Source organism: Nocardioides phosphati (assembly GCF_014646375.1).
In the GTDB taxonomy this organism is placed as follows: Bacteria; Actinomycetota; Actinomycetes; order Propionibacteriales; family Nocardioidaceae; genus Nocardioides; species Nocardioides phosphati.
Window position 1 is genome coordinate 112,389 of sequence record NZ_BMNI01000005.1, and the last position, 111,764, is coordinate 224,152.

The 111,764-nt window shown below is 72.4% G+C and carries 113 protein-coding genes and 1 tRNA gene (2 of these 114 cut by a window edge); 76 read left to right on the plus strand and 38 right to left on the minus strand.

All coding sequences use genetic code 11. The features are described 5' to 3' along the window. From IEX47_RS11495 to IEX47_RS11515, 5 genes are all read left to right on the plus strand, one after another. Nucleotides 1–31, plus strand: the end of a protein-coding gene (locus IEX47_RS11495; protein WP_188784147.1) for a RidA family protein. The gene continues 431 nt to the left of window position 1, outside the view; 31 of the gene's 462 nt are visible here — the last part of the coding sequence; its start codon lies beyond the left edge, outside the window; the stop codon is at nt 29–31. Nucleotides 32–39: 8 nt separating this feature from the next. Beyond that, nucleotides 40–912: an NUDIX hydrolase gene (locus IEX47_RS11500; RefSeq protein ID WP_188784148.1), complete on the plus strand. Its 873-nt coding sequence runs from the start codon at nt 40–42 to the stop codon at nt 910–912. Next, a complete protein-coding gene (locus tag IEX47_RS11505) occupies nt 909–1,736 on the plus strand; it encodes an MBL fold metallo-hydrolase (RefSeq protein ID WP_188784149.1) in 828 nt (275 codons plus the stop codon). Before IEX47_RS11500 ends, IEX47_RS11505 begins: the two co-directional genes overlap by 4 nt. 78 nt (nt 1,737–1,814) lie before the next feature. Beyond that, complete coding sequence (nhaA, locus tag IEX47_RS11510; protein ID WP_188784150.1) at nt 1,815–3,020, plus strand: Na+/H+ antiporter NhaA; 1,206 nt, start codon at nt 1,815–1,817, stop codon at nt 3,018–3,020. A 68-nt stretch (nt 3,021–3,088) separates the two neighbouring features. Beyond that, nucleotides 3,089–3,493 (plus strand): phage holin family protein, encoded by a 405-nt coding sequence (locus IEX47_RS11515; RefSeq protein ID WP_229662824.1) that lies wholly within the window; start codon nt 3,089–3,091, stop codon nt 3,491–3,493. Between the two features lie 131 nt (nt 3,494–3,624). Here the strand turns inward: IEX47_RS11515 and IEX47_RS11520 are convergent, their stop codons facing one another. The 4 genes from IEX47_RS11520 to nth are packed head-to-tail and all read right to left on the minus strand — an operon-like array spanning nt 3,625 to nt 6,903. Then, complete coding sequence (locus tag IEX47_RS11520; RefSeq protein ID WP_188784151.1) at nt 3,625–4,800, minus strand: MarP family serine protease; 1,176 nt, start codon at nt 4,798–4,800, stop codon at nt 3,625–3,627. Beyond that, a complete protein-coding gene (locus IEX47_RS11525; protein ID WP_188784152.1) occupies nt 4,797–5,516 on the minus strand; it encodes an NUDIX hydrolase in 720 nt (239 codons plus the stop codon). The genes IEX47_RS11520 and IEX47_RS11525 overlap by 4 nt, the downstream gene beginning before the upstream one ends. Beyond that, complete coding sequence (locus tag IEX47_RS11530; protein WP_188784153.1) at nt 5,513–6,214, minus strand: TlpA disulfide reductase family protein; 702 nt, start codon at nt 6,212–6,214, stop codon at nt 5,513–5,515. The genes IEX47_RS11525 and IEX47_RS11530 overlap by 4 nt, the downstream gene beginning before the upstream one ends. Next, a complete protein-coding gene (gene nth / locus IEX47_RS11535) occupies nt 6,211–6,903 on the minus strand; it encodes an endonuclease III (protein ID WP_188784154.1) in 693 nt (230 codons plus the stop codon). The genes IEX47_RS11530 and nth overlap by 4 nt, the downstream gene beginning before the upstream one ends. A 146-nt stretch (nt 6,904–7,049) precedes the next feature. Here nth and IEX47_RS11540 point away from each other — a divergent pair, with 146 nt between their 5' ends. The 3 genes from IEX47_RS11540 (at nt 7,050) to IEX47_RS11550 (ending at nt 9,853) form a co-directional block, all read left to right on the plus strand. Then, complete coding sequence (locus tag IEX47_RS11540) at nt 7,050–7,727, plus strand: Crp/Fnr family transcriptional regulator (protein WP_107700928.1); 678 nt, start codon at nt 7,050–7,052, stop codon at nt 7,725–7,727. Nucleotides 7,728–7,874: 147 nt separating this feature from the next. Next, entirely contained in the window at nt 7,875–8,369 is a 495-nt protein-coding gene (locus tag IEX47_RS11545) for a SigE family RNA polymerase sigma factor (RefSeq protein WP_188784155.1), read from the plus strand. Beyond that, nucleotides 8,366–9,853, plus strand: a complete 1,488-nt coding sequence (locus tag IEX47_RS11550) for a WD40 repeat domain-containing protein (protein WP_188784156.1) — start codon at nt 8,366–8,368, stop codon at nt 9,851–9,853. The genes IEX47_RS11545 and IEX47_RS11550 overlap by 4 nt, the downstream gene beginning before the upstream one ends. A 4-nt stretch (nt 9,854–9,857) precedes the next feature. Here IEX47_RS11550 and IEX47_RS11555 read toward each other — a convergent pair whose 3' ends face one another. The 14 genes from IEX47_RS11555 to IEX47_RS11620 form a co-directional block, all read right to left on the minus strand. Continuing rightward, a complete protein-coding gene (locus IEX47_RS11555; RefSeq protein ID WP_188784157.1) occupies nt 9,858–10,598 on the minus strand; it encodes a hypothetical protein in 741 nt (246 codons plus the stop codon). Continuing rightward, nucleotides 10,595–10,813: a hypothetical protein gene (locus tag IEX47_RS11560; protein WP_188784158.1), complete on the minus strand. Its 219-nt coding sequence runs from the start codon at nt 10,811–10,813 to the stop codon at nt 10,595–10,597. Before IEX47_RS11560 ends, IEX47_RS11555 begins: the two co-directional genes overlap by 4 nt. A gap of 68 nt (nt 10,814–10,881) precedes the next feature. Further along, nucleotides 10,882–11,589, minus strand: a complete 708-nt coding sequence (locus IEX47_RS11565; RefSeq protein ID WP_188784159.1) for a hypothetical protein — start codon at nt 11,587–11,589, stop codon at nt 10,882–10,884. After that, nucleotides 11,586–11,795, minus strand: coding sequence for a hypothetical protein (locus tag IEX47_RS11570; RefSeq protein ID WP_188784160.1), 210 nt, complete (start codon nt 11,793–11,795; stop codon nt 11,586–11,588). Before IEX47_RS11570 ends, IEX47_RS11565 begins: the two co-directional genes overlap by 4 nt. 158 nt (nt 11,796–11,953) lie before the next feature. Continuing rightward, nucleotides 11,954–13,948 (minus strand): acetate--CoA ligase, encoded by a 1,995-nt coding sequence (gene acs / locus IEX47_RS11575; RefSeq protein ID WP_188784161.1) that lies wholly within the window; start codon nt 13,946–13,948, stop codon nt 11,954–11,956. 158 nt (nt 13,949–14,106) lie between these two features. After that, nucleotides 14,107–14,733 carry an acetate uptake transporter gene (locus IEX47_RS11580; RefSeq protein ID WP_188784162.1) on the minus strand — a complete coding sequence of 209 codons (627 nt, stop codon included), beginning with the start codon at nt 14,731–14,733 and terminating at the stop codon, nt 14,107–14,109. A gap of 137 nt (nt 14,734–14,870) precedes the next feature. Next, a complete protein-coding gene (locus IEX47_RS11585; protein ID WP_188784163.1) occupies nt 14,871–16,379 on the minus strand; it encodes a sodium/solute symporter in 1,509 nt (502 codons plus the stop codon). Continuing rightward, the gene (locus IEX47_RS11590) at nt 16,376–16,732 is read right to left on the minus strand and encodes a DUF485 domain-containing protein (RefSeq protein ID WP_229662825.1); all 357 of its coding nucleotides are present in this window, start codon (nt 16,730–16,732) and stop codon (nt 16,376–16,378) included. The genes IEX47_RS11585 and IEX47_RS11590 overlap by 4 nt, the downstream gene beginning before the upstream one ends. 35 nt (nt 16,733–16,767) lie before the next feature. Continuing rightward, nucleotides 16,768–17,541 (minus strand): LytR/AlgR family response regulator transcription factor, encoded by a 774-nt coding sequence (locus tag IEX47_RS11595; protein WP_188784165.1) that lies wholly within the window; start codon nt 17,539–17,541, stop codon nt 16,768–16,770. Then, nucleotides 17,538–18,659, minus strand: a complete 1,122-nt coding sequence (locus tag IEX47_RS11600) for a sensor histidine kinase (protein WP_188784166.1) — start codon at nt 18,657–18,659, stop codon at nt 17,538–17,540. The genes IEX47_RS11595 and IEX47_RS11600 overlap by 4 nt, the downstream gene beginning before the upstream one ends. Nucleotides 18,660–18,737: 78 nt before the next feature. After that, nucleotides 18,738–19,922 (minus strand): GAF domain-containing protein, encoded by a 1,185-nt coding sequence (locus IEX47_RS11605; protein ID WP_229662826.1) that lies wholly within the window; start codon nt 19,920–19,922, stop codon nt 18,738–18,740. 146 nt (nt 19,923–20,068) lie between these two features. Continuing rightward, nucleotides 20,069–21,922: a flavin-containing monooxygenase gene (locus tag IEX47_RS11610; protein WP_188784168.1), complete on the minus strand. Its 1,854-nt coding sequence runs from the start codon at nt 21,920–21,922 to the stop codon at nt 20,069–20,071. 80 nt (nt 21,923–22,002) lie between these two features. After that, a complete protein-coding gene (locus IEX47_RS11615) occupies nt 22,003–23,196 on the minus strand; it encodes a GAF domain-containing protein (RefSeq protein ID WP_188784169.1) in 1,194 nt (397 codons plus the stop codon). 98 nt (nt 23,197–23,294) lie between these two features. Next, nucleotides 23,295–24,065: a class I SAM-dependent methyltransferase gene (locus tag IEX47_RS11620; protein WP_188784170.1), complete on the minus strand. Its 771-nt coding sequence runs from the start codon at nt 24,063–24,065 to the stop codon at nt 23,295–23,297. 68 nt (nt 24,066–24,133) lie between these two features. Between IEX47_RS11620 and IEX47_RS11625 the strand changes: the two genes are divergently transcribed. Continuing rightward, nucleotides 24,134–24,853, plus strand: coding sequence for a Fic family protein (locus IEX47_RS11625; protein WP_229662827.1), 720 nt, complete (start codon nt 24,134–24,136; stop codon nt 24,851–24,853). Nucleotides 24,854–25,191: 338 nt separating this feature from the next. Here IEX47_RS11625 and IEX47_RS11630 read toward each other — a convergent pair whose 3' ends face one another. Continuing rightward, on the minus strand, nt 25,192–25,995 hold the full coding sequence (locus IEX47_RS11630) for an HAD family hydrolase (protein WP_188784171.1): 804 nt from the start codon (nt 25,993–25,995) through the stop codon (nt 25,192–25,194). A 196-nt stretch (nt 25,996–26,191) separates the two neighbouring features. Here IEX47_RS11630 and ssd point away from each other — a divergent pair, with 196 nt between their 5' ends. From ssd to IEX47_RS11665, 7 genes are all read left to right on the plus strand, one after another. Continuing rightward, on the plus strand, nt 26,192–27,220 hold the full coding sequence (gene ssd, locus IEX47_RS11635) for a septum site-determining protein Ssd (protein ID WP_188784172.1): 1,029 nt from the start codon (nt 26,192–26,194) through the stop codon (nt 27,218–27,220). Between the two features lies 1 nt (nt 27,221). After that, nucleotides 27,222–28,382 (plus strand): TadA family conjugal transfer-associated ATPase, encoded by a 1,161-nt coding sequence (locus tag IEX47_RS11640; RefSeq protein WP_188784173.1) that lies wholly within the window; start codon nt 27,222–27,224, stop codon nt 28,380–28,382. After that, on the plus strand, nt 28,379–29,245 hold the full coding sequence (locus tag IEX47_RS11645; RefSeq protein WP_188784174.1) for a type II secretion system F family protein: 867 nt from the start codon (nt 28,379–28,381) through the stop codon (nt 29,243–29,245). Before IEX47_RS11640 ends, IEX47_RS11645 begins: the two co-directional genes overlap by 4 nt. After that, a complete protein-coding gene (locus IEX47_RS11650) occupies nt 29,242–29,988 on the plus strand; it encodes a type II secretion system F family protein (RefSeq protein WP_188784175.1) in 747 nt (248 codons plus the stop codon). Before IEX47_RS11645 ends, IEX47_RS11650 begins: the two co-directional genes overlap by 4 nt. A 133-nt stretch (nt 29,989–30,121) precedes the next feature. After that, nucleotides 30,122–30,292, plus strand: coding sequence for a DUF4244 domain-containing protein (locus IEX47_RS11655; RefSeq protein ID WP_188784176.1), 171 nt, complete (start codon nt 30,122–30,124; stop codon nt 30,290–30,292). 29 nt (nt 30,293–30,321) lie between these two features. After that, nucleotides 30,322–30,702, plus strand: a complete 381-nt coding sequence (locus IEX47_RS11660; protein ID WP_229662828.1) for a TadE family type IV pilus minor pilin — start codon at nt 30,322–30,324, stop codon at nt 30,700–30,702. Further along, nucleotides 30,699–31,061, plus strand: a complete 363-nt coding sequence (locus tag IEX47_RS11665; RefSeq protein ID WP_188784178.1) for an Rv3654c family TadE-like protein — start codon at nt 30,699–30,701, stop codon at nt 31,059–31,061. The genes IEX47_RS11660 and IEX47_RS11665 overlap by 4 nt, the downstream gene beginning before the upstream one ends. Nucleotides 31,062–31,105: 44 nt before the next feature. Here IEX47_RS11665 and sftH read toward each other — a convergent pair whose 3' ends face one another. Then, a complete protein-coding gene (sftH, locus tag IEX47_RS11670; protein ID WP_229662829.1) occupies nt 31,106–33,445 on the minus strand; it encodes a DEAD/DEAH box helicase in 2,340 nt (779 codons plus the stop codon). Between the two features lie 49 nt (nt 33,446–33,494). Between sftH and IEX47_RS11675 the strand changes: the two genes are divergently transcribed. The 5 genes from IEX47_RS11675 to IEX47_RS11695 all read left to right on the plus strand — a co-directional run bounded on the left by IEX47_RS11675 (nt 33,495) and on the right by IEX47_RS11695 (nt 41,433). Beyond that, nucleotides 33,495–33,833 carry an STAS domain-containing protein gene (locus IEX47_RS11675; protein WP_188784179.1) on the plus strand — a complete coding sequence of 113 codons (339 nt, stop codon included), beginning with the start codon at nt 33,495–33,497 and terminating at the stop codon, nt 33,831–33,833. Nucleotides 33,834–33,923: 90 nt separating this feature from the next. Continuing rightward, nucleotides 33,924–36,332, plus strand: a complete 2,409-nt coding sequence (locus tag IEX47_RS11680; protein WP_188784180.1) for a sodium-translocating pyrophosphatase — start codon at nt 33,924–33,926, stop codon at nt 36,330–36,332. A gap of 151 nt (nt 36,333–36,483) precedes the next feature. Next, the gene (locus tag IEX47_RS11685; RefSeq protein ID WP_373289217.1) at nt 36,484–37,989 is read left to right on the plus strand and encodes a DUF7059 domain-containing protein; all 1,506 of its coding nucleotides are present in this window, start codon (nt 36,484–36,486) and stop codon (nt 37,987–37,989) included. 174 nt (nt 37,990–38,163) lie between these two features. Beyond that, on the plus strand, nt 38,164–40,911 hold the full coding sequence (gene topA / locus IEX47_RS11690; RefSeq protein ID WP_188784182.1) for a type I DNA topoisomerase: 2,748 nt from the start codon (nt 38,164–38,166) through the stop codon (nt 40,909–40,911). 42 nt (nt 40,912–40,953) lie between these two features. Next, nucleotides 40,954–41,433 carry a hypothetical protein gene (locus tag IEX47_RS11695; RefSeq protein ID WP_188784183.1) on the plus strand — a complete coding sequence of 160 codons (480 nt, stop codon included), beginning with the start codon at nt 40,954–40,956 and terminating at the stop codon, nt 41,431–41,433. 22 nt (nt 41,434–41,455) lie between these two features. On the opposite strand, the gene IEX47_RS11700 is transcribed toward IEX47_RS11695, so the two are convergent. After that, nucleotides 41,456–41,725: a hypothetical protein gene (locus IEX47_RS11700; protein ID WP_188784184.1), complete on the minus strand. Its 270-nt coding sequence runs from the start codon at nt 41,723–41,725 to the stop codon at nt 41,456–41,458. A 128-nt stretch (nt 41,726–41,853) separates the two neighbouring features. On the opposite strand from IEX47_RS11700, the gene tmk reads away from it, so the two are divergent. From tmk to IEX47_RS11735, 7 genes are read left to right on the plus strand one after another with little or no spacing between them, the layout of a single operon-like run. Further along, nucleotides 41,854–42,492, plus strand: a complete 639-nt coding sequence (tmk, locus tag IEX47_RS11705) for a dTMP kinase (protein WP_188784185.1) — start codon at nt 41,854–41,856, stop codon at nt 42,490–42,492. Further along, nucleotides 42,489–43,667, plus strand: a complete 1,179-nt coding sequence (locus IEX47_RS11710; RefSeq protein WP_188784186.1) for a DNA polymerase III subunit delta' — start codon at nt 42,489–42,491, stop codon at nt 43,665–43,667. The genes tmk and IEX47_RS11710 overlap by 4 nt, the downstream gene beginning before the upstream one ends. Then, the gene (locus tag IEX47_RS11715) at nt 43,664–45,232 is read left to right on the plus strand and encodes an alpha/beta hydrolase (protein ID WP_188784187.1); all 1,569 of its coding nucleotides are present in this window, start codon (nt 43,664–43,666) and stop codon (nt 45,230–45,232) included. Before IEX47_RS11710 ends, IEX47_RS11715 begins: the two co-directional genes overlap by 4 nt. Nucleotides 45,233–45,271: 39 nt before the next feature. After that, complete coding sequence (locus IEX47_RS11720) at nt 45,272–45,670, plus strand: TOBE domain-containing protein (protein ID WP_188784188.1); 399 nt, start codon at nt 45,272–45,274, stop codon at nt 45,668–45,670. Continuing rightward, nucleotides 45,667–46,434, plus strand: coding sequence for a molybdate ABC transporter substrate-binding protein (gene modA / locus IEX47_RS11725; RefSeq protein ID WP_188784189.1), 768 nt, complete (start codon nt 45,667–45,669; stop codon nt 46,432–46,434). Before IEX47_RS11720 ends, modA begins: the two co-directional genes overlap by 4 nt. 1 nt (nt 46,435) lies before the next feature. Further along, nucleotides 46,436–47,221: an ABC transporter permease gene (locus IEX47_RS11730; RefSeq protein ID WP_188784190.1), complete on the plus strand. Its 786-nt coding sequence runs from the start codon at nt 46,436–46,438 to the stop codon at nt 47,219–47,221. After that, nucleotides 47,218–48,273 carry a sulfate/molybdate ABC transporter ATP-binding protein gene (locus IEX47_RS11735; RefSeq protein ID WP_188784191.1) on the plus strand — a complete coding sequence of 352 codons (1,056 nt, stop codon included), beginning with the start codon at nt 47,218–47,220 and terminating at the stop codon, nt 48,271–48,273. Before IEX47_RS11730 ends, IEX47_RS11735 begins: the two co-directional genes overlap by 4 nt. Before the next feature lie 6 nt (nt 48,274–48,279). Here the strand turns inward: IEX47_RS11735 and IEX47_RS11740 are convergent, their stop codons facing one another. After that, nucleotides 48,280–48,912 (minus strand): TetR/AcrR family transcriptional regulator, encoded by a 633-nt coding sequence (locus IEX47_RS11740; RefSeq protein WP_188784192.1) that lies wholly within the window; start codon nt 48,910–48,912, stop codon nt 48,280–48,282. Nucleotides 48,913–48,959: 47 nt separating this feature from the next. Here IEX47_RS11740 and IEX47_RS11745 point away from each other — a divergent pair, with 47 nt between their 5' ends. Genes IEX47_RS11745 through IEX47_RS11760 form a run of 4 tightly spaced genes read left to right on the plus strand, consistent with a single transcriptional unit; the run spans nt 48,960 to nt 50,445 of the window. Then, the gene (locus IEX47_RS11745) at nt 48,960–49,181 is read left to right on the plus strand and encodes a hypothetical protein (protein WP_188784193.1); all 222 of its coding nucleotides are present in this window, start codon (nt 48,960–48,962) and stop codon (nt 49,179–49,181) included. Nucleotide 49,182: 1 nt separating this feature from the next. Further along, nucleotides 49,183–49,485 (plus strand): hypothetical protein, encoded by a 303-nt coding sequence (locus IEX47_RS11750; protein WP_188784194.1) that lies wholly within the window; start codon nt 49,183–49,185, stop codon nt 49,483–49,485. A 54-nt stretch (nt 49,486–49,539) separates the two neighbouring features. Further along, a complete protein-coding gene (locus IEX47_RS11755) occupies nt 49,540–49,950 on the plus strand; it encodes a hypothetical protein (protein ID WP_188784195.1) in 411 nt (136 codons plus the stop codon). Nucleotides 49,951–50,007: 57 nt separating this feature from the next. Further along, complete coding sequence (locus tag IEX47_RS11760) at nt 50,008–50,445, plus strand: hypothetical protein (RefSeq protein ID WP_188784196.1); 438 nt, start codon at nt 50,008–50,010, stop codon at nt 50,443–50,445. Nucleotides 50,446–50,493: 48 nt separating this feature from the next. On the opposite strand, the gene IEX47_RS11765 is transcribed toward IEX47_RS11760, so the two are convergent. Continuing rightward, a tRNA-Thr gene (locus IEX47_RS11765) sits at nt 50,494–50,569 on the minus strand. A gap of 77 nt (nt 50,570–50,646) precedes the next feature. Here IEX47_RS11765 and IEX47_RS11770 point away from each other — a divergent pair. Further along, on the plus strand, nt 50,647–51,258 hold the full coding sequence (locus tag IEX47_RS11770; protein ID WP_188784197.1) for a hypothetical protein: 612 nt from the start codon (nt 50,647–50,649) through the stop codon (nt 51,256–51,258). Here IEX47_RS11770 and IEX47_RS11775 read toward each other — a convergent pair. Continuing rightward, entirely contained in the window at nt 51,255–51,926 is a 672-nt protein-coding gene (locus IEX47_RS11775) for a hypothetical protein (protein WP_188784198.1), read from the minus strand. The genes IEX47_RS11770 and IEX47_RS11775 overlap by 4 nt on opposite strands. A 148-nt stretch (nt 51,927–52,074) precedes the next feature. Here IEX47_RS11775 and IEX47_RS11780 point away from each other — a divergent pair, with 148 nt between their 5' ends. From IEX47_RS11780 to IEX47_RS11810, 7 genes are all read left to right on the plus strand, one after another. Further along, nucleotides 52,075–53,178: a thiamine ABC transporter substrate-binding protein gene (locus IEX47_RS11780; protein ID WP_188784199.1), complete on the plus strand. Its 1,104-nt coding sequence runs from the start codon at nt 52,075–52,077 to the stop codon at nt 53,176–53,178. Next, the gene (locus IEX47_RS11785; protein WP_229662830.1) at nt 53,154–54,815 is read left to right on the plus strand and encodes an ABC transporter permease; all 1,662 of its coding nucleotides are present in this window, start codon (nt 53,154–53,156) and stop codon (nt 54,813–54,815) included. Before IEX47_RS11780 ends, IEX47_RS11785 begins: the two co-directional genes overlap by 25 nt. Before the next feature lies 1 nt (nt 54,816). Further along, entirely contained in the window at nt 54,817–55,881 is a 1,065-nt protein-coding gene (locus IEX47_RS11790; protein ID WP_229662831.1) for an ABC transporter ATP-binding protein, read from the plus strand. 5 nt (nt 55,882–55,886) lie between these two features. Beyond that, nucleotides 55,887–56,939 carry a phosphatase PAP2 family protein gene (locus tag IEX47_RS11795; protein ID WP_229662832.1) on the plus strand — a complete coding sequence of 351 codons (1,053 nt, stop codon included), beginning with the start codon at nt 55,887–55,889 and terminating at the stop codon, nt 56,937–56,939. 456 nt (nt 56,940–57,395) lie between these two features. Continuing rightward, nucleotides 57,396–58,688 (plus strand): C40 family peptidase, encoded by a 1,293-nt coding sequence (locus tag IEX47_RS11800; protein ID WP_188784200.1) that lies wholly within the window; start codon nt 57,396–57,398, stop codon nt 58,686–58,688. A 94-nt stretch (nt 58,689–58,782) separates the two neighbouring features. Continuing rightward, nucleotides 58,783–60,768 carry an acyl-CoA dehydrogenase family protein gene (locus tag IEX47_RS11805; RefSeq protein WP_188784201.1) on the plus strand — a complete coding sequence of 662 codons (1,986 nt, stop codon included), beginning with the start codon at nt 58,783–58,785 and terminating at the stop codon, nt 60,766–60,768. Nucleotides 60,769–60,789: 21 nt separating this feature from the next. After that, a complete protein-coding gene (locus tag IEX47_RS11810) occupies nt 60,790–61,446 on the plus strand; it encodes an SDR family oxidoreductase (protein WP_188784202.1) in 657 nt (218 codons plus the stop codon). Nucleotides 61,447–61,524: 78 nt separating this feature from the next. Here IEX47_RS11810 and IEX47_RS11815 read toward each other — a convergent pair whose 3' ends face one another. Next, nucleotides 61,525–62,025 (minus strand): inorganic diphosphatase, encoded by a 501-nt coding sequence (locus IEX47_RS11815; protein WP_131582389.1) that lies wholly within the window; start codon nt 62,023–62,025, stop codon nt 61,525–61,527. Nucleotides 62,026–62,175: 150 nt separating this feature from the next. Between IEX47_RS11815 and dacB the strand changes: the two genes are divergently transcribed. The 13 genes from dacB to IEX47_RS11880 all read left to right on the plus strand — a co-directional run bounded on the left by dacB (nt 62,176) and on the right by IEX47_RS11880 (nt 73,301). Next, complete coding sequence (dacB, locus tag IEX47_RS11820; protein WP_188784203.1) at nt 62,176–63,627, plus strand: D-alanyl-D-alanine carboxypeptidase/D-alanyl-D-alanine endopeptidase; 1,452 nt, start codon at nt 62,176–62,178, stop codon at nt 63,625–63,627. After that, entirely contained in the window at nt 63,612–64,226 is a 615-nt protein-coding gene (locus IEX47_RS11825) for a hypothetical protein (RefSeq protein WP_188784204.1), read from the plus strand. Before dacB ends, IEX47_RS11825 begins: the two co-directional genes overlap by 16 nt. An 81-nt stretch (nt 64,227–64,307) precedes the next feature. Continuing rightward, the gene (locus tag IEX47_RS11830; RefSeq protein ID WP_188784205.1) at nt 64,308–64,931 is read left to right on the plus strand and encodes a hypothetical protein; all 624 of its coding nucleotides are present in this window, start codon (nt 64,308–64,310) and stop codon (nt 64,929–64,931) included. Between the two features lie 84 nt (nt 64,932–65,015). Further along, nucleotides 65,016–66,065, plus strand: a complete 1,050-nt coding sequence (locus IEX47_RS11835) for an Rv3626c family coenzyme F420 biosynthesis-associated protein (RefSeq protein ID WP_188784206.1) — start codon at nt 65,016–65,018, stop codon at nt 66,063–66,065. After that, nucleotides 66,062–67,066, plus strand: a complete 1,005-nt coding sequence (gene tilS, locus IEX47_RS11840; RefSeq protein ID WP_188784207.1) for a tRNA lysidine(34) synthetase TilS — start codon at nt 66,062–66,064, stop codon at nt 67,064–67,066. Before IEX47_RS11835 ends, tilS begins: the two co-directional genes overlap by 4 nt. A gap of 89 nt (nt 67,067–67,155) precedes the next feature. Then, nucleotides 67,156–67,707 (plus strand): hypoxanthine phosphoribosyltransferase, encoded by a 552-nt coding sequence (gene hpt / locus IEX47_RS11845; RefSeq protein WP_188784208.1) that lies wholly within the window; start codon nt 67,156–67,158, stop codon nt 67,705–67,707. A gap of 118 nt (nt 67,708–67,825) precedes the next feature. Continuing rightward, nucleotides 67,826–69,802 carry an ATP-dependent zinc metalloprotease FtsH gene (gene ftsH, locus IEX47_RS11850; RefSeq protein ID WP_188784209.1) on the plus strand — a complete coding sequence of 659 codons (1,977 nt, stop codon included), beginning with the start codon at nt 67,826–67,828 and terminating at the stop codon, nt 69,800–69,802. Then, the gene (gene folE / locus IEX47_RS11855) at nt 69,799–70,416 is read left to right on the plus strand and encodes a GTP cyclohydrolase I FolE (RefSeq protein WP_107700867.1); all 618 of its coding nucleotides are present in this window, start codon (nt 69,799–69,801) and stop codon (nt 70,414–70,416) included. The genes ftsH and folE overlap by 4 nt, the downstream gene beginning before the upstream one ends. A 67-nt stretch (nt 70,417–70,483) precedes the next feature. Next, complete coding sequence (folP, locus tag IEX47_RS11860; RefSeq protein WP_107701739.1) at nt 70,484–71,269, plus strand: dihydropteroate synthase; 786 nt, start codon at nt 70,484–70,486, stop codon at nt 71,267–71,269. Between the two features lie 5 nt (nt 71,270–71,274). After that, nucleotides 71,275–71,646 (plus strand): dihydroneopterin aldolase, encoded by a 372-nt coding sequence (gene folB / locus IEX47_RS11865; protein WP_107700866.1) that lies wholly within the window; start codon nt 71,275–71,277, stop codon nt 71,644–71,646. Further along, nucleotides 71,643–72,212 carry a 2-amino-4-hydroxy-6-hydroxymethyldihydropteridine diphosphokinase gene (gene folK, locus IEX47_RS11870; protein WP_188784210.1) on the plus strand — a complete coding sequence of 190 codons (570 nt, stop codon included), beginning with the start codon at nt 71,643–71,645 and terminating at the stop codon, nt 72,210–72,212. The genes folB and folK overlap by 4 nt, the downstream gene beginning before the upstream one ends. Next, nucleotides 72,209–72,709 carry a DUF3180 domain-containing protein gene (locus tag IEX47_RS11875; RefSeq protein ID WP_229662833.1) on the plus strand — a complete coding sequence of 167 codons (501 nt, stop codon included), beginning with the start codon at nt 72,209–72,211 and terminating at the stop codon, nt 72,707–72,709. Before folK ends, IEX47_RS11875 begins: the two co-directional genes overlap by 4 nt. A 4-nt stretch (nt 72,710–72,713) precedes the next feature. Continuing rightward, a complete protein-coding gene (locus IEX47_RS11880; RefSeq protein ID WP_188784211.1) occupies nt 72,714–73,301 on the plus strand; it encodes a hypothetical protein in 588 nt (195 codons plus the stop codon). A gap of 18 nt (nt 73,302–73,319) precedes the next feature. Here IEX47_RS11880 and ispD read toward each other — a convergent pair whose 3' ends face one another. Continuing rightward, nucleotides 73,320–74,024: a 2-C-methyl-D-erythritol 4-phosphate cytidylyltransferase gene (gene ispD, locus IEX47_RS11885; protein WP_188784212.1), complete on the minus strand. Its 705-nt coding sequence runs from the start codon at nt 74,022–74,024 to the stop codon at nt 73,320–73,322. Nucleotides 74,025–74,197: 173 nt separating this feature from the next. On the opposite strand from ispD, the gene IEX47_RS11890 reads away from it, so the two are divergent. From IEX47_RS11890 to IEX47_RS11920, 7 genes are read left to right on the plus strand one after another with little or no spacing between them, the layout of a single operon-like run. Continuing rightward, nucleotides 74,198–75,139: a Rossmann-like and DUF2520 domain-containing protein gene (locus IEX47_RS11890; protein ID WP_188784213.1), complete on the plus strand. Its 942-nt coding sequence runs from the start codon at nt 74,198–74,200 to the stop codon at nt 75,137–75,139. Next, entirely contained in the window at nt 75,136–76,074 is a 939-nt protein-coding gene (gene panC, locus IEX47_RS11895) for a pantoate--beta-alanine ligase (RefSeq protein ID WP_188784214.1), read from the plus strand. The genes IEX47_RS11890 and panC overlap by 4 nt, the downstream gene beginning before the upstream one ends. Then, nucleotides 76,074–76,493, plus strand: a complete 420-nt coding sequence (gene panD / locus IEX47_RS11900; protein ID WP_107700860.1) for an aspartate 1-decarboxylase — start codon at nt 76,074–76,076, stop codon at nt 76,491–76,493. The genes panC and panD overlap by 1 nt, the downstream gene beginning before the upstream one ends. Nucleotides 76,494–76,502: 9 nt before the next feature. Continuing rightward, complete coding sequence (locus IEX47_RS11905) at nt 76,503–78,197, plus strand: L-aspartate oxidase (RefSeq protein WP_188784215.1); 1,695 nt, start codon at nt 76,503–76,505, stop codon at nt 78,195–78,197. Beyond that, nucleotides 78,197–79,126 (plus strand): carboxylating nicotinate-nucleotide diphosphorylase, encoded by a 930-nt coding sequence (gene nadC / locus IEX47_RS11910; RefSeq protein ID WP_188784216.1) that lies wholly within the window; start codon nt 78,197–78,199, stop codon nt 79,124–79,126. Before IEX47_RS11905 ends, nadC begins: the two co-directional genes overlap by 1 nt. A 16-nt stretch (nt 79,127–79,142) precedes the next feature. Beyond that, on the plus strand, nt 79,143–79,913 hold the full coding sequence (locus IEX47_RS11915) for a type III pantothenate kinase (protein WP_188784217.1): 771 nt from the start codon (nt 79,143–79,145) through the stop codon (nt 79,911–79,913). 22 nt (nt 79,914–79,935) lie between these two features. Beyond that, nucleotides 79,936–81,045, plus strand: coding sequence for a glycosyltransferase family 2 protein (locus IEX47_RS11920; RefSeq protein ID WP_107700856.1), 1,110 nt, complete (start codon nt 79,936–79,938; stop codon nt 81,043–81,045). 16 nt (nt 81,046–81,061) lie between these two features. Here IEX47_RS11920 and IEX47_RS11925 read toward each other — a convergent pair whose 3' ends face one another. From IEX47_RS11925 to IEX47_RS11940, 4 genes are all read right to left on the minus strand, one after another. Continuing rightward, a complete protein-coding gene (locus IEX47_RS11925; RefSeq protein WP_107700855.1) occupies nt 81,062–82,180 on the minus strand; it encodes a DUF6270 domain-containing protein in 1,119 nt (372 codons plus the stop codon). Then, nucleotides 82,177–84,777: a bifunctional glycosyltransferase/CDP-glycerol:glycerophosphate glycerophosphotransferase gene (locus IEX47_RS11930; RefSeq protein WP_188784218.1), complete on the minus strand. Its 2,601-nt coding sequence runs from the start codon at nt 84,775–84,777 to the stop codon at nt 82,177–82,179. The genes IEX47_RS11925 and IEX47_RS11930 overlap by 4 nt, the downstream gene beginning before the upstream one ends. 86 nt (nt 84,778–84,863) lie before the next feature. Then, entirely contained in the window at nt 84,864–86,930 is a 2,067-nt protein-coding gene (locus IEX47_RS11935) for an acyltransferase family protein (RefSeq protein ID WP_188784219.1), read from the minus strand. A gap of 23 nt (nt 86,931–86,953) precedes the next feature. Further along, entirely contained in the window at nt 86,954–88,138 is a 1,185-nt protein-coding gene (locus IEX47_RS11940) for a hypothetical protein (protein WP_188784220.1), read from the minus strand. Nucleotides 88,139–88,313: 175 nt separating this feature from the next. Here IEX47_RS11940 and IEX47_RS11945 point away from each other — a divergent pair, with 175 nt between their 5' ends. Beyond that, nucleotides 88,314–88,637 (plus strand): histone-like nucleoid-structuring protein Lsr2, encoded by a 324-nt coding sequence (locus tag IEX47_RS11945; RefSeq protein WP_188784221.1) that lies wholly within the window; start codon nt 88,314–88,316, stop codon nt 88,635–88,637. Between the two features lie 262 nt (nt 88,638–88,899). Continuing rightward, nucleotides 88,900–91,428 carry an ATP-dependent Clp protease ATP-binding subunit gene (locus IEX47_RS11950; protein ID WP_188784222.1) on the plus strand — a complete coding sequence of 843 codons (2,529 nt, stop codon included), beginning with the start codon at nt 88,900–88,902 and terminating at the stop codon, nt 91,426–91,428. A gap of 75 nt (nt 91,429–91,503) precedes the next feature. On the opposite strand, the gene IEX47_RS11955 is transcribed toward IEX47_RS11950, so the two are convergent. Beyond that, nucleotides 91,504–92,499, minus strand: a complete 996-nt coding sequence (locus IEX47_RS11955; RefSeq protein ID WP_188784223.1) for an acyltransferase family protein — start codon at nt 92,497–92,499, stop codon at nt 91,504–91,506. 75 nt (nt 92,500–92,574) lie between these two features. Beyond that, nucleotides 92,575–93,441, minus strand: coding sequence for an HhH-GPD family protein (locus tag IEX47_RS11960; RefSeq protein ID WP_188784224.1), 867 nt, complete (start codon nt 93,439–93,441; stop codon nt 92,575–92,577). 119 nt (nt 93,442–93,560) lie between these two features. On the opposite strand from IEX47_RS11960, the gene IEX47_RS11965 reads away from it, so the two are divergent. After that, nucleotides 93,561–94,325 (plus strand): hypothetical protein, encoded by a 765-nt coding sequence (locus IEX47_RS11965; protein WP_188784225.1) that lies wholly within the window; start codon nt 93,561–93,563, stop codon nt 94,323–94,325. Between the two features lie 68 nt (nt 94,326–94,393). On the opposite strand, the gene IEX47_RS11970 is transcribed toward IEX47_RS11965, so the two are convergent. Beyond that, nucleotides 94,394–95,716: a UDP-glucose dehydrogenase family protein gene (locus IEX47_RS11970; protein ID WP_188784226.1), complete on the minus strand. Its 1,323-nt coding sequence runs from the start codon at nt 95,714–95,716 to the stop codon at nt 94,394–94,396. A gap of 133 nt (nt 95,717–95,849) precedes the next feature. Here IEX47_RS11970 and IEX47_RS11975 point away from each other — a divergent pair, with 133 nt between their 5' ends. Further along, complete coding sequence (locus IEX47_RS11975) at nt 95,850–96,944, plus strand: glycosyltransferase family 2 protein (RefSeq protein WP_188784227.1); 1,095 nt, start codon at nt 95,850–95,852, stop codon at nt 96,942–96,944. 12 nt (nt 96,945–96,956) lie between these two features. Here IEX47_RS11975 and disA read toward each other — a convergent pair whose 3' ends face one another. Then, a complete protein-coding gene (gene disA, locus IEX47_RS11980) occupies nt 96,957–98,042 on the minus strand; it encodes a DNA integrity scanning diadenylate cyclase DisA (protein WP_188784228.1) in 1,086 nt (361 codons plus the stop codon). Between the two features lie 55 nt (nt 98,043–98,097). Next, nucleotides 98,098–99,531 (minus strand): DNA repair protein RadA, encoded by a 1,434-nt coding sequence (gene radA / locus IEX47_RS11985; RefSeq protein WP_188784229.1) that lies wholly within the window; start codon nt 99,529–99,531, stop codon nt 98,098–98,100. Nucleotides 99,532–99,705: 174 nt separating this feature from the next. Between radA and IEX47_RS11990 the strand changes: the two genes are divergently transcribed. Together IEX47_RS11990 and IEX47_RS11995 are read left to right on the plus strand one after the other, a co-directional pair. After that, nucleotides 99,706–100,143, plus strand: a complete 438-nt coding sequence (locus IEX47_RS11990; RefSeq protein WP_188784230.1) for a DUF4383 domain-containing protein — start codon at nt 99,706–99,708, stop codon at nt 100,141–100,143. A gap of 75 nt (nt 100,144–100,218) precedes the next feature. Continuing rightward, nucleotides 100,219–101,391 carry an NAD(P)/FAD-dependent oxidoreductase gene (locus tag IEX47_RS11995; protein WP_188784231.1) on the plus strand — a complete coding sequence of 391 codons (1,173 nt, stop codon included), beginning with the start codon at nt 100,219–100,221 and terminating at the stop codon, nt 101,389–101,391. A gap of 195 nt (nt 101,392–101,586) precedes the next feature. On the opposite strand, the gene IEX47_RS12000 is transcribed toward IEX47_RS11995, so the two are convergent. The 3 genes from IEX47_RS12000 to IEX47_RS12010 all read right to left on the minus strand — a co-directional run bounded on the left by IEX47_RS12000 (nt 101,587) and on the right by IEX47_RS12010 (nt 103,792). Further along, the gene (locus tag IEX47_RS12000; protein WP_188784232.1) at nt 101,587–102,294 is read right to left on the minus strand and encodes a class I SAM-dependent methyltransferase; all 708 of its coding nucleotides are present in this window, start codon (nt 102,292–102,294) and stop codon (nt 101,587–101,589) included. A gap of 1 nt (nt 102,295) precedes the next feature. Further along, a complete protein-coding gene (locus IEX47_RS12005; protein WP_188784233.1) occupies nt 102,296–102,934 on the minus strand; it encodes a VOC family protein in 639 nt (212 codons plus the stop codon). A 96-nt stretch (nt 102,935–103,030) separates the two neighbouring features. Further along, nucleotides 103,031–103,792 carry a DUF3109 family protein gene (locus IEX47_RS12010; protein ID WP_188784234.1) on the minus strand — a complete coding sequence of 254 codons (762 nt, stop codon included), beginning with the start codon at nt 103,790–103,792 and terminating at the stop codon, nt 103,031–103,033. A 58-nt stretch (nt 103,793–103,850) separates the two neighbouring features. Here IEX47_RS12010 and IEX47_RS12015 point away from each other — a divergent pair, with 58 nt between their 5' ends. The 10 genes from IEX47_RS12015 to IEX47_RS12060 form a co-directional block, all read left to right on the plus strand. Continuing rightward, nucleotides 103,851–104,786: a Ppx/GppA family phosphatase gene (locus IEX47_RS12015; protein ID WP_188784235.1), complete on the plus strand. Its 936-nt coding sequence runs from the start codon at nt 103,851–103,853 to the stop codon at nt 104,784–104,786. A 1-nt stretch (nt 104,787) separates the two neighbouring features. Continuing rightward, nucleotides 104,788–105,582, plus strand: coding sequence for a sugar phosphate isomerase/epimerase family protein (locus IEX47_RS12020; protein WP_188784236.1), 795 nt, complete (start codon nt 104,788–104,790; stop codon nt 105,580–105,582). 10 nt (nt 105,583–105,592) lie between these two features. Beyond that, complete coding sequence (locus IEX47_RS12025) at nt 105,593–106,318, plus strand: ABC transporter ATP-binding protein (RefSeq protein WP_188784237.1); 726 nt, start codon at nt 105,593–105,595, stop codon at nt 106,316–106,318. Then, a complete protein-coding gene (locus IEX47_RS12030; RefSeq protein ID WP_188784238.1) occupies nt 106,315–107,076 on the plus strand; it encodes an ABC transporter permease in 762 nt (253 codons plus the stop codon). The genes IEX47_RS12025 and IEX47_RS12030 overlap by 4 nt, the downstream gene beginning before the upstream one ends. Before the next feature lie 2 nt (nt 107,077–107,078). Further along, complete coding sequence (locus tag IEX47_RS12035; protein WP_188784239.1) at nt 107,079–108,005, plus strand: proline dehydrogenase family protein; 927 nt, start codon at nt 107,079–107,081, stop codon at nt 108,003–108,005. A gap of 7 nt (nt 108,006–108,012) precedes the next feature. After that, nucleotides 108,013–108,831, plus strand: coding sequence for a pyrroline-5-carboxylate reductase (gene proC, locus IEX47_RS12040; RefSeq protein WP_188784240.1), 819 nt, complete (start codon nt 108,013–108,015; stop codon nt 108,829–108,831). 172 nt (nt 108,832–109,003) lie between these two features. Continuing rightward, entirely contained in the window at nt 109,004–109,210 is a 207-nt protein-coding gene (locus tag IEX47_RS12045) for a helix-turn-helix domain-containing protein (protein ID WP_188784241.1), read from the plus strand. A 168-nt stretch (nt 109,211–109,378) separates the two neighbouring features. Beyond that, nucleotides 109,379–109,480 carry a 30S ribosomal protein bS22 gene (locus IEX47_RS12050; RefSeq protein ID WP_084653504.1) on the plus strand — a complete coding sequence of 34 codons (102 nt, stop codon included), beginning with the start codon at nt 109,379–109,381 and terminating at the stop codon, nt 109,478–109,480. A 13-nt stretch (nt 109,481–109,493) separates the two neighbouring features. Next, nucleotides 109,494–110,564, plus strand: a complete 1,071-nt coding sequence (locus IEX47_RS12055) for an NAD-dependent epimerase/dehydratase family protein (RefSeq protein WP_188784242.1) — start codon at nt 109,494–109,496, stop codon at nt 110,562–110,564. Next, on the plus strand, nt 110,557–111,764 hold the 5' portion of the coding sequence (locus IEX47_RS12060) for a lysophospholipid acyltransferase family protein (protein WP_188784243.1). Its footprint extends 16 nt past the window's final position; the window shows 1,208 of its 1,224 coding nt (coding positions 1–1,208); its start codon is at nt 110,557–110,559; its stop codon lies off the right edge, out of view. The genes IEX47_RS12055 and IEX47_RS12060 overlap by 8 nt, the downstream gene beginning before the upstream one ends.

The following is a 111,764-nucleotide window of genomic DNA, read 5'->3' on the forward strand; positions in this document are numbered from 1 at the left end:
GGTCGAGATCCTCGTCGAAATCGCCGACTGACCCGTCCCATGGACCCGCGCACGCTGCCGCCGCACCTCGTCGAGATCGCCCGGGAGTACGCCGACGGCCGGCGTACGCCGAGCGAGCCGCGCGCCGCGGCGACCGTCGTGCTGGTGCGTGACGGCGTGGCTGCGCCCGGAGGCCTGGAGGCGTACCTGCTCCGCCGCCACGTCGGCATGGCGTTCGCGGCGGGCATGTCGGTCTTCCCCGGTGGAGGGGTCGACCCGCGTGACGCCGACCTCTCCGACGAGCTCTGGGCGGGGCCTGCCCCGGCGCAGTGGGCGCAGCGTCTCGGCTGCCCGGAGCAGGAGGCCCGTGAGCTGGTCTGCGCCGCGGTGCGCGAGACGTTCGAGGAGTCGGGCGTGCTGCTCGCCGGCACCGCGTCGTCGGTCGTCGCCGACACCACCGGCGACGACTGGGAGGCCGACCGGCTGGCCCTGGAGTCCCACGACCTCTCGTTCGCCGACTTCCTGACCCGGCGCGGGCTGGTGCTCCGCACCGACCTGCTGGCGGGCCTGAGCGGCTGGCTCACGCCGACCTTCGAGCCGAAGCGCTACCGCACGTGGTTCTTCGTCGCGGCGCTCCCGGCCGGGCAGGTGACGCGTGACGTCTCCACCGAGTCCGACCAGGTCGCCTGGTGGTCGATCGGCGACGCACTCGCGGCGGTCGGCGCAGGGGAGATGCTGATGCTCCCGCCCACCGCCGTCACCCTCGCGGAGCTCTACGACGCGACGTCTACCGACGCCGCGCTCGCGATCGCACGGGCGCTGCCGTGGGCGATGACGGAGCCGGTCTTCGACCTGGAGAGCGAGACGCTGGTGATCCCCGAGCGGTTCCGCGCGGTCGCGGCCCGGGCGCTCGAGCTGGTGGCGGCGCGATGAGCTGGACCGGTGGCAGCTTCGGGGCGGTCGGCGAGTGCGTGCTCGCCCCCAACGCCAACCTGATGACGCTCGACGGCACCAACACCTGGGTGCTGAGCGCCGGCTCGGGCTCGGTCGTGATCGACCCGGGGCCGCTCGATGCCGAGCACCTCGACCGGGTGACGGAGGTCGCCGGAGACGTCCGTGCCGTCCTGCTCACCCATCACCACCTGGACCACTCCGAGGCGGCCCGGGCGTTCGCGGAGCGTGTGGGGTGCGGCGTACGCGCGCTGGACCCGGCGTACCGCCTCGGTTCCGAAGGACTCGGCGACGGTGATGTCGTCGCGGTCGGCGACCTCGAGATCCGCGTGGTCGCGACCCCGGGTCACACGGCCGACTCGCTCAGCTTCTGGCTGCCGTCCGAGGCGGCGGTGCTGACCGGCGACACCGTGCTCGGGCGGGGGACGACGGTCGTCGCGCACCCCGACGGGCAGCTCGGGGCCTACCTCGACTCGCTCGACCGGCTCCACGCGCTCGCCTCCTCGCGGGAGATCACCTCGATCTGGCCCGGCCACGGTCCGGTCATCGACGACGCGCTGGGGGCCCTCGACTTCTACATCGCCCACCGGCGCGACCGGCTGGGCCAGGTGGAGCAGGCGCTCCTCGACCTCTCGGGCTGCGGCACGCTGCGGGAGGCGCTCACGCACCTCGACCTCGAGCCTGGCAGCGGCGCGATGCTCACGCCGTCGCGCGTCGTCGAGCACGTCTACCGCGACGTCGACCCCGTGCTGTGGGGTGCGGCCGAGCTCAGCGTGCGCGCCCAGCTGGCCCACCTCGCCCGCTAGGGTTGGCCACGGAGTGCCGGGAAGTCTGGTCGGCCCGCCGGTCATGGCGGTGACGCCCCACCGACCCCGAGGAGCTCCATGCGCCGCCTGATGCGCCTTCGCTACCTGCCCGACCTGACCGCGACCGACCGCTCGTCCGTCGGCGACTTCCTGCGCCAGGAGACCGTCGGCGGTGCGCTCGCGCTGACCGCCGCGCTCGTCGCGGTCGTCTGGGCCAACAGCCCCTGGTCGGGTGCGTACGCCGACCTCCGCCACCTCGACCTCGGGCCGCTCAACGCCGAGCAGTGGGCGGCCGACGGTGCGCTGACGCTCTTCTTCTTCGTGGCCGGGCTCGAGCTCAAGCGTGAGTTCGTCGTCGGGTCGCTCTCGCGGATCGCGGACGCTGTCGTGCCGATCGTGGCGGCCGCCTGCGGGGTGGCGGTCCCGGCGATCCTCTACACGGTCGTCAACCTGACCAGCGCGGACGGCCGGGCCGAGGGCTGGGCGATCCCGAGCGCCACCGACATCGCCTTCGCGCTCGCGGTCCTGGCTGTCGTGGGCTCGTCGCTCCCGCCCCAGCTCCGGGCCTTCCTGCTCACGCTCGCGGTCGTCGACGACCTGATCGTGATCGCGATCATCGCGGTCTTCTACAGCTCCTCGCTGCACCTCGGGGCCCTCGCGCTCGCTGCCGCCTGCCTGCTCGGCTGGTGGCTGCTGCAGCACTTCCGGATCCAGCTCTGGCTGGTCTTCATCGTGCTGGCGATCGGGGCGTGGTGGTTCATGCACGAGAGCGGCATCCACGCGACCATCGCCGGCGTCGCGCTGGGCCTCCTCACCCGCGTACGCCGCGACGAGGGCGAGCTGGTCAGCCCCGCCGAGTTCCTCGAGCACCAGCTCCACCCGTTGTCGGCTGCCTTCGCGGTGCCGGTCTTCGCGCTGATGTCCGCGGGCGTGGCCGTGTCGGGCGGCGCCGGCCTCGTCACTGACCCGGTCGTGATCGGCGTCGTGCTCGGCCTCGTGCTCGGCAAGCCGATCGGCGTCTTCGGCGGCTCGTGGCTGCTCTGCCGGCTGACCCGCGCCGAGATCGACGACGACGTGCGCTGGCGCGACGTCGCTGCCGTGGCCGTGCTGGCGGGCGTGGGCTTCACGGTGTCGTTGCTGGTCTCCGAGCTCTCCTTCACCGGCGAGGCGCGGGAGGCGGCCAAGACGGCCGTCCTCGCCGCCTCGACGATCGCGGCGCTGCTCGCCGGCGTACTCCTGTGGCGGCGGAGCCGTGCCCACCGGATGGTCGCGCATCAGGGCTGAGCTGGGTGGGCACCCCGGGTGTGTAGAGTCGCGAATCGACCCGCCCCACGCACAGGAGACCTGGATCTGTGGCTGAGAACCCGATGGTGCCCCTCAAGGACGAGCCGACGATCGGCAAGCTCGTCGTCGACGCCCAGCGCGACATCTCCAAGCTGATCTCCGCGGAGATCCAGCTGGCGAAGGCGGAGCTGAAGGTCAGCCTCAAGGCGGGCGGCTTCGGCGCGGTCTTCTTCGCGGTCGCCGCGTTCATGGGCCTGATGGCGCTGATCATCTTCTCCGTGACGGCGGCGTACCTCATCAACTGGGACGGCCACGGCCTCTCGCTGAAGTGGTCGTTCCTCATCGTCACCGGCTTCTACCTGCTGATGGCCGGCCTGCTCGCCTTCCTCGGCATCCGCAGCGTCAAGAAGGTCAAGGGCCCCGAGCGCGCGATCGCGCAGGCCAAGCAGAACAAGAAGGCCTTCAAGCACTGAGCTTCCGAGCAGCGGCTCGGCCAGGCGGCCCGACTGTCACGGTGACGGTCGGGCCGCCTGTGACATTTCCGAGGTTTCACGTCGGGCGTGCAGGTCTGCGCCGCCCCGGGTCAGCCGGCGCACCCGCCGGGTCAGCCGGCGCAGCCGCCGGTGTTGACCTGCTGGGTGGCCGCGATGCCACGGTCGCGGGCGTCGGCGACGGCCTCGGGGGTCAGCGCGTAGCCCGTGTCGCGGTCGGAGACCGAGGCGGCGAAGATGACGCCGACGACGGTGCCGGAGGTGTCGACGAGCGGGCCGCCGGAGTTGCCGGGCCGGATCAGGCCGCGCAGAGAGTAGACCTCGCGCAGCACCGAGCCGTCGCCGTAGATGTCGGGCGAGCGGAGCTTCTGCTCGGCGCGGACGCGCGCCGACTGCACGTTGAACGGGCCGTCGAGCGGGTAGCCCAGGATCGCCACCTTGGCGTTGGGCTGCGCGCCGCCGCCGAAGTGGAGCGGCTTGATGCCGAGGTCGGGCACCGCGAGCACCGCGATGTCGACCTCCGGGTTGTAGTAGACGACGGTGGCGTCGACGGTGCGGTCACCGACGAGCACCTTCGGCTCCGTCACGCCGGCCACCACGTGGGCGTTGGTCATCAGCCGGTCCTCGCGGATCACGAACGCCGATCCCTCGACGCCGCGGCCACAGGAGTTGTTGCCGTGCACCTTGAGGACGGCGGCGCCTGCGCGCTGCACGTCGGGGTCGCGGACGACCTGGGGCGCGGGCGGGTCGACCGCCACGATCCGCTCGGGGGCGAAGGGCTCGAGGTAGCGCGGGAAGAAGGTCGTGCCGACGACGTCGTTGAACGCCTGGAGCCCCTGGAACGCCTGGTCGGGCAGCGCCCGGTCGACGGCGCGCAGCACCTTCGACTCGCGCACGACCGGCGTGACCGGGCCGAGCCGCGAGCCGGAGATCGCGACACCGAGCGCCCAGGCGACGAGCAGCACGGCCGCCATCGAGAGCGCGGCCCCGCCGACCGCGTCGAGCGCCCGCACGGGCTGCCAGTGGATCTTCGCGCGCACCCGCGCCCCGACGTACTGGAAGAGGGCCTGGCCGATCGTGGCGCAGAGGATGACGACGAAGAGCGCGCCGAGCGAGACCCAGAGGCCGGGCGAGGCGTCGCCGAGCAGCTGCGGAGCCAGCCAGATGCCGAGGAAGCCGCCTGCCAGCAGGCCGATGGTCGCGAACGCTCCCGTGATGAAGCCCTGCCAGTAGCCGGACAGCGCGTAGGCCGCCAGCAGGATCAGCAGGAGCCAGTCGAGGAAGTTCATCGGGGGCCTTCGGGGAACTCGGAGTTGGGCGCCGGGTAGGCCGGCATCGGCCGCCCCTCATTACCGCGTCCGATGATCATCCACTCCTCGACAGGGTGTTCGCGCTCTTCGTCCCATGGGCGTGTCCACCCGACGTGGTCGAACAGCCGCGCGACCAGGCCCGCGGTGAAGCCCCACAGCACGCCGCCGTCGGGCAGCAGGAAGCCCGGGCCGCGGAAGCCCATCGGGTGGACCATCGTCACGCGGATCGCCGGGTCGAGGAGGACGTCGATCGGCACGCGCAGCACCGCGTGGACCTCGTCGGGGGAGACGACCCGCACCGGCGACTCCTCGCGCCACCAGCCGAGGACCGTCGTGACCGCGAAGTTGGACGGCGGGAGCCAGATCTCGGGCAGCGCGCCGAAGACCTCGACGCCCGCGGGGTCGAGGCCGCACTCCTCCTCGGCCTCGCGCAGGGCGGCCGCGACCGGCCCCTCGTCGTCGGGGTCGAGGCTGCCGCCGGGGAAGGAGATCTGGCCGGGGTGCGACCGCATCGTGTGGGAGCGCTCGGTGAAGAGGAGGTCAGGACCGCCCGGCCCCTCGCCGAAGAGCATGAGCACCGCTGCCTCGCGCGGCGACGGCCCGTCGTCGGGCGCGCTGAACCGGGTCAGGTCGCTGGCCCTGACCGTGTCGAGCGAGGTGGCGACCGGGTCCAGCCAGTCGGGCAGGCCGCTCATCCGGCGCTCGACGTGGGAGTCGGGGAGGGGGTCGGCCGGGCGGCGCGGGACGTCGCGGGGGCCAGCGCATCGGCGCCGAGGTGGGCCTTCGCCAGCGTCTCGAGCTCGGCGAGCGACCGGATCTCCATCGGCTTCACGCGTACGCCGGAGTCCCCGCCGCCCCAGGGCGTCAGCTCGCCGTCGGCGTCGAGGAAGGCGAGGGTGGGCAGCAGCGAGATCGGCAGGCCGCCCTTCTGGGCGGTCGCGGTCTCGGTGTCGGCCAGCAGCGGGAACGTCGCGCCGCTCGTGCGGATCAGCTCGAGAGCGGCTGCCGGGTTGACGTCGTTGTAGTCGATGCCGAGCACGGCGACGCGGCCCGCGTGCTTTTTCGCGAAACGCTGGAAGATCGGCAGCTCACGACGGCACGGGCCGCACCAGCTCGCCCAGAACGTGATCACCATCGGCCCGCGCAGCCGCGCGAGGTCGACGGGCGTGCCGCCGCCGAGGCAGGGGAGCGTGAGGTCGGGGAGGCCGGCCTTGCCCTGGTCGTGGACCGGTGTCGTCGGCTCGACGCAGGGCCGGACGTGGGCGGCGGCCTTCGCGCTGCGCAGCGCGGGGGTGTCGACGTCGACCTTGCGCTGGCCCAGGTTGCTCGAGGCCGTGCAGCCGGTCGCGAGCGCCGCCGTCGCCACGGCCGCCACGGCCGCGAGGCGCTTCATGCGCGCCCCTCCGCGCGGACCAGCTTCGCCGCCTCCGCCGCGTCGGTCGGCCCCTCGCCGTACGCCGGGCACCAGCGGGCCACGGGGCACGCACCGCACGCGGGCTTGCGGGCGTGGCAGATCCGGCGCCCGTGCCAGATGACGTGGTGGGAGAGCATCGTCCAGTCGCGCTTGGGGAAGAGCGCGCCGACTGCATGCTCGACCTTGACCGGGTCGGTCTCGTCGGTCCACCCGAAGCGGCGCACGAGGCGCCCGAAGTGGGTGTCGACGGTGATGCCGGGGACGTCGAACGCGTTGCCGAGCACGACGTTGGCGGTCTTGCGGCCCACGCCGGGCAGCGTCACCAGGTCGTCGAGGCGGCCGGGGACCTCGCCGTCGTAGCGCTCGACGAGCGCCGCGCTCAGCTTGAGGAGGGACTCCGTCTTGGCCCGGAAGAAGCCGAGTGGGCCGACGATCTCCTCGAGCTTCGCGCGGTCGGCCTCGGCCATCGCGGCGGGCGTCGGGTAGGCACCGAAGAGCACCGGGCGGACCTTGTTGACCCGCTTGTCGGTGGTCTGCGCGCTCAGGACGGTGACGACGAGGAGCTGGAACGGGTCGTCGAAGTCGAGCTCGCACTTCGCGTCCGGGTAGGTCTCGCCGAGGACGCGATCGACCTTGCGGGCGCGGCGTACGAGGGCGGTGTCGGGCACGGCGACAGCCTACGGGGACGGGTGTCGAGCGGGCGGAGGAGGAAGGCGAGGTGTCTTGTGTGGTTGGATCCACATGTGACACCCCGCACGGTATTCTGCGGGCGAGACTCGCCTGCCCCGTGTGTGGCTGACCCGATGGAGGAAATGTGGACAACGACGTGCTGCGTCAGGCTCCGCTCTTCAGCGCCCTCGATGACGAGGCCGCTTCCGCCCTGCGCGCGTCGATGGCGGAGTCCCGCCTTCGCCGCGGCGAGATCCTCTTCCACGAGGGCGACTCGGGCGACAAGCTCTACATCGTGCTCGACGGCAAGGTGAAGCTCGGCCGCACCTCGTCCGATGGCCGGGAGAACCTGCTGGCCATCCTCGGCCCCGGCCAGATGTTCGGCGAGCTCTCCCTCTTCGACCCGGGCCCGCGCTCGGCCACGGTCACGACCGTCACCGACGCGTCGTTCGCGTCGCTGTCGCACGAGGACCTCCTCAAGTGGCTCGAGGGCCGCCCGCTGGTCGCCCACTCGCTCCTCGCGCAGCTCGCCACGCGCCTGCGCAAGGCCAACGACGTCGTCGCCGACCTGGTCTTCTCCGACGTCCCCGGCCGTGTCGCCAAGGCGCTGCTCGACCTCGCCGACCGCTTCGGCCGCACGGCCGACGACGGCGTCCACGTGCACCACGACCTCACCCAGGAGGAGCTCGCCCAGCTGGTCGGCGCCTCCCGCGAGACCGTCAACAAGGCGCTCGCCGACTTCGCCTCGCGCGGCTGGCTCCGCCTCGAGCCCCGCTCCGTCGTGATCATGGACATCGAGCGCCTCGGCCGTCGCGCCCGCTGATCCCTGCTGCTGACAGCCCCTGCCCGCTTCGGGTGGGGGCTGTTCGCGTCTGGTCCCACCAGTTGCGCAGGCTCCGCGAGAAACTTGCCCGACGATGACCCCCGAACCGGCTCCCGCCTGCGTCTACTGGGGTGAGAGGGGGTCCCGATGACCGACGCCGAGGCAGAGTTCAACGCCTTCGTCGCCGCACGTACGGCGGCGCTGTCGCGCACGGCGTACCTGCTGACGGGGGACCACCACCTCGCCGAGGACCTGCTGCAGACGGCGCTCTTCCAGGCCGCTCGCCACTGGGAGCGGATCGAGACCGCGCCCGAGGCGTACGTCCGGCGGGTGCTCTACACGCAGAACGTGTCGTGGTGGCGACGCCGCAAGTACGCCGAGAGCGGGCTGGGGTCGCTGGACGTCGCCGCGCCGTGTGCCGCGCCCGATCTGCGGCTGACCCTCGAGCAGGCGCTGGCGCGGCTGACGCCGAAGCAGCGGACGGTGCTCGTGCTGCGCTACTTCGAGGACCTCACCGAGGTGCAGGCCGCTGCCGCCCTGGGCGTCTCCGCCGGCACGGTGAAGTCGACGACCCGCCAGGCCCTCGCGCGGCTGCGCACCCTGGCCCCCGAGCTGTCCGAGCTGATCGGAGTGACCCCATGACCGACGCACTGCGCGACGAGCTGCTGCGGATGGGTGAGGCCGCGCCGCCTGCCGTCGTACCCCGTGATGTCTGGGACCGCGGGCGCCGTGCCCGCCGCCGTGACCGGGTGGTCGCCGGTGGTGCGGTGCTTTCCGTCCTGGTGGCGCTGGGCGGACTCGGCGTGCTGCTGGCCGGGCCGGGCCGGCACGAGGCGCCTCCTGTCTCCTCGCGCAGCGAGGCGGTGCCGTCGGTGATCCACCACGTTCCAGCGCGCCTCGAGCAGTTGCCTGCCACGGGCCATGACGTGGCCTGGGATCCGAAGCTGGCCGAGAGCGATCTCGCGATCGGACGGGCGTCCGTCGCCTTCACGAGTGGTGAGCGACCCCTCCCCGTGGTCATCACCGCGGCCGATGGGGCCTACCACCTGCTCAAGCTGCCCGGCTGGGTGGGCAGCAACATTGCGAGCGGGGTGGTGGAGGGCGGGCCGCTCGCGCTCTCGCCTGACGGCCGCCAGCTTGCCTGGGGCTGGTACGACCCGCGGACGCTCGGCACCGACAAGAAGGGCGTGGTCGCGGCCGGCGTCCGGGTGGCAGACCTGGAGACCGGAAAGGTGCGCACTGTCGGACTGTCCGGCGGCCACGGGGTCGCGGTCGGCACGATCAGGTGGTCGCCCGACAGCCGCTGGATCGTCTGGTACGGCGCAGAGACGGACGTCTGGACCGAGGGCCAGGCCGGGTCGACGCACCTCGTGGCCGGACGGATCGCTCGCGGCGCGACGACGAGTGAGCTGGTCGGTCTCGATCGCGCGGGCTCGGAGCAGCTCGTCATCGACGACCACGGCACGGTCTCGTGGACGACCGACTCGGGCTGGGAGAGCGTCGACCGCGAGGGCCAGTCGACCGACGTCACCGACGTCATGTCGGGCGTCCCGGGGACTGCGGCTGCCGTGAGCCCTTCCGGTCGCAGCGTCGCGCTCGCGACCGGTCAGCCTCGGCAGGACGCGCTCTTCTTCCGCTGGGTCGTCCGAGGACTCGGAGGAGGATCGGACCTCGTCGGTCGGATCGAGACGGTGCCCGAGGTCCTGCACGCGAAGCTCCCGGCCGACCGCTACCCCGAAGGTGCCACCATCGAGCCCGTCGGCTGGGCCGATGACGACCATGTGGTGACGCTCGTGACGGCTGCGCACGACGTGCGGCGCAGCCGCGGTGGCAGCGACTGGACGGGCGGCGAAACCTCCCTGGTGGTGATGTCGGCGCCCGGCGGCGCCCGGGACTCGTCGTACGACGTCGTGGCGCGGCTCGCGAGGAGTGACCAGGGTGACGGCCGGATCACCGCGATGAGCGTCGCGGTGGACCTGCTCGACCAGCCGACGCGGGACTTCCCGGCGCCGGAGTGGCCGTGGAGCGACGAGCGCAAGGTGGCGGTGTACGGCGGCATCGGCGTCGCACTGCTGGCCGCCGTGGTCTTCGGGCTCGCCTACCGCCGGGGTCGCCGGCTCCTCTGACCGCTCAGCTGGCGGCGAGGAGCCCCTCGATCAGCAGGCCGTCACCGAGCGTCTCGGCGCTGGCGGCGAGCCGCTCACGGGCCTCGTCCGTGAGGTGCGGAAGCGCCCGCAGGAGGCCGGCCCAGGCGTCCTCCACCGAGGCAGCGCGCAGGAGGCCCTCGAGCCGCACGTCGGGGAGCACCTCCACGACCTCGGCCAGCCGCGCGGGCTCGGTGAAGCAGAGGGCGGTGCGCAGGACCGTCACGTCGTCGATGACCTCGAGCGCGGCCGCGACCATCGGCAGCGGCATCTCCGCGACCAGGTCCGCCATCGCGAGGTAGTCGCCCGCGTCGGCGAGGTGCCGCGCTGCTGCCGCGACGACCTCGGTCGGCAGGCCGGCGAGGAGCGAGCCCGCCTCGCGCGGGTCGAGGTGGGGCGCGAGCTCGGCGAGGTACGCCGGGGAGAGCCGGCCGGCGAGGTCAGCGGCCTGGTCGGTGCCGAGAAGCCCGGCGACGCGGGCCGCGAGAGAGGCCGGGAAGACCGCCTCGGCGATGCGCGCCGCGATGCCGCCGGGGAGCAGGCCGGTCGCCGCGGCGATGCCCGCCACCTGGGACCGGTCGGCCTCGAACAGCCGCTCGGTGACCTGGTCGCGGAAGGCCCGCAGCGTCGCGGCCGACAGCTCGGCCAGGTCGCCGAGCCGCGCCACGTCGACGCGGAGCAACCGCGCGATCCGGACCAGCTCGCCCTGCTGCTCGAGTGTCGTCACAGCCCCACCGCCCGGCGTACGGCGGCACGGACGGGCCGCGGGACGACTCCCAGGGCCTCGTCGAGCGAGGCATGGAGCTCCAGACGCTGCGTCTCCTCCGCGGTCGTGACCAGGAGGGCGAGGTCAGCGAGCTGCTCGTCCGGCAGCTCCTCCAGCCCCGGGGCGGGCGTGGCGTGCAGGGCCGTGCCGAGGGCGTCGAGGCCGGGCGTGCTCATGGGTCTCCTTGGGGCCGGCCGCGGGCGAACGCCGCGGTCGTGCCACCGGTACCCCGAAAGGGGCGTCCTCAGCCGAGGACGGAGCCGAAGGCCTCCGACAGCCGGGCGCGGCCCTCGGCGGAGAGGTGCGGCCCGGCCCGGTCGACGAGGTCGCCCGCGTCGAGGAGGCGGACGGTCTCGGCGATGCCGGGGAGCCGCCCGGCGGGGATCAGCTCGAGGATCGCGGCCAGGCGGGCCGGGTCCTCGATCACCTGGCCGGTGCGGACCAGCGCCTCGTCGGAGAGGACCCCGAGCGTGCGGCCGATCTGCTCGAGCGGCAGCACCGCGACGAAGTCGGCCATCGCGATGTACTCCGCGCGCTCGCCGAGCAGCTTGCCGGCATCGACGAGGAGCTGGGGCGGCAGCTTGTGGAGGATCGAGGTGACTCGCCGCGGGTCGAGCTTCGGCGCGATGTCGGCGAGGAACGGCACGGGAACCCGGCTGGCCAGCGAGACCGCCGCATCGGTCTCCATCACGCCGGCGACGCGAGCGGCGAGCTGCGGCGGGAACGCCACGGTCGCGATCTTCGCGGCGACGCCGCCGGGCACGATCTTCGTCGTACGGGCGAGGCCGACGAGGATGTCGCGGTTGGCGTCGAAGAGCCGGTCGGTCAGCTTGTCGCGCAGCTCCTTGAGGACGTCGACGGGCTGGTCGGCCAGCATGGCGAGCGACTCCTCGGGGCAGGCGAGGAGGGAGGCCAGGCGGGTGATCTCGACGCGGGTCTCGGTGGTGCTCACAGGCCGACCACCTTCCGCACCGTGCCGCGCAGGGGGCGCGGGACGATCTCGAGCGCCTTGCGCAGCGACGCCTCCAGCTCCGCACCCTGCGCCCGGCGGGCCTCCTTGATGAGCGCGGCGAGCTGCCCGGTGTCCGCCTCGGACAGGGAGAGCCCCGTGGGCGGCTCGGCGCCGAGCTGGTGGGCCAGGGATGCTGCTGCGCTCATGGGCGTTTCCTCCGTCGCGACGTGCGTGGACGAAGGCTCAACGAGACAACGCGTCCAAGGTAATGATCCGGGCGTGCCCGACCCGGGTCGGGGCGCGCAGAAGCCCGGGTCTCGGCGGACGGGACCCGGGCTTCGGCGTACGGAGGAAACGGCGGTGGTCAGTCCTCGGTGGAGGTGGCGGCGCCGGCGGCGATGAGATCCATGATCCCGGCGTCGGCCAGCGTGGTGGTGTCGCCGACGACGCGCTTCTCGGCGACGTCGCGGAGCAGGCGGCGCATGATCTTGCCGGAGCGCGTCTTCGGCAGCTCGGGCACGATCATGATCTGGCGCGGCTTCGCGATCGGACCGATCTCGCTGCGGACGTGGTCGGACAGCACCTTCGCGATGTCCGCGCCACCGTCGCCGGCGGACTCGCGGAGGATCACGTAGGCGACCGGGGCCTGGCCGGTGTCGGGGTCGGTGGCGCCGACGACTGCTGCCTCGGCGACCATCGGGTGCGAGACCAGTGCCGACTCGATCTCGGTCGTCGACAGGCGGTGGCCGGAGACGTTCATGACGTCGTCGACGCGGCCGAGGACCCAGATGTCGCCGTCCTCGTCCTTCTTCGCGCCGTCGCCGGCGAAGTAGTAGCCCTGCTCCTTGAAGCGCGACCAGTAGGTGTCGACGTAGCGCTCGTCGTCGCCCCAGATCGTGCGGAGCATGGAGGGCCACGGCGAGGTGACGACGAGGTAGCCGCCCTGGCCGTCGCCGACCGGGACGCCTTCGTCGTTGACGACGTCGACCTCGATGCCGGGCACCGCCAGCATCGCCGAGCCCGGCTTGCCCGCGGTGACACCGGGGAGCGGCGTCATCATCGTGGCGCCGGTCTCGGTCTGCCACCAGGTGTCGATGATCGGGGTGCCCTCGCCACCGTTGCCGGAGCCGCCGATGACCGTGCGGTACCAGACGTACGCCTCGGGGTTGATCGGCTCGCCGACCGACCCGATGACGCGCAGCGACGAGAGGTCGTACGACGCCGGCACCGTGTCGCCCTGCTTCATGAACGACCGGATCGCGGTGGGCGCGGTGTAGAAGAGCGAGACCTTGTAGTCCTGGATGATCTTCCACCAGCGGCCGCGCTCGGGGGCGTCGGGCGTGCCCTCGTAGAGCACCTGCGTCGCTCCGTTGGCGAGCGGGCCGTAGACGATGTAGCTGTGGCCGGTCACCCAGCCGATGTCGGCCGTGCACCAGTAGACGTCCGTCTCCGGCTTGAGGTCGAACTGCGCCCAGTGCGTGTACGCCGCCTGCGTGAGGTAGCCGCCGGTCGTGTGCTTGATGCCCTTCGGCTTGCCCGTCGTGCCGGAGGTGTACATGACGTAGAGCGGGTGCTCGGCCTCGAACGCCTCCGGGGTGTGCTGGTCGGAGGCGGAGTCGACCGTCTCGTGCCACCACGTGTCGATCGACGGGTCGAACGCGACCTCCTGCCCCGTGCGACGCACGACGAGGACGTTCTCCACCTGGCCCGGCGAGACCGCCTCGACCTTCTGGATCGCCTCGTCGACGGCCGGCTTGAGCGCCGAGGCCGCACCGCGGCGGTAGCCGCCGTCGGAGGTGACGATCAGCTTGGCGCCGCAGTCCTCGACGCGGGCGGCGAGCGCCTCGGCGGAGAAGCCGCCGAAGACGACCGTGTGGATCGCGCCGATGCGGGCCGCGGCCAGCATCGCGACGATCGCCTCGGGGATCATCGGCATGTAGATCGCGACGCAGTCACCAGCCCCGACGCCGAGCGACTCGTAGGCGTTGGCCGCCTTGGAGACCTCGCGCTGCAGGTCGGCGTACGTCAGGTCGCGGGTGTCCTCGAGCGGCTCGCCGACCCAGTGGAGGGCCACCTTGTCGCCCTTGCCGGCCTCGACGTGCCGGTCGACGCAGTTGTACGCCGCGTTGAGCTTGCCGTCGGCGAACCAGCGGTAGAACGGCGGGTTCGAGTCGTCGAGGACCTCGGTGAACGGCTCGGCCCAGGTCAGGCGCTGCGCCTGCTTCGCCCAGAAGGCGAGGCGGTCACGCGCGGCCTCGTCGTAGTCGGCCTGCGTCACGTTGGCGGCAGCCACCAGGGAGGCCGGCGGTGCGAACGTGCGCTTCTCGTGCAGGAGGTTGGACAGGGTCTCGTCGGACATGGTCGCTCCGGGGGTCATCGCGGTGTTGGTCCTTTGTTCTCGAAGCCTAGGGGGAATGTGGCCCCTGCCACAGGGCGGGTGAGGCCACGATGATGGGCCGGGGGCTGCGACCACGTTGCAGTCGCAACCCCCGGAGCTCTCGGTGCCGGCCGGCGACCTCAGCCGCGGGCGCCGGTGGGGAGCACCGGACGGCCGAAGGTGGAGGCGGCGACGCCGGCCAGGGCGGCGTACCAGGCGACGCCGGCGGTGGCGAGGCCGAACCAGCCACCGAGGTGGTGGAGGGCGTCGCTGCTGCCGAGGGCGCCCGCCGCGAGGAGGGCGAACGTGGTCGTCAGCAGCACGAAGACCGTGGTCAGCACCTTGGTCGTGCGGAGCGAGGCGACCAGCATCAGCGCGGTGAAGATGGTCCAGCCGAGCAGGTAGAGGCCGATGCCCTTCTCGACGTCGGCGGCCGGGATGCCGGCGAGCGTGGTGTGGCCGGTGAGGTACCAGAACGAGACCCAGAAGGCGCCGTACGACGTGAAGGCGGTCGCGCCGAAGGTGTTGCCCTTCGCGAACTCCCACATGCCGGCGAGGATCTGCGCGCCGCCGCCGTAGGCGAGCGCCAGGCCGAAGACGACGGGCTCGGCCTTGAAGAGGCCGGTGTTGACGAAGCTCAACACGAACGTCGTGAGGGCGAACGCCGCGAGCCCGAGCGGACCGGGGTCGGCGAGGCTGATGCCGGACGGCGCCGGCGCGGGTACGGCGACGCGGTGCGTGGTCTGCTGGGGGAGGGTCGTGGTCATCGGGGGTTCCCTTCGGGCGAGCGGTGTGATGGTGATCACGTTGCTCCGCAGGGGGCTCCGTCGGGAGGGGACCGTGCAGATGCTGCGCCCGGCGGCGAGGGCGTTGCGCCGAACGGCAGGCCGCGCGCGATGAACGGTCAGCCGCGGTCGAGCTCGACGGCCTCGGGCGTGTGCAGCCGGACCAGGAAGCGCCGCACGTGCGGTGGCACCGTGTCGCGCGTGGCCCGCGAGACCCCGACCATCACGAGGCAGGCGAGCGGCACGCTCCACGCCGCCGGCTCCGCCAGCAGCGCGTCGACCCAGCCGGTCGGGTGGCGCTCGGCGAGCGTCCAGGCCGTGCTGACCGCGGAGCCCAGGCCGCCGACCACGAGGCCCGCCACCGCTCCCGCAGCCGTGAGCCCGCGCCACCAGATCCCGAGCAGGAGCAGCGGCGCGAACGTCGAGGCCGCGACCGCGAACGCCAGCCCCACGACCTTCGCCACCGGCACCTCGGGCGCCCCCACGGCGGCCACCGCAGGCACCAGGACCGCCAGCGCGACCCCGAGCCGGAACGCCGTCACCGGTGACCCGGAGCCCCGCACGAAGCGGCCGGTGACGTCCTGGCTGAGCACGCCGGCGACGGCGATCGACAGGCCGGAGCTCGTCGAGAGGAAGGCGGCGAAGGCCCCCGCGGTCACCAGCCCGGTCAGCAGGTCCGCGCCCACGCCGGAGAGCATCAGGCCGGGCAGCTCCAGCACGAGCGTGTCGCCGTGGCCGCTGTCGGCCAGCCCGCCGGCGTACACCCGGCCGAGGGCGGCATAGACGGGTGGCAGCAGGTAGAAGAGGCCGAGCAGCGCCAGCACGAAGAGCGTCGTACGCCGGGCGGCGCGGCCGTCGGGGTTCGTGTAGAAGCGGACGACGACGTGGGGCAACCCCATCGTGCCGAGGAAGGTGGCGATGATCAGCGACCAGGTCGTGTAGAGCCCGATGGCGCCGTCGCCGGCGATCGGGAGGTCCCACGCGGACTGCTCTGCGGGCGTCGCGGAGGGGTGGCCGTCCTGCATCCACACGACGAGGAGCACGGCGGCCGGGAGCAGGAGGGCGGTCAGCTTGAGCCAGTACTGGAAGGCCTGCACGAAGGTGATCGAGCGCATGCCACCCGAGCCGACGTTGACCAGGACGACGGCCGCGACCACCACCGGGCCGGCCCACAGCGGTGCGCCAGTGGTCGCCGCGAGCGTCACCCCGGCGCCCTGGAACTGCGGCAGCAGGTAGAGCCAGCCGATCGCGACGACCATCAGCGAGCAGAGCCCGCGGACCCGCCGCGAGCCGGTGCGGGCCTCGGCGAAGTCGGGCAGCGTGTAGGCGCCGGAGCGACGCAGGGGAGCAGCCACCAGGACCAGCAGGACGAGGTAGCCGGCGGTCCAGCCGACGGGGTACCAGAGCATGTCCGCGCCGTAGACGAGGACCAGCCCCGCGACGCCGAGGAAGGAGGCCGCGGAGAGGTACTCGCCGCCGATCGCGCTCGCGTTGAGGCCCGGACGGACGGTGCGCGAGGCGACGTAGAAGTCGCTCGTCGTGCGCGAGAACCGCAGCCCCCAGGTGCCGATCGCCAGCGTCGCGACCGACACGAGGACGACCGCGACGATGCCGGCTGCAGCGTTCATGCGTCCTCGCCGCCGGCGTCGACGAGCGCGGCGAAGTCACGCTCGTTGCGCTCCGCCCGGCGTACGTAGAAGGCGCCGAGCGTGAAGAGGAACGGGTAGGCCAGGACGCCGAGCGCCCACCAGGCCACCGGGATGCCCGCCAGGCGGTGCGCCGCGAGCGAGGGCCACAGGTGGAAGACGAGCGGCACCGCACCGAGCACGAGGAAGAGGGTGCCGAGCACGACCACCGCGAGCCGCTGCTGCTCGCGCAGGAGCGACGCCAGGTAGATCTCGCCGACCGGCGTCGCGGCGTCGATCTCGCCCACCCGCGGCAGCGGCGTACGCCGGGTGGCGCTGCGCGCCGGGCCGGTCACGCGCACGCGTTGCGGAGGCGGCTGCGGGCCGTCGCTCATGGGGTGGCCCGGGGTGTGCGGCGGGTCAGCACCTCACGCAGCTCGCGCGTGTGGCGGCGGCTGACCTGGAGCGGGGTGGCTGACTCGGCGGAGCCCACGATCACGGTGCAGCGGCCCTCGTCCATGCGGACCTCGCGGACGTGCGCGAGGTTGACCAGCAGCGAGCGGTGGATGCGGAGGAAGCCTGCGCCTGCCCACTCCTCGGCCAGCGTGGTGAGCGGGGTGCGGACGAGGTGGCTGTCGGCGGCGGTGTGGAGACGGGCGTAGTCGCCCTGGGCCTCGACGTAGCGCACGTCGGCGCGGCGGATGAAGCGGGTGACACCGCCACGCTCGACCGGGATCTGGTCGTCGGCCTGTTGCGGGGCGGGCGCCGCCTCGAGCAGCCGGCGTACGGCCTCGGCCAGCCGCTCGGCGCGCACCGGCTTCAGGACGTAGTCGACCGCGCGCAGGTCGAACGCCTCGACCGCGTGCTCGTCGTGGGCGGTCACGAAGACGACCCGCGGCGGCTCCTTGAAGTTCGAGAGGACCTGCGCGAGGTCGAGGCCGCTGAGCCCCGGCATGTGGATGTCGAGGAAGACCGCGTCGACGCCGCCGTCCTGGAGCACCCGCAGCGCCTCGGCGGCGGAGCCCGCGCTGCGGACCGAGCCGATCCGCGGGTCGCGCTCGAGCAGCCAGCTGAGCTCGTCGAGCGCGGGCCGTTCGTCGTCGACGACGAGGACGGCGAGCTGTCTGCCCCGCTGGTCGGGCCTCGCGTGCTGGTCGAGGCTCATCCGGCGCTCACTCCCGGGGCGAACTTGGGCACCCGCACGGTCACCTTCGTGCCGGCGCCGGGGGCGGTCTCGACGACGAGCCCGTGGTCGTCGCCGAACGTCGTACGCAGCCGCTGGTCGACGTTGCCCAGACCGACGGAGTCCTGGTCGGTGTCGCCGGCGAGCGCGCGGCGTACGCGGTCGGGGTCCTCGCCGGCACCGTTGTCCTCGACCTCGAGGACGCAGGACTGGCCGGCGTCGTGGGCCACGATGCTGATCCGGCCGACGCCGTCGGAGCGGGCCAGGCCGTGCTTCACGGCGTTCTCCACGAGCGGCTGGATGCAGAGGTAGGGCACGACGACGGGGAGCACCTCCGGCGCGATCCGGAGGGTGACCTGGAGCCGGTCGCCGAAGCGCGCCTGCTCGAGCAGCAGGTAGCGCTCGACGGACTTCAGCTCGTCGGCGAGCGTCGTGTAGTCGCCGTGGCGGCGGAACGAGTAGCGCGTGAAGTCGGCGAAGTCGAGCAGCAGGTCGCGCGCCCGGTCGGGGTCGGTGCGCACGAAGCTGGCGATCGTGGTCAGCGAGTTGTAGACGAAGTGCGGGCTGATCTGGGCCCGCAGTGCGCGGAGCTCCGCCTCGGCCAGACGGGTGCGGCTGCCACTCAGCTCGGCCAGCTCGAGCTGCCCGGCCATCCAGCGGGTGACCTCGTCGGTGGCCCGGACGAGCGCGCCGGAGGAGTGGTCGGCGTACGCCTGCAGGGTGCCGACGATCCGGTCGTCGACGACGATCGGCGCGACGATCGCGTGGCGCACCGCGCACCCGGTGCGGCGGCAGTCGAGGTCGCCCGGTCCGGCGACGGTGGTGCGGCCGCTGGCGACCGCCTGCTGCGCCAGGCGTGCGGCGTGCTCGCGGTGGTGGTCGTCGGAGCCGTCCCAGGCGAGGACGGCGCGGTCGTCGGTCAGCGCCAGGGCAGGGACGCCGAGGAGGGCGCGCAGGTGCCGGGCCGCCCGGGTGGCGCTGGCCGTGGTGAGGCCCTCGCGCAGGGCGGGCGCCGCGAGGCCGGCGGTGTGCAGGGTGCGGAAGGTCGCCCGGTCGGCCTCGCCGCCGAGCCGGGACCGCCTCGAACGCCGCCACCGCACGCCGCCAGCGTAGGGCTGCGTGTGGCGACCGTCACGGAGCCGGCGGCGAGTGGTGCCTGCCGTGCGCCGAGCGGTCGCTCAGAGCCCGAGCTCGTGGTCGAGCCGGGCGAGCTGCCCTTGGGCGAGCGCACGGAGCGGCGAGCCGGGCGCGAGCAGGTCGCGCTGGCGCGCCCACGCCTCGTAGTCGTCGGCACCCCATGCCGAGCGCGTCCACGACGACACGAGGTCGGCCTGGCCCGAGGCGAGGACCGCCGCGCGCAGCTGGTGCGTCAGCGACTCCCTCATCCGTACGACGCCGGGCGCCGTCGAGCGCGGCAGCAGCGGCCCACGGAACAGCCGCAGCGCCGCGGCGACGTCGCCGGACGCGAGGCGGGCCTCGACCGCCAGCCAGTCGCCGGCGGAGGCTGCGGTGATGCGGTAGGGACGCGAGGCGAGGAAGCTCTCGTCGAGCAGGTGGCGCAGGCGGTTCATCTCCGCGCGCAGGGTCGAGGAGCCACCGTCGTCCTCGTAGAGCAGGACGGCGAGCTCGTCGCCGGAGAGCCCCTGGGGCGCACTGGCCAGCAGCAGGAGCATCTCGCTGTGCCGCGGCGAGAGCCGGAAGCGCGCCGTGTGGCCGCGGGCGTCGTCGAGGGTGACCAGGGCGTCGCTGCGGCCCAGCGCCTCGATCCGCAGGGACGGGTGGATGGTCCGCTGCTCCGGAGGGCGTACGACGAGACGGTCGCGCGCCAGCTCGGTCTCGGCCAGCCGCACCGCGGCGCGGATCAGGGCCATCGTCTGCGGCACCACGATCTGGTCGCCACCGGTGACGTCGAGGACGCCGAGCAGCTGCGACGTACCGGGGTCGTGGATGGGGGCGGCGGCGCAGCTCCAGCTCCGGACCGACTGGCGGAAGTGCTCGGAGCGGTTGACGGTCGCGGGAGCGCCGGTGGCGAGGGCGAGGCCGGGCGCGTTGGTGCCGGCGACCCGCTCGTCCCAGTTGCTGCCGGCGACGAAGCCGATCGACTCGGCACGGCGGAGGGCCGTGCCCGAGCCGCAGACCCAGAGCAGGTGGCCCGCCTCGTCGGCGACGGCCATGACCGCGTCGCAGTCGCGCGCGGCCTGGCCGAGGACGTCGTCGAGGAGCGGGAAGACCTGGGCCAGCGGATGCGCCGCCCGCGCGGCGCGGAGGTCCGCATCGCCGAGCGTGATCGGCGCAGCCTCGGACTCGGCGGGCACCCCCGCGGCCGCCGAGCGGTGCCAGGAAGCCGCGACTTCTGCGCGCATGCCGGTCTCCATCCCGTCAGTGTGGCACCGGTCACGTTGCGACGTGGTTGCAATCGGGTGCGGCGACGGCCGGCCCGACCCGACCGCGACGAGTGGCAGCGGCGGGGCCGCCCCGCGCACACGGAACGCAGGAGGGCCCCACCGGTTCACTTCACGTGGTGCACCGGTGCCAGGTCGAAGACCGGGGTGTCGATGCCGACCGCGCGGGCCTTGAGCTGCAGCGCCAGGTAGAGCGAGTAGTGGCGTGACTGGTGCAGGTTGCCGCCGTGGAACCAGAGATTCTCCACCTGGGTGGGCTTCCACATGTTGCGCTGCTCGCCCTCCCAGGGACCGGGGTCCTTGGTGGTGTCGGAGCCGAGGCCCCAGACCTTGCCGATCCGGTCCGCGACCTCGGGGCTGATCAGGTCGGCGGCCCAGCCGTTCATCGAGCCGTAGCCGGTGGCGTAGACGACGAGGTCCGCCTCGAGCTCGGTGCCGTCCTCCAGCACCACGCTCGTCTCGGTGAGGTGGTCCACGTTGCCGTGCGCCAGCTTCACCTCGCCGTCCGCGACCAGCTCGGCAGCGCCCACGTCGATGTAGTAGCCGGAGCCACGGCGGAGGTACTTCATGAAGAGCCCCGAGCCGTCGTCGCCCCAGTCGAGGTCGAAGCCGGCCCTCTCCATCCGGTCGTAGAACTCCTTGTCGCGCTCCTTCATCTGCTCGTAGAGCGGGATCTGGAACTCGTGCATGATCCGGTACGGCAGCGAGGCGAAGACCAGGTCTGCCTTCTCCGTCGTCATCCCCGTCGCGAGGGCCCGCTCGGAGTAGAGGTCACCCAGGCCGATGTCCATGAGGGTGTCGCTCTTGACGATGTGCGTGCTGGAGCGCTGGACCATCGTCACGCCCGCGCCGTGCTCCCACAGCGCTCCGCAGATGTCGAACGCGGAGTTGTTGGAGCCGATCACGACGACCTTCTTGCCGGCGTACGCGTCGGGGCCGGGGTGCTGCGAGGAGTGGTGCTGCTCGCCGCGGAAGACCTCCTGGCCGGGGAAGACCGGCACGTTGGGCTTGCCGCTCATGCCCGTCGCGAGGACGAGGTGCTTCGGCCGCAGCATCATCCGCTCACCGCCGCGCTCGATCTCGACGACCCACTCGCCGGCGGCCTCGTCGTACGACGCCCGGGTCGCGGTGGTCGAGGACCAGTAGGGGACCTCCATGACCTTCGTGTAGGACTCGAGCCAGTCGGCGACCTTGTCCTTGGGTGCGAAGACCGGCCAGTTCTCGGGGAACTTGAGGTACGGCAGGTGGTCGTACCAGACCGGGTCGTGCAGGCAGAGGGACTTGTAGCGGCTGCGCCACTGGTCGCCGGGCCGCTCGTAGCGGTCGATCACCAGGGCCGGTACGTCGAGCTGCCGCAGGCGCGCGCCGAGGGCGATGCCACCCTGGCCGCCGCCGATGACGAGGACGAACGGCTGCGTCGTGGTGCCCAGCGCGGCCTCCTCGGCCTGCCGCTTCTCGAGCCAGGTGACCCGGTCCTTGCGGGCACCGTGCTCGGCACCGGCCGGGCGGCGTTCGCGCAGGGGCTCCTCGTGGCCCTTGAGCTCGTAGAGGGTGGTGAGGAAGGTCCAGGCCTTGTCCTCTCCGTCGTCGGCGCGGAGGCGGAGCAGGCCCCGGCCGCGGCCGACGGCGGTCTCGAAGGTGAACCACGCGGTGACCACGCCGTCCGCCTCGGTGGCCGGCTCGCTGGTCGCGAACCGCTCCGGGGCGGTGTGGCCCAGGGTGCTCTCGAGGAGGCGGGTGACGCCGTCGCGGTTCTCGACGGTGGTGAGGTTCCAGCTGAACGCAACGAGGTCGCGCCAGTAGCTCGTGGCGGCGAAGAGGCCCGCCGCGGCCGCGATGTCGCGGGAGACGAGCGCGCCCTCGAACGCCGCGAGCCAGCGCTCGGCGCGCGCCTGCGGATCAGCCGGGGTCACCGCCTCCGGGGGCAGGGTCCCGGTCGCGGGCTCCAGTGTCTGTGTCATGGGGGTCCTCCTTCACAGTGGTGATGTGATGGAGCACACACCAGCGGCGTCGGTGGCCGACAGCGTTGCGCCGCGTTGCATCAGGCCCGGACGTCGCCCACCGTGAGGACGGCGTCGTCGGCGATCCGGTACGGCCGCGTGGCGACGACCCCGCCGAGCTGGCGGCGCATCCGGGAGATCTCGGCGCGCACCGTCACGAGGTGCTCGCGGTCGCCGTACAGGGCACCGCTGAGCTGGGCTGCGGAGAGGCCCGTCGGGCCGGCCGCGTGGAGCAGCTGGAGGATGTGGGCGTGCCGCTGGGTGAGGGGCAGCCGCCAGACGTCGTCGCCCGCACGCAGGGTCAGCACCGCGTCGGCCCCCGTCTCGAGGTGTCCGTGGAGCGTCCGGAGGCCACTCGCCGGACGGATCAGCCAGCCGTCGCGGAACCGCTCGGGCAGGCAGAGCCCCACCCCGGGCACGGCGATGCTGACGTCGGGTCGTGGGGCGGCGATCCGGTCGGCCGCCGCCACCCCCGCGCGGTGCGCCACCCAGCCGTGGTCGTCGACCAGCAGGACCGGGCCGGTGACCGTCGCCAGCACGTGCTCCGCCGCGCGCCTCAGTGCCGCCAGGCGGTCCTCGTGGTGACGCCACAGCTGCGACTCGGCGAGCCGGACGGCCGCCTGCACGAGGGCGCCGATGGCCGGGTGCAGCGTGAGCGCCGGCCCACTGAGGTCGAGCACGCCGAGCAGGTCGCCCGTGCGCGGGTCGTGGATCGGGGCGGCCGTGCAGTACCAGGGGTGCTGGGCCTGCTCGAAGTGCTCGGCCGAGAAGAGCTGCACCGGCGCCGCCTCGGCGAGCGCGGTGCCGATGGCGTTGGTGCCGACATGGCCCTCGGTCCACTCGGCCCCCTCGGCGAAGCCGAGGGTGTCGGCCTGGAGCTGGACCCCGGCCGAGCCGGAGCGCCACAGCACGACACCGTCGGCGTCGGTGACCACCATCAGGCAGTGGGAGGAGTCGGCGATGCCGGCCACGACCTGGAAGAGGTCGTCGATGACCAGCCGCAACGGCGACTCGCTGCGCCGCCGCAGCACCTCCTGCCGCGGCAGCGGGTCACGCTGGTTGAGGTGCGCGGGGTCCAGCCCCGCGCTGAGGACGCGGTTCCACGAGCGGGCGACCACGGCACGCGGTCGCGCAGCCGGTCGTCCGCCGCTGATCACGGTGTCGTGGACGCGCACGAGCTCGCGGGCAAGCTGGGACAGGTTCGTGCCCGGCCGGATGGCGTCGAATGCGCTCACGCGATGTGACCTCCTGTGCCGAGGTTAGGCACGCGGAGGTGACGGGCGCCACAGCCTCGGGGATCGCAACATCGTGCAACCCCCTGGGCCCGCTGCGATCAGCGGAAGTCGATGAGGAGCCCGTCGTCATCGTCCGCCTCGGGCTCCGCGCCCTCGGTCGCGGTCTCGGCGCCCTCGCGGGGCGGCACCGACCACGGGTGCTCGATCACACCGGCCCGGAAGCAGTGCGCGATCTGGGGGAGCTGCATGCCGTCGGGGCCACGGCCGTAGTCGTCGTACAGCGCGCGTACGGCGTCGAGCAGGCGCTCCTGCGCGGCGGGGTCCATCGTCGCGACGCGCGGGTCGAGGAGCGCGACCGCGCAGAGGGCGTCGCGGTCGACCGTCGACCAGTGGCGGAACGCGTCGGCGTCGACGAAGCCGAACTTCGTGGACTGCACGATCGACTCCGGCGTCGTCGGCTCGATCGCCTCCTCGCCGAGGAGTCGGGCGAACTTCCGCACCCACGGGATCTTCGTGTCGAGCGCCTCCACCACGACCGCCACGTGGCCGCCGGGACGCAGGACGCGCGAGAACTCCGCGAGCGCCGCCTCCTCGTCGTACGTGTGGAAATTGCGGCAGACGACGACGTCGACGGAGGCGTCGATGTTGGGCAGGCGCTCGGCGGTGGCCGCCGAGGTGCGCAGGTCGGGGAAGCGGGCGGCGAGCCGCTCGGCCGCCTCCGCGCTCGCGTCGGTCGCGTGGACGTCGTGGCCCAGAGCCACCAGCTGCTCCGTGAGGGCGCCGTCGCCGGCACCGATCTCGAGGACGGACTTCTGGTCCTGACCGACCAGCCAGGTCACGGCTGCTTCGGGGTACGTCGTCGGGCTCACCTCGTCGAGGCTACTAGAGCGCGTGGGTCGCCAAGGACTGCGACGTGAGAGCATTTCGCCTCGTGACCGTGGACCCACTCGCATCGCTCGCCAGCCTGGAGGGCGTGCCCTCCGCCTTCGCCTCGAGCCGCGACGGTGTCGACGCGCTGCTGCGTGACCGCGGCCTCCGCAAGACCTCTCCCGAGCTCACCGCCGAGTCGCTGCTGCGGGGAGCCTGGGCGTCGGCCGTGCTCGAGGGCTCGGCGTCGTCGATGGACGAGGTGCGCGCCGGCACGGGTGACGAGATCGCCGCGGCGGCCGTCCGCGTGTCGACCGAGGTGCTCTCGCTGGTGCCGGTCCTGAAGCGCTCGCCGCTGCAGGCGTTCGCCCGGCTCCACGCGCTCGCGGGCCTCGGCTCCGTGGCGTCGGAGGACCTGGGCCGGCCGCGCTCTGCCGAGTCCGCCGCCTCGCTGCAGACGCTGGCAGCGCGGCTGCTCGCGCCGACCACCGCGCCCGCGATGCTCGTCGCCGCGATCGTCCACGCCGACCTCGCGACCTCCACGCCGTTCGCCTCGCACAACGGGATCGTCGCGCGCGCTGCCGAGCGCCTGGTCCTCGTCGCGCGCGGCGTCGACGAGAAGTCGCTGCTGGTGCCCGAGGAGGGCCACCGCTTCTTCCGCGCGGAGTACGAGTCGAACCTGCGCGCCTACGCCAACGCCGCTGGGGTCTCCGGCGTCCACTCCTGGCTGCTCTACGCCGCCGAGGCGTACGCCAAGGGCGCCGAGGCCTCGCCCGTGAAGGCGAAGTAGCCCGCTCGGGACTGCCCCGGACATGCGAGCGGCACCGGTCTTCGAAGAGCCCCGGTGCCGCCGCTGACACGTGATGCGTAATGGGTTACCAAGCGTGCTTTTTCAACTGCTGGCCCGGCACGTCGGCCGCTTGCTCAGCTCCCTGTTAAGAAGGGTGAGTCGCCGCGTGGGTACCCGGCTCACGTGCTGTCTGGAGTTGTCTTGCTGAGTCCCATGGTGCGCCGCAAACCCGGCCACTTCAAGGCTTGACCTTTGGCCCGGGGAGGCGCATGGTTCACCCCCGCCAGGCGGGGCGGAGGGCGCTTCCGGGGTGGCCGGGGACCCGGCGTACCAAGGGGTCAGACGGTGCGGTTGCGGCGGTGGTTGACGACGATCGCGCCGCCCAGGGCGACCGCGCCGCCGACCGCGAGTGCGGCGAGCGTGGGCTTGGCCGGGGGAAGGTTCATCCGGCGCTGGAGGGCGACGGGCTTGCTGAAGACGAGCACCGGCCAACCCTCCTTGATGGCGAGCTTGCGGAGCTCCTTGTCGGGGTTGACCGCGTAGCCGTGGCCGACGGCGCCGAGCATCGGGGCGTCGGTGATCGAGTCGCTGTAGGCGTAGCACTGGGTGAGGTCGTAGCCGCGCTCCTCGGCGAGCTGGCGGACCGCGGAGGCCTTGTGGGGGCCGTAGGCGTAGTACTCGATGTCGCCGGTGTACTTGCCGTCCTCGACCTTGAGCCGGGTCGCGACCACGTGGTCGGCACCGAGCATCGTGCCGATCGGCTCGACCAGCTCCGCGCCCGAGGTGGAGACGATGATGACGTCACGGCCGGCGGCGTGGTGCTCCTCGATCAGCGAGACCGCCTCGTCGTAGACCATCGGGTCGACGATGTTGTGGAGCGTGTCGCGGACGATGTCCTGGACCGTGGCGACCGGCCAGCCCTTCACGAGCTCGGACATGAACGCCCGGAGCTTCTCCATCTGGTCGTGGTCCGCGCCGCCGACGAGGTACATGAACTGCGCGTAGGCGCCCCGCAGCATCACGCGCCGCGAGATCAGGCCTCCCGCCTGGAACTTGCGGTTGAACGCGAGTGCGCTCGACTTGGCGATGATCGTCTTGTCGAGGTCGAAGAAGGCGGCCTGGCGGCGCCCCGTTGCGGACATGTCACCGAGTCTAGGTGTGAACGCCGGGCCTTTGGCGAGATTTGCTCTCCGGCGGTCGGACGTGGGCCCGGTGGCCGCTGCTCCAACTCGTCGCAACCAGCCCGCTCTTCGTCCACAGCCGCCCGGGCGCGCCGCGCCTCCCCAGCCGTACGCCGCGTGGTCGCCGGCCCCGCCCGTGGCGGCGAGGGTTCGGGCCATGGAGATGCCGCTGATCGTGACCCGCGACGAGCCGTTGACCGAGGAGATCCTCCGGCTCGCCGCCGCTGCCGGAGTCGTGCCCGAGGTGGCCGTCGACCCCGGCCAGGCGATGCGCTCGTGGCGCGCCGCCTCGCTCGTGCTCGTCGGCGTCGACCTCGCCGGCGGGGTCGCGGCGCTGGCTCCGCCCCGGCGTACGGGCGTGCACGTGGTGGGCCGCGACGGGGTTCCCGACGCTGCCTTCCGCCATGCCGTCGCGCTCGGGGCGTCGCAGGTCGTCGAGCTGCCCGCGTCGGGCGACTGGCTCCTCGACCTGCTCTCCGACGCGACCGACGGCCGGCGTACGACGGCGACCACGGTCGCGGTCCTCGGAGGCTCCGGGGGCGCAGGTGCGACGACCCTCGCCTGCGCCCTCGGTCTGGTCGCGGGCGCGAGCGGGCCGGCGTGCCTGCTCGACGTCGATCCGCTCGGGCCGGGGGTCGACCGGGTGCTCGGCTTCGACCGGCTTGACGGTGCCCGCTGGGGTGCGCTCGAGCAGACCACCGGCCGTCTGGGCTCGCAGTCGCTGCGTGACGCGCTGCCGCGCAGGGGCGGGCTCGGCGTGCTGACCTGGGCCGCCGGAGCGCGCGCTGCGCCGCAGGCCTTCGCCGTCCGTGAGGCGCTCTCGGCCGCCCGCCGGGGCCACGACGTCGTGGTCGCGGACCTGGCCCGGGCAGGTGCGCTGTCGACCGAGGTGGCGGGCCGGTCCGACGCGGTGCTCGTCGTCGCGCGCCCCTCGTTGCCCGGGCTCGCCGCTGCGGCGCGCGTGGTCGCGGCCCTCGAGGGGGCGCCGCGCGTCGGCGTCGTCCTGCGCGGCCGCGGCGAGGCGAGAGCTGTGGCCCAGGTCGTGGGCGCTCCGGTGGTGGCGTCGATGGCCGACCAGCGCGGCCTGGCGGAGGCGGTCGACCTCGGTCGTGGCCCGGTCTGGAGCCCGCGCAGCGTCCTCGCCCGCACCGCGCGGGAGGCGCTCGCCTGGTGCGTGGAGGGCTGAGGTGGTCGCTGACGAGCTGGTCGACGAGGTCCGCGCCCGTCTGTCGCGGACGGGCGCCGCAGTCACCCCGCACGCCGTGGCCGAGGCCCTGCGCGCCGCGGGCCGACCGGTCGGCGACGCGACCGTCCTCGCCGTCCACGACGCGCTCCGCGCAGCCTCGGTCGGGCTCGGCCCGCTCGAGCCACTGCTGCGGCTCCCCGGGCTCACCGACATCCTGGTCAACGGTCCACGGGAGGTCTGGCTCGACCGCGGCTCCGGCCTCGAGCCGGCCGGTCCGGCCGTCGGGTTCCTGTCCGCCGGCTTCGTCGACGAGGCGGGGGTGCGGCGCTTCGCCCAGCGGCTCGCGGCAGCGGGTGGGCGGCGGCTCGACGACGCCTCGCCGACCGTCGACGTCCGGCTGCCCGACGGCGTGCGGTGCCATGCGGTCCTGGCGCCGGTGGCCCGCCCCGGCACGGTCGTCTCGCTCCGGGTGCCGCACCGGCTCGGGCTCTCGCTCGACGACCTCGCTTCCCGCGGCGCCCTGTCGGCCCACGGCCTCCGACTGGTCCGCCGCCTGCTCGCGGCCCGGGTCGCGTTCCTCGTGAGCGGGGGCACGGGCACGGGCAAGACCACCTTGCTCGGTGCGATGCTCGCGGCCGTCGACCCGGCCGAGCGGCTGGTCGTCGTCGAGGACGCCGCCGAGCTCCAGCCGGCCCATCCGCACGTCGTCGCGCTCGAGGCGCGCCCCGCCAACCTCGAGGGCGTCGGCGAGGTGCCGCTCAGGTCGCTGGTGCGCCAGGCACTGCGCATGCGGCCCGATCGCCTGGTCGTGGGCGAGGTCCGCGGCGGAGAGGTGGTCGACCTGCTCGCAGCCCTCAACACCGGGCACGACGGCGGCTGCGGCACGCTCCACGCCAACTCCGCGGCCGACGTGCCCGCGCGCGTCGAGGCACTCGCCCTCGCCGCCGGCCTCGGCCGCGAGGCCACCCACAGCCAGCTCGCCTCGGCGATCGGGGCGGTGCTGCACCTGTCGCGCCACCCGGTGCGGCGGCTGGTCGAGATCGCGGTGCCGGTGCGGGAGGCGTCGGGCCTGGTCCGGATGGAGACGGCCGTCGGCTTCGCGCCCGACGGTGGCGCGGTCGAGGGGCCGGCTGCCGACCGGCTGCTGGGGCGGCTCTCGTGAGCGCCGCCCCGGGCGCCGCGCTGCTCGCCGCGGGCGCTGCCGCCTGCGCGGTGGCGCTGGCGTGGCCGGCGCGCAGCTCAGTGCTCCGCGTCGCGGCAGGGCAGGCAGCTCCGGGGGCCCGCCTGGCTCGGCTTGGGGTGCTTGCCGTGCTCGCGGGCGTGTGGCTGGCGGGTGCCCGCCTGCGGCTCTGGCCGGGTGCGGGTGCGCTGCTGACCTCGGCCGGAGGGGTCGCCGCGCCGGCGGGGATCGGGCTTCTCGTGATGGCCGGGGTCTGGTGGATCCGGCGGCGGGCGAGCGCCCGCCGGGTCCGCGCCGCTGCTGCAGCTGCGGTGCTCGAGCTGTGTGAGGAGCTGGCGGGCGACCTCGCCGCCGGGGCTGCTCCGGGTGTCGCGCTCGAGCGGGCGGCACGCCGCTGGCCCGAGCTCGCGGCACCCGCGACGGCGCACCGCTTGGGTGCCTCGGTGCCGGCTGCGTGGCGGGTGCTCGCGGCTTCTCCCGGGGCGACCGACCTCCAGGTCGTGGCCGCCGCCTGGCAGGTCGCCGAGCGCACCGGAGCCGGCCTCGCCGACACGCTCGCCGGGGTGGCGGCGGGCATCCGCGAGCAGCAGCGCACGCGGCGGCTGGTCGCCTCCGAGCTCGCCTCCGCGCGGGCGACCGCCCGCCTGATGGCCGCGCTGCCCCTGCTCACGCTGGCCGTGGGCTCGGGCGCGGGCGACCCGGTCGGCTTCCTGCTCGGCACGCCGGCGGGGCTGGCCTGTGCCGCAGCCGGCGTCGCCCTTGCCCTCGGTGGTGTCGCCTGGATCGAGGGCATCGCCGCCTCGCTCGAGCGCGAGGCGGCCTGGCAGCCGGAGAGTCCGGCATGACCGGCATGACCGGCTGGATGGTGATCGCTGCGCTCGCAGCCGCCGCCGCGGCCGCCCTGGCCGTGCCTGTGCCCGCGGGCCGCCGCCTCGCCCGGCTGGTGGCGCCTTCTGTCGTCGACGACCCTCGCAGCGCGGACGGTGGAGTGCTCCGGAGGTTCCGCCTCCTGCTCGCCCTCGTCGCGGGCTCGGGCGGCCTCACCCTCGTCGACGGCCGGGTCGGCGTGGCGCTCGCGGCGGCGGTGAGCCTCGGTGTCTGGACCCTCTGCACCCGCGCGGAGCCGCCCGGCGTACGTCGGGAGCGGGAGGCCGTACGCCGCGGGCTGCCGCACGTCACCCGCCTGCTGGCCGTCGTGCTCGCGAGCGGGCAGTCGGTGTCGACGGCTCTCGGTGTGGTGGCCGAGGCGCTGCCGGGCCCGGCGTCCGCCCCGCTCGCCCGGGCCCGGTCGTCACTCGGCGTGGGGGTGCCGACCGAGGCGGTCTGGGCGGAGCTGGCGGCCACACCGGGCCTGGAGCCGCTCGGCCGCGCGTTCGCGCGGGCCTCCGAGAGCGGCGCCCGCGTGGTCGACACCGTCGCGCGGCTCGCGGATCACCTCGCGGCCGAGGAGCGTGCCGGCGTCGAGGAACGGGCGCGCACGGTCGGCATCCGGGCGGCTGTGCCGCTGGGGCTCTGTCTCCTTCCGTCGTTCCTCCTGCTCGGCATCGTGCCGGTCGTGGCGGCCGCCCTCGGCTCGCTGCAGTGGTGACCGCTTTCCCTCCACAGCACCCATGGCGGGCGGGCTCTCCACGACACCTGCCGCGGGCACGGCGCGGTCGCGGTGACACGGCGAGCGTGGACCCGACGGGGCGAGTCCCGCCCCGCGACGAGAGGAGTTACGGATGAAGGCGACGCGCAACGAGCAGGGCATCACCACCGCGGAGTACGCCGTGGGCACGGCGGCCGGCGCCGGCCTGGCAGGCGTCCTCTACCAGCTGGTGACGGGCGGCTTCGGCGACCAGCTGCTGCGGATGCTCTTCGACCACGTGCTCGGCCTGCTGGGCATCGGCTGATGGTGCGCAGGCGCGACGAGTGTGGAGCAGTGACCGCCGAGGCGGCGCTCGTGCTGCCGGTCCTCGCCGCGGTGACGCTCGCGCTGATCTGGATGCTGGGGCTGGCAGTGGCGCAGGTCCGGGTGACCGACGCGGCTCGTGAGGCGGCCCGTGCGGTGGCACGCGGCGATCCGGTCGCGGAGGCGACGGCCCTCGCCCGCACGGCCGCTCCCGGGGCGGAGGTGCAGGTCGACGCTGGCGGATCGCGGGTGAGGGTGCGGGTCGTCCGCACCGTGCGGCCGCCGGGCGACCTGCTCGGCCACCTGGCGGGGGCGCGGCTCGAAGCGACCGCCGAGGCACTCACGGAGGGCACTGCAGGCGGGGGCGAGGCCGCGCAGGGCAGCGTCGCGGGGCTGGAGCCGGCACCGTGACCGGGCGTCGCCCCGGGTCCGGGCGCGACGAGCGGGGCACCGCGACGGTCGCCGTGCTCTCGCTGATCGGAGTCGTGCTGCTCGTCGCAGCTGCGGCGGCGGCCGTGCTGGGCGCCGCCGTGGCCCACCGTCAGGCGCAGGCGGCCGCCGACCTTGCGGCGCTCTCCGGGGCGGCTGCGGCCGAGCAGGGTGACGACGCGTGTGGTGCGGCCGCCGACGTCGCGCGGGCCAACGGGGGAGACCTCGCCGACTGCCACCTGGAGGGCGACGACGTCCTGGTCTCGGTCACGGTCGACGTGCCCGGCGGCCTCGCGGTGGTCGGCGAGGTGCGGGCCCGAGCAAGGGCCGGGCGGTCATGACCAGCCCGACGGTGGCCATCCGCGGGACCAGCCGCGCGACCGCCTCAGAGCGCCCGGGCGAGGAGGGCGTCGAGCAGGCGCACCGCGGCGTGCTTGTCGAGCGGGTTGTTCTGGTTGCCGCACTTGGGCGACTGCACGCAGCTCGGGCAGCCCTCGGCGCAGGCGCAGCCCTCGATCGCCTCACGCGTCGCGGTGAGCCAGTCGCGGGCCACGGCGTAGCCCCGCTCCGCGAAGCCGGCGCCGCCGGGGTGCCCGTCGTGCACGAAGACGGTGAGCATGCCGGTGTCGGGGTGGAGCGCGGTCGAGACGCCGCCGATGTCCCAGCGGTCGCAGGTCGCGAAGAGAGGAAGGAGCCCGATCGCGGCGTGCTCGGCGGCGTGCGCGGCACCGGGCAGGTCGCCCGGCTCGAGGCCGGCGGCCTCCCACACGTGCTGCGGCACGGTCCACCAGACCGAGCCGGTGTGGAGCGATCGCGCGGGCAGGTCGAGCGGCTCCTCGCCGATCACCTCGCCCGAGGGCTGGCGCCTCCGCAGGTAGGAGACGACCTGGTGCGACACCGCCACCGAGCCGAAGGAGAGCCGGCAGCCACCCCACATCACGTGGTCGCGCTCGCCGAGGATCCGGATGTCGGTGATCTCGCGTGCCGACGTCGAGTAGTCGGTCTCGGCGCGCTCCATGAAGGCGACGTGGCCCTCGAGGTCGAGCTGCTCGACCAGCCAGGTCTCGCCGCGGTGCACGTAGACCGCGCCGGGGTGGGCGGTGCCGTGGGCCGAGCCGGCGTCGACCGTGCCGACGACCCGGCCGCTCGAGGCCTCGACGAGCTGCACCGGGGAGCCACCGGCCGAGCGCAGGTCGGCCAGGTCGGTGGCGCGCCGGTGGTCGGTCCAGAACCAGCCCGCCTGACGCCGCCGCAGCATGCCGGCCCCGGTCAGAGCGTCCACCGCCTCGCGAGCAGTCGGCCCGAAGAGGGGCAGGTCGGCCGGCGTGAGCGGCTTCTCCTCCGCCGCGGCGCAGAGGTGGGGGCCGAGCACGTAGGGGTTCGACGGGTCGAAGACGCTCGCCTCGACGGGGCGGCCGAGCAGCGCCTCGGGGTGCTGCACGAGGTAGGTGTCGAGCGGGTCGTCGCGCGCGACCAGCACGGCGAGGGCGTCACCGCCGTTGCGGCCCGCGCGCCCGACCTGCTGCCACAGCGCCGCCCGCGTGCCCGGGAAGCCCGCGAGCAGCACGGCGTCGAGCCCGCTCACGTCGATGCCGAGCTCCAGCGCGTTGGTCGCCGCAAGCCCGAGCAGGTCGCCACGGCGCAGCGCCGCCTCGATCTCGCGGCGCTCCTCCGGCAGGTAGCCCCCGCGGTACGCCGCAACCCGCTGCGGCAGCGACGGGTCGACCTCGGCGAGGTGGTCGGCAGCCGTGCGGGCGACCTGCTCGGCGCCGCGCCGCGAGCGGATGAAGGCGAGCGTCCGCACGCCCTCGACCACCAGGTCGGTGAGCAGGTCGGCGCACTCCGAGCTCGCCGCACGACGCACGGGCGCGCCGTTCTCCCCCTCGTAGGAGGTGAAGGGCGGCTCCCAGAGCCCGAGCGCCACCCGACCGCGCGGCGAGCCGTCGTCGGTCACCGCCTGCGCCGGCAGCCCGGTGAGGCGCAGGGCCAGCGCCTCCGGGTCGGCGACCGTCGCGCTGGCGAGGACGAACGTCGGGGACGCGCCGTACATCGCGCAGATCCGGCGGAGCCGGCGGATGACGTGGGAGACGTGGGCGCCGAAGACGCCGCGGTAGTGGTGGCACTCGTCGATCACGACGAACTCCAGGCCGCGGAGGAAGCGCGACCACCGCTCGTGGCCGGGCAGGAGCGAGTGGTGGAGCATGTCGGGGTTGGTGAGCAGGAGCTCGCCGCGGTCGCGTGCCCAGTCGCGCTGCTCGCGGGAGCTGTCGCCGTCGTGGGTGGTGGCCCAGACGCCGGTGCGGAGCTCGAGCAGCGAGGCGAGCTGGTCCTGGGCGAGGGCCTTGGTGGGCGCGAGGTAGAGCGCGGTCGCGCCGCGCTGGCCGTGCGGCCCCCGGCTGTTGAGGATCGTCGTGAGCGCGGGCAGCTGGTAGGCGAGCGACTTTCCCGACGCGGTGCCGGTGGCGAGCACGACGTGCCGGCCGGCGTGCGCCGCGGAGGCCGCCGCGGCCTGGTGGCTCCACGGCGAGGTGACGCCGCGACTGGTGAAGCCCGCGACGACGTCGGGGTGCGCCCACGCGGGCCACTCCGCCCGCACGCCCTCCCGCGGTGGCAGCACCTCGACGTGCGCGAGCCGGTCGGCGCGCGGAGGCGTCGCCAGCCGGTCGAGGAGGGCGGCGACGTCGACCCCCGGCCTCCCCGGCAATGCGTGCTGCGTCGACGTCACCCACCCAGTTTCCCAGCGACCACCGACAGCCGCGTGGTTTGATACCGGCGTGGACCTCGACCTCACTGCCCGCGACCTCGACGGTGTGTCGGTCGTCGCCGTCAAGGGCGAGATCGACGTCTACACCGCGCCCCGGCTCCGTGACCGGATCACCGACCTCGTCGGTGGCGGCACCTACCGGATCGTGGTCGACCTCGAGGGCGTGGAGTTCCTCGACTCGACTGGTCTCGGTGTGCTCGTCGGCGGCCTGAAGAAGGTGCGCGCGCACGGCGGCTCGCTCCAGCTGGTCTGCACGCAGGAGCGCCTGCTCAAGATCTTCCGCATCACGGGCCTGGCGAAGGTCTTCGCGATCCACGACGACCTCGACAGCGCGATCGCCGCCGCCTGAGGCGCTCGTCACCTCCACCCCTCGACGGGTCGGTGAAGCCGTGCCACTCTGAAACGGCACACGGGGGTTCCCGGACGACAGAGGTGTGGCATGGCTGCTGCAGACATCGAACTGACCGGTTCCGACCTGACGCTCGTCCTGGGCGTCGGAGCGGTGGCGCTCGTCGCCCTGATCATGGCGGCGGTCTTCCGACGGCAGGTCCTGGCCGCCGACGAGGGCACCCCGATGATGCAGGAGATCGCGAAGGCGGTGCAGGAGGGCGCTGACGCCTACCTGCGACGGCAGCTCAAGACACTGGCCGGGTTCGCGGTGATCGCCTTCCTCCTGCTCCTCGCGCTGCCGGCCGACGACCTCGGCGTACGTCTGGGGCGGTCAGCGTTCTTCCTCGTGGGAGCGGCGTTCTCGGCGACGATCGGCTACCTCGGCATGTGGCTCGCGGTGCGCGCCAACGTCCGGGTCGCCTCCGCCGCCGACGAGCCCGGGGGAGCGGGCCGCGGTGCGGCGATGAACATCGCCTTCCGCACGGGCGCCTTCGTCGGCATGGCCACGGTCGGCCTCGGCCTGCTCGGCGCCAGCCTCGTCGTGCTCCTGTACGGCGGCCAGGCGCCACATGTCCTCGAGGGCTTCGGCTTCGGAGCCGCGCTGCTCGCGATGTTCATGCGTGTCGGCGGCGGCATCTTCACCAAGGCCGCCGACGTCGGCGCCGACCTCGTCGGCAAGGTCGAGCAGGGCATCCCCGAGGACGACCCGCGCAACGCCGCGACGATCGCCGACAACGTCGGTGACAACGTCGGCGACTGCGCCGGCATGGCCGCCGACCTCTTCGAGTCGTACGCCGTCACCCTGGTCGCAGCGCTCATCCTCGGGTCGGCGGCGTTCGGCCTGCAGGGCCTGGTCTTCCCGCTGCTCGTGCCGGCTGTCGGCGCGGTGACCGCCGTGATCGGCATCTTCCTGTGCCGCCCGCGTGAGGGCGAGAACGGCCTGCGCACGATCAACCGCGCCTTCTACCTGAGCGCAGCCATCGCGGCTGTCGCCTGCTCGGCCGTCGCCTTTGCCTACCTGCCGCGCTCGATCAGCGGGCTCACCGGCGGCCTCAACAGCACCACCGCCGGCGCCGCCAAGCAGCTCGACGCGATCACCGGCTCCACGACCGGCAGCATCGACCCGGCCCTGGTCGCCGCCAGCGCGGTGCTCATCGGCATCGTCCTCGCGGCGGTGATCCTGGCGATCACCGGCTACTTCACCGGCACCGAGCACGAGCCGGTCAAGGGGGTCGGCCGCACCTCCGTGACCGGCGCGGCGACCGTGATCCTCAGCGGCCTGAGTGTCGGCTTCGAGTCGGCGGTCTACACGACGCTGGTGATCGGAGCAGCCGTCTTCGGCGCCTTCGCCCTCGGCTCCGGCTCGCTGTCGGTGGCCCTCTTCGCCGTGGCCCTCACCGGCTGCGGACTGCTCACCACCGTCGGCGTGATCGTCGCGATGGACACCTTCGGCCCGGTCTCCGACAACGCCCAGGGCATCGCGGAGATGTCGGGCGACGTCCACGAGTCCGGCGCACAGGTGCTGACCGAGCTCGACGCGGTCGGCAACACCACGAAGGCGATCACCAAGGGCATCGCGATCGCGACCGCGGTGCTCGCAGCCAGCGCTCTCTTCGGCTCCTACATCGGCTCGGTCATCGACGAGCTCCAGGCGAGCGGTGCGAAGTCCGCACCGACGTTCGCGGTCTTCAGCCCCGACGTCCTGGTCGGGCTCCTCATCGGCGTCAGCGTGGTCTTCCTCTTCGCGGGTCTGGCCATCAACGCCGTCGGGCGCGCGGCCGGTGCGGTCGTCATGGAGGTGCGCAAGCAGTTCGCCGAGGACCCGGGGATCATGGCCGGCACCAGCCGCCCGGCGTACGGCCGCGTCGTCGACATCGTCACCCGCGACTCGCTGCGCGAGCTGGTCACGCCCGGTGTCCTCGCGGTCCTGGCGCCCGTCGTCGTGGGCTTCGGCCTGGGCGTCGGACCGCTCGCGGGCTTCCTCGCCGGCGCGATCGGAGCGGGCACCCTGATGGCGGTCTTCCTCGCCAACGCGGGTGGCGCCTGGGACAACGCCAAGAAGCTGATCGAGGACGGTCACCACGGGGGGAAGGGGTCCGCGGCCCATGAGGCGACGATCATCGGTGACACCGTCGGTGACCCGTTCAAGGACACCGCCGGCCCCGCGATCAACCCGCTGATCAAGGTGATGAACCTGGTCAGCCTCCTGATCGTCGGCGCCGTCGTGAGCATGACCCTCGGCCGCGACGCCAACCGTCCGCTCTCGCTCCTCATCTCCGGGGTCGCGCTGGCGATCATCGTGGCGGCCGTCGTGGCGAGCAAGCGGCGCTCGACCCACCTCCACGACAAGTACGACGTGCCCGACAGCCCGGCGACCCTGAAGCCGTCGGCTCCGCGCAGCGAGCGGCCGGGTGCGCACGAGCCGCCGCACTCGCGCCGCGGAGTGGTCCGCCACTGACGCGCCGCCGTCGTACGCGCCGCCCGTCATCGCTGTAACGCCCTGTTGCGGCCACTGACGCCCTCGTCTGCGAGGGCGCCAGTGCACCGAACAGGGCGTTACGGTGCCGGCCGAGCGGGAGCACAGAGCGCCGTCGGGGATGATGGGGCGCGTGACCGACCGCGCGCCCCTCGCCGATGCCCTTCGCGCCGCACTCGCGGACGCCTCGTACACCTACGACGGCGTCGCCGAGCTGCTCGGCCCGATCGCCCACAACGCGCTGTCGCGCAACGAGACCGCCCCCGGCCTGCGGCGTACGACGGGTGGCAGCCCGCTCGCGACGCTGACGCGGCTCTTCCTGCTGCAGGCCACGGTGCCGGTGGTGGATGCCGAGAAGGCGCTGCCCGGCCTCGTCGACCGGCTCTGCGTCGAGGGCATCCTCGAGCGGAGCCTGAGCGAGGTGGCCGCGCGCATCGACGTCCGCCCCTACGGCGCCCAGCTCGACGAGGACAGCGACCGCGACTTCTGGGTCGTCTCCGACCTGACGCCCGGCCTCGACGGCACGCCCAACAAGGTCGGTGCCAACCACGTCCTCGGCATCTCCAGCGCATCGACCAGCCTCGCCCAGCTGACCCTGCGCCACGAGGTCGGCACCGCGCTCGACCTCGGCACCGGCTGTGGCGTCCAGGCGCTCCACCTCGCCGGCCACGCGGAGCGGGTCGTCGCCACCGACGTCAACAAGCGCGCGCTGTGGATCGCCGGCTTCAACGCCGCGCTCAACCAGACGCCCAACGTCGAGGTGCTCGACGGCTCCTTCTTCGAGCCGGTCGCGGGCGAGACCTTCGACCTGATCGCGACGAACCCGCCGTTCGTCATCTCGCCGGCGACGGGGGAGCGGCTGGTCTACCGCGACTCCGGCCTGCCCGGCGACCGCGTGGTCGAGGACATCGTCCGCAAGGCGCCGGAGCTGCTCAACGACGGCGGCTGGTGCCAGGTGCTGGCCAACTGGATCATCCGCGAGGACACGCCGTGGGACGAGCGGCTCGCCTCCTGGCTCGACGGCAGCTGCGACGCGTTCATCGTGCAGCGCGAGGTGCTCGACCCGGCCAGCTACGTCGAGCTGTGGCTCAAGGACGCCGGCCTGCAGTCCGCGACCGACTACCTGCACCGCTACGACACCTGGCTCGCGTGGTTCGAGGAGCAGGGCATCGAGGCGATCGGCTTCGGCTGGATCAACCTCCGCAAGCGCCCGGCCGGCGCCGCCGGTGAGCCCACCCTCCGCCTCGAGGAGTGGCCGTACGACGTGGAGCAGCCGATCGCGCCCGCCATCGCCGCGTGGGGCGAGGCCGTCGACACGCTCGCGACCCTGCGCGACGACGACGCGCTGATGGGCGCCACGCTCCAGGTTCGCGAGGACGTCCAGCAGGAGACCGTCGGCGCTCCCGGCGCCGAGGACCCGCACACCGTGGTGCTCCGCCAGCAGCGCGGGTTCCGACGCGCCCGCAAGGCCGACACGGTCGAGGCGGCGCTCGTCGGTGCCTGCGACGGTGAGCTGACCGTCGGCCAGATCCTCGACGCCCTCGCGCAGCTCCTCGAGGCCGACCCGGCCGAGACCCGCGCGGCGTACGCGGAGAAGGTCCGCGAGCTGGTGGCCGAGAGCTTCCTCGAGCTCGCCTGACCCGACGCAACACCCCTCGGGAGTCCTCCGCGGAGCCGGCCCGGGGCGTAGCCCCGCGGCGTACGTCACCTCACATCCGCACGGGACCCCCTGAATCGTGGGGCTACAGTGAGCGGCCGTGAGCACCCTCTCGGCAAGGTGAGGTGCCACCAAACAGCAGGGAGAGCTGAGCGCGTGGGACACAAGCTGGTCATCGTCGAGTCCCCGGCCAAGGCCCGCACCATCGGTGGGTACCTCGGTCCGGGCTATGTCGTCGAGTCCTCGATCGGCCACATCCGCGACCTCCCCAACAACGCCGCGGAGATCCCGGCGAAGATCAAGGACAAGCCCTGGGGCCGCCTGGGCATCGACGTCGACGGCGAGTTCACGCCGTACTACGTGGTGCCGCGGGACAAGAAGGCCCACATGACCAAGCTCAAGTCGCTGCTGAAGGACGCCGACGAGCTCTTCCTCGCCACCGATGAGGACCGCGAGGGCGAGGCGATCGCCTGGCACCTCCTCGAGGAGCTGAAGCCGAAGAAGGACGTCCCCGTCCACCGGATGGTCTTCCACGAGATCACCAAGCCGGCGATCCTCGCGGCGGTCGCGAACCCGCGCCACATCAACGACGACCTGGTCGAGGCGCAGGAGACCCGCCGCATCCTCGACCGCCTCTACGGCTACGAGATCTCGCCGGTCCTGTGGCGCAAGGTCCAGAGCGGTCTCTCCGCCGGCCGCGTCCAGTCCGTCGCGACGCGCCTCGTGGTCGACCGCGAGAAGGAGCGGATGGCCTTCAAGGTCGCCTCCTACTGGGACCTCGAGGGCACCTTCGACGCCGGCTCGGCCCACGACCAGCGGATGTTCCCCGCCAAGATCCACTCGATCGACGGTGCCCGCATCGCCCGCGGCTCCGACTTCGACACCAACGCCCAGCTGACCGCCTCCGCGACGAAGACGGGCGTCGCCCACCTCGACCGCAGGGCCGCCGAGGCGCTCGTCGGCGCGCTCGCCGACACCTCCTTCACGGTGCGCAGCGTCGAGTCGAAGCCCTACAAGCGGAGCCCCTACGCGCCGTTCCGCACCACGACGCTGCAGCAGGAGGCGAGCCGCAAGCTCGGCATGACCGCGCAGGTCGCGATGAGCGTGGCGCAGCGCCTCTACGAGGGCGGCTACATCACCTACATGCGTACCGACTCCACGACCCTCAGCGACGCCGCCGTCGGCGCGGCCCGCGAGCAGGTCCGCGAGCTGTACGGCGCGGAGTACCTCCCCGACCGTCCCCGCGTCTACGCGTCGAAGGTCAAGAACGCCCAGGAGGCGCACGAGGCGATCCGCCCCGCCGGCGAGCACTTCCGCACCCCGGCGCAGACCGGCCTGTCCGGCGACCAGTTCCGGCTCTACGAGCTGATCTGGATGCGCACGGTCGCCTCGCAGATGAAGGACGCGGTCGGCAACACCGTCTCGGTCCGCCTCGGCGGCACCGCCTCCGACGGCCGCGACGTCCTCTTCTCGGCATCCGGCCGCACGATCACCTTCCACGGCTTCCTCAAGGCGTACGTCGAGGGCACCGACAACGACGCCACCAAGGACGACGCCGAGACGCGGCTGCCCAACCTGACCGAGGGCGCTGCGGTCTCGGCCGCGAGCCTGAGCGCGGCCGGCCACGAGACCAAGCCCCCGTCGCGGTTCACCGAGGCGACGCTGATCAAGGAGCTCGAGGACCGGGAGATCGGTCGCCCGTCGACGTACGCGAGCATCATCTCGACGATCATCAACCGCGGCTACGTCTACAAGAAGGGCACGGCGCTGGTGCCGGCCTGGATCGCGTTCTCGGTCGTGCGGCTGCTCGAGGAGCACTTCACCCGCCTCATCGACTACGACTTCACGGCCTCCCTCGAGGAGGTCCTCGACGGCATCGCCCGTGGCGAGCGCAACAAGATCGTGGAGCTGCGCGAGTTCTACTTCGGCTCCGACTCCAAGGTCGGCGTGAAGCCGCTCGTCGAGGGCCTGGGCGACATCGACGCCAAGGCGCTCGCGACGTTCCCCGTCGGCGACCCGGCCGACGGCATCGTGCTCCGCGTCGGCCGCTACGGCCCCTACATCGAGGGCCCGGAGGGTGACGCCGACGGTGCCCCGATGCGCGCCAACGTCCCTGACGACCTGCCGCCCGACGAGCTCACCGCGGCCAAGGCGCGCGAGCTCTTCGCCAACCCGGCCGGCGCCGAGATCGAGCTGGGCGTCCACCCCGACACCGGCCTGCAGGTCGTGGCGAAGAACGGCCGCTTCGGCCCCTACGTCACCGAGGTCCTGCCCGAGGACGCGCCCAAGACCGGCAAGAACGCCGTCAAGGCGCGCACCGGCTCGCTCTTCAAGGACATGTCGCTCGACACGATCACGCTCGAGGACGCCATCAAGCTCCTCTCCCTGCCGCGGGTCGTCGGTGTCGACACCGACGGCGAGGAGATCACCGCGCAGAACGGCCGCTACGGCCCGTACCTCAAGAAGGGCACCGACTCCCGCACGATCGCGTCGGAGACCCAGCTGCTGACGATCACGCTCGAGGAGGCGCAGGCGATCTACGCCCAGCCGAAGCAGCGTGGCCGTGCGGCCGCGGCGCCGCCGCTCAAGGAGCTGGGTCCGGACCCGGTCTCGGGCCAGCCTGTCGTCATCAAGTCGGGCCGCTTCGGCGACTACGTGACCGACGGCGAGTACAACGCGACGCTGCGCAAGGACGACACGATCGAGTCGATGACGATCGAGCGTGCAGCCGAGCTGCTCGCCGAGCGTCGTGCCAAGGGCCCGGCGAAGAAGGCCACCAAGAAGGCGACCGCCAAGAAGGCCCCGGCCAAGAAGGCGACCGCGAAGAAGGCAGCGGCCAAGAAGACCACTGCCACGAAGAGCGCCGCGAAGAAGACGACGAAGGCCGCTGCGAAGAAGTCGTAGCGCCTCCCGGGATTCGGGCTGCTCCGGGTGCACCATCCTCGTATGAGCATCCAGGAGCAGCTCGATCCCGCCGCTGCTGACGAGGTCGTCGCCAAGGTCCCGCCGATCGACGACGACTTCCTCCACCGCGTGCTCGTCGAGGACCCGGCTGCCGCGACCTCGCCCCCGTCGGCACCTGCCGGCGGGAAGATCGCCCGCAGCGCCCGCGCCACCGGCCGCGGCCTGCTGACGCTCACGCTGTTCCTGCTCGGCCTCGCCGCCGGTGGCGGGGCCGGCTTCGGCTACGGCGAGGGCCTCGTCGCCAAGGCGGGCCGCACCGACCTGCTCCCGTCGTACGCCGTGTGGCCGGTGCTCTGGTGGGTGCTGCTCGCGAGCGTCCCCGTCGTGCTCACGCTGGCGTTCTGGAAGCGGGTCCGCCCGCTCTGCTTCGGCTACCTGCTCGCGCTGCCGTGGCAGCTCGTCTTCGTGCTCGTCTACGTCTACGCGACCTACGGCACCTGGGGCCACGGCCCGGCGCACTGACCCCGCGTGAGGGCCACCCGCCTCACAGCGGCGCGGGTGCCCTCCGTGCGGCGCAGATCTCCCGGCTCCGGACCGGGCCGCCGAGCACCGCGCTGATCCAGCAGAGGTTGAAGGCGCCCGCCGACAGCGGCACCACGCTCCACGCCATCAGGACGATCCCGAGCGTCGAGTCGCGCAGCGCGAACCCGGTGACCAGGAAGGCCGTGCCGGCGGCGAGACGGAAGGCCCGTCCTGCGCCGCTGTTGATCCACCGGCTGAAGCCGGTCTCGTTGAACCGATCCGCTGCGCCCATGACGGGCCTCCTCTGGGGTGGGTGACACCTCGAGTCTCGGCCCGCGGTCGCCGCGCGACCATGACCCGGACCCCGCCGGGGATGATCGCCCGGCCGGACCGTGGGTGCCCAGCCCTAAGGTGTACGACGTGAGCACGGGCGCCTTCTCCGACACCGGCCTCTTCGTCTGCTTCGAGGGCGGCGAGGGCGGCGGCAAGTCGACGCAGTCGCGCCTGCTGCAGCAGTGGCTCGAGGCCGACGGTCACGAGGTCGTCCTGACCTTCGAGCCGGGCGACACCGAGGTCGGCAAGCGGATCCGCCAGATCGTGCTGAGCCCCGAGACCGGCGAGCTGAGCAACCGCACCGAGGTGCTGCTCTACGCCGCCGACAAGGCCGAGCACGTCGACACCGTCGTCCTGCCGGCCCTCCGCGCGGGCCGCGTCGTGATCACCGACCGCTACGTCGACTCCGCGCTGGCCTACCAGGGCGCCGGGCGCACCGAGGCGGTCGCCGAGGTCGAGGCGGTCAACCGCTGGGCGACGCGTGACCTGCGACCGCACCTGACCGTCGTCCTCGACCTGGCGCCGCAGGCCGGGCTGGGCCGGTTCGAGGAGCGCGACCGCATCGAGGGGGAGTCGCTGGAGTTCCACCAGCGCGTGCGCGAGGCCTTCCTGGCGATGGCTGCCGCAGACCCCGACCACTACCTCGTCGTCGACGCCCGCGGCTCGATCGAGGAGATCCACGCCGTGATCCGCGCGCGCGTCGCCGCGATGCTGGTGACCGCATGACCACCGCCTCCGTCGACCAGCGCTCCGGCGGCATCTGGGACCACCTCGTCGGCCAGCGTGCGGCCATCACCGCGCTGTCGCGCGCGGCCCGGGGCCAGGGCATGAGCCATGCCTGGCTCTTCACCGGCCCGCCCGGGTCGGGCCGCTCCAACGCAGCGGTCGCCTTCGCCGCGGCGCTGCAGTGCGAGGAGGGCGGCTGCGGCACGTGCCACGCCTGCCACACGGTGATGGCCGGCTCCCACGCCGACGTCTCCGTCGTCCGCACCGAGAAGCTCTCGATCGGTGTCGACGAGGTCCGAGACATCGTCCGCCGCTCGGGGCTGAGCCCGGTCGGCAAGCGCTGGCAGATCCTCGTCGTCGAGGACGCCGACCGCCTCACCGACCAGGCCTGCAACGCCCTGCTCAAGGCGATCGAGGAGCCCACCCCGCGCACGGTCTGGATGCTCTGCGCGCCCACCGTCGAGGACGTCCTGACCACGATCCGCTCGCGCTGCCGCCTCGTCACGCTGACCACGCCCGCGCCGGCCGACGTCGCGGCGTTCCTCGTGCGCACGATGGGCGTCCAGGAGTCCCTCGCGGAGTACGCCGCCCGCCACAGCCAGGGCCACATCGGCCGGGCTCGCGCCCTGGCGAAGGATGAGCACGTCCGCAACCGGCGCCGCGAGATCGTCGCGATCCCCGCCCGGCTCACCTCGCTCGGTGCCTGCATGCAGGCCGCCGACCGGCTCCACGCCGCGGCCAAGGCCGAGGCCGACGCGATCACCGGCGAGCTCGACAAGCGCGAGAAGGTCGACCTCGACGCGGCGTACGGCGTGGTCGAGCGTGGTCGCCGTCCGCGGGAGTACTCACCCGCCCTGGCCGCGCTCGAGAAGGGCCAGAAGACCCGCGCGAAGCGGCGCATCCTCGATGTCGTCGACCGCGCCCTGATGGACCTGGTGAGCGTCTACCGCGACTCCATCGCGATGGCGACGGGCTCCGGCGCCGCGCTGGTCAACGAGGAGCTCCGGCCCGACCTGGAGCGCCTGGTGCAGGTGAGCACCCCGGAGCAGGACCTGCGGCGCATCGACGCGATCTTCCAGGCGCGGGAGCAGATGCTCGAGTTCAACGTCCCGGCGCAGCTCGCGCTGGAGTCGATGATGGTGGCGCTGAAGCTGCCGGAGGGAGGCCGGGCGTGAAGCGTGCGCTGCCGATCGTCTTCGTCGTTCTCGCGGTGCTCTTCCCCGCGGTGATCGCGGTGGCGGTGCTCGCCGACGAGCGGGGCGGCGACCAGGGCTCGCCCACGGCATCGAGCACCTCCGTGCCGGTCCGTCCGGAGCAGAAGGGCGCGCGCACCGCGCCGAGGCCCGGTCTCCAGCGCTTCTACGACCAGCGGCTCGACTGGTCGACGTGTCGCGACGGCGACGCCTGCGCGACCCTCGAGGTGCCGCTCGACTACCGCAAGCCGACCGGCGCCACGATCGGCATCGCGGTGCTGCGCAACGCCGCCGACGGCTCCCGCAACGCCCCCGACCTGCTCGTCAACCCGGGCGGCCCGGGTGCTCCCGGCACCGACATGGCGGCGGCGCCGGTCGGCTCCTACTTCCCGGCGACGATCCACGAGCACTTCAACCTGATCGGCTTCGACCCGCGCGGCACGGGCGCGAGCGACCCGGTCGACTGCCTGAGCGACCGCGAGGTCGACGAGATGATGGCCGCCGACCCCGACCCCGACAACCCCCGCGAGGTCACCGACACCGTCAAGCGCGCCGATGCCTTCGCTGCCGGCTGCGAGCGGCGCACGGGCGAGCTCTTCCGCCACCTCTCGACCCACGACGCCGCCCGCGACATGGACGTCCTGCGCGCTGCCCTGGGCAACGCGAAGATGGACTACCTCGGCTTCTCCTACGGCACCAAGCTCGGCGCCACCTACGCCGACCTCTTCCCGAAGCGGGTCGGCCGGATGGTGCTCGACGGCGCCGTCGACCCGACGCTCTCCTCGCTCGACTCCTCGCTGGGCCAGGCCCACGGCTTCCAGGTCGCCCTCGATGCGTACGTCGACCACTGTGTCGAGGGTGGCGGCTGCTACCTCGGCGACACCCGCGCGGCTGCGCTCCGCCGGATCAGCGCGTTCCTCGACGACATCGACACCACGCCGCTCGTCGTCGGCACCCGGCGGCTGACCGCCGGCACGGCGTTCCTCGGCATCATCCAGCCGCTCTACGTCCGTGAGCTCTGGCCGGCGCTCGACGATGCACTGAAGAAGGCGCTCCACGGCGATGGCAGCGGCCTGCTGCAGTGGTCCGACCTCTACACCGCGCGCAAGCCCGGCGGCGGCTACGAGGACAACAGCGCCGAGGCGATCGCCGCGATCAACTGCGACGACGACCCCACCTCGGTGCCCGCGGCCCGGATCCCGGCGCTCTTCCCGCGCTTCGAGAAGGAGTCGCCGACCTTCGGCCGGATCTTCGCGTGGGGCATGCTCGGCTGCCGCTCGCTCGGCCCGGGCAAGGGTGCTCCGAAGCCCGACTGGCACCTCGACGCCAGGGGCGCCGCCCCGATCGTGGTCATCGGCACCACCCGCGACCCCGCCACGCCGCTCGCCTGGGCGCAGGCGCTCGCCTCCCAGCTCGACTCCGGCGTGCTGATCACGCGCGACGGCGACGGCCACACCGGCTACAACAAGGGCAACTCCTGTGTCGACGACGCCGTCGAGACGTACCTCATCGACGGCAAGGCGCCGAGCCGCGACCTGACCTGCTGAGGGGTTCCTTCCGCATCTGCGGTGCTCTACGCTGGCCGCATGCCGCATCTGCGCCTCAAGGACGCCGCCGCCCATCTGGGCGTCAGTGACGACACGGTCCGCCGCTGGATCGAGCGGGGGCTGCTCGAGGCCCACGTCGACGAGGCCGGCCGCAAGGTCGTCGACGGCTTCGAGGTGGCGATGGTCGCGCGCGAGCAGGCCCAGCAGCCCGGGGCCCCCGGCGCCAGCTCGGCCCGCAACCGCTTCGTGGGGCTGGTCACCGACATCACCCTCGACACGGTCATGGCGCAGGTCGAGCTCCAGTGCGGCCCCTTCCGGGTGGTCTCGTTGATGAGCAGTGAGGCGGTCCGTGAGCTCGGCCTCGAGCGCGGCTCGCTCGCCACGGCCGTCATCAAGTCGACCAACGTGGTCGTCGAGACCCATGAAGGAGTCGCATGAGCCTGCGCCGCCTCGCCGCCGCCACCGTCGTCGCGCTCCTCGGCTCCGGCCTCGCCGCCTGCAGCGACCCATCCGTTCCGGCCGTCGACGACAGCCACCCCAAGCGCCTGACGGTGTACGCCGCGAGCTCGCTCAAGCCCGCCTTCGACCAGCTCGGCAGCACCTTCGAGGACGCGCACCCCGGCACGCTGGTCGACTTCAACTACGCCGGCTCCTCCGACCTCGTCGCCCAGATCGAGCAAGGTGCGCCTGCCGACGTCTTCGCCTCGGCGGACACGAAGAACATGGAGAAGCTCGGCGCGGCCGCGGTCGACCCTGCCGACTTCGCGACCAACACCCTCGAGATCGCGGTGCCCCCGGACAACCCGGCGCACGTCACGAGGCTCGACGACCTGGCGCGCCCCGGCGTACAGCTGGTGACGTGCGCGCCCCAAGTGCCGTGCGGTGCCGCGGCGGCGCTGGTCGAGGCCGGCGCGAAGCTCGACTGGAAGCCGGTGTCGGAGGAGCAGTCGGTCGCCGACGTCCTCGGGAAGGTGGAGTCGGGCGAGGCCGACGCCGGCCTCGTCTACGTCACGGACGTGAAGGCTGCCGGCGACAAGGTCGAGGGCATCGAGATCCCGGCGGCGGTCAACGCCACGAACACCTACCCGATCGCGTCGCTCGAGGGCGCGAAGGACGCCGACCTCGCCGCGGCGTGGGTCGCCTACGTCACCGGACCGGCGGGTCAGAGGGTTCTCCGCGAGTACGGGTTCGGCAGGGCCTGACGTGCGCGCGGGCGAGCCGGCGCTGCCGCGGTGGGCATGGCTGCCGGCCGCTGGCGGGGCGGTGCTGGTGCTGCTGCCGCTGGCGGCGCTGGTGGCGGAGGTGCCCTGGCGCGACTTCGCCGGCCTCGTGACGAGCGACTCCGCCCGGGTGGCGCTCGGGCTCAGCCTCCGGACCGCCGTGGCCAGCACCGTCCTCTGCGTCCTGCTCGGTACGCCGATGGCGCTCGTGCTCGCGCGCTCGTCGTTCCGCGGCCTGCCGCTGCTGCGTGCCGCGGTGCTGCTGCCGCTCGTGCTGCCGCCGGTCGTCGCCGGCATCGCGCTGCTGGCGACGTTCGGCCGTCGGGGGCTCCTCGGCCACGTACTTGAGGTGGCCGGCGTGCAGGTGGCGTTCTCGACCCTGGCGGTCGTGCTGGCGCAGACCTTCGTGGCGCTGCCGTTCCTCGTCACGAGCCTCGAGGGCGCGCTGCGCACGGCCGGCCGGCGCTACGAGACCGTGGCCGCGTCCCTGGGGGCCTCGCCGACCCGCGTGCTGCTGCGCGTGACGCTCCCGCTCGTCCTGCCCGGCCTCTTCTCGGGTGCGGTGCTCGCCTTCGCGCGGGCGCTCGGGGAGTTCGGCGCGACGATCACCTTCGCCGGTAGCCTCCAGGGCGTCACCCGCACGCTGCCGCTCGAGATCTACCTCCAGCGCGAGGTCGACCCCGACGCCGCGGTGGCGCTCTCCGTGCTGCTGATGGCCGTCGCGGTCGTCGTCATCGTCGTCGCCCGCCGCGACCGGAGCGGGCTGTGACTGCGCGTCCCGTCCGCAGCGAGGCCGTCCTCGTCGAGGCGAACGTCGCGGCGCGCGACGTCGCCCTCGCGCTGCGCATCGAGCCGGGGGAGACGGTGGCGCTGCTGGGTCCCAACGGCTCCGGCAAGTCGACGTTGCTCGGGGTGATCGCCGGCACGCTCCGTGACGACTCCTCGCGCGTGGCCGTCGGCGAGCGTGCCCTCACTGGTGCGACGACCTGGGTGGCGCCGCACGAGCGGGGCATCGGGCTCCTTGCGCAGGACCCGCTGCTCTTCCCGCACCTCTCCGTCCTCGCCAACGTCGGCTTCGGGCCGCGCTCCGAGGGCGCGCGCCGGGCCGCGGCCGCCGAGGCTGCGCGGACGTGGCTCGCCCGCGTCGGTTGCACCGACCTCGCCGCCCGCAAGCCCGCCCAGCTCTCCGGCGGCCAGGCCCAGCGCGTCGCCCTGGCTCGCGCGCTCGCGGCCGAGCCCGCGGTCCTCCTGCTCGACGAGCCGCTGGCGGCGCTCGACGTCGACACCCGCCCGGCCATGCGTCAGCTGCTGCGGGAGGTGCTCCGCGACCGCACCGCGGTGATCGCCATCCACGACGTGCTCGACGCGCTGCTCCTCGCCGACCGCGTCGTCGTGCTCGAGAGCGGCCGCGTCGTCGAGGACGGTCCCACCGCGGAGGTCCTGACCCGCCCGCGCTCCGCCTTCGCCGCGCGAGTCGCCGGGCTGAACCTGCTCGCCGGGCGGTGGGCGTCCGGCGTACTGGTGGGGGAGCGGAGTGTCGCGGGCCGGTCCCACGACGGGCTGGTCGAGGGCGGGGAGGCGGTGGCGGCGTTCCGGCCGTCGGCGGTCTCGGTCTACCGGCGGGCCCCCGACGGGTCGCCGCGCAACGCGTGGCCGGTCACCGTCGACGCGCTCGAGCCGCAGGGCGACCAGGTCCGGGTGCGCGCGGGCGACCTCAGTGCCCTCGTCACGCCGCAGGCGGTCGCCGAGCTGGACCTGGCGCCCGGTGCGCCGGCGGTCTTCGTGGTGAAGGCGGCCGAGGTCGAGCTCTACCCGCGCTGACCCGGGTCAGGGCTTGCGGCTCTGCCGCACCACCCCGGTCACGAGCGCCTGCACGGTGCTCGCGAGACGGTCCACGTCGACCTGGTCGGGGTTGTTGACCAGCAGCCGGCCGAACTCCTCGGCCGTGGCGACGAGCGCACGGGACAGGATCGCCGGGTCGGCGCGGTCGTCCGGCACGTACGCGCTGATCAGCGAGGCGAGCTGGGTCCGGAGGAGCGAGCGCGCTGCCTCGATCCGGGCGGCGAGGGGGCCGGGCATGGCGCTGCTGCCGGCCAGGATCAGCTGCCACGTGACCGGCTCCCGGCGTACGGCGCGGGCCCAGGAGCGCGTGATGCGCGCGGCGAGCGACGCCGGGTCGCCGAGGATCGCGAGGGGGAGCGCGGACATCAGCTGCCCGAGCGCCTTCGCCTCCTCGCGCTCGACCAGGGCCTCGAGCAGCGCCGGGAGCGTCGCGAACGCCCCGTAGAGGACGGGCTTGGTCACCCCGGCCTCGTGGGCGATGGCCTGGGCGGTCAGCGCGTCGTAGCCGTCACGCGCCACGACGCGCAGCGCCGCGTCGAGCAGTTCCGTACGCCGCTGCTCGAGCGGCATGCGGGCGGCGTACGGCCGGCGCTTGCGCGGGGCGTCCTGACGTGTCATCGGAGGGAGGCTAGCGTGCTCATCATTACTACCGTAGGGTAGTAATCATGAAGACCGACTCCCGGACCGAGAGCGCGACCGACGACGAGATCGTCTCGACCCGCGCCGCCACCCTCCTGGCGCTGGGCGCCCTGGCGTACGTCGTCGCCGGCGCGTTCTGGATGGACGCGCACCGCACCGGGCCGACCAGCACGCTCACGCTGGAGAGCGTCGTCCAGTTCCTGTGGGCGGTGTTCTCGTGGCCGCTCGACGTGATCGGGCTGGTCTGACATGGCGCTGAATCCCGTCGCCGACCTGCTCAAGAGCGCGAACCGGACGCTCCGTGGAGCCGATGACATGCTCGGTCAGGTCGACCAGACCCTCGGGTCGGTGGACGGTCGCCTCGACCAGGTCAACGGGTTGCTGGGCTCCGTCGACGGACTCCTCGGGCGGACCGAGGAGACGCTGCGGAGCGTGCAGGGCCTGCTGGAGGTGCTCGAGCAGCGACTCGAGCTGCTCGACGCCGTCCCCGCCATGCAGGCACAGCTCGGCGCGATCCATCGCGCCGTGGGGTCCGCGGACGAAGCGGTCTGATCCCGCCCGGTGATTCTCCTGCGGTGGTGATGCCGCGAGCGGGATGCTGGCGCCATGAAGCGGATCCTCGTCGTGGTCGCGGCGCTCCTGGTGCTCCTCGCGGGCGCGGTCTTCGGCGGAGCCCTCTTCCTCGCGAACGGCGTGCCGCTGCCGATCGCCTTCCGCACCTGGACCGTGACGTCGATGACCGGCTTCGGGGCGGACAACGTGGCGGAGGGGCACCTCCGCTTCATCGATGGTGACCTCAAGCTGGACGACGGCGTCAACCAGATGACCCTCGACATCCGCTGGGAGCACGACGGCTTCACCGTGGTCCGCACCAAGGCCACGACGACGGCCGCGGCGATCGGGCCGCACAGCCACCTCGCCGAGCTCGCCGACCCGGGCGGGCACGTCGACGTGACGCTCCGGGGCCACCGCCTGACGCTCACGAACGGCGCGAAGGTCGTCGTCGCCGAGCGCTGACCGGTCGGCAACGGCCCCCGGCTTGATCGCAGGCGCCCCGAGGTTCATCCTCGTGCCATGCGTCTTCTCGGCCTGGTCCCGCTCGTCTTCGTGCTCGCCGCCTGCGGTGGCAGCAACGAGGCCGCGCCGACGCCGAGCGCGACCACGGCCGTCACGCCCGACTCCGACCTGGCCAAGGCGGCCGAGGGGCTCGCCAACCAGAGCGACTCGCCGTCGCCCAGTGGCATGCCGACCGCACCGATGGTGCCGAGCGGCGAGGCGCAGATGACGATCAGCGCCAAGCCGAGCAAGTACGACGTGAAGGCGCCGCTCGACGACAGGTCCGACGACTGCGACCACATCTGGCAGCCGCGCAACATGCTGCCGTCGCCGTACAACGGGTGCATGGACGGCCAGAAGCTGATCGCGGCCGAGGGCAAGCAGGGCGACAGCGGCATCTACTACCGCTACAACAGGCTCTGCGGCCGCGAGGGGCACCTGATCACAGCCTGCTGAGCCCGTCAGAATGCACGAAGCCCCGTCCGTGTGGACGGGGCTTCGTCGTGGAGCCACCTGTCAGATTCGAACTGACGACCTGCTCATTACGAGTGAGCTGCTCTACCAGCTGAGCTAAGGCGGCGCCGCTGCCCGAAAGCAACGACCGGAAGTATACGGACGACGACGCGTCGTGGCGAAACGGGGGCTACGCTCGCGCTCGTGCCCTCCGCCGTACGCCGTCCCGTCGCCCGTCCTGCCGCCATCGCGGCCGTCCTGGGCGTGCTCGCGCTGGCCGGGTGCGGTGGGGGCAGCGAGAGCCCGGCCGAGGTCGTGAGCCCCTCGCCGGTCGACCAGACGCCAACGGCGAGGATCGAGCTGACGCGCGGCATCCACAAGGAGAACGACCCGGGCGGCAAGGTCGCCCCGCTGGTCAGCTCCCCCGCCGCCACGTGCCTCGCCGACCACCTGCTGAAGAGCTTCGGCATCGACGGCCTCAAGAACATCGGCGTCCTCACCCCCAACGCGATCTACCGCAGCGCGCCGCGCTCGATCCCGGCCGAGCAGGCCGAGAAGTGGATCGCGGCGTTCGAGGCCTGCCTCGACCTCGACGACTACATGCTCGGCATTGCGCGCGCCGGCGTACGCATGGAGGCGCCGGCGTACGGCGAGCGCGACGCCGCATGGGCGAAGGCCCGCACCTGCCTCGACCAGGCCCCGGGTGCCTCGCACGCGGTGATGCTCGGCGAGCTCACCGCGAAGCCGCGGACGGACGGGCCGACCGCGGCGTTCGCGGAGTGCGTGAAGATCGCCTACCCGAAGGCTCACCCCTAGAGCGAGGGAGTGTCCGGCTCCTCCTCGTCGAAGTGCGGGTCGGCGAGGAGGTACTGCGTGAGCCGCCCCTGGTGCTCACGGTCGTGGTGCCGGACCGGCTCGGGTGCCATGCGGCCCTCGGCCATGTCCCAGAAGCGGTCGACCCGCAGTGCCACCTCGCGGGCGAGCCGTCCACGGACCCCCTGGTGCGGCACGAAGGGATGCGGACGGGTCGGCGCGTGGAGCTCGGCGCGGTAGAGCTTGTCGGTCCAGTCCGGGTCGCCCTCCTCGCGCCTCTGGTCGAGGTCGCGGCAGAGCTCCGCCTCGAGCGTGCGCGTGGCCTCCAGCTCGATCCGGGCGTCATCCCAGACGGAGCTCCACGTCCGCCCGATCGCGTACGTCGAGCCGTACAGGCGCGCCTTCACCTGGGCCATGGCGGCCTCGAGGCGGCGCACCTGGGCGATGAAGGCGTGGCCGCGGGCGGCGCCGTCGGGTAGCCGCTTGCGTGCCGCGGGCACGAGGACGGCCGTCGCCGCGTTGACGTGCCGGCTGGCGCTGGCGAGGAAGGTGTCGGTGACCGGGTAGCGCGACCTGGGGTCGTTGCGCTCGGGGTCGGTCGAGGCGGCCTGTTCGAGCCGCTCCATGAGGACGTCGTAGGTAGCGCGGGTTCCTGCTGTGAGTGTGTCCACCGGGATCATCTCCACTGAGTACGGGAGGGCTCGTGCGGTGGGCCCGCCCTCCTTCCAGCATGCGCCGCCCGGGCCGCCCCCTCAAGGCCGGCACGGCGCTGTCGGAGACCAGCGATAGCCTGTGCCGACACCTCGTGAAGGAGCCTCCATGCCCCGCCTTGCCCGCCGCCTCACGCTGAGCAGCTGCGCCGTCCTGACCGTCACCAGCCTGGTCCTCTCGGGCTGCAGCCTGGCCGGCAAGGAGAAGAACCCGCAGGGCACCGGCACCGAGTCGGTCCCGACGGGCGCGCCGACCCCGGGCTCGACCGTCACGCTCGTGACGCACGGCGACTTCGCGCTCCCCGACGAGGTGCTCGCGAAGTTCGAGAGCGACACCGGCCTCAAGCTCAAGGTCCGCAAGGTCGAGGACGGCCTGCCCACCCAGCTCGCGCTGACCAAGGACCACCCGCTCGGCGACGTCGCGTACGGCGTCGACAACGGGTCGGCGGCGTTCGACCTGCAGCAGGGGGTGTTCGCCGACTACCAGGCCGAGCTGCCCGACGGCGCGTCGGCGTACCTCCTCAAGGGCGCGGCCGACAAGAAGATGCTGACCCCGATCGACCACGGCGCGGTCTGCGTCAACGTCGACCTCACCTGGTTCCAGCAGCACAAGGTGGAGCCGCCGGAGACCCTCGAGGACCTCACCCTGCCGAAGTACAAGGACATCCTGGCCCTTCCCGGCGCGACCGGCTCCACGACCGGCCTGCTCTTCCTGCTCGCCACGATGGACCAGTTCGGCGACAAGTGGCCCGACTACTGGAGCCGCCTGGTCGCCAACGGCGCCGACATCACCAAGGAGTGGAGCGACGCCTACGAGGGCGACTTCACGGCCGGCGGTGGCAGCGGCAAGCGGCCGATGGTCGTCTCCTACGACACCTCGCCGGCGTTCACCGTCGACAAGGCGACGGGCGAGTCGACGACCGCCGCGCTCCTCGACACCTGCATCCAGCAGGTCGAGTACGCCGGGGTCCTGGCCAACGCCGACAACCCCGCCGGCGCCCGCGAGCTGGTCGACTTCCTCGTCTCGCCCGAGGTCCAGGCCGCGCTGCCCGACAGCATGTACATGTTCCCCGTCGCGACCGGCACCCCGCTTCCCGACGCGTGGGCGCGCCACGCCCACCAGCCGAGCCGCGTCTACACCTTCGACGCCGACGAGCTGGCGGAGCACCGCCAGGAGTGGCTCGCCGAGTGGCGCGACGTCACCACGCGCTGACCCCGCGCCCGCGGGTGGGCCGGTCGCTCGCCCTCCTCGGGCTCGCGGCGGGCCCGCTGCTGGTCCTGGGCGTCTTCTTCCTGCTGCCGGTCAGCGGGATGCTCGGGCTCGGCCTGTGGCCCGACGGCTCGTTCGACGCCTCCGGTGCGCTCGCGGTGCTCCACCACGAGCGCACCCTGCGGGTGCTCTGGTTCACCGTCTGGTCGGCCGCCGCCGGCACGGCGCTCACGCTCCTGCTCGGCCTCCCGGCGGCGTACGTCGCGTATCGGCTGCGCTTCCCCGGGCGGCGGCTGCTGCGGCTCGTGCTCGTGCTGCCGTTCGTGCTGCCGACGGTCGTCGTCGGCCTGACCTTCGACAACCTGCTCGCCGACGGCGGGGTCCTCGGCGGGCTGGGGCTCCACGACAGCCCGCTGGCGATCATCGCGGCGCTGGTCTTCTTCAACCTGGCCGTCGTCGTCCGCACGGTCGGGCCGGCCTGGGAGAGCCTCGACCCCCGGCCCGCGGAGGCTGCGGCTGCGCTCGGGGCCGGGCCGCTGCGGGTGCTGCGTGACGTCACCTTCCCGGCGCTGCGCGGCTCCGTCGTCTCGGCGGCGAGCGTCGTCTTCCTCTTCTGTGCCACGGCGTTCGGTCTGGTGCTCGTGCTCGGCGGGCTGCGCTACGCCACCGTCGAGACCGAGATCTACCTGCTGACGACCGAGCTCTTCGACCTGCGCGGCGCCGCGGCGCTCTCGCTGCTGCAGCTCCTCGTCGTGGTCGTGCTGCTCGCGCTCGCCCATCGCGCGCGGGCCCACGCCGGCCCGGTCGACCGGCGGCCCGTCACCCCCCGGCGGCCGCGGCCGGCCGATGTGCCGGCGTTCGCGCTGGTGGGTGCCGCCGTCGCGCTGATCGTCGTGCCGCTCGCGGCGCTCGTGGCGGGCGCGCTCCGCTCCGACGGCCACTGGTCCCTCGCCAACGTCCGTGCACTGCGCACCGTGGGCGACGGACAGATCGCGGTCACGACGGCGCTGCGCAACTCGGTGCTGACCGCCCTCGACGCGACGTGGCTCGCGGTCGGTCTCGGGCTGGCGATCGCCCTGCTCGTCACCCGCCGCTCGCACGGCCCCGTCGAACGCCGGATGCGCGCCGTGCTCGACGGCCTCTTCATGCTGCCGCTCGGGGTCTCGGCGGTGACCCTCGGCTTCGGCTTCCTCGTGACGCTCGACGAGCCGCCGCTGGACCTGCGCACCTCGCCGCTCCTCGTCCCGATCGCGCAGGCGCTGGTCGCGCTGCCCCTCGTCGTCCGCACGCTCGTGCCGGTCCTCGCCGGAATCGACGACCGCCAGCGCCAGGCGGCCGCCTCGCTCGGCGCCGGGCCGCTGCGGGTGCTGGCCACGATCGACGTCGCCGTCGTCTGGAAGCCCCTGCTCGCCGCCGCCGGCTTCGCCTTCGCGGTGTCGCTGGGGGAGTTCGGCGCCACCTCGTTCCTGGTCCGCGAGGACGCCCCGACCCTCCCGGTCCTCATCTACCGCCTGCTCAGCCATCCCGGCGCCCACCACTACGGCATCGCGCTGGCCGCCTCGCTGGTGCTCGCCGGGCTGACCGCGCTGGTGCTCCTCCTGGTCGAGCGGCTGCGCGTTCCGGGCGTGGGAGGCTTCTGAGGTGCTCGTGCTCTCCCACGTCATGGTCGCCTACCCGGGTGCCGAGCGGCCCGCGCTCGACGACGTCTCGCTCACCCTCCAGCCGGGGGAGGTGCTCGCCGTGCTCGGCCCGTCGGGCTGCGGCAAGTCGACCCTCCTGCGCGCGGTCGCCGGCCTGGAGCCGCTCGCGGCCGGGGCGATCACGTGGGACGGCCGCGACCTCGCCGGCGTGCCGACGTACCGGAGGGGCTTCGCGCTGCTCTTCCAGGACGGCCAGCTCTTCGCCCACCGCACGGTCGGCGACAACGTGGCCTACCCCCTCCGCCTCCGTCGTACGCCGAGGCGCGCGCGCCGCGCGCGGGTGGCCGAGCTGCTCGAGCTGGTCGGCCTGACCGGCTACGCCGACCGCTCACCGGCGACGCTCTCGGGCGGCGAGCGACAGCGCGTGGCGCTGGCCCGGGCGCTCGCGACCTCGCCGCGGCTGCTGCTGCTCGACGAGCCGCTGTCCGCCCTCGACCTGACCCTGCGCGAGCGCCTCGCCGCCGACCTCCGCGCGATCCTGCGGGAGGCCGGCACCACCGCGCTCTTCGTGACGCACGACCACGAGGAGGCGTTCGCCGTCGCCGACCGGATGGCGCTGCTGCGTGCCGGTCGGCTGGTGCAGCAGGGCACGCTCGACGAGGTGTGGCGCCAACCCGCTGACGCCGAGGCGGCAGCGTTCCTCGGCTACGCGACGGTGCTGACGGGGGAGCCGGCCGCCCGGGTGCTCGCCACGCTGCCTGCCCCGAGCGCGCTCGCCGATGCCTTCGGGGCGGGCGCCGACGACGGTGCGGTCGCGCTGCGGCGCTCTGCGCTGCGGGTCGCGGCCGACGGACCGCTCCGCGGGCGGGTGCTGGAGGCGCGGCTCACGCCCGAGACGCTCCGCCTCCGGGTCGACGTCGAGGGGGTGGGCGTGCTCGACGCGGTGGCGTCGGGCGGACTCGCCGACGCGCCGGCCGTGGGTGCGTCCGTCAGGCTCGTGGCCGACCCCTCGCGCCTCGCCGTGCTGCCTGTCACGTTGGAAACGCCCGTCGAGTCCCTAGACTGACGTCCGTGCATCGCCGGGCCTACGTACTCCTCATCGGCGTCGCGACGATGATGGGTGCCCTGGCCCTGGTCACCGCCGCGTCGCTCGACAAGAAGCTTGTCGACCCCGACGGCTTCCTCGGCCCTTCGTGGCTGCGGCTGCCGCTGCTCGTCGGTGGCGCGCTCCTCCTCGACATGGTGCCGCGCGTCGTCTGGGGCTCGCGGATGCACCCGGCGCAGATGTGGCCGATCGTGCGCGACCGCTGGGTGAGCCACTGGAACCGCGAGCGCCTGACCCTCGTGCTCCTCGGGCTGATCTGCTTCTACGTCACCTACGTGTCCTACCGGAACCTCAAGTCGTTCCTGCCCGAGGTGATGGGCACCGAGCGTGACTACGACCGCACGCTGCACCAGATCGACCGCTTCATCTTCTTCGGCCACGAGCCCGCGATCGTGCTCCACGACATCCTCGGCACGGGTCCGATCGCGTACTTCCTGTCCTACATCTACCTGTGGTTCCTGCCGCTGGTGCCGCTCGCCCTCGCCGCCTGGCTCGTCTGGTCGCGCAACATCAGCTTCGGCTACTGGTTCGCGACCTCGCAGGTGCTGGCGTGGACGCTGGGCACCGCGTCGTACTACCTGGTGCCGTCGGTCGGCCCCGGCTTCGAGTACTCCTGGCTCTACCAGGACCTCGACAACACCCCGGCCAGCCAGCTGATGAACAGCCTGTGGAACGGCCGTGACGCCGTCCTGAACTGGACGACGACGCCGGACGCGGTGCAGTCCGTGGCAGCGTTCGCCTCGCTCCACTGCGCGATCACCCTGCTGGTCGCGCTGATGGTGCAGTACACGATCAAGACCCGCTGGGTGCACTGGGTCTTCTGGACCAACTTCGGCATCACGGTCGTCGCGACGCTCTACTTCGGCTGGCACTACGTCTCCGACGACATCGCCGGCGTCGTGATCGCGTTCCTCTCCTTCTACCTGGGCGGCCTCGCCTCCGGGCAGAAGTTCGACCGCCACGGCCTCTCCTCGCACCCCACCACGACCTCCTCGATCGTCCCCGTCGACGACGACTGAGCCTCGCCGCTCGTCCCCTCCACCTCTACGCCGTAGGACCTGGTCGATCGCGACCAGGTCCTTCGTCGTTGTCCGCCCTCTCCCGGTCGCCGAGGCGGCACATGTTGCGTGCCGAGGCGGCACATGTGGTGTCCAGTCGCGCTCAAGATCTGCCATTTCGGCACGCAGCTTGTGACGTTTCGCCACGCCAGAGGTGCCGTCTCGTGCGGTCTCGACACCCGACTTGTCTGAATGACACGCGTGTAGTTCGAGAATTACATCCATGTAAGAGTCAAGCCGACACGCCGATGAATCTGAGAAAATTCGACAGAACTGTTGTCTTTTGTGACTACTGATCACTAGCGTGCTCGTCGTGCCCGGTGTGGTGGGGAAGCCATCCGGGCCGGGCCCCGGCGGTGGGGAAGCCGCCGGGGCCAAGCTCCCCACCTCGGGGTGGGGCCGACGAGGGGAAGAAACGTGCGCAGGACGATCTCCGGGCGCCCGCTGGCGATGGCAGCGGTCGCTGCCGTAGCCCTCGGCGGGCTCTCGCTGCCCGCCTGGGCCGATCCGAACGACCCCGGCAATGCGCCCAGCCAGCAGCAGGTCGACGCTGCACGAGCGGCTGCCGACGCCAAGGCCCACACGGTCCGGGGCGTCCAGACCCGCCTCGACGCCGCCAACGCCCGCCTCGAGTCCGCCGAGATGCGCGCGAGCATGGCCGCCGAGGCAGCCAACGGCGCGATCTACCACCTCCAGCTCGCCCAGGCCGCAGCCGCCAAGGCGGACGCAGCCGAGGCGAAGGCCAAGCGGGTGCTGCGCACCCACAAGGCGGCGTACACCGACCTCGTCGCGCGCACCTACGAGCAGCAGCCGCAGCTCCAGGCCATCAACGCGATGACGACGCAGGCCCGCCCCCGGGCGATGTTCTCGTCCGCGAGCACGACCTACCAGCTGACCCGGGCGATGGACGACATCGAGACCGGCTACCGCGACGCGGCCGCCAAGGCCGGTGCCGCCGCCGACACGGCCGACAAGGCCCGTGCGCACGCTGCCTCCCTTGCCGCGCAGGCCACGGCCGCCCGCCAGCAGGCGCAGGCCAGCGCGGACAACGCTGCCGCCGAGGCCGACCGCGTCGCGCAGCAGAAGAAGAAGCTCGTCGGCGAGCTCGCCCACCTCCAGCACATCTCCGTCGAGCTCGCGTCCCAGCGCCAGGCTGCCCTCGAGGAGCAGCGTCGCCGCGCCGCCGCGGCTGCGGCCAGGGCACGCGCCGAGGCCGAGGCCCGCGCGGCGGCCCGTGCTGCCGCGCAGAAGGCGGCCGCCGACAAGGCCGCCGCCGCGGCCGCCGCCCAGCAGGGTGGCAGCGCTCCGGCCCCCGCCCCGGCTCCCGCGCCCGCCCCGCCGGTCTCGTCCGGCGGCGTCGAGGCCGTCATCTCCTACGCCAAGGCCCAGCTCGGCGAGTGGTACCTCTGGGGTGCCGCCGGCCCGGACCGCTGGGACTGCTCGGGCCTCACGATGATGGCCTTCCGTCAGGCCGGCATCTACCTGCCGCACTTCTCCGGCGCGCAGTACGACGCCGGTACGCCGATCCCGGTCTCCTCCGCCCGGCGTGGCGACCTGCTCTTCTGGTCGAGCAACGGCGCCCCGTCCGGCATCCACCACGTCGCGATCTACCTCGGCGGTGGCCAGGTCATCGAGGCGCCGCACGCCGGCGCCCAGGTGCGGATCCGGTCGATGGACTACTGGTACCCGGACTTCGCCGTCCGCCTCTGAGGCAGGCGCGCGGACCAGCACGCACCGACAGGGGCCCGGAGCATCTCGCTCCGGGCCTTCGTCGTGTCTCCAGGCACGCCCTAGGGTGATTGGCATGGCCACCAACCCGAACCAGGTCACCGAGGACGGCTACGTCCAGCCGGTCGTCGACGTCCCCGCCCTCACCCGCCTGCTCGACGGCGAGCACGCTGCGTTGCGCGACAAGGTCCGCGCCGCGCTCGTCGAGCACGCCGGTCTCCTGGTCGACGCCGACGAGATGGACCGCGACGAGTTCCGCGACCGCGTGCGCGACGCCGTCGTGGAGATGGCCGGCACCGGCCTCACCGCCTCCCACTTCCCGACGGAGTACGGCGGCGGCGGCGACTTCGGCGCGACCGTCGCGGCGTTCGAGACGACGGCGTTCGGCGACCTGAGCGCGCTGGTCAAGATCGGCGTGCAGTTCGGCCTCTTCGGCGGCGCGGTGCTCAACCTCGGCACGAAGCGGCACCACGACGCCCACCTCGCCGACATCGCCGCGGGCCGGCTGCTCGGCTGCTTCGCGATGACCGAGACCGGCCACGGCTCCAACGTCCAGGCGATCGGCACCACCGCGACGTACGACGTGGCGACGGGTGAGTTCGTCATCGAGACGCCCGACGACAGCGCGCGCAAGGACTACATCGGCAACGCGGCGCGCCACGGCACGATGGCGGCGGTCTTCGCGCAGCTGGTCGTCGGCGGCCCCGATGGTCAGCCGCAGAACCACGGGGTCCACTGCCTGCTCGTGCCGATCCGCGACGAGGCGGGGGAGCCGATGCCCGGCGTCCGCATCCGCGACTGCGGCCACAAGATGGGCCTCAACGGCGTCGACAACGGCCGGCTCTGGTTCGACGGCGTGCGGGTGCCACGAGAGGCGCTGCTCAACCGCTTCGCCGACGTCTCCGCGGACGGCGTCTACTCCAGCGAGATCGAGAGCGCCAACCGCCGCTTCTTCACCATGCTCGGCACGCTCGTGATGGGCCGCGTCAGCGTCGCGGGCGCGGGCATCAGCGCCAGCAAGGTCGCGCTGACCGTCGCCACGCGCTACGCCGACCGGCGCCGCCAGTTCACCACCGACGACGACCAGCCGGAGCTGCTGCTGCTCGACTACGGCCAGCACCAGCGGCGGCTCTTCCCGCTGCTCGCGCGCACCTACGCGCTGCACTTCGCCCAGGACGGCCTGCGCCGCCACTTCGACGACGTCTTCTCCGGCCGGGCGACCTCCGAGCAGGTCCGTCGCGACCTCGAGTCGAAGGCGGCGGGCATCAAGGCGCTCGGCACGTGGCACGCGACCCGCACCATCCAGGAGTGCCGCGAGGCGTGCGGTGGTGCGGGCTACCTCACCGCCAACCGCTTCACCGCGCTCAAGGCCGACACGGATGTCTTCACGACGTTCGAGGGCGACAATCACGTGCTCCTGCAGCTCGTGGCGAAGGGGCTGCTGACCGACTACTCCAGCGAGTTCGGCGACATGAGCCAGTTCGAGCTGGTGAAGTTCGTCGCCGGCATGGCGGTCGACCAGGTCGTCGAGCGGACGATGGCACACCGCCTGATCGAGCGGCTGCGCGACGTGCTCCCGGGCGACGACAAGTGGAACCAGGAGTCGGGCCTGCTGGACCCGACGTACCACCTCGACATGCTGCGCTTCCGCGAGGAGCACATGGTCGCCGGCGCCGCGAAGCGCCTCAAGCGCGGCATCGACGCCGGCCTGCCCGCCGGCGAGGTCTTCTCCCGCGTGCAGGACCACGTGATCGCGACCGCCAACGCCCACGTCGAGCGGCTGATGCTGGAGTCGTTCATCGCGGTCTTCGCGACGCTGCCGCACGGCGACAACCGGGTCGCGCTCGGGCTGCTCTGCGACCTCTTCGCGCTGACCACGATCGAGGCCGACCGTGGCTGGTTCATGGAGCACAACCGGCTCACCGGCAACCGCAGCAAGGCGATCACCCGCGAGATCAACGACCTGTGCCGCAAGCTCCGCCCGCTCGCGGTCGATCTCGTCGACGCGTTCGGCATCCCCGACGAGCTGCTCCGCGCCGAGGAGCTCCTCACCTGGCAGTGAGCACGGCCTAGGCTCGGGTCCATGACCGCACCCGTGTACGTCGTCCTGGGCGCAGGCCCCGGACTCGGCCTGTTCACCGCCCGCCGCTTCGCCGAGGCCGGCCACCGCGCCGTGCTCCTGGGCCAGTCCGTCGAGCAGGCGCAGCCCCTCGCCGACCAGCTGGTCTCGGAGGGGTTCGAGGCGGAGGCCGACGCGGTCGACCTGCTCGACGAGGCCGACGTACGCCGCGCGGTCGCCGCCGTGGTCGACCGGCACGGCCGGGTCGACGTCCTGCACTTCAACCCGAGCGCCTGGCGCGAGCGGACCGTCCTGGAGCTGACCGTCGCCGAGCTCCTCGAGGACGTCGCCTTCGGTGTCGGCGCTCTCCTGCCGGCGCTGCAGGCCGCCGCGCCCGCGATGCCGGCCGGCGCGCGGGTGCTCGTGACCGGTTCGGCGGCAGCCGACACGCCCTGGTCCGGCGCGCCCACCCTCGGGGTGCAGAAGGCCGCTGTCCGCAACCTGGTCACCAGCATCGACGCGACGCTGAGCGAGCGCGGTGTCCGTGCCGTCGCGATGCAGGTCAACGGGCTGCTCGCGAAGGAGGGGCCTTTCGGCGCCGAGGCGGTCTCGCGGGCGCTCTTCGCTGCCGCGACCCGACCCGACGAGGGCTGGACCGCCCACGTCTCCTACGACGGCTGACCGCGAAATCCGGGTCTTTGTACGCCAAAACCCGGGTCTCGGCTAGCCAGGACCCGGGTTTCGCGGTGGGGCAGGAGGTCAGTGACCGCCGTTGGCCTGGGCGGCCTTGAAGCGCTCGACCGACTTCGCGATCTCCTTCTCGGCCTCCTCGCGGCCGACCCAGTCAGCGCCCTCGACGGACTTGCCGGGCTCCAGGTCCTTGTAGACCTCGAAGAAGTGCTTGATCTCGAGCAGGTCGAACTCGGAGACGTCGCCGATGTCCTGCAGGTGCGCCATGCGCGGGTCGTGCGCGGGCACGCAGAGGAGCTTGTCGTCGCCGCCGGCCTCGTCGGTCATGCGGAACATGCCGATCGTGCGGCACGGGATGTGGCAGCCCGGGAACGTCGGCTGGTCGAGGATGACCAGCGCGTCGAGCGGGTCGCCGTCGTCAGCCAGCGTGTCGATGACGTAGCCGTAGTCCTCGGGGTAGGCCGTGGACGTGAAGAGCATCCGGTCGAGGTAGATCTTCCCGGTCTCGTGGTCGACCTCGTACTTGTTCCGCGAGCCCTTGGGGATCTCGACGAGGACCTCGAACTCCAGCACTGTTCCTCCAGCGTGTTGCGTCATCGGGTGGCCGACGCGGCTCGTCGACCGGGCAGACTTGGGGGCCGGCAGCCCCGAGGGACCCGCCGATTGGAAGTCATCTTGACGCAGAACGCGCTCTTTTGCGCATTTGAAAGGACATGATCCGTGGCACGAGACGCCTCCAGCGCCCGCCCCCGACGCTCGCGGTGGGGTCTGTGGACGCCGGTCCTCCTCGTGCTCGTGGTCCTCGCCACGGCCTTCGCCTCCTTCCAGTACGACGTCCCGCGCCGCCTCGGGTGGGGTGACCGCGTCGCTGATGCCGCGCTCGTCGCGCCGCCCACCGGCGTCGACCTGCCCTCGATGGCCCCGCCGTCTCCCGTGGCCGACCCGCTGGTCGCGACCACGCCGGACCCCGCCAGCATCCGCGCCGTCCTCGCCCCGGTGCTGCGTGACAAGGATCTCGGCCGCCACGTCGTGATGGCCGTCGCCGACGCCCGCGGCAACGTCCTCTTCCGGGGCGGCACCTCGCCCGGCTCCCGGGCGGCGGTGCCCGCCTCGACCACCAAGCTGCTCACCACGACGGCGGCACTCGAGAGCCTCGGCCCGGCCACGCGCTTCCGTACGTCGGTCGTGACCGGGGCCGCGCCCGGCCGCATCGTCCTCGTCGGCGGCGGTGACCCCTACCTGACCCCGAAGCCGGTCTCCCACGACGACGACCGTCCCGCCCCTGCGGACCTCCGCACGCTCGCGCGCAAGACCGCGGCCGCGCTCGTGAAGCAGGGCACCACCCGCGTCCGGCTCGGCTACGACGACTCGCGCTTCTCCGGCCCCGGGGTCAACCCCCACTGGGACCCGACCGACGTCGGTGCCGGCTATGCCGCCCCCATCACCGCGCTCTGGTCCGACCAGGGCCACCCCGACGGCGGTCCGGTCACCGTCGACGACCCCTCGCTCGACGCCGCGCAGGTCTTCGCACGGGCCCTGCGGTCCGCAGGCGTGAAGGTCGCCGGCACCCCCCGGCGTACGACGGCAGCGGCGGGCGCCACCGAACTCGCGGGCATGGACAGCGCCCGCGTCGACGAGATCGTCGACGAGGTCCTGGCGACCAGCGACAACGAGGGCGCGGAGCTCCTCGCGCACCAGGTGGGCGTGAAGGAGGGCTTCGGCGGCAGCTTCGCGGGCGGCCTCGAGGGCGTCACCACAGTGCTCGGCCGGCTCGGCGTCCGGCTCGAGGCCGGCGACCGGATCTTCGACGGCAGCGGCCTCTCGCCTGCCACGCGGCTCACGCCGGACACGCTGATCCACGTCCTCGCCCTCGCCATCGACCCCTCCCACCCCGCGCTCCGCACGGTGGCGACGGCGCTGCCGGTCGCCGGCTTCACGGGGTCGCTGGCCGAGCGGTTCCAGGACGGACCGGTCGCCGGCCGCGGCCGTGCCGCCGCCAAGACCGGCACCCTGACCGGGGTCCACGCGCTGGCGGGCGTGGCGACGACGCCCGACGGCGAGACGCTCCTCTTCGCGGTGATGGCCGACAAGGTGAAGCCGGAGAAGGCGCTCGACGCGCGGCAGGCGCTCGACGTGATCGTCTCCACCCTCGCCTCGTGCATCTGCTCCTGACCGGAAGTCACATGAACCTCCTCGCCCGCGCGGGCGCGCTCGCCGCCGCCCTCCTGCTCGCCGTGCCGGGCGCCGCCCGGGCCCAGCGCTATGACCACAGCGACGCCGCCGGCGACGTGACCCGCTGTGCGGACGATGCGTGCACGAGCCTGACCTACGCGTCGACGCAGGAGCCGGACATCAGGCAGATCACGATCCGCCATCGCACCGACGTGCTGACCGTGCACGTCTTGTTCACGGAGATCCGGAGGACCTCCGCGGAGCAGGGGTTCGGCATCCAGGTGCGGACGGACGAGGGCCTCTTCCGGCAGTACGTCGTCACCGTGAAGGGCACGTCGGTGACGACGTCGTTCACGGGGCCGAGCGAGCCCGTCGCGTGCCGCGGCGCGTCGTACGTCGTCGACTTCCGTGGGAACGACGTCCTCCTCAGGGTTCCGCGCGCCTGCCTCAGCTCTCCCCGTCTCGTGCGGGTCGGCTTCCTCGCCTACGAGTCCGTCGATGCGAGCCGCGGCTACCTCAGGGCCGACGACGCGCTTCGGCGAGGCATGGATCCCGAGATGATCATGGCGACGCTCAGCCCGCGACTCGCCCGCGGCTGACCAGATTGCTTGATTCGTGCACGTGTTCCGCTCCGGGCACGTACGGTTCGGTCGTCTGATCTCCCGAACCGAGGTGTCCTTGTGAACAGCCTGTCCCGCCGCCTTCTCGCCGTCGCCGGAGCCGCCGCGCTCAGCGTCGGCCTCGCCACCCCCGCCCAGGCCGAGCAGTGGGCGCACAACGACGCCCGTGGCGACGTCACCGTCTCCAGCGGCTGCGACGACAGCGGCTCGAACTGCACCGACGCCGTCGACGCCACGCAGGCGCAGCCCGACGTCCTGCGCGTGGTCGCGACCCACACGACCGACCGGGTCAAGGTCACCGCGCGGTACGCCGAGCTCGGCCCCGGCCTCACCAAGGCCCACGTGCTCCGCGTGGTCACCAACGAGGGCCTGCACCGCCACTTCGCCGTCGTCACCGACTCGGGCCACGTCGTCGTCAAGGAGATGGACCGCGACAGCGACGGCAGCAAGGTCTCCTGCACCGGCCTGCGCCAGTCGATCGACTACACCGCCAACACGGTCGCCATGAGCATCCCCCGCAGCTGCCTGAGCAGCCCCCGGTGGGTCCGCGTCGGCTTCGGCACGCAGGTCGTCCGCGACATCTCCGACCTCGCCCAGGGCTACAAGTCCGACGACGGCCTGCGCAGCGGCCTGACCGCGAGCACCTCGGACCTCGTCCTCGGCCCGGAGCTCTCGCGCGGCTGATCGGCGTACGACGGAACGATGCGGCGGCCGGACCCCGGGAGGGGACCGGCCGCCGTTTCCCGTCCCCGCCGTAGGCTTCCGGGCATGACTGAGGGAGCGGACGAGGGCCGGAAGCAGCTCGTCGACTGGGAGTACGCCGTCCGGCTGGGCACGAAGTTCGCCGGCGAGGGCCCCGTCGTGAGCAGGTCCGAGGCGGACGCCGCCGTGGCCGAGCTGCGCGCGGGTGCGGCCCGCTCGACCGGACTGGTGGCGGAGTTCACCGGCCTGGTCGCCCCGGAGGACACCGCGCCGGTGCTCGTCGTCGACCGCGGCGGCTGGGTCCAGGCCAACGCCGACAGCTTCGCGGTGCTGCTCGACCCGCTGATGTCGAAGGTCGCCGGCCGCGGCAAGGAGCCCGGCCCGACCGCGCGCGCCGTCGGTGGCCGCATCGCGGGCGCCGAGCTCGGCCTGCTGCTCGGCTTCATGGGGTCGAAGGTGCTCGGCCAGTTCGACCCGTTCTCTCCGCCGGCCGGCCGGCTGCTGCTCGTCGCGCCCAACGTCGTCCACATCGAGCGCGAGCTCGAGGCGGACCCGACCGACTTCCGCCTGTGGGTCTGCCTCCACGAGGAGACGCACCGCGTGCAGTTCACCGCCGTGCCGTGGATGCGCGAGCACATCCGGTCGCAGGTGCAGGCGCTCTCCGACACCGTCGACCCGTCGCGCATGTGGCAGGACCTCGCCTCCGGCGTCCAGCGCCTGGTGAAGGGCGAGGGCGGGAGCATCGCCGAGCTGATGAGCTCCCCGGCCCAGCGCGAGATCATCGACCGCGTCACCGGCGTCATGTCGCTGCTCGAGGGCCACGCCGACGTGGTCATGGACGGTGTCGGCCCCGAGGTCATCCCGTCCGTCGCCGACATCCGCCGCAAGTTCACCCAGCGTCGTGGAGGCGTCGGCGTCCTCGACAAGGTGCTGCGCCGCCTCCTCGGCCTCGACGCCAAGATGGCGCAGTACCGCGACGGCGCCGTCTTCGTCCGCCACGCCGTCGACGCGGTCGGCATGGAGGGCTTCAACGCCGTCTGGGCCGGCCCCGAGAACCTCCCGTCCAAGGCCGAGATCCACGACCCGGCCGCGTGGGTGAAGCGCGTCCACGGATGAGCCTCCACCCGGCGGTCGCGGCCGTGCGCCTCGCCGTACGCCGGGAGCTGGCGCGGGCCGCGGGGTCCGCGGGCCGTGCGGGCGGCAGTGACCAGCCGCGGGTCCTCGTCGCGTGCTCGGGCGGGGCCGACTCGCTCGCGCTCCTCTCCGCGACGGTGTTCGAAGGGCACAAGCTCGGCTGGCGCGTGATCGGCGTGACCGTCGACCACGGCCTGCAGGAGGGCTCCGGCGCCCAGGCTGCCCGCGTCGTGGAGCAGATGGCCGCGCTGGGCTGCGACGAGACCGCCTCCGCGCGGGTCCGCGTCGAGGTCGCCGGCGAGGGCATCGAGGCGGCCGCACGACGTGCCCGCTACGACGTGCTCGAGCAGATGCGCGCGCACTTCGGAGCGGAACTGGTGCTGCTCGGCCACACCCGCGACGACCAGGCCGAGACCGTGCTCCTCGGCCTCACACGGGGCAGCGGCGGCCGCTCGCTGGCCGGCATGCGCCGCGCCTTCGACCACTACGCGCGCCCGCTGCTCGACGTCTCCCGCGACGACACCGTGACCGCCTGCCAGGTCGAGGGCCTCGAGATCTGGGACGACCCCCACAACGAGGACCTCGGCTTCACCCGCGTCCGCGTCCGCAGGCTCGTGCTGCCGTTGCTCGAGGAGGAGCTCGGTCCCGGCGTCGCCGCCACCCTGGCCCGCACCGCCGACCAGCTGCGCGACGACGTCGAGGCGCTCGACGAGCTGGCCGCCGGGGCAGCCGCCGTGCTGGTCACCGCCGACGGGGTCGACCTCGCCGGCCTCCGCGCCGAGCCGCGCGCGATCGCCTCGCGTGTGCTGCGCGCGGCCGCGGTCGATGCCGGGGCGATCGATGCCGAGCTCTTCCACGTCCACGTCGGCGCGCTGCTCGACCTCGCGACCGGCCGGGTCCGCGGCGAGGTGCAGCTGCCCGGCCACCTCACGGCGTACGTCGCCGACGGCCGCCTCGCCTTCCGGCGTACGACCGCGGGCTGAGGGCGGACGCGGCCCACGCGCGCCCGCCGGGTCCGTCCGTGATCGCAGCCGACGCGGCGCCGCACGACCTCACGCCGTAGGCTGCTGCCATGGATTCCGCGCACGTCGAGAGCGACCTCGTCAACATCCTCTTCACCGAGGAGCAGATCCAGGCGAAGATCGCCGAGATGGCCCGCAAGATCGAGGCCGACTACGACGGTGAGGAGCTCCTCGTCGTCGGCGTCCTCAAGGGCGCGGTCATGGTCATGGCCGACATGGCCCGTGCGCTCAACCGCCACGTCGAGATGGACTGGATGGCGGTGAGCTCCTACGGCTCCGGCACCAAGTCGAGCGGCGTCGTCCGCATCCTCAAGGACCTCGACACCGACATCCAGGGCCGTCACGTGCTCATCGTCGACGAGATCATCGACACCGGCCTCACGCTGTCCTGGCTGGTCAGCAACCTCGCCAGCCGCGGCCCCAAGAGCGTCGCGATCGCCACGCTGCTGCGCAAGCCCGACGCCGTGGCCATGCCCGTCGACGTGAAGTACGTCGGCTGGGACATCCCCAACGAGTTCGTGGTCGGCTACGGCCTGGACCACAACGAGAAGTACCGCAACATGCGCGACATCGGCACCCTCGCGCCGCACGTCTACTCCTGACGGTCGCCGCTCCTCAGGGAACCCACGGGCCCTCACACTCGTTGCCGCTGACGTGTACCGTCGGTCCTCACTCATGACTTCCCGGTGAGGGCCGGGCAGCCGTCGTCGAAAGAAGCCTGTGAAGCGCATTGTCAGGGGCCCGTGGCTCTGGATCTTCATCGCTGTGGTGGGCGTCGTGCTCGCCCTCCAGTTCCTCGCGCCCAATGGGGGCTACGACGAGGTGCCGACCTCCGAGATGCACAAGTACGTCGCATCCGGTGAGGTCAAGGAGATCACCTTCGTCGACACCGACCAGGAGATCCGCGCGGTGCTCGACAAGGGCGTCGACCGCGAGGGCGGCAGCCGGATCATCTCCCACTGGGTCGATGGTCAGCAGGAGAGCCTGATCGCCGAGGCGCAGAAGCAGTTCGACGAGGGCAAGATCGAGAAGGTCAACTCGGAGAACCCGCAGCCCTCGGTCCTGGCCAACATGTTCTGGACCCTGGTGCCGTTCCTCGTCATCGTCCTGATCTTCCTCTTCCTGATGAACAACATGCAGGGCGGCGGCGGCCGGGTCATGCAGTTCGCCAAGTCCCGGGCGAAGCTGATCACCAAGGACATGCCGAAGACGACGTTCCAGGACGTCGCCGGCTGCGAGGAGGCGATCGAGGAGCTCGGCGAGATCAAGGAGTTCCTGCAGGAGCCCGCCAAGTTCCAGGCCGTCGGCGCCAAGATCCCCAAGGGCGTCCTGCTCTACGGCCCTCCGGGCACCGGCAAGACCCTGCTCGCGCGCGCCGTCGCCGGCGAGGCGGGCGTGCCGTTCTACTCGATCTCGGGCTCCGACTTCGTCGAGATGTTCGTCGGCGTCGGTGCCTCCCGCGTGCGTGACCTCTTCACCCAGGCCAAGGAGAACGCTCCGGCCATCGTCTTCATCGACGAGATCGACGCTGTCGGTCGCCACCGCGGCGCCGGCATGGGCGGCGGTCACGACGAGCGTGAGCAGACCCTCAACCAGCTCCTCGTCGAGATGGACGGCTTCGACGTCCGCGGCGGCGTGATCCTCATCGCCGCGACCAACCGCCCTGACGTGCTCGACCCCGCGCTCCTGCGTCCGGGCCGCTTCGACCGCCAGATCCAGGTCGACGCCCCTGACATGAACGGCCGACACCAGATCCTCAAGGTGCACAGCCGGGGCAAGCCGATGGCCCCCGACGTCGACCTGGTCAGCGTCGCCAAGCGGACCCCGGGCTTCACCGGTGCCGACCTGGCCAACGTGCTCAACGAGGCCGCGCTGCTCACCGCCCGCCAGAACGGCAAGCTGATCGACGACGAGACCCTCGACGAGGCAATCGACCGCGTGATCGCCGGCCCGCAGCGGCGTACCCGCCTGATGAACGAGAAGGAGAAGCTCATCACGGCGTACCACGAGGGTGGCCACGCCCTCGTCGCCGCGGCGCTCCCGGGCAGCGACCCCGTCCACAAGATCACGATCCTGCCGCGCGGCCGGGCCCTCGGCTACACGATGGTCCTGCCCGACCAGGACAAGTACTCCCAGACCCGTGGCGAGATGCTCGACAAGCTCGCTTACATGCTCGGTGGCCGCGCCGCGGAGGAGATGGTCTTCCACGACCCGACCACCGGCGCCGGCAACGACATCGAGAAGGCCACCAACCTGGCCCGTGCGATGGTCACCCAGTACGGCATGACCGAGCGCCTCGGTGCGGTCAAGCTCGGCGAGAGCCAGGGCGAGCCGTTCCTGGGTCGCGACATGGGGCACGCGCGCAACTACTCCGAGAGCGTTGCCGCGATCGTCGACGAGGAGGTCAAGAAGCTCCTGACGACCGCCCACCAGGAGGCCTTCGACATCCTCGAGGAGAACCGCGACGTGCTCGACAGCCTCGTCGTGGCCCTCATGGAGAAGGAGACGCTCGACAAGGCCGAGGTCGCCGAGGTCTTCACTGCCCTGCGCCGTCGCGACCGTCGTCCCGCGTGGACCGGTTCCGACAGCCGGCGCCCGTCCGCCATCCCGCCGGTCGAGTGGCGCGGCGGCGTCGACGCCGAGACGCAGAACGCCGTCACCGGCGACGAGCTGAGCGCCACGGAGCCCGACCAGTGACGGACCCCATCAGTGCCGAGCTGCGCGACCCCGACGAGATCCCGGCGTTCGACCACGAGCGGGCGCAGGCGGCCGTGCGCGAGCTGCTTCTCGCCCTCGGCGAGGATCCTGACCGCGAGGGCCTGAAGGAGACCCCGGCCCGTGTCGCCCGGGCGTTCGCCGAGGTGACCGCCGGCCTGCGCCAGCGTCCGGAGGACGTGCTCACCACGACGTTCGACCTCGGCCACGACGAGATGGTCCTGGTCCGCGACATCGAGCTCTGGTCGATGTGCGAGCACCACCTGGTGCCGTTCACCGGCGTCGCGCACGTCGGCTACATCCCGTCGGAGACCGGGAAGATCACCGGCCTCTCCAAGCTCGCCCGCCTGGTCGACCTCTACTCCCGTCGCCCGCAGGTCCAGGAGCGGCTGACCACCCAGGTCGCCGACGCGCTCATGGAGATCCTCGAGGCCCGCGGCGTCATCGTGGTCATCGAGGCCGAGCACCTCTGCATGACCATGCGCGGCGTCCGCAAAGCCGGCGCCCGCACGATCACCTCCGCGATCCGCGGCCAGATGCACGACGCCGCCACCCGCAACGAGGCGATGTCGCTGATCATGCACGGCACGCGCTGAGGCCGCCGTGCACGGGCACCCACTGCGGTACGTCGAGGGCCTCCCGCAGCCGGGCCGCGCCCTGGTGATGGGCGTCCTCAACGTCACTCCCGACTCGTTCTCCGACGGCGGCCGGTACGCCGACACCGAGCGCGCCGTTGCCCACGCACGGCGACTGGTCGCCGACGGCGCTGACCTGGTCGACGTGGGCGGCGAGTCCACGCGGCCCGGGGCCCAGCGCCCCAGCGCCGACGAGGAGCTTGAGCGCGTCGTCCCCGTGGTCGCCACGCTCGCGCGCGAAGGCATCCCGGTCAGCGTCGACACCATGCGCGCCCAGGTCGCCGAGGCAGCGGTCGGTGCCGGTGCCGTGCTGGTCAACGACGTCTCGGGTGGGCTGGCCGACGATGCGATGTTCGCGACGGTCGCCCGCCTCGATGTCCCCTACGTCCTGATGCACTGGCGAGCGCACTCCACGGAGATGCAGCGCCACACGGCGTACGACGACGTGGTGGAGGACGTCTTCGCCGAGCTCGGCGAACGTGTCCGCGAAGCAGGCCGTGCGGGCATCACGCACAGCATCGCGATCGATCCGGGCATTGGCTTCAGCAAGACCACGGCCCAGAACTGGGAGCTGCTGCGCCGGGTCGAGCGGTTCCACGACCTCGGTCACCCGGTGCTGGTCGCGACCAGCCGCAAGCGGTTCCTGGGCGAGTTGCTCGCCGGCGCCGACGGCGAGCGCCCGCCGGCGGAGCGCGACGCGGCGACCGCCGCGACCACCACGCTCGCAGCGACGGCGGGCGCCTGGTGCGTCCGTGTCCACGACGTCCGTTCCAGCGCCGACGCGGTCCGCGTCGCTGCCCGATGGGGAGGCTGAGTCCCATGTCCGACGTCCTGAGGATCACCGGCATCGAGTGCTTCGGCCACCACGGCGTCTTCGACTTCGAGCGCCGCGAGGGCCAGCTCTTCGTCGTCGACCTCGAGCTGGGCATCGACACGCGCCCTGCTGCGGCCTCCGACGACCTCGCCGACACCGTCGACTACGGCACGCTGACGCTTGCGGTGAAGGATGCCGTCGAGCGTGACCCGGTCGACCTGATCGAGACGCTCGTCCAGCGGATCGCCGACGTCTGCCTCTTGGCGGACAGGGTTGAATGGGCGACAGTGACAGTGCACAAGCCTCAAGCGCCGATCGACGCGACGTACTCGGATGTCGCGCTCACCATCACCCGGAAGAGGAGCCAGAGCTCGTGACGGAGACCCCCAACCCGCACATCATCGACGCGGACACGCTGACGGGAGAGATGCACCCGATCCGCCGCGCGGTGATCAGCCTCGGTTCCAACCTGGGTGACCGCATGTCGGCCCTGCAGGGAGCTGTGGCAGCGCTGGCTGACACCCCCGACGTCTGGGTGACCTCCGTGTCGCCGGTCTACGAGACCGAGCCGGTCGACGCTCCCGACGGGTCCGACACGTTCCTCAACGCCGTGGTCCTCGCCGACACCACGCTGCCGGCCCGCACCCTGCTCGACCGCGCCCTCGCGATCGAGGACGCCTACGACCGCGACCGCGACGTCGAGCGCAACGCCCCGCGCACCCTCGACGTCGACCTCATCGTGCTGGGCGATCGTCGCTCCGAGACCGTGGAGCTCCGCCTGCCGCACCCGCGAGCCAAGGAGCGCGCCTTCGTGCTGCAGCCGTGGTTCGACCTCGAGGCCGATGCGACGATCCCCGGCAACGGTCCGGTCAAGACCCTGCTCGAGTCGCTCGACACCAGCGGCATCGTCCGTCGCGACGACCTCACCCTCGAGATCGAGTGAGCGACCGACCCTCGGGTCGGCCCTCCCGGCCGGACCGGGGGTCGATCCGGCCCACGACGCCCGCCGTTCCTGTCCTGACGGCGTGCGCGAGCCTCGTGCTGGGCTGGCTGCTGCGCCCGCTCGCGCTGTACGCCGGCCACGACGCGCCACGCGTCGGCTGGCTGCAGGTCGCCGTGATCGCCTTCCTCGCGCTCGTGCTCGCGGGCACGGCGTGGGTCACCTGGCGTGAGCTCCAGGTGCAGCGGGGCTGGCTCGAGCCGCACCATGCGGTCAATCGCCTCCTGATCGCGAAGTCCTGCGTCGTCGTCGGCGCGATCCTGGCGGGCGGTTACACCGGATCAGCCCTGAGCTGGCTCGGCATCGAGGGCGAGGCGGCCCTCGGCCACCTGCTCCGGGCGGGCAGCGCCGGTGTTGCTGGTGTGACCTGTGTGGCTGCTGCTATCTGGTTGGAACGCGCGTGTCGCGTCCGCGGCGACGACGAGGCCGACCTAGCCTGATCGCATGGCCACCTCCTCGTCCCGCCGTCGTCAGCGCAGCACCCGGCTCACCGTTGCCACCGTTCTGCTCGTGATCGCCGCGGTGGCCGTCGTCGGTGGCATCGCCTCCGGCACCTTCCTGCCCGTCGCCGCCGCTGCCGTCGTCGCGTTCGTGCTGGGTGCCGGCGCCACGAAGATCACCGCCACCGAGCTCGCGCAGTCGCGCCGCGAGGCTGCGGCCGACCGCGCCCGCCAGGCGCGGGAGTACTCCGAGCTCGCCGCGAAGCGCGCGAAGGAGAACGCCGAGTTCATCGCCGGTATGAAGACCCGCATCGCCGAGCGCCAGCAGCTGATCAGCGAGCTCGAGGAGCAGCTCGCCGGTGCTCAGCGCAAGGTCGCCGAGACCACCCTCAAGCTGGGCCAGGAGGCGCGTCGCGCCGATCAGGCCGAGACCCGCCTGGTCGACGAGGGTCGCCGGCTCGACGATGCCGAGACGCGCGCCGCCGAGGCGATCGTGCTGGTTGCCGAGCTCGAGCAGGAGCTCGTCGACCTGAAGGCCGAGCTCCAGGCCTGGCACGACTCCGCCAAGGCGCCGAAGCGCGCGACCGCCTGAGTCGACGCCAGGGACGCCCTACGTCCCGAGCAGTCGCTCCGCGATCGCCAGGTCGAGCGGTCCGGTGACCTTCATGTTCCGGTCGTCGCCCTCGACGACGTGCACCGCCACGTCGGGCAGGTAGCGCAGCACCACCGAGCAATCGTCGGTCGCGACGAACGCGGGATCCGCGAGCGCCACGTCGTACGCCGCCTGCAGGACGCCGGCGCGGAAGCCCTGCGGGGTCTGTGCCCGCCACAGCTCCGAGCGCGGCGGGACGTCCACGATCCGCCCGGAGACGTCGGTGCGGAGGATCGTGTCGCTCGAGCGCACCGCCACGCCGACCGCCGCGTGCGTGCCGAGAGCCGCCACGCAGTCGCTGATGATGCGGGCGTCGACCAGGGGGCGGGCTGCGTCGTGCACGAGCACGTCGGCGTCGCCGTGCCCCTGGGCGTCGAGCCAGCGCAGGGCGTTGACCGTCGAGTCGCTGCGTTCGGCGCCGCCCTCGATCACGGCGAGGGTCCGGGGGTAGCTGCCGGTGACGACCTGCGCTGCATCCACGAAGCCGGGTGCCATGACGACCAGGACGCCCTCGATCGCCGGGTGGTCGTGCAGCGCCGCGAGGGAGCGTTCCAGGATCGTGCGACCGTGCAGGTCGGCGAACTGCTTCGGCATCCCGAGCCCTGCGCGCGCGCCGACGCCGCCCGCGAGCAGGACGGCGACGCAGGGCCGGGCACTCTCCATGCGCTGAAGTCTGCCGTACCGCGTGACCCACCCCACCTCACGGACCGTTTCGCGCGCGGCAGGGTGCGGCGTACCGTTGTCCTGCAAGGAGTTCTCACAGCACACGTCTGGTACCCACACCGGCTCCCCTCGGGGAGTGGTCGGAGGGACTGGAACGAAAGGCTCGAAGACACATGACCGCATCCCTCCGGGTGGGCGTGATCGGCGCTGGTCGCGTCGGCGCCACCCTGGCGACCGCGCTGCGCGCCGCCGGCCACGAGATCGTCGCCGCTGCCGGTGAGTCGGCCGCCTCCCGCACCCGCATCGAGACGATGCTCCCCGGCGTCCCGGTCGAGAAGCCGACGGCGGTCGCGCGTGCCTGCGACGTCCTGCTGCTCACCGTGCCCGACGACATGCTCGGCAACGTCGTCTCGACGCTCGCCGACGCCGGTGCGCTCCGCGCCGGCCAGTACGTCGTGCACACCTCCGGCCGCCACGGTCTCGCCGTCATGGCGCCGGCCGTCCGCGAGGGCGCCCGTCCGGTCGCGCTGCACCCCGCGCTCACCTTCACCGGCACCGACGTCGACCTGCCGCGACTTCAGGGCTGCGTCTTCGGCGTGACCGCGGCACCGGCCGAGCACGCGATGGCCTCACAGCTCGTGGACGACCTCGGCGGCCGCATCATGTGGGTCCCCGAGGAGCGTCGCTCGCTCTACCACGCCTCTCTCGCCCACGGCGCGAACCACCTGGTCACCCTGGTCTCCCAGGCCATGGAGATGCTCGCTGCGGCTGGCGTCGGCGGTGAGGGCGGCGTCGCCCCGGCCGACACCCTGCGTCCGCTGCTCGAGGCTGCGCTCTCCAACGCCCTCGCCTACGGCGACGCGGCGCTCACCGGACCGATCGTCCGCGGCGACGTCGAGACCGTCCGTGCCCACCTCGTCGAGCTCGCGCGTGCCACCCCGCAGGACCTTCCGGCGTACGTCGCGATGGCGCGCGCCACGGTCGGTCGCGCGCTCGCCGACGGCCGCCTCGAGGGACGGCGTGCCGCCGAGATCCTCGTGCTGCTCGACGCGTCGAGTGCGCAGGTGGCTGGTCCGGGCGGCGTGTCCGCACTCGACGCCCAGGAGCAGCAGTGACCGCTCCCGTCCTGGCGAGCACCCGTGCCGAGCTCGCCGCCCTCCTCGCCGGCGCGCGCCGCGCGGGCAGGCCGGTCGGCTTCGTGCCGACCATGGGTGCGCTCCACGAGGGCCACGCCTCGCTGATGCGGGTCGCCCGTGAGCGCGTCGGCGACGGCCCGGTGGTCGTCAGCATCTTCGTCAACCCGATGCAGTTCGGCTCCGGCGAGGACCTCGACCGCTACCCGCGCACCCTCGACGCCGACCTGGAGATCTGCGGGGGAGAGGGCGTGGACATCGTCTTCGCCCCGAGCGTCCAGGAGATGTACCCCCACGGCGTCCCTGCGGCGGACAAGGAGCCCGACGGCGTCACCGTCGTCCCCGCGCCCGGTCTGGCCGACGTCCTCGAGGGCGCCGTCCGCCCCGGCCACTTCCGCGGGGTGCTCACGGTCGTGGCGAAGCTCTTTGGACTCGTGCGCCCCGACGTGGCCGTGTTCGGGCAGAAGGACTACCAGCAGCTCGCCCTGATCCGCCGGATGGCCGAGGACCTCTGCATGGGCGTCGAGGTGGTCGGTGCCGAGACGCAGCGCGACGCCGACGGCCTCGCGCTCTCCAGCCGCAACCGCTACCTCTCCGTCGAGGAGCGCGCGACCGCGCTCAGTCTCAGTGCCGCCCTGCGTGCTGCGATCGCCGCTGGTCCGGATGGCGTCCAGCTGGCGCTCGACGCCGCCCATGCCGTGCTCGCCAAGGAGAGTGGCGTGGATCTCGACTACCTCGTCATCACGCGCACGGATCTTGGCCGTCTCACGGACGACGCCGACCATCCTTTCCAAGGCGAGGCCCGCATCCTCGTCGCCGCCCGCGTCGGCACGACGCGCCTCATCGACAACCTGCCGATCCAGATCGGAGCCTCGACCAGCACTGGCGGGGACTCCACCAACCAGGGAGACAACTGATGTTCCGCACCATGATGAAGTCCAAGATCCACCGCGCCACCGTGACCCAGGCCGACCTGCACTACGTCGGCTCGGTGACCGTCGACGAGGACCTCCTCGACGCCGCCGACCTGCTTGCCGGCGAGCTCGTCCACATCGTCGACGTCACCAACGGCGCGCGCCTGGAGACCTACACGATCGCGGGCGAGCGTGGCTCCGGCGTCATCGGCATCAACGGCGCGGCAGCCCGCCTCGTGCACCCCGGCGACACGGTCATCCTCATCGGCTACGGCCAGATGACGACCGAGGAGGCGAAGGCCTACAAGCCGCACGTCGTCTTCGTCGACGCCGACAACAAGATCATGGCGACGGGCTTCGACCCGGCCGAGGCGCTCGCCGGCTCCGGACTCGTCCGCGGCGACACCGTCGCCGGCCGCTAACCTGCCCCAATGCAGTCCCACCAGTACGCCGGGATCCCCGGCCGCCTCAGCGCGCCGCCGCCCGGCTGGACGACACGCGCCGACGTGGTCGTCATCGGCTCCGGCATCGCCGGCCTCACCGCTGCGCTCCGGGTCCGTGCCGAGGCGCCGTCGCTGAGCGTCCTGGTGGTGACCAAGACCGTGCTCAACGCGGGCTCCACCCAGTGGGCGCAGGGCGGCATCGCCGCGGCCCTCGGTGAGGGTGACACCCCCGAGGAGCACGAGGTCGACACCCTGGTGGCGGGTGCGGGGGCGTGTGACCGCGAGGCGGTCCGGGTGCTCGTGACCGAGGGGCCCGACGCCGTGCGTGAGCTGATCGCGCTCGGCACCAACTTCGACCACCACGACGGGGTCCTCTCCCTGACCCGCGAGGGTGGCCACCACCGCGACCGCATCGCGCACGCCGGTGGAGACGCCACCGGCGCCGAGATCCAGCGCGCGCTGATCGCCGCCGTCGAGCTCGATCCGCGCATCGAGGTGATCCAGCACGCGCTCGCCGTCGACCTGCTGCTCGACGCAGCCGGTGCCGTCGCGGGCGTGACCCTTCACGTGCTCGGCGAGGGCCAGAAGGACGGTGTCGGTGCCGTCCACTGCCGCGCCGTGATCCTCGCCAGCGGCGGCCTCGGCCAGGTCTTCAACCAGACCACCAACCCGGCGGTCTCGACCGGTGACGGCATGGCGCTCGCCCTGCGCGCAGGTGCGGTGCTGCGCGACCTCGAGTTCGTGCAGTTCCACCCCACCGTGATGTACCTCGGCCCCGACTCCCGCGGCCAGCAGCCGCTGATCTCCGAGGCGGTCCGCGGGGAGCATGCCTTCCTCGTCGACTGGGCCGGCAACCGCTTCATGCAGGGCCAGCACGAGCTCGCCGACCTCGCCCCGCGCGACGTCGTGGCCAAGGCGATCACCCGCCGCATGATCGAGGAGGGCAAGCCGCACATGTGGCTCGACGCCCGCCACCTCGGTGCGGAGTTCTGGGAGCGCCGCTTCCCGACGATCCTCGCCACCTGCCGGAGCCACGGCGTCGATCCGGTCGTGGACCTGATCCCCGTCGCTCCCGCCCAGCACTACGCCTCCGGTGGCGTGCTCACCGACCTCTTCGGCCGCTCCAGCATCGCCGGGCTCTACGCGACCGGCGAGGTCGCGTGCTCCGGCGTACACGGGGCGAACCGGCTCGCCTCCAACTCGCTGCTCGAGGGCCTGGTCTTCTCACGTCGCATCGCGGCGGTGCTGCCCGGCGAGCTCCGGCCGTGGTCGACGCCCGCCGTCGACGTCCGCCGGCCGGGCCTCGTCGACGAGTCGGTCCGTGCCGACGTGCAGCGCACGATGACCGAGCGGGTCGGCGTCCTCCGTTCAGCCGCCGGCATGGCCGAGGCCGCCGTCGCGCTCTCGTCGCTGCTCAAGGCCGGCGCCGGAGCGGTGGGCCCCGACCAGTGGGAGGCGACCAACCTCCTGGCGATCTCGACCGCCCTGGCCCAGGCCGCCAGCCGCCGTGAGGAGACCCGCGGGTCGCACTGGCGCGAGGACTTCCCCGAGCGTGACGACGCACGGATGGCCGGCCACTTCGACACCGTCCTCACCGGCGGAGAGCTGGTCACCGTCTTCCGCCCGTCCCCGGCCACCGACGACGTCGTGGTCGCCGCCGCACACCCCACAACGGAGCACTGATGAGCGAGTACGTCGAGTCGATCGTCGCCCTGCCGTACGCCGAGCTCCCGACGCCGCTCCTCGGCGAGCTGGCCGCCGCCGGGCTCGACCCGGAGCAGGTCTACGCCGACGTCGTCGCCGCCGTGGCGGAGGACCTCCCCGGCGACGACGTGACCAGCTGGGCGACGATCCCCGCCGCCGACACCGCGGTCGCGGACTTCATCGCCCGTGAGAACGGCGTGATCGGCGGTCTCGCGGTCGCCGAGGTGGTCTTCCGTTACGTGCTCGGCAACGACATCGAGCTGTCTCGCCCGGTCGCCGACGGCACGCACGTCGTCAAGGGCGACGTGCTCCTCACCGTCGCCGGAGGCACCGCGCTGCTGCTCACCGCGGAGCGCACCGCTCTCAACTACGCGTGCCACATCTCCGGTGTGGCGACCGCCACCGCGGCATGGGTCGCTGTCCTCGCGGGCACCAGCGCCCGGGTGCGTGACACCCGCAAGACGATCCCGCACTTCCGCTCCCTGGAGAAGTACGCCGTGCGCTGCGGAGGCGGCGTCAACCACCGGCGCGACCTCTCTGACCAGGCGCTCGTGAAGGACAACCACGTCATCGCCGCGGGCGGCGTCGTGCCGGCGTACGAGCTGATCCGGGCGCGCTACCCCGAGGTCCCGATCCAGGTCGAGGTGACCACGCTCGAGCAGCTGAAGGAGCTGCTCGAGATCGGCGTCGACCAGGTCCTGCTCGACAACATGACCACCGACCAGATGCGCGAGGCCGTGGAGATCCGTGACGGTTCCGCGACCCCGCACTGCAGGCTCGAGGCCTCCGGGGGCCTGACGCTCGAGCGCGCGGCCGAGGTCGCCGCGACCGGCGTCGACTTCATCGCCGTCGGTGCACTCACCCACTCGGCGAAGGTCATGGACATCGCCATGGACCTCCGGAGCTGATCGTGGAGGTCTTGCGATGAGCCTGCTCGCGGCCGACATCGGCAACTCGACCACCGACCTGGCGCTGATGCGTGAGGGCGAGGTGCTGGCGCACTGGCGGGTCTCCACCGACGAGCGGCGCACGGCCGACGAGTGGGCGGTGCTGGTCCGCGGGCTGCTCGGTGGCGACGTGGAGGCCGTCGACGGCATCGCCGTCTGCTCGACCGTCCCGGCGGTCCTCCACGAGTGGCGCGACATGCTCGCGGCGCACTTCCCGGGCGTGAAGAGCGTGGTCGTCGAGCCGGGCGTCCGCACCGGCGTACCCGTGATGATGGACAACCCGCGCGAGGTCGGTGCCGACCGCATCCTCAACGCCCTCGCCGCCGCCCACCACTACGACGGCCCCACGATCGTCGTCGACTTCGGCACCGCCACGACGTACGACGTCGTCACGGCAGCCGGCCAGTACGTCGGCGGCGCGATCGCCCCGGGCATCGAGATCTCGCTGGAGGCCCTGGGCCGCCGCGGCGCGCAGCTGCGCAAGGTCGAGCTGCTCCGGCCGCGGTCGGTGATCGCGAAGAACACCGTCGAGGCGCTCCAGTCCGGCATGCTCTTCGGCTTCGCCGCGCAGGTCGAGGGCATGGTCGCCCGGATGGCACGTGAGCTGGCGGTCGCGGCGGCGGAGCTCAACGTCGTCGCCACCGGCCACCTGGCCCCGCTCGTGCAGGACGAGGTCGCGTGCTTCACCGACCGCCGGCCGTTCCTGACACTCGAGGGACTTGCCCTCGTCTACGCCCGCAACGCGTGAGGGCCGACCCTATGCTGGCGCGATGACTCCACCCCTGCCCTGGCGCCGCCGCCCCGAGCAGAGCGTCAGCGTCGTGGTTCCGGCGTTCGGCGCAGCGGCAAGCCTCGTGCGCAGCCTGGACTCGATCCTCGCGCAGCCGGTCCGGGACCTGCAGGTCGTGGTCGTCGACGACGGCTCGACCGACCGCACCGGCGAGATCGCCGACGCGTACGCCGCGGAGCACCCGCAGGTCACCGTGCTGCACCAGCAGAACGGCGGCGTCTCGCGTGCCCGCAACGCAGCGATGGCTCACGTGACCGGCGAGCTGGTCACGTTCGTCGACCCCGACGACTTCCTCCCGGCCGATGCCTGGACGCCGATGCTGCGGTCACTGGCGAAGACCGGCTCCGACTTCGCGATCGGGATGATGGAGCGCGTGCTCGAGGACGGCCGCCGGGTCCGTCCGCCGTTGCTGCACCGCAACCACGCGGTCGAGCGTCTCGGCATCACCATCGACGACGCTCCGTTGCTCATCGCCGACGTCTTCCCGTGCAACAAGATGTTCCGCACCGAGTTCTGGCACCGCGCCGGGCTCTCCTTCCCGCCGGACACGAGCTACGAGGACAACGTCTTCTCGGCCGAGGCCTACCTCGCCGGCAGCCGCTTCGACGTGCTGACGCCGGTCGTCTACGACTGGTACGTCCGGGGCGAGGGCTCCTCGGACACCAACCGTCGTGGCCGCCTGAAGAACCTCCGCGACCGGGTCGCGACCAAGCAGGCCACGCTCGAGCGCGTGCTCGCCCACGGCAACCCGGAGCTCATCGACACGCTCTACCGCCAGGTGCTGCCGATCGACATGTGGGAGCACTTCCGCGCCGCGGTCCGGCCGACCACGGAGGAGCCCGAGACGTACTGGCGCGAGCTCCGCGCCGGCGTACGTGCCCTGTGGAACGACACGACCGTCCCGTTCGAGGAGACCGCGGTGCCGCCGGGGCAGCGGCTCATGGGCTGGCTCGTGGGCGAGGACCGCCGTGACGACCTCGCGCGCCTGATCGATCTGATCGACGGGCCGGGCGTGCCCACGGAGGACGGCGTCTACCTCCACCCGTGGCGCGACGAGCCCGGGGTCCCGGTCGCGCTCAGCCGGGCCTGAGGGCTCGAAGGCGGGCTCAGCCGCGCGCGGCCGTGCGCTCGATGCGCGGCAGCCAGCGATCGCGGATCCAGGCGATGTGGTCGTCGGCGCTGCGACCGATCGCGGCGACGCGCTCGCGCGCGTCGCCGTCGAGGAGGGGAAGGAGCCGCTCGGCCAGCTCGTGGTCGCGGCCAGCCGCGGTGTCGGGGCGCTCCAGGGCCGTTGTGAGCCGGCGGCGCTGCAGGGGGTTGCGGCGCCCGAGGCGGGGCTTGTCGTCGCGGAGCCAGCGCAGCAGTCCGCGCCAGTGCTCGACCTCAGCCACGACACGCTCGTGCGCGGCTGCGGCGATCGCGTCCAGGTCATCGCGGAGCTCGGGGTGGACGTCGCCCAGGACCAGGCGGTGGAGCTCGGCGAGGAAGCGCGGGTAGTAGTCGAGCTGATAGTGGACCGGTGAGGGTCCCCAGGGGTGGTCCTCCGCGGTGGGGTACCACTCGTCGCGCAGGTCGATCGCGCGCCAACCGGGGCGCTCGGCCGCCAGGGTGTTGAGCCGGCGCCACATCGCGTTGGCGCGCTGGATCGCCTTCTGGCCGTCGCGCGCGTTGGGGAATCCCTCCGCCGGCGCGACCTGCTCGACATCGAAGCCGTGGTGGACGATCACCCGGGTCTGCGGGGTGTGCTCGGCGAGGTATGCCACGAAGCGATCGAGCGCTGCGGTCCAGGCCGCGACGTACGCCTCCTCGTCGTCCTGCCAGCGGAGCGTCTCGGCGCGCTGCTCGGGAGTGAGGGCGGCGTACAGGTCGGTCCGGTGGAGCTTCCAGCGGTTGTCGGTCACGACACCGCCGTCGGGGAGCGTGAGCGTGCCGAAGTGGACGTCGCCGAAGAAGTCGAGGACGAGGTAGTCCGGCTGCGCCTCGGCGAGCTCGGTGAGCGGTGACCTCGTGAGGTCGGCTCCGACGTTCCACCGGTCATAGTCGGTCATGTCGCCGATGGGTGCCCACGCCGCCTCGACCGGAGGCGCCATGAGGGCGATCATCGTGCTCTGGTTCGCGGTCGGCCCGATGGCGTACCACCGGCGCCACTCCGGGTTGAACCGCGAGTTGAAGTTGTCGCGGCTGATGCAGCTGCCGAAGACGGCGAGCGTGGCGACCTCGCTCATGACGGCGTGCCCGCGGACGGGGTCGGGACGGGGGTGGCCGCAGCCTGGGAGCGGCTCATCTCCAGGACCCGCTGGACCACCCGCTCGCTGCACTGGCCGTCACGCGCGACGAAGGTCGCGTCGATGCGGGCCTGGAACTCCGGCGCGGGCTCCGGTGAGGCGAGCACGTCGACGATCGCTGCGACGGCGCTCGCGTGGTCGAGCGTCACCGGGCCGAACCCGTCGCGCCGGTAGTCGAAGTAGCCCTTGCGGCCGACGTGTCCACCGCCGAGGACGACGTCCTCGTCGAACTGGTAGTAGACGACCGGCCGCTCCATGTACGCCGCGTTGAAGGCGACCGAGGAGAAGTCGGTGACCAGTGCCCGGGCCCGAGCGAAGAGCTCCTGCACGTCCTCGCCCTCGTAGGTCAGCGGGACCACGTGCTCAGGCAGCGCGATGATCGGCATGAGGGGCTGGAGGTTCGGGTGGGGGAGGAAGCCCAGGCGGACTCCCGCGGCCTTGCAGGCCCGGGCGATCTCCTCGTCGCGGATGACGGCGAGCCACGACTGGATGAACTCGGAGTCGAGGACCGTCGGGTCGAGCTCGCGACGCTGGGTGCCCGGGGTGATCGGCGGCAGCAGACCGTTGCGCCAGGTCGGCGCGACGAGCAGCAGGTCGCGCTTGTCGGCAGGGAAGCGCAGGCCGGTCTCGCGGAGTCGGTCGAAGCGGGGGAGGCCGGTCTCGGCGACCTCGCGCGTGGTGAAGACGTACGACGTGCCGTCTCCCGCGATGGAGGCGGTCTCGGCCGGCGTGCTGGTCACAAAGGTGTCGATCCGCTTCGGATTCAGCCAGCTGGAGAGGTCGTCCTTGATGACGCCGTGCTGCAGGAAGTGGAAGCGCCACGAGGGCTCTGCCACCTGGGTGACCTGACCGGGCTTGGTGATCGCCGCATCCGCGTGGGAGGAGAGCAGGTGCTTGGCGCGAGCCATGAGCAGCAGCCACTCCGTGGACCCGTAGGCGACCAGCCGGTCGCCGTGACCCTCGGCCTTGAAGCGCGCCCACTCCGGGGTGTCCTTCTCGAGCACGAACCACGCGTTGATCTCCGGGTGGTGGCTGCGGACGTGGCGGAAGAGGATCTCCGCGCTGTCGTTGGCGTCGTGGACGCGGTCGATGAAGACCCAGGCGCCGTTGTAGCGCTGGCGGCGACCGAGCGCATACAGCTTGCGCGCAAGGACGACTCGCCGCGACTTCGCCGGAGCCTGGCGGTGGTCGATGACGAGGTTCTTGCTCGAGCCGGGGTCGAGCCACCACTTGATCTGACCCGCCGGGGCGACGCGCACAGCATCGGCCGGACGTTCGTAGACGATGTCGACATCGGCGCCGTTGAGCGTGAGCCGAAGTGTGCGGTCCGCCGGAAGCCACACGATCCGCTCGTGGAGGAGGGTGCGGCCGTACCAGGCCATCGAGCGGGTCTTGCCATGGCGCGGCGTCAGCAGTTCGCCGTTGCCGGTCCACACCTCCCGCGGAGCATCGCCGGTGAAGAAGTACCGGGCACGGACGAGGTCCTGCTCGAGGTCGAGCGGGCCCAGGGTGACCGACGGGTCGTGCCAGTCGGCGCCGTAGCCGCGGGCCATGACGACCCGGGGCAGCACCGGCACGGACGGCGGGCTGTAGCGGATCGCCTCCGGGGTGTCGAGGAGGCCGAGGATCTCGGCGGCGAGCTCGTGGAACCGGTCCGCGACGGGGCCCTCGGTGGGGATGTTGGCGGGGTTGCTGGCGTCGGGGAACTTGAAGTACCAGTGGAGCTCGTAGAGCACGAAGCTGGCCAGCCAGCCGGGCACCTCGCCGTACGTGTCCTTCGCGCGGCGCAGCACGTCGAGGTAGCCGTGCTCCGGGACATCGGTGTAGCGGCCGGGGTGCTGCCGCGAGGTCTGCAGGGTCGAGCCGCCGGCGCTGCGCTTGCGGTAGCGGTAACGGGCGTTCTCGAGGAAGGCGACCTTCGGCTCGGGGAAGCTCAGGAGGTAGCGGCAGTTGAAGTGGCCGTCCTCGAAGTTCGGTCGCACGCGATGGTCGAAGGCGAGGTCGAGCTCGCGGATCCGGTCGAGCCGGAAGAAGGTCGCCGGCGAGCTGCCGTGGAACCGCTCGGGGGTCGTGGCGAGGTTGACGTAGGGGCTGCCGACGAACATCGACCGGAGGGGATGCGTGTTGCGGATCGTCCCCTTGGCCTCCTCCCACATGATCCGGTGGGTGGCGATCATGTCGGCCTCGGGGTGCTCCGCCAGTGACTGGTCGACCACCGCGAGGTACTGCGGCTCGAGGACATCGTCGGGGTCGGGGAACGTGATCCACTCACCCGTCGCCAGCGCGATGCCGGCATTGCGGGCAGCGCCCTGGCCGCCGTTCTCCTGGTGGATGACGCGGACGTTGGCCCGGCCCTGCGCCCAGGCGTCGAGCAGGGCGGGTGTCTCGTCCGTCGCGCCATCGTCGACGAGGATGATCTCGACGTCGTCGAGGCTCCGGACCTGCGCGTCGAGGGAGTCGAAGAACTCCTCGAGGTACGGCGCGACGTTGTAGACCGCGCTCACGATCGAGAACCGTGGCCGCTTGGTCTCAGACATCCGGATTTCCTTCCGCGTTCATCGAGTGGGGCTGGACGAGCTGGACAGCCATCATCACCGACCGTCTCCGTGCGCCTTCGTGCGGCTCACCGGAGGAGGCGGACCAGCAGGGGGTCGAGGTAGGGCGCGAGGGTGTGGGCAAAGGTCGCAGTCAGGTGCGAACCGTCGAAATAGGTCACGACTCCGCCCGTGACCGCGTGACAGACGTCGGCCTCGCAGATGTGGTCGGTGAGGTCGACGAGCTCGACCGGGGACCCGCCGTCGGGAAGCCCCGCGACCGCGTCCGTGACCGGATCGGCCGGGAGCCAGCGGGCCCGTGTGCCGTCACACGCGGCGTAGTCGTCCTCGTTCTCCGCGATGCAGGTCGGGACGAGGTCGCGCGGAGCGGGCGTGTCGCGCAGGACGAGCACCGGGATCCCGGCGGCGCGGAACCGCTCGAGCACGGTCCGGTAGCCCGCGGCGTACAGCGGCAGGGACTCGGCGAAGGTGTGGTCGAGGGCACCGACGGAGACGCGGTTGGACATCACGACCAGGTCGACGTCGCGGTCGATGACCGCCTCGACGGTGCGGTCGACCCAGTCGCGGCAGGCCCCGGCGTGAGCGCGGGTCTCAAACTTCTGCAGCACGTCGGAGAGGGCGCACTGCGAGGCGAGGAAGGTGTCGACGTGCCAGTTGTGCTCCCGGGCCAGCGGCTGCAGCGCGGGCAGCCAGTGCCCGGCGTGGGAGTTGCCCACCAGTGCGATGCTCCGCTCGGCATCGTCCGGGCGCGGGCCGAAGCCGCAGCGCCTGCTCGGGAACGTCGGCGTGTAGGACCAGCAGTCCTTGCCGCCGACCTCGCGGTAGGCCGCTGACTTGTCGGTCGCGGCCAGCGCAGGCGCCGGCACGACTTCGTCGAAGGGGACTGCCTGGCAGTCGGCGTCGTCATCAAGCGCCGCCGCACCGAAGCACGGCCCGCCCTGGGCGATCGCCTGCTGGAGGTCGTTGCGCGCCGCCTCGTCAGCGTTCGCCGCAGCCGAGACCTGCATCGTGGCCAGGCCGACGACCACTGCCATCGCGGCCGCTGCCGCGGCGTACGTGGCGCGTGGGAACGACGCCGCGCGTGGGTGGCGGAACGGGCGCTCGACGTAACGCTCGGTGAGGTAGGCGAGCACCAGCGTGGCCGCCAGGATCACGGCCAGGTCGGCGAGACGGAACTCGCGGTCGAGGACGTAGCCGCCCACGACAACGAGCGGCCAGTGCCAGAGGTAGACCGAGTAGGAGACGTCACCCAGCCACTGGACCGGGCGCAGCGCCAGCAGTGGGCCGGGGGTCGCGCGGTCACCGGCGGCCGGAGCGGTCAGGATGAGCAGGACGGCGCCGAGGACGGGGACGCCCGCCTGCCAGCTCGGGAAGGGCGTCGCGCCGGAGTAGGCGGCAGCAGTGAAGGCGAGCAGGCCGAGCCCGACCCAGCTGCCGACGGCGCGGAGCACGTCGCCACCCGGCCGCGCCGTGCCGGCCGCGGCCCGCGTCGTCCAGAGGGCGAGGAGGCCACCCGCCGCGAGCTCCCACACGCGGGTCGGGGTGACGAAGTACGCCGCTGACGGGTCGGAGGCGGTCTGCTGCACCGAGTAGGCGAAGGAGAGCGCCGCCACCGCGCCGAGTGCCACCACGAGCGCCGTCCGCTGCCGCACCTGGGCGCGGCGGGCGAGCAGGGCCACGACCGCGATCAGGATCGGCCAGAAGAAGTAGAACTGCTCCTCGACCGAGAGCGACCAGAAGTGCTGGAACGCGGTCGGGTCGTTCTCCTTGGCCAGGTAGTCGACCGCCTGGCGAGCGAGTGCCCAGTTGACGACGTAGAGCGCCGCGGCCCGTGCGTCGAGCGCGCTCGTCGTCCACTGCGTCGCGGGTGCGAACAGCCGGACGGCGACCAGCGTGACGGCGAGGACGACCAGGGAGGCGGGCAGGAGGCGACGGATCCGGCGGCCCCAGAAGGCGAAGAGGTCACCGCTGCTCGTCGGAACTCGCTGCACGAGGTGGGTCGTGATCAGGAAGCCGGAGATCACAAAGAAGACATCGACGCCCGCGAAGCCGCCGGGCATGAACGAATGCCGCAGGTGGTAGAGGACCACCATGCCGACCGCGATCGCTCGCAGGCCCTGGATGTCGGTGCGCATGCCGCGGGGTGCGTCGCTCCGGCTCACTGCTTCGGCCCCCGGAGACGACGTCCGGCCCCTGCCTTCACCCGCGCCGCGAGGTAGCGCGACAGCTCCCGCGTGCTGATCGAATCGAGGTTCGGGTGCGCCCGCTCCTCCTCGAGCTCCTCGGTGAGCGCGCGGAGGCGGCGGCTGGCGACGAGGACGACGCCGGCGATGGCGTCGGCGGCCAGATCGGTGGAGAGCGTCTCGGGAGCGATCGACACACCGCTGCCGGGGACCTTCTCGAGGTGCTGCGGGTCGCCGATCACGTCGGCGCCGGAGGTCGTCAGGCGGCGCACGATCTCAGCCGCCTCCCTCTGCGCCTGCTCGGAGGCCCAGGCCGGCAGGGCCGCGCGGGCCTCGTCGGCCGGGGGAGTGCGGTTGCGCAGCAGGTGGCTGGCGAAGCCGAACCGGAAGAGCGTCGAGAACTCGCTCCAGGTCAGCTCGGGGCGCGTACGCCGGATCGCCTGCTGCAAGAGCTCGGCCTCGGGCACGGTCAGGCTGCGGTTGCTGAGCGGGGGCGTGCGTTGGGTGAGCATGCCCGGCTCGAGGTCGAGGAGCTCCTCGATGCTGCGCGGCAGGTGGGTCCGGTCGGTCTCGTCGAGGACGATGACGTGCACGCGGGACGGGTCGACCAGCGCACTCCACTTCGCCACCAGCGTGGCCGGGTCGGCCCAGGACCAGAAGCCCTGGTGCCCGAGGACCGGCGTCGGCTCGGGGCGCTCGAACTGCTGGTGGAGCCAGCCGTCGAGGCCGCCGGTCTTGCCGTCGCGCAGCACCTGCTGCCAGGTCGAGAGCGCGATGGAGCCGGGGTTGCGTGCGGCGATGACGACGTGCAGCCGCCCGGTGCCGAGCCCGTCGACGATCCGCTTGCGCTGGGCCTCGCTGGCCAGCGCGAAGAACTCGCTGCTGATCACGACGCGCCCCTCGTGGGCCCGCGTGAGGTTGCAGAGCCGGTGCCAGCGCCACGACTCGGCGGCCTGGTTGTCGTTCTTCCAGCCACTCGGGTTGGCGGTCACCGCGCGTGCGGCGAGGTGATGGGCGCCACCCTCTCCGGGGTAGAGCACTCCCTGAGCGGCCATGTCCTCCCGCGCGTCCGCGAGGACGCCTTGGAGAGCCGTGGTGCCCGTCTTGTGGGGTCCGATGTGGAGAAGGATCGCGTCGGACGGCAGAGGGGACCCGGTCATGGGCGCCGATCCTAGTCGCGCAGGCTCCAGGAGGCATTTCGTGGACGGCGGCCCGAGGGGGCCCGTCCCTTTCCCGGTAGGGGCAGAATGCAAAGGATATCCCGTATCTTTTGCACATTGAATTCGTTACGGTTTCACAAGAATTCAATTTCCTAAACTGAGGTGAATTTCCATCATGGCGCAGAAGGTTTCCATCGTCCTGATCGACGACATCGACGGTGGTGATGCCGACGAGACCGTGAGCTTCGCGCTCGATGGCACGTCGTACGAGATCGACCTGGCCTCGGCCAACGCCGCCCGCCTGCGCGAGGCGCTCGCGCCGTACGTCGGCCACGCCCGCAAGGTCGCGAGCGCCCGTCGTGGCGCTGCCAAGAAGAGCAGTGCTGCCGGCGGCACCCGTGACGTCCGCGACTGGGCACGCGCCAACGGCTGGCCCGACCTGGGCGACCGCGGCCGCGTCCCCGGCGAGGTGCAGCAGGCGTACGACGCGGCTCACTGACCCGCCGAGGCGGCGTGAACCTGCTCCCGGAGACCGCCGAGGCGGCGTGAACCTGCTCCCGGAGACCGCCGAGGCGGCGTGAACCTGCTCCCGGAGACCGCCGAGGCGGCGTGAACCTGCAGCGTGTTCGCTGTCGGCGTACGCGGTTCTGCTGCCGCGGGGAACACGTAGGGTGGAGTCGGACGTTGGTCCGGGCGTCTGTTCTTCTTCTCTGCATCCAGCGGGGGAGCGGCGGCAGGCCAGAATCAAGGGAGTGTGAGCGATGTTCGAGCGGTTTACCGACCGTGCCCGCCGAGTGGTGGTGCTGGCCCAGGAAGAGGCCCGCATGCTCAGCCACAACTACATCGGCACCGAGCACATCCTGCTCGGCCTGATCCACGAGGGCGAGGGTGTCGCCGCGAAGGCGCTGGAGTCCCTCGACATCTCGCTCGAGGCGGTGCGCGCGCAGGTCGAGGAGATCATCGGCCAGGGCCAGCAGGCGCCGTCGGGGCACATCCCGTTCACGCCGCGCGCCAAGAAGGTCCTCGAGCTCTCGCTGCGCGAGGCGCTGCAGCTGGGCCACTCCTACATCGGCACCGAGCACATCCTGCTCGGCCTGATCCGCGAGGGGGAGGGCGTCGCCGCCCAGGTGCTGCAGAAGCTCGGCGCCGACCTCAACCGGGTCCGCCAGCAGGTCATCCAGCTGCTCTCCGGCTTCCAGGGCAAGGAGGCTGCCGCTGCGGGCGCCCCGACCCAGTCCGGCGACGCGCCGTCGTCCTCGATGGTCCTGGACCAGTTCGGCCGCAACCTCACGCAGGCTGCCCGCGAGGGCAAGCTCGACCCGATCATCGGTCGTGAGGTCCAGATCGAGCGCGTCATGCAGGTGCTCAGCCGTCGCACGAAGAACAACCCGGTGCTGATCGGCGAGCCCGGCGTGGGCAAGACGTCGGTCGTCGAGGGCCTGGCCCAGGACATCGTCAAGGGCAACGTCCCCGAGACGCTCAAGGACAAGCACATCTACACGCTCGACCTCGGTGCGCTGGTGGCCGGCTCGCGCTACCGCGGTGACTTCGAGGAGCGCCTGAAGAAGGTGCTCAAGGAGATCAAGACCCGCGGCGACATCATCCTCTTCATCGACGAGATCCACACGCTCGTCGGTGCCGGAGCTGCTGAGGGCGCGATCGACGCCGCCTCGATCCTGAAGCCCATGCTCGCGCGTGGTGAGCTCCAGACGATCGGCGCGACCACCCTCGACGAGTACCGCAAGCACCTCGAGAAGGACGCCGCGCTCGAGCGCCGCTTCCAGCCGATCCAGGTGCCCGAGCCGTCGATCGCCGAGACGATCGAGATGCTCAAGGGCCTGCGTGACCGCTACGAGGCGCACCACCGCGTGACGATCACCGACGAGGCGCTGGTCTCTGCTGCGACCCTCGCCGACCGCTACATCTCCGACCGCTTCCTGCCGGACAAGGCGATCGACCTCATCGACGAGGCGGGCTCGCGCCTGCGCATCCGTCGCATGACCGCCCCGCCGGACCTCCGCGAGTTCGACGAGAAGATCGCCGACGTCCGCCAGCGCAAGGAGGCCGCGATCGACGGCCAGGACTTCGAGGCGGCCGCTGCCCTCCGCGACGAGGAGAAGCAGCTCATCGGGCGCAAGGCCGAGCGCGAGAAGCAGTGGCGCGCCGGTGACATGGACGTCGTGGCCGAGGTCGACGAGGAGCTCATCGCCGAGGTCCTCGCCGTCGCGACCGGCATCCCGATCGTGAAGCTCTCCGAGGAGGAGTCGACCCGGCTGCTCAAGATGGAGGACGAGCTGCACAAGCGCGTCATCGGGCAGGAGGAGGCCGTCAAGGCACTCTCCCGCGCCATCCGGCGTACGCGTGCGGGCCTGAAGGACCCCAAGCGCCCCGGCGGCTCGTTCATCTTCGCCGGTCCGTCCGGTGTCGGTAAGACGTGGCTGTCGAAGACGCTGGCCGAGTTCCTCTTCGGCGACGAGGACGCGCTCATCCAGCTCGACATGTCGGAGTTCTCCGAGAAGCACACGGTCTCGCGCCTGTTCGGCTCGCCTCCGGGCTACGTCGGCTACGAAGAGGGCGGCCAGCTCACCGAGAAGGTGCGCCGCAAGCCGTTCTCCGTCGTCCTCTTCGACGAGGTGGAGAAGGCCCACCCGGACATCTTCAACTCGCTGCTGCAGATCCTCGAGGAAGGTCGCCTGACCGACTCGCAGGGCCGCGTGGTCGACTTCAAGAACACCGTCATCATCATGACCACGAACCTCGGTTCGCGTGACATCAGCAAGGGCGTCTCGCTCGGCTTCCAGCAGGGCAGCGACACCGCCGGCACCTACGACCGGATGAAGGCGAAGGTCTCGGAGGAGCTCAAGCAGCACTTCCGCCCCGAGTTCCTCAACCGTGTCGACGAGATCATCGTGTTCCCGCCGCTGACGCAGGAGCAGATCATCGCGATGGTCGACAACATGATCGCGTCGGTCGAGAAGCGCCTCAAGGACCGCGACATGTCCCTGGAGCTGACCACGGCCGCGAAGGAGCTCCTCGCCAAGCGGGGCTTCGATCCGGTGCTCGGCGCGCGTCCGCTGCGCCGGACGGTCCAGCGCGAGATCGAGGACGTCCTCGCCGAGAAGATGCTCTTCGGCGAGATCGGCCCCGGTCAGATCGTCCTGGTCGACGCCACGGGCGAGGGGCCGACCGCGACCTTCACCTTCCAGGGTCAGAAGGTCTCGGCCGTCCCGGACGTCCCGCCGCTGGAGACGACCAACGAGGCTCCGGCTTCGGACTCCGACGCCGGCTGACCCCGCCCCCGCCGTACGGCGGGGAGATGCGCTGCGACGGCCCCGTTCCCGTGAGGGAGCGGGGCCGTCGTGCGTTCAGACCAGGATCTTGCGGAGCGGGGTTCGCTGGATCAGGAGCCCGGTCGCGACCGCGCAGGTGAAGGCGACGACTGCGCGCACGGCGGGTGCGAGCCCCGGGTGCACGAGGAGCGCGAGCACCCCGAACAGCATGTGCGCCATCAGCACCGGGACGGAGACCTCCGCGATCGCCGTCACGGCCCGGCGTGCCGCCCGCGGCAGCAGCGGAGCCGCGACCTCGCACGTCCAGGTGAGGCCGATGCCGATCGCGACCGCGACGCAGAGGGAGACGACCGGAGTGCCGAGGTAGGCCTTCTTGAGGTCGACGACGTCGTAGAGGTGCTGGCTCGCTCCGAGCAGGCCGAGGGTGGCGAGGGCGGCGCCGATCACGCCGCGCCAGCGGAGGCGACGGCTCAGCCTCCACGCGCCGAAGCCCACCGCGATCAGCAGCGTCCCGACGAGCCCGGGGCCGATGGACAGCGGCCAGCCCGCCAGCTCCTCCGGGTCGAGAGTGGCGGCAACCGTGGCAGCGACGCCGACCCCGATCGTCAGCCACCAGGAGAAGCGGGCCGTCACCAGCACGACCGCCACCGCCGTCGCGAAGGCGGTCAGGAAGTAGTACGGGCCCGTGATGCCGATCAGGCTCGTTCCGCCGTGGAGGCCGTCGAGGAGCAGGTCGTGCATGGAGACCGGGCGGTCGCGGTACCTCAGCACGAGCCACGTGGCGAGCAGGCCGATCGGGAGCCATGCGACGTACGGGACGAGCACCCTGCGGCTGCGGCGCACGACCTCGCCCGCCACCCCCGTCGACGGCTGTCGCCACAGGTAGCCCGAGAGCAGGAAGAAGACCGGGACGTGCCAGGAGAAGGTGAACGGCCTGAGCGAGAAGTCCATGTGGCCCCAGACGACCGCGGCCAGCGCGAGGCACCGGACCAGGTCGATCCCGACGTTGCGGGGCCGGACTGCCCGGCTTGCCGGCGCCGGCGGTGCCTCGGCTGCCGACGGGCTCTGCATGGGGTGATCCATCACCGTTCCTGTCGATCGCGGCGCGCTGTGCGCTGCCAAGCCTAGGAGTCGTCGCTCCCGGCCTCAGGGGAGGGCGTAGTAGCCGGGCTCCGGCTCGACCAGCAGTCCGTCGGTGAGCAGGCCGGCGAGGGCCCGGTCGCGCTGCTCGGCCAGGTGCCACTCGGCCTCGAGGCGGCCGCGGGGGACCGCGCCGTCGGCGTCGCGGACGACGCCCAGGAGACGCCCGCGGCACTGCCGGTCCGTGCCGGCGTAGTCCTGCACCTTCCGCGCCGGTCCGTCGTACGCCGGTCGCCCAGCGGCGTGCCAGGCGCACAGGTCGACGACGGGGCACCGTTCGCAGGCCGGGCGGGCGGCGGTGCAGACGACGGCGCCGAGCTCCATGGTCGCGACCGCCCAGACGGCGGCGTCCTCGTCGGCGTCGGGGAGCACCGAGCCGGCGAGCTCGCGTTCGGCCTTGTTGACCGCCGGGGCAGGGAACTCGGCGCCGGCGAGGGTGCGGGCGAGCACGCGCCGGACGTTGGTGTCGAGCACGACGTGGCGGCGCCCGAAGGCGAAGGAGGCGATCGCGGCGGCGGTGTAGTCGCCGACGCCGGGCAGCGCGAGCAGCTCGTCGTACGTGTCGGGCACGATGCCGCCGTGCGCATCGCGGATCACCGTGGCCGCTGCGTGGAGCCGGAGCGCCCTGCGGGGGTAGCCGAGCCGCCCCCACGCCCGGACCGCCTCGCCGGCCGGCTCGTCGGCCAGCGCCGTCGGCGTGGGCCACCGCTCGAGCCAGGCCTCGTGGACCGGGAGGACCCGCACCACCGGCGTCTGCTGCAGCATGAACTCCGAGACCATCACCGACCACGCGCTGGTGCCCGGACGGCGCCACGGCAGGTCGCGCTGGTGCTCGGCGTACCACCTGAGCACGGGCTGGTGGAGGTCACTCATGGCGCAGCCAGCCTAGAGCGTGTCTGACAAGCCCTGCGCCGGTGGGGCGCTGCTCACAACGGGCGGGCGCCCCGCGTGGCTCACGGATTCACGACCGGCCGCTGGTTACCGTTCTCGGCATGAGCATGGCACCCCGCGGACCGCTTCCCGCCCGCGTCTACTGGGTCCGCCGCGGGATCCTGATCGGGGTCGCGCTGCTCCTCGTGCTCGTCATCGGCAAGCTCCTCACCGGCGGCAGCGACGGCTCCGAGAAGCCGAAGGCCGACGCCGGCAAGGCCGCGCTCGTCGGCGGCCGGACCTCGACGTCGGCGACGCCCACCGGCACGCCCACGGACGTCGTCACGCCGAGCAACGGCAAGGGGCTCCCGCTCGCCGAGCCGTCGGGTCCCTGCGACCCCGAGAACGTCACGATCACGCCGTCCGGCGGCAAGCGCCCCAACGACGGCAGGGTCGAGATGCCCCTGGTGGTCAGCACCACCGAGGAGGCGTGCACGTTCGCCTTCTCGCCGCAGTCCGTCGCGGTCAAGATCACCTCCGGCGCCGACAGCATCTGGTCCACCCAGCAGTGCGACGTGCTGCCCACCGCGGACCTCGTCGTCCGCGCGGTGAAGCCGGCCCGGGTGACCTTCGTCTGGAACGGTCACCGCGCCGACGACACGTGCTCGCGGGCTGCTGACTGGGCGGGCATCGGGTCGTACCACGCGATCGCGGCGACCCTCGGCGGCGAGCCGACCGACACCCAGTTCGAGCTGACCGGGCCGCCCGAGGTCGTCGTCACCAAGACCGCGAAGCCGAAGCCGACCCCCACGCCGACGGCGAGCGCCACCGCGAGCGGCACCACGACCAAGGCCAGCACGCAGGGCGGAGACCCGCGCCAGCCCTGACGGTGCCAGCGCTGCCCCGGGCCAGCCTGGACCCGGCCGGCTCCCGAGCGCCCTGAGCCGGTGCAGGCTCAGCCCACGGTGGGGCGGCCGAGCGAGCGTACGGTCCACCCCGCGTCGGCGTACGCCGCGAGGTCGAGGCAGTTGCGCCCGTCGATCATGCGCTTGCCGGCCACGACGGCCCCGAGTGCGACCGGGTCGACGGAGCGGTACTCGAGCCACTCGGTGAGGTGCAGCACGAGGTCGGCGCCCTCGCAGGCGGCCTCGATCGTGTCGGCGTACTCGAGCTCGGGGTGCTTCTTGCGCGCCGGCGGGATCGCCTCGGGGTCGTGGACGACGACACGCACGCCCTTCTCGTGGAGGGTGGCGGCGATCTCCAGCGCGGGGCTGTCGCGAATGTCGTCGCTGTTCGGCTTGAACGCGGCGCCCAGGACGGCGACCCGCTTGCCGGGCAGGCGGCCACCCAGTTCGGCGCGGGCGATCTTGATGACCCGCTTGCGGCGACGGATGTTGATCCGGTCGATCTCGTGGAGGAAGCGGAGGGCGTCCTTGACGCCGAGTTCCTCGGCGCGGGCGCGGAAGGCCCGGATGTCCTTCGGCAGGCAGCCGCCACCGAAGCCGACGCCGGCGTTGAGGAACCTGCGCCCGATCCGGGCGTCGAAGCCGATCGCGTCGGCGAGCGTGACCACGTCGGCGCCGGTGACGTCGCAGAGCTCGGCCATCGCGTTGATGAACGAGATCTTCGTGGCGAGGAAGCTGTTGGCCGCGACCTTGACCAGCTCGGCGGTGGGGAAGTCCGTGACGATGACCGGGCAGCCGCCCGCGATCGGCTGCGCGTAGACCTCGCGCAGCAGGGCCTCGGCCCGCTCGGAGAGGACGCCGAGCACCAGGCGGTCGGGCTCGATCGTGTCCTTGACCGCGAAGCCCTCGCGGAGGAACTCCGGGTTCCACGCGACCTCCACCGCCTCGCCCGCTGGAGCGGTGGTGCGCAGGATCTCCTGCAGCCGCTCCGCGGTGCCGACGGGCACGGTCGACTTGCCGACCACGAGGGTGGGACGGTCGAGGTACGGCGCCAGCGCGGCGACGGCGCCCTCGACGTACGAGAGGTCGGCGCCCATGCCGTCGGCACGCTGCGGCGTGCCGACGCAGACGAAGTGGACGTCGCCGAACGCTGCGGCCTCGGCCATGTCGTCCGTGAACCGGAGGCGGCCGGACTCGACCTGCTCGACGAGCAGCTCGGGGAGGTCCGGCTCGAAGAAGGGGAGGACGCCGCGCTCGAGCGCGGAGCGGCGGGCGGGGTCGATCTCGACGCCCAGCACCTCGAAGCCGAGGGAGGCGAGACAGGCGGCGTGGGTGGCGCCGAGGTAGCCACAGCCGATGACGGTGATCTTCACGGCATCGACGGTAAGTGCGCGAAAAGGCGGCGCCCGACCAGATCCGGCGAACCTAGCAACCGTTCATCAAGCCGTCATCGAGGTCTCCCTCAACGGTGGTCGTCGCGCCACCGGGCGCCGTCGCAATGGAGACATGCGCATCGACTTCCGCCGCCGCACCACGCCGCGTCTCAGCGTGGTCGTGCCGATCCACAACGTGGCCGCCTGGCTTCCCGAGTGCCTCGACTCCATCCTCCGGCAGCCGGTCGGCGACCTCGAGATCGTGCTGGTCGACGACGCCTCCACCGACGGCTCGACCGCCATCGCCGAGCGGTACGCCGCGGCGTACGGCCACATCCGCCTGATCGAGCTGCCCGAGCGCAGCGGCGTCAGCACGGCGCGCAACGTGGGCGTCGCACACTGCACCGCGCCGTACCTGACCTTCGTCGACTCCGACGACGCGCTGCCCGCGGACGCCTGGAGCCGGATGCTGCGCACCCTGCGGCGTACGGGCTCGGACTTCGTCGTCGGCAAGGCGGCCCGGGTGAGCGACACGGAGTGGTTCGTGCCGCCGCTCATGCAGCGCAACCACGAGGTCGAGCGGCTCCGCTGCACCATCGAGGAGGCGCCGCTGATGCTCGCGGACGTCTTCGTGTGGAACAAGATCTTCCGTCGCGACTTCTGGGACCGCGCGGGCATCGTCTTCCCCGAGCGCACGCGCTACCAGGACCAGCCGGCGCTGACCCAGGCGTTCCTCGCAGCTGAGCGTTTCGACGTGCTCACCGACGTCGTCTACGAGTGGCGGATGCGGCACGACCTGACCTCCGCCACCCAGCGGCGCGCGGAGCTCAGCAACCTCGAGGAGCGCCGCCAGACCAAGCTGATGACGCTCGAGATGGTGCGCCGGCACGGCTCGCAGCGACTGCTCGACGTACTGGTCCGCGAGATCCTGCCGATCGACATGTGGGAGCACTACCGCGCTGCCGTCGCCGGCCCGTCGCACACCTGGGACGACGCCTACTGGACGCTGCTGCGCGCGATGCAGACGGCGATCTGGAACGACGCCACCGTGCCCTTCGAGCAGACCACGATCGTGCCGCGGCAGCGCGCCATGGGCGCCGTCGTCGAGGCCGACCGGAGGCACCAGCTGCGGGCGATCATCGACGAGATCGACGCGGGTGTACGCCGCGGCGACGTGGCACGCTCGGGCGCCCCGGTGCGGCGGCCCGTGCTGCAGGGTGCGTCCTAGGGACGCACTGCCTCAGACATAACGCTCGAGGATGCTCGACTCGGCCAGCCGGGAGAGCCCCTCGCGCACGCTGCGGGCACGGAGCTCGCCGACGCCCTCGACGGCCTGGAGGTCGTCGATGCTCGCGCCGAGGAGCTTCTGCAGCGTGCCGAAGTGGTCGATCAGCCGGTCGACGACGGCGGCGGGGAGCCGCGGGACCTTCGCCAGCAGGCGGAAGCCACGCGGGGTGACCGCGCCGTCGAGGTGCTCGGCGCCGCCGAGGCCCAGGGCCCGGGAGACCGAGGCGGGGTCGACCAGCTCGCTGGCGTCGAGGTGCTCGAGGCGGAGCAGCAGCTCCTCCGGGCTCTTCGCCTTGCGGCCACCGGGAAGGTAGTCACGGATGACCAGCTCACGCTCGGCGTCGACGCCGGTGATCAGCTCCTCGAGCTGGAGCGTGAGCAGGCGGCCGTCGGTGCCGAGCTCGAGCACGTAGTCCTCGATCTCGCGGGCGATGCGCGTGACCATCTCGAGGCGCTGGGCCACGACGGCGACGTCGCGCACGGTCACGAGGTCCTCGATCTCGAGCGCGGACAGCGTCGAGGAGACCTCGTCGAGGCGCATCTTGTAGCGCTCGAGCGTGGCCAGGGCCTGGTTGGCGCGGGTCAGGATCCGGCCGGAGTCCTCGAGGACGTGGCGCGTCTCCCCGACGTACGCCGCGATGATCTGCATCGACTGCGACACCGAGATGACCGGGAAGCCGGTCTGGCGGGCGACGCGGTCCGCCGTGCGGTGACGGGTGCCGGTCTCCTCGGAGGGGATCGTGTGGTCGGGCATGAGGTGGACCGCGGCCTTGTGGATCCGGGTCAGCTCCGCGTCGACGATGATCGCGCCGTCCATCTTGGCCAGCTCGCGCAGGCCGGTCGCGGTGAACGGCACGTCGAGCTGGAAGCCACCCGTCGCGATGCCCTCGACGGTCTTGTCGTAGCCGAGGACGACGAGCGCGCCGGTGCGGCCGCGCAGGATGCGCTCGAGCGCATCACGCAGGGGAGTGCCGGGCGCGATGGATGCGAGCGTGGCCCTGAGGCGCTCGGTCTCTTCGGAACGCTCGATGGCGGCCACGTGCTGCTTCCCGTCTGACGTATCGACAACTGCGCTGATCGTAGCGGTGGAGCGGTCAGCCGACCTCGTGATTTGCCGGTGGGGCCGCGGCGTGGACGACACGGCCCTGCAGGTCGAGCAGGCGCATCACGGCGGCGATGTCCGGCACGTCCATCACCTTCATCCCGTCGACCATGCGCACCCGGCCCGGCGCCGAGCCGTTGGCCCGGTCGACGGGGACGAGCGCGTACTTGAAGCCGAGGCGCGCGGCCTCCGCCAGCCGCTGCGGCAGGTCGCGCACCTTGCGCAGCTCGCCAGCCAGGCCGAGCTCGCCGATCGCGATCGTGGCGGTCGGGGCGGGGCGTGAGTAGTGGGCCGACGCGATGCTGATCGCGATCGCCAGGTCGGTCGACGGGTCGGTCAGCTTGGCCCCGCCGACGGTCGAGCAGAAGACGTCGTGGTTGTGGAGCTTGAGGCCGCCGTGCTGCGCCAGCACCGCGAGGACCATCGCGACGCGCGAGGAGTCCAGCCCCGACGTCGTACGCCGTGGCTTGTCGCCCGGTGCGACCGTCACCAGTGACTGGACCTCGGCCAGCAGCGGCCGGCGGCCCTCCATCGTCACGGCCACGCAGGTGCCCGCGACCTGCTGCGAGTGGTTCTCCACGAAGAGGCCGGTGGGGTCGGAGACCGCGGTGATGCCGTCGGAGCCGAGGTCGAAGCAGCCGACCTCGTCGACGGGGCCGAACCGGTTCTTCATCGCGCGGAGCATGCGGAAGCGGCTGTTGCGGTCGCCCTCGAAGTGGAGGACCACGTCGACGACGTGCTCGAGGACACGCGGGCCGGCGATGGTGCCGTCCTTGGTGACGTGGCCGACGACGACGGTGGTGATGTTGCGGGTCTTGGCGACCCGCACGAGCGCCGCCGCGACCTCCTTGACCTGGGTGACGCCGCCCGGGACGCCGTCGAGGTCGGCGACGTTGATCGTCTGGACGGAGTCGACCACGAGCAGCTCGGGCTTGACCGCCTCGATGTGGCCGAGCAGGGCAGCGAGGTCGGTCTCGGCGGCGAGGTAGAGCTCGTCGACGACGGCGCCGGTGCGGTCGGCGCGGAGGCGCACCTGCGAGGCGGACTCCTCGCCGGAGACGTAGAGCGTGCGGCGCCCCGAGCGCGCCGTCTGGGCGGCCACCTCGAGGAGGAGCGTCGACTTGCCGACCCCGGGCTCGCCGGCGAGCAGGATCGCCGCGCCCGGCACGAGCCCGCCGCCGAGGACGCGGTCGAGCTCGGGCACGCCACTGAGCCGCTGGGTCGACTCCTCGACCGGCACCTGGCCGATGGGCACTGCCGGTGCGGTCACGGGGCCGGCCGTCGTGCGACCGGCGGGAGCGGAGGCGGACTCGGCGACCGAGCCCCACGCCTGGCACTCGCCACACCTGCCGACCCACTTCGCCGTGGTCCACCCGCACTCGGCGCACCTGTACTCCGACCGGGGTGCCTTCGTCTTCGCTGCCATGTTCGAAACCCTATTCGAACGCACCGACAGAAGCCGGCCGACACCCGGTCGGCGCCCGGCCTCCACCCGACTGCCACCCGGCCGCCCGTGGAGACGCGGCGCCATCCGATCCGGCGACGGCTCCGAAGCACAGGCATCGGGGCCGCAGCGGCCCCTTCGTCTCCAGGAGTTCCCATGAAGCAGTCGCACGATCCTCTCCGCCCCGCCGCCGCCCTCGTGGCGGTCGTCTTCCTCCTCGTCGGCGTCGCCGGCTTCGTCCCCGGCCTGACCAGCCACGTCGGCGACATCCAGTTCGCCGGCCACGACTCCGAGGCGAAGCTCCTCGGCCTCTTCGAGGTCTCGGTGCTGCACAACGTCGTCCACCTCCTCTTCGGCGTGGTCGGCCTCGCCCTCGCGAAGACGTGGAACGGCGCCCGCGCCTTCCTCATCGGCGGCGCCGTCGTCTACGCGGTGCTCACGGTCTACGGCGCGCTGATCGACCAGCACGGCGCCGCGAACTTCGTCGGCCTCAACACGGCCGACAACTGGCTCCACCTCGTGCTCGCCGCGGGCATGGCCGCGCTCGGCGTCGTCCTCGGCAGGAAGCCGGCTGCGGCTCCGGTCTACGCCTGACCCTCTGACGCCCTCCGACGGCGACCACTCTTCCGCCCCTTGGGTGGTCGCCGTCGGAGGAGCAGGATGGAGCGCATGGACGAACCGCGCAGCATCGTCATCGTGGGCGGCGGCCTGGCCGCCGTCCACGCCGTCGAGTCCCTCCGGGACCAGGAGTACGCCGGCCGGCTGACGCTGGTCTGTCGCGAGCCCCATGCGCCATACGAGCGCCCGCCGCTGTCGAAGGGCTACCTGGCCGGCAAGGACGACCGTGACGCCGCCTTCCCCCACGACGCGGGGTGGTACCGCGACAACGACGTCACCCTTCGCCTGGGTGAAGCCGCCACCGACCTCCGCCTCGACGAGCGCGTGGTCGTGCTCGACAGTGGCGAGAGCCTCGGCTACGACCGGCTGCTCGTCGCCACGGGCGCGAGCCCCCGCACCCTCCAGATTCCCGGCATCGAGAAGGCGCTGACCCTCCGCACGATCGACGACAGCGAGCGCCTCAAGGCGGCGATGGCCGAGGGCAAGCGTCTCGCGGTCATCGGCGGGGGCTGGATCGGCCTCGAGGTGGCCGCCACCGCGCACCAGGCCGGCATGGAGGTCGTCGTGCTCGAGGCCGGCGGTCGTCCACTCGGCCACCTGCTCGGGCCGGTCGTGGCCGACCACGTCGCCGCGATCCATGCGAAGAACGGCGTCGAGATCCGCACCGGCGTCCAGGTCGAGGAGGTCGTCGACGGCGGCGTCCGCACCGCTGACGGCATGGTCGCCGCCGACCTCGTGCTGCTCGCGGTGGGCGCGACCCCGACGTCCGGCCTGGCCGAGGCTGCCGGGCTCGACGTCGACGGCGGCATCGTCGTCGACGAGCGGCTGCAGACCTCCGACCCCCACGTCTTCGCTGCGGGCGACGTCGCCAACGCCCACAACACCGCGCTCGGCCAGCGCCTCCGCGTCGAGCACTGGGACAACGCGATCAGGCAGGGCAAGCTGGCCGGCCGCACCATGCTCGGCCTCGAGGGCGGCTACGACTGGCAGCCGTACTTCTTCACCGACCAGTTCGACTTCTCGATGGAGTACGTCGGCCGCAACGCCCCCGACGACGAGGCGGTCCTGCGCGGTGACGTCGACGGCGGTGAGTACGTCGCGTGGTGGCTGCGCGACGGCGTCGTCACGGCCGGCATGAACGTCAACATCTGGGACGTCAACGACAGGATCCGCGAGCTGGTCGGCACGAAGGTCGACCCGGCCGACCTCACCGACCTGCGCTGAAACCACCCGCGGTGACGGCCGGGGACTGACGGCCGGGGACTGACGGCGGGGGCTGACGGCCCGGGCAACTCAGGTGCCCGGGTCCCTGTGTCGACCTGCGGACGACCTCCGAAGGGGCGAATCAGGTGCCCGTGCACCTGAGTTGACGCACCGTGGTCGCGACCGCGGGTCGCGGCCCGGGGTCAACGGCCTGCCTCAGAACTGCTTCGACCAGAGGTTGACCGCGTAGTCGACCTCGAGCCCCTTCTCCGGTCCCCACTCCCGCAGCACCTCGTCGGCCACCTCGGCGCTGAACTCGATCCGCACGACCGCCTCGAGGTCCGCGCGGGAGTCGAAGCGCCAGGCGATGTCGACCGGCGTGCGGGTCCAGCCGTGGGAGGCCCAGAAGCGCGACACGGCATCGGGGTCCACCGTCGGATAGCCCCGCCGGAACCACCCGCCGAACGTCGAGCGGCTGGCGTCGTTGTCGATCACGAACGCCGTGCCGCCCCGGCGCATGACGCGGTCGAGCTCGGCCAGTCCTGGTTCGCAGCCGGGGCCGAAGAAGTAGGCCCACCGCGCCTGCACGACGTCGACGGAGGAGTCCGGAAGCGGGACCGCCTGCGCGGTGCCCTGCAGCAGCGTGACGTTGGCCAGGCGGCGTACGCGACGGGCCGCGACGGCGAGCAGGTCGGCGTGCGGCTCGACCCCGACCACGCGTGCGGCCGTCGCAGCCCACCGGGGCAGGTGGAAGCCCGTGCCGCAGCCCAGGTCGAGCATCGTGCGCCCGGCCCACGGAGCGATCGCCTCCATCGTCTGCTCGATGACGCGCGACGGGTCGACCGCGTGGTTCTCGACCTCGTAGGTGGCCGTGTGGTGCCAGATGTTCGGGGACGGGATCGCCCCCGGAGCCGTGCGGCTCATGTCAGATGCGGACGCACCCGTTGGGGGTGGTGAACTCGACCGCGACGATGCCGGGGGTGCCGTGGGGGGCGACCCAGCGGACCTCGACGTCGTCGAGCGGGTGGTCCTCGGGCTCGCCGAGCCACTCGGAGACGCGGTTGGGGTCACCGGCGATCTCGAGGGCCGCCAGCGCGTAGTCGCCCGAGGCGCCTGCGGACGGGTGGTCCTCGCTGGGGGAGAGCCAGTGGATGAAGTAGGGGAGCTGCGGGTCGGCGTCGAGCTCCTTGATGCCGATCTGCTTCCAGATCAGCTCGTGGCCGTCGGGGCGGTGGCGGTAGCCGTCCTTCGCTTCGCGACCGAGCCGGGCCTCGGTGCCCTCGAGGTCGTTGACCGCGACGACCCAGCCGAGCCAGCCGCCGCCGAGGGCGGTGCGGGCCTTGACCGCCTGGCCGAAGACGGCCTTGTCGGATGCCGGGTGCTCGAGGGCGCCCACGACCTCGAGGTAGGTGCCGCCGGCGAGCGGGAGGATGTAGTTGCACGTGCCGAAGCGCGGGTGCACACCGCCGTCCGCGATCTCGGTGCCGAGCAGCTTGCCCAGGCGCTCTGCGGTGGCCTTCAGGCCGTCGGGTCCTGCGGCGTACGAAACGTGGTCCAGGCGCATGCCCGCATTGTTAACCCGAGATGCAGGACACACGAAAACGGGGGTCGATCTCTCTTGACATCGAGATACTTCGCCCTCGCCTGTGCGGCGGTGAGATCAGCGCGGGTCGGCCGGGTGGAGCGCCAGTGCGGAGCGCGACCGGACGTGCGCCTCGGCGTGCCGCACCAGCTCGGCGTACCCCTGCTCGCCCATCAGCGCGGTGAGCTCCGGAGCCGAGGTGACGTAGACCGGCTCCATGGCGACGTGGGCCTCGGTGTTGCCGGAGCAGTACCAGTCGAGGTCGTGGCCGCCCGGGCCCCAGCCGCGCCGGTCGTACTCGCCGATGCTGACCTCGGTGTACTCCGAGCCGTCGATCCGCTCGACCTCGCGGAACGTACGCCGGATCGGCAGCTGCCAGCAGACGTCGGGCTTGGTCTCGATGTAGCTGATCCCCTTGTCGAGGGCGAGCGAGTGCAGCGCGCAGCCGGCGCCGCCGGAGAAGCCGGGGCGGTTGGAGAAGACGCACGCCGACTGGCCGTCGACCTCGTGGGCCTTCGTCTTGCGCTCGCCGTCGTCGTCTTTCTCGACCCAGTCCTTGCGCTTCACGGCGCGGCCGGGGTGGAACTGCCACGACTCCGGCGTCAGCTGATCGACGTACGCCGCGACGCGCTCCTCGTCGTCCTTGTCGCTGAAGTGCGCGCCGAGCGTGCAGCAGCCGATGTCGGGGGAGTGCTGGTAGATGCCCGCGCAGCCGGACCCGAAGATGCAGGTCCAGCTGGAGGTCAGCCAGGTGAGGTCGCAGCGGAAGATCTCGGTCTCGTCGGCCGGGTTGACGAACTCGACGAAGGCACGGGGGAAATCAAGGGGGACCTCAGGCACCGGCAAAGAGTACGTTCTCCGGCTCCCCGCCGTGTCCGTTGCCGGTAGCGTGGAAGCCATGCGGCTGGGCGTCCTCGACATCGGTTCCAACACCGGTCACCTCCTGGTGGTCGACGCCCACGGTGGCGCGGCGCCGCTGCCGGCGTACTCCTACAAGGAGCCGCTCCGCCTCGCCGAGCACCTCGACGCCTCGGGCGCGGTCAGCCAGGCGGGCATCGACGCGCTCACGACCTTCTGCGGCGACGCGCTCGAGGTCGCCCACGACAAGGGCTGCGAGGAGATGCTCGCCTTCGCCACGTCAGCGGTCCGCGACGCGACCAACTCCGACGCGGTGCTCGCCCACGTCCGCGAGCGTACGGGCGTCGACCTCGAGGTCCTCCCGGGCGAGGACGAGGCCCGCCTCACCTTCCTCGCCGTACGCCGGTGGTTCGGGTGGTCGGCCGGCCGCCTGGCCGTCTTCGACATCGGTGGCGGGTCGCTCGAGATCGCCGGCGGCAAGGACGAGGCCCCCGACGTCGCCTGGTCGCTGCCGCTCGGTGCCGCGCGGCTGGCCCGCAACCACTTCGCCGACGGCGTGCCCGACGCTGCCACCCTGCGCGAGCTCCGCCGCACGATCCGTGCCGCGATCGCGAAGGACGCCGGCCAGCTGCTCCGCTACGGCGCACCGGACCGTGCTGCGGCGTCGTCCAAGACGTTCCGCTCGCTGGCCCGGATCTGCGGTGCGGCCCCGTCCGGCGAGGGGGCGCTGGTCCCGCGCGCACTGCCCGCGAGCGCACTCGCCGAGTGGATCCCCAAGCTGGTCGGCATGAGTCCCCAGGAGCTGGCGATGCTGCCCGGCGTCTCCGAGAGCCGGACCCACCAGATCCTGCCGGGCGCGCTCGTCGCCGAGGCGGTCATGGACATCTTCGACCTGGCCCAGCTGGAGATCTGCCCGTGGGCGCTCCGTGAGGGCGTCATCCTCGAGCGCTTCGACCACCTGGCCTTCGTCCACTGACATGACCGGCTTTCAGGGGTTGATCGGGCTGAGCACCGCCTCGGTCTACCCCGAGTCGACCAGCCACGCCTTCGCCTACGCGCGGCGGCTCGGCTACGACGCGGTCGAGGTCATGGTCGGCATCGACGCGATCTCCCGCGACGCCTCGGCGCTGAAGGGGCTGAGCGAGCGCCATGCCGTGCCGGTCTGCGCGGTGCACGCACCCTGCCTGCTGGTCACCCAGCGCGTGTGGGGCACGGAGCCGTGGGGCAAGCTCGAGCGCTCGGCCGAGCTCGCCCACGAGCTGGGGGCCGACGTGGTCGTCGTCCACCCGCCGTTCCGGTGGCAGCGCGACTACGCGCGCGGCTTCGTCGACGGCATCGCGTCGCTGGAGCGCACCACCGGCATCCGGTTCGCCGTCGAGAACATGTATCCCTGGCGCGCCTCCGCCCGCCGCGGCATGGAGGTCTACCAGCCCGGCTGGGACCCGTCGGAGGAGTCCTACGCCAACACCACCGTCGACCTCTCGCACGCCGCCACCGCGCAGGCCGACTCGCTCGAGATGGTGCAGCGCCTCGGCGACCGTCTGCGCCACCTCCACCTCACCGATGGCATCGGGTCCCCGAAGGACGAGCACCTCGTCCCCGGCCGCGGCACCCAGCCGGCCAAGGAGCTGCTGCGCCACCTCGCGGCCACCGGCTTCGACGGACACGTGGTGGTCGAGATCAACACCCGTCGTTCGGGCTCCGCGCGGCAGCGCGACCTCGACCTCGCCGAGTCCCTCGCCTTCGCCCGCGAACACCTCGGGCAGGAGTAGCGTCGCGAGCATGGACGACGCAGTACGGGTCGCGGGCCTCACGGTGCAGCGCGGCGGGCACGACGTGCTGCGCGGCCTCGACTTCACGCTCGCGGCCGGGGAGGTGACCGGCCTGCTCGGCCCGTCAGGTTGCGGGAAGTCGACGCTGATGCGGGTGCTCGTCGGTGTCCAGGCCGGCGTGCGCGGGGAGGTCACGGTGCTCGGCCAGCCGGCCGGCAGTGCCTCCCTCCGGCCGCGCATCGGCTACCAGACCCAGGCCGTCAGCGTGTACGACGACCTGTCGGTGCGCGAGAACCTCGGGTTCTTCGCGCGCGTGCTCGGCGTCGGCCACGGGCGCATCGACGAGGTGCTCGCGACGACCGGGCTCGGCGACAAGGCCGACGCGGTCGTCGGCAACCTCAGCGGCGGCCAGCGGAGCCGGGCCAGCCTCGGCGTCGCGCTCCTCGGCGACCCGGACCTGCTCGTCCTCGACGAGCCGACGGTGGGCCTGGACCCGGTCCTGCGCGAGGAGCTGTGGGCCACGTTCCACACGCTCGCGCAGCGCGGGGCGGCGGTGCTGGTCTCGAGCCACGTCATGGACGAGGCCGAGCGGTGCGACCGCCTGCTGCTCATGCGTGACGGGCTGCTCATCGCCGACGGCACCCCGGACGCCATCAAGCAGGAAGCCGGAGCCGACGACATCGAGGGCGCCTTCCTCGCACTCGTGCGCGGCGGCACGGCAGGGGGCGCCGCATGAGCCCCCGGATCACCCTCGCCATCGCCGCCCGGGTGCTCACCCAGCTGCGGCGCGACCATCGCACGCTGGCGATCATGCTCGTGCTGCCGTGCCTGCTGATGGCGCTGCTGTGGTGGATGTTCTCCGACCTCCCGCAGCCCGCGATGGTCCCCGGTCAGCCGGAGATGTTCGACCGTCTCGCGCCGGCGCTGCTGGCGATCTTCCCCTTCATCGTGATGTTCCTCGTGACCAGCGTGACCACGCTCCGCGAGCGCGGCAGCGGCACGCTCGAGCGGCTCCTCGCGCTCCCGATGGGCAGGCTCGACTTCCTCGTCGGCTACGCGCTCGCCTTCGGCCTCGTGGCGGCGCTCCAGTCGGCGCTGGCGGTCGGCCTCAGCGTGGGCCTGCTCGGTCTCGACATCGCGGGGCCGGTCTGGCTGCTCATGGTGGTCGCCGTCGTCGACGCCCTCCTGGGCACTGCTCTCGGCCTCTTCGTCAGCGCCTTCGCGCGCACGGAGTTCCAGGCTGTGCAGTTCATGCCGGCGCTCGTCGTGCCGCAGATCCTGCTGTGCGGCCTCTTCGTCCCGCGCGACAGCCTGCCTGACGTGCTCGGCGCGATCAGCAACGTCCTCCCCCTCTCGTACGCCGTCGACGCGATGTCGTCGGTCCGCGACTCGACCGACACCGGCGGCGTGGGGGGCGACCTGGCCGTGATCGCGGCGTACGTGCTGGTCGGGCTCGCGCTCGGCGCCGCGACGCTCCGCCGCAGGACCGACTGACGATGCCCAACCGCCTCCTCCTCGCCCTCGCCCGGAGCCAGGTCGCCAAGGCAGCCGTGAGCCGCGCGCCGGTCACCCGCGACGTCGTACGCCGCTACGTGCCGGGGGAGACCCGGGAGGAGGCGCTCGACGTGGCTGCGCGCCTGGCCGCGGAAGGGCTCCACGTGACCCTCGACTTCCTCGGCGAGGACACCACCGCCCCCGGGCAGGCCGAGGCGGTGGTCGCCGAGTACCTCGCGCTGCTCTCCGACATCCACGACCGCGGCCTCGCCGACCGCGCCGAGGTCTCGGTGAAGCTGACCGCGCTCGGGTTGCGCCTGCCCGGTGGCGAGGCCCTCGCGCGTGCCCACGCGCACACCATCTGTGCGGCCGCCCGGGCTGCCGGCACCACGGTCACCCTCGACATGGAGGACCACACCGTCACCGACGTGACGCTGGCGATCCTGCGCACCCTGCGCACCGAGTTCCCGGAGACCGGGGGAGTGCTCCAGGCCTACCTCCGCCGCACGCTCCAGGACTGCGTCACCCACGCCGGCCCCGGCGAGCGGATCCGCCTCTGCAAGGGCGCGTACGACGAACCCGACGCCGTCGCGCACCGCGACCGCCAGGAGGTCGACGCGGCGTACGTCCGCTGCCTGCGGCTGCTGATGGCCGGTCAGGGCAGGCCGCTGGTCGCCACCCATGACCCGCGGATGGTGGCGATCGCGCAGCACCTCGCGCGCGAGCACGGCCGCGAGCCGGGGGACCACGAGCTGCAGATGCTCTATGGCATCCGGCCCCACGAGCAGCGCCGGCTGGCAGCCGGCGGCGAGACCGTGCGGGTCTACCTCCCCTACGGCCAGGAGTGGTGGGGCTACCTCACCCGGCGCTTGGCGGAGCGTCCGGCGAACCTGTCATTCTTTGTGCGTTCTCTCCTCTCGAAGAAGTAGGTGCTCCATGGCTGGCGACCAGTCCGGCAAGACCGCGTTCATCGGCGTCGGCGTGATGGGCGAGGCGATCCTCGCCGGCCTGATCCGCGGCGGCCGCCCGGTTGGGGAGCTGCTCGTGGGCGAGAAGCGCGCGGAGCGCGCCGCCGAGCTGCGGGAGAAGTACGGCGTGGAGGTGGTCTCCAACGTCGAGGCCGTCCGCGGCGCCGAGACCGTCACGCTCGTCGTGAAGCCGCAGGACATGGCGACCGTCCTCGCCGAGATCCGTCCCGAGCTCGAGCCCGGCCAGCTGGTCGTCTCGCTCGCGGCCGGCATCACCACGGCGTGGATCGAGGACCGCGTGCCCGCGGGCGTCGCCGTCGTCCGGGTCATGCCCAACACGCCCGCGCTGGTCGACCAGGGCATCTCGGCGATCTCGCCCGGCACCCACTGCGACGACGCGCACCTCGCCACCGCGGAGGCGCTGCTCTCCGACACCGGCCGGGTCGTCCGCGTGCCCGAGTCGCAGCAGAACGCCGTGACGGCCGTGAGCGGCTCCGGTCCGGCGTACATCTTCTACATCGTCGAGGCGATGATCGACGCCGGCGTCATGCTCGGCCTGCCGCGTCCGCTGGCCACCGAGCTGGCGATCCAGACGCTCTTCGGGTCGGCGACGATGTTGCGCGAGACCGGCACCCACCCCACGATCCTGCGCGAGCAGGTCACCTCGCCGGGCGGCACGACGGCCGCCGCGCTGCGCTACCTCGAGGACCATCGGGTCAAGGCGGCGTTCCTGTCGGCGATGGAGGCGTGCCGCGACCGCGCGGAACAGCTCGCTGCCGGCTCCTGACACGGTTGATTTGCGCAACTTGAAGCAAATCAACGCGCCACGCCGATAACCAAGGAACTTTTTCCGTCACACTCTTCCCCTGCGTCACAGGTGCCCCTAGTGTTCAGGGAACAGGGACACGTGAGTCGCCAGTGGGGAAGCTGGCGGCGTGCGCCCAAGAAAGTGGTGTGCCATGGCTGCCAACTCGTCTTCGGACATCTCGGAGGTCAAGTTCCTGACGATCGCCGAGGTGGCCGCGATGATGCGCGTCTCCAAGATGACCGTCTACCGCCTCGTTCACGGCGGCGATCTCCCGGCGCACCGCGTCGGTCGGTCGTTCCGGGTCCAGGAGAAGGACGTCACCGAGTACATCCAGCGTTCCTTCTACGACGCCGGCTGAGTCCACCGCGACCCCTCCGATCGGCCGCCCGCCCCACCTCCACGTCGTACGACGTGGGCGTCTGGCGGGCGGACCCGATTTCGGCCCCTGTGCCGGGGCCGATACTCTGGCCCGGTCGCCCGTGCTGTATCCGCCAGGGCGGACGTCAAGCTCTGGAAAGGTTCCACCGTGGGTTCTGTGATCAAGAAGCGCCGCAAGCGCATGGCCAAGAAGAAGCACCGCAAGCTGCTGAAGCGCACGCGCGTCCAGCGTCGCAAGCTCGGCAAGTGAGTTCTCTGCTTCGATGACGCAGGCCGGCAAGGTCGTGCTCGTCACCGGGGTCTCCCGTGACCTCGGACGACGTTTTGCGCGCAACCTTGCCGACGACCCTGCCGTCGCGAACGTGATCGGCGTCGATGTCACCCCTCCTGAGGGTGACCTCGGCGCCGTTTCGTTCGTCCGGGCCGACCTGCGCAACCCGGTCGTCGCGAAGCTCCTCGTCCGCGAGCGCGTCGACACCGTCGTGCACATGAGCGTCGTGGCCACGCCCGGCGGCATGGGCTCGCGCGCCTCCATGAAGGAGGCCAACGTCATCGGCACGATGCAGCTCCTGGGCGCCTGCCAGCGCTCCCCCGACGTACGCCGCGTGGTGGTGAAGTCGACCACCACCGTCTACGGCGCCAGCCACCGCGACCCCTCGATGTTCACCGAGGAGATGGGTCCGAAGGTGATGCCGCGCTCGGGCTACTCCCGCGACGCGCTCGAGATCGAGGGCTACGTGCGGGGCTTCGCCCGGCGCCGTCCCGACGTGAGCGTCGCGATGCTGCGCGCGGCCAACGTGATCGGCCCCGGCGTCGACAGCCCGATCGCGCAGTACTTCCGCCTGCCGGTCGTGCCGACGGTGCTCGGCTTCGACCCGCGCCTGCAGTTCGTCCACGAGCACGACCTGACCGGCGCGCTGCGCCACGCCGTCCTCACCGACGTCGCGGGCACCTTCAACCTCGCAGGGGACGGCGTCCTGCTGCTCTCGCAGGCGATCCGTCGCCTCGGCCGCGCGGGCCTGCCGGTGCCGTCCTTCGCGCTCGCCGCGGTCGGCTCGGCGATGCGGGGCGTGGGCCGCTCCGAGTTCGCCAGCGACCTGGTCAACTTCCTCATCTACGGCCGCGGTGTCGACACGACGCGGCTGCGCGACGAGTTCGGCTACACCCCGCGCTACACCACCCAGCAGGCCTTCTGCGACTTCGCCAGCTCGGTCGACATGCCGCCCGGCGTGCCCGGCCTGGCCGTCGCCGAGCCGCTGCTGGCCGGTCTCGAGCACGCACTCACGCGCACCCCCGACGTCCCCGTCCGGGCCGGAGGTGAGCTCGATGGATGACGCCGACATCATCCCGATCGGCACCCACGGCGCGGCCGGCCGTGGCGCCGGCGCCAAGCCGTCCAAGGCGGCCCGCGACCTGCTCGGTGGGCAGCGCCGTGCCGCCGCTCCGCGCCCGCCGCGCGACGCCGACGTACACCCGATCGGGGTGGAGCCCCCGGTCCAGCAGCCCGTCGGCCAGCCGGGCGAGTCGGAGGCCGACGCCGACCTCGCCGCAGCGCCCGTGGCCTCCCCGACGTCGGCCGCGGACCCGCTCGCCGGCCTCGACGCCGCCGCGCGCGAGGCGATCGAAGCCGCTGACCGCCGTCCGGGCAAGCGCCCCGGCATCCCGGTCGCCGAGATCGTCGAGGCGTTCACGCACGCCGCGATGGAGGTCTTCGGCGACGACTGGGAGCGCAAGACAGCGCACTTCATCGCCTTCCTGCGCCGCCGGATCACGGGCGAGTTCGAGATCGACGACTACGGCTTCGACCCCGAGCTGACGCAGCGGCTGCTGATGACGACCGCCCGCCCCCTCGCGGAGAAGTGGTTCCGCGTCGAGGTCCGCGGCGTCGAGAACATCCCCACGACCGGTGGCGCGCTGATCGTCTCCAACCACTCCGGCACGGTCCCGCTCGACGCGGTCATGACGATGTTCGAGGTCCAGGAGCGCACGGGTCGACACCTCCGCCCGCTCGGCGCCGACCTCGTCTTCCGCCTGCCCTTCGTCAGCACGATCGCCCGGCGCGGCGGTGTCACCCTCGCCTGCCAGGAGGACGCCGAGCGAATGCTCAACGGTGGCGAGCTCGTGGGCGTCTGGCCCGAGGGCTTCAAGGGCATCGGCAAGCCGTTCGCCGAGCGCTACAAGCTGCAGCGGTTCGGGCGGGGTGGCTTCGTCAGCGCGGCGATGCGCACCGGCGTACCCATCATCCCGGTCTCCGTCGTCGGCGCCGAGGAGATCTACCCGCTCGTCGGCAACGTCCCCTCGCTCGCCCGGCTGTTCGGCCTGCCCTACGTGCCGATCACGCCGTTCTTCCCGCTGCTCGGCCCGCTCGGCCTGGTGCCGCTCCCGTCGAAGTGGATCATCGAGTTCGGCGAGCCGATCCGCACCGACGAGTACGACCCGTCCGCCGCCGAGGACCCGCTCACCATCTTCGAGGTGACCGACCAGGTGCGTGAGACGATCCAGCAGACGCTCTACCAGCTGCTGATGCGCCGCCG

What these genes read in the sequence shown, in the direction of transcription:
- IEX47_RS11745 (WP_188784193.1), top strand. Translation starts at nt 48,960, where the DNA reads ATGAAGACCGACTCCCGGACCGAGAGCGCGACCGACGACGAGATCGTC.
- IEX47_RS11755 (WP_188784195.1), top strand. Translation starts at nt 49,540, where the DNA reads ATGAAGCGGATCCTCGTCGTGGTCGCGGCGCTCCTGGTGCTCCTCGCG.
- IEX47_RS12035 (WP_188784239.1), top strand. Translation starts at nt 107,079, where the DNA reads ATGCCCAACCGCCTCCTCCTCGCCCTCGCCCGGAGCCAGGTCGCCAAG.
- folB (WP_107700866.1), top strand. Translation starts at nt 71,275, where the DNA reads ATGTCCGACGTCCTGAGGATCACCGGCATCGAGTGCTTCGGCCACCAC.
- IEX47_RS11940 (WP_188784220.1), bottom strand. Translation starts at nt 88,138, where the DNA reads ATGACCGGGTCCCCTCTGCCGTCCGACGCGATCCTTCTCCACATCGGA.
- IEX47_RS11975 (WP_188784227.1), top strand. Translation starts at nt 95,850, where the DNA reads ATGCGCATCGACTTCCGCCGCCGCACCACGCCGCGTCTCAGCGTGGTC.
- IEX47_RS12030 (WP_188784238.1), top strand. Translation starts at nt 106,315, where the DNA reads ATGAGCCCCCGGATCACCCTCGCCATCGCCGCCCGGGTGCTCACCCAG.
- IEX47_RS12005 (WP_188784233.1), bottom strand. Translation starts at nt 102,934, where the DNA reads ATGCGCCTGGACCACGTTTCGTACGCCGCAGGACCCGACGGCCTGAAG.
- modA (WP_188784189.1), top strand. Translation starts at nt 45,667, where the DNA reads ATGAGCCTGCGCCGCCTCGCCGCCGCCACCGTCGTCGCGCTCCTCGGC.
- IEX47_RS11950 (WP_188784222.1), top strand. Translation starts at nt 88,900, where the DNA reads ATGTTCGAGCGGTTTACCGACCGTGCCCGCCGAGTGGTGGTGCTGGCC.
- nhaA (WP_188784150.1), top strand. Translation starts at nt 1,815, where the DNA reads ATGCGCCGCCTGATGCGCCTTCGCTACCTGCCCGACCTGACCGCGACC.
- folP (WP_107701739.1), top strand. Translation starts at nt 70,484, where the DNA reads ATGGGCGTCCTCAACGTCACTCCCGACTCGTTCTCCGACGGCGGCCGG.
- IEX47_RS12015 (WP_188784235.1), top strand. Translation starts at nt 103,851, where the DNA reads ATGCGGCTGGGCGTCCTCGACATCGGTTCCAACACCGGTCACCTCCTG.
- IEX47_RS11505 (WP_188784149.1), top strand. Translation starts at nt 909, where the DNA reads ATGAGCTGGACCGGTGGCAGCTTCGGGGCGGTCGGCGAGTGCGTGCTC.
- IEX47_RS12055 (WP_188784242.1), top strand. Translation starts at nt 109,494, where the DNA reads ATGACGCAGGCCGGCAAGGTCGTGCTCGTCACCGGGGTCTCCCGTGAC.
- hpt (WP_188784208.1), top strand. Translation starts at nt 67,156, where the DNA reads ATGGATTCCGCGCACGTCGAGAGCGACCTCGTCAACATCCTCTTCACC.
- IEX47_RS11915 (WP_188784217.1), top strand. Translation starts at nt 79,143, where the DNA reads ATGAGCCTGCTCGCGGCCGACATCGGCAACTCGACCACCGACCTGGCG.
- IEX47_RS11965 (WP_188784225.1), top strand. Translation starts at nt 93,561, where the DNA reads ATGAGCATGGCACCCCGCGGACCGCTTCCCGCCCGCGTCTACTGGGTC.
- IEX47_RS11740 (WP_188784192.1), bottom strand. Translation starts at nt 48,912, where the DNA reads ATGACACGTCAGGACGCCCCGCGCAAGCGCCGGCCGTACGCCGCCCGC.
- IEX47_RS11930 (WP_188784218.1), bottom strand. Translation starts at nt 84,777, where the DNA reads ATGTCTGAGACCAAGCGGCCACGGTTCTCGATCGTGAGCGCGGTCTAC.
- IEX47_RS11995 (WP_188784231.1), top strand. Translation starts at nt 100,219, where the DNA reads ATGGACGAACCGCGCAGCATCGTCATCGTGGGCGGCGGCCTGGCCGCC.
- acs (WP_188784161.1), bottom strand. Translation starts at nt 13,948, where the DNA reads ATGTCCGACGAGACCCTGTCCAACCTCCTGCACGAGAAGCGCACGTTC.
- IEX47_RS11610 (WP_188784168.1), bottom strand. Translation starts at nt 21,922, where the DNA reads ATGACACAGACACTGGAGCCCGCGACCGGGACCCTGCCCCCGGAGGCG.
- proC (WP_188784240.1), top strand. Translation starts at nt 108,013, where the DNA reads ATGGCTGGCGACCAGTCCGGCAAGACCGCGTTCATCGGCGTCGGCGTG.
- panD (WP_107700860.1), top strand. Translation starts at nt 76,074, where the DNA reads ATGTTCCGCACCATGATGAAGTCCAAGATCCACCGCGCCACCGTGACC.
- IEX47_RS11650 (WP_188784175.1), top strand. Translation starts at nt 29,242, where the DNA reads ATGACCGGCATGACCGGCTGGATGGTGATCGCTGCGCTCGCAGCCGCC.
- IEX47_RS11695 (WP_188784183.1), top strand. Translation starts at nt 40,954, where the DNA reads ATGAGCATCCAGGAGCAGCTCGATCCCGCCGCTGCTGACGAGGTCGTC.
- IEX47_RS11890 (WP_188784213.1), top strand. Translation starts at nt 74,198, where the DNA reads ATGACCGCATCCCTCCGGGTGGGCGTGATCGGCGCTGGTCGCGTCGGC.
- IEX47_RS11530 (WP_188784153.1), bottom strand. Translation starts at nt 6,214, where the DNA reads ATGAAGCGCCTCGCGGCCGTGGCGGCCGTGGCGACGGCGGCGCTCGCG.
- IEX47_RS11500 (WP_188784148.1), top strand. Translation starts at nt 40, where the DNA reads ATGGACCCGCGCACGCTGCCGCCGCACCTCGTCGAGATCGCCCGGGAG.
- IEX47_RS11680 (WP_188784180.1), top strand. Translation starts at nt 33,924, where the DNA reads ATGGCTGCTGCAGACATCGAACTGACCGGTTCCGACCTGACGCTCGTC.
- ssd (WP_188784172.1), top strand. Translation starts at nt 26,192, where the DNA reads ATGGAGATGCCGCTGATCGTGACCCGCGACGAGCCGTTGACCGAGGAG.
- IEX47_RS11780 (WP_188784199.1), top strand. Translation starts at nt 52,075, where the DNA reads ATGCCCCGCCTTGCCCGCCGCCTCACGCTGAGCAGCTGCGCCGTCCTG.
- IEX47_RS11905 (WP_188784215.1), top strand. Translation starts at nt 76,503, where the DNA reads ATGCAGTCCCACCAGTACGCCGGGATCCCCGGCCGCCTCAGCGCGCCG.
- IEX47_RS11710 (WP_188784186.1), top strand. Translation starts at nt 42,489, where the DNA reads ATGACCACCGCCTCCGTCGACCAGCGCTCCGGCGGCATCTGGGACCAC.
- IEX47_RS11550 (WP_188784156.1), top strand. Translation starts at nt 8,366, where the DNA reads ATGACCGACGCACTGCGCGACGAGCTGCTGCGGATGGGTGAGGCCGCG.
- IEX47_RS11720 (WP_188784188.1), top strand. Translation starts at nt 45,272, where the DNA reads ATGCCGCATCTGCGCCTCAAGGACGCCGCCGCCCATCTGGGCGTCAGT.
- tilS (WP_188784207.1), top strand. Translation starts at nt 66,062, where the DNA reads ATGAGCCTCCACCCGGCGGTCGCGGCCGTGCGCCTCGCCGTACGCCGG.
- IEX47_RS11955 (WP_188784223.1), bottom strand. Translation starts at nt 92,499, where the DNA reads ATGCAGAGCCCGTCGGCAGCCGAGGCACCGCCGGCGCCGGCAAGCCGG.
- IEX47_RS11595 (WP_188784165.1), bottom strand. Translation starts at nt 17,541, where the DNA reads ATGAGCCTCGACCAGCACGCGAGGCCCGACCAGCGGGGCAGACAGCTC.
- IEX47_RS11990 (WP_188784230.1), top strand. Translation starts at nt 99,706, where the DNA reads ATGAAGCAGTCGCACGATCCTCTCCGCCCCGCCGCCGCCCTCGTGGCG.
- IEX47_RS12025 (WP_188784237.1), top strand. Translation starts at nt 105,593, where the DNA reads ATGGACGACGCAGTACGGGTCGCGGGCCTCACGGTGCAGCGCGGCGGG.
- IEX47_RS11935 (WP_188784219.1), bottom strand. Translation starts at nt 86,930, where the DNA reads ATGCGCACCGACATCCAGGGCCTGCGAGCGATCGCGGTCGGCATGGTG.
- IEX47_RS11585 (WP_188784163.1), bottom strand. Translation starts at nt 16,379, where the DNA reads ATGAACGCTGCAGCCGGCATCGTCGCGGTCGTCCTCGTGTCGGTCGCG.
- nadC (WP_188784216.1), top strand. Translation starts at nt 78,197, where the DNA reads ATGAGCGAGTACGTCGAGTCGATCGTCGCCCTGCCGTACGCCGAGCTC.
- IEX47_RS11570 (WP_188784160.1), bottom strand. Translation starts at nt 11,795, where the DNA reads ATGAGCGCAGCAGCATCCCTGGCCCACCAGCTCGGCGCCGAGCCGCCC.
- IEX47_RS11960 (WP_188784224.1), bottom strand. Translation starts at nt 93,441, where the DNA reads ATGAGTGACCTCCACCAGCCCGTGCTCAGGTGGTACGCCGAGCACCAG.
- IEX47_RS11750 (WP_188784194.1), top strand. Translation starts at nt 49,183, where the DNA reads ATGGCGCTGAATCCCGTCGCCGACCTGCTCAAGAGCGCGAACCGGACG.
- IEX47_RS11810 (WP_188784202.1), top strand. Translation starts at nt 60,790, where the DNA reads ATGACCGCACCCGTGTACGTCGTCCTGGGCGCAGGCCCCGGACTCGGC.
- IEX47_RS11560 (WP_188784158.1), bottom strand. Translation starts at nt 10,813, where the DNA reads ATGAGCACGCCCGGCCTCGACGCCCTCGGCACGGCCCTGCACGCCACG.
- IEX47_RS11520 (WP_188784151.1), bottom strand. Translation starts at nt 4,800, where the DNA reads ATGAACTTCCTCGACTGGCTCCTGCTGATCCTGCTGGCGGCCTACGCG.
- IEX47_RS11925 (WP_107700855.1), bottom strand. Translation starts at nt 82,180, where the DNA reads ATGAGCGAGGTCGCCACGCTCGCCGTCTTCGGCAGCTGCATCAGCCGC.
- IEX47_RS12020 (WP_188784236.1), top strand. Translation starts at nt 104,788, where the DNA reads ATGACCGGCTTTCAGGGGTTGATCGGGCTGAGCACCGCCTCGGTCTAC.
- IEX47_RS11760 (WP_188784196.1), top strand. Translation starts at nt 50,008, where the DNA reads ATGCGTCTTCTCGGCCTGGTCCCGCTCGTCTTCGTGCTCGCCGCCTGC.
- IEX47_RS11605 (WP_229662826.1), bottom strand. Translation starts at nt 19,922, where the DNA reads ATGCGCGCAGAAGTCGCGGCTTCCTGGCACCGCTCGGCGGCCGCGGGG.
- IEX47_RS11630 (WP_188784171.1), bottom strand. Translation starts at nt 25,995, where the DNA reads ATGTCCGCAACGGGGCGCCGCCAGGCCGCCTTCTTCGACCTCGACAAG.
- IEX47_RS11700 (WP_188784184.1), bottom strand. Translation starts at nt 41,725, where the DNA reads ATGGGCGCAGCGGATCGGTTCAACGAGACCGGCTTCAGCCGGTGGATC.
- IEX47_RS11805 (WP_188784201.1), top strand. Translation starts at nt 58,783, where the DNA reads ATGGCCACCAACCCGAACCAGGTCACCGAGGACGGCTACGTCCAGCCG.
- IEX47_RS11880 (WP_188784211.1), top strand. Translation starts at nt 72,714, where the DNA reads ATGGCCACCTCCTCGTCCCGCCGTCGTCAGCGCAGCACCCGGCTCACC.
- IEX47_RS11580 (WP_188784162.1), bottom strand. Translation starts at nt 14,733, where the DNA reads ATGACCACGACCCTCCCCCAGCAGACCACGCACCGCGTCGCCGTACCC.
- IEX47_RS12045 (WP_188784241.1), top strand. Translation starts at nt 109,004, where the DNA reads ATGGCTGCCAACTCGTCTTCGGACATCTCGGAGGTCAAGTTCCTGACG.
- IEX47_RS11945 (WP_188784221.1), top strand. Translation starts at nt 88,314, where the DNA reads ATGGCGCAGAAGGTTTCCATCGTCCTGATCGACGACATCGACGGTGGT.
- ispD (WP_188784212.1), bottom strand. Translation starts at nt 74,024, where the DNA reads ATGGAGAGTGCCCGGCCCTGCGTCGCCGTCCTGCTCGCGGGCGGCGTC.
- IEX47_RS11835 (WP_188784206.1), top strand. Translation starts at nt 65,016, where the DNA reads ATGACTGAGGGAGCGGACGAGGGCCGGAAGCAGCTCGTCGACTGGGAG.
- IEX47_RS11655 (WP_188784176.1), top strand. Translation starts at nt 30,122, where the DNA reads ATGAAGGCGACGCGCAACGAGCAGGGCATCACCACCGCGGAGTACGCC.
- radA (WP_188784229.1), bottom strand. Translation starts at nt 99,531, where the DNA reads ATGGCAGCGAAGACGAAGGCACCCCGGTCGGAGTACAGGTGCGCCGAG.
- IEX47_RS11525 (WP_188784152.1), bottom strand. Translation starts at nt 5,516, where the DNA reads ATGAGCGGCCTGCCCGACTGGCTGGACCCGGTCGCCACCTCGCTCGAC.
- IEX47_RS11920 (WP_107700856.1), top strand. Translation starts at nt 79,936, where the DNA reads ATGACTCCACCCCTGCCCTGGCGCCGCCGCCCCGAGCAGAGCGTCAGC.
- IEX47_RS11545 (WP_188784155.1), top strand. Translation starts at nt 7,875, where the DNA reads ATGACCGACGCCGAGGCAGAGTTCAACGCCTTCGTCGCCGCACGTACG.
- IEX47_RS12000 (WP_188784232.1), bottom strand. Translation starts at nt 102,294, where the DNA reads ATGAGCCGCACGGCTCCGGGGGCGATCCCGTCCCCGAACATCTGGCAC.